Source organism: Kerstersia gyiorum, from assembly GCF_048595715.1.
Classification (GTDB): Bacteria; Pseudomonadota; Gammaproteobacteria; order Burkholderiales; family Burkholderiaceae_B; genus Kerstersia; species Kerstersia gyiorum.
Genome location: NZ_CP169556.1, coordinates 1264062 through 1379404, shown reverse-complemented (window position 1 = coordinate 1379404; position 115343 = coordinate 1264062). Strand labels below are relative to the sequence as shown.

General features: G+C 63.1%; 97 protein-coding genes, 2 tRNA genes and 1 pseudogene (2 of these 100 cut by a window edge). 25 read left to right on the top strand and 75 right to left on the bottom strand.

Annotation, left to right across the window (positions count from 1 at the left end):
* Positions 1-187 carry the end of a FecR domain-containing protein gene (locus ACEW7X_RS06025; RefSeq protein ID WP_420177736.1) on the top strand. The gene continues 974 nt to the left of window position 1, outside the view, so only the last 187 of its 1161 coding nucleotides appear in the window; the start codon falls outside the window, past its left edge; the stop codon is at positions 185-187.
* A 96-nt stretch (positions 188-283) separates the two neighbouring features.
* Positions 284-2593 (top strand): CHASE2 domain-containing protein, encoded by a 2310-nt coding sequence (locus tag ACEW7X_RS06020; RefSeq protein ID WP_420177735.1) that lies wholly within the window; start codon positions 284-286, stop codon positions 2591-2593.
* A gap of 299 nt (positions 2594-2892) precedes the next feature.
* Here ACEW7X_RS06020 and ACEW7X_RS06015 read toward each other — a convergent pair whose 3' ends face one another.
* From ACEW7X_RS06015 to ACEW7X_RS05970, 10 genes are all read right to left on the bottom strand, one after another.
* Positions 2893-3141, bottom strand: coding sequence for a sulfurtransferase TusA family protein (locus ACEW7X_RS06015; RefSeq protein ID WP_068368878.1), 249 nt, complete (start codon positions 3139-3141; stop codon positions 2893-2895).
* Positions 3142-3158: 17 nt separating this feature from the next.
* Positions 3159-5780, bottom strand: a complete 2622-nt coding sequence (alaS, locus tag ACEW7X_RS06010) for an alanine--tRNA ligase (protein WP_257741014.1) — start codon at positions 5778-5780, stop codon at positions 3159-3161.
* A 60-nt stretch (positions 5781-5840) separates the two neighbouring features.
* The gene (locus ACEW7X_RS06005; RefSeq protein WP_420177734.1) at positions 5841-6908 is read right to left on the bottom strand and encodes a hypothetical protein; all 1068 of its coding nucleotides are present in this window, start codon (positions 6906-6908) and stop codon (positions 5841-5843) included.
* Positions 6905-7603: a type 4 pilus major pilin gene (locus tag ACEW7X_RS06000; RefSeq protein ID WP_127773568.1), complete on the bottom strand. Its 699-nt coding sequence runs from the start codon at positions 7601-7603 to the stop codon at positions 6905-6907. Before ACEW7X_RS06000 ends, ACEW7X_RS06005 begins: the two co-directional genes overlap by 4 nt.
* Before the next feature lie 86 nt (positions 7604-7689).
* Positions 7690-8847 (bottom strand): hypothetical protein, encoded by a 1158-nt coding sequence (locus tag ACEW7X_RS05995; RefSeq protein ID WP_253103611.1) that lies wholly within the window; start codon positions 8845-8847, stop codon positions 7690-7692.
* Positions 8840-10744 carry an ATPase, T2SS/T4P/T4SS family gene (locus ACEW7X_RS05990; RefSeq protein WP_420177733.1) on the bottom strand — a complete coding sequence of 635 codons (1905 nt, stop codon included), beginning with the start codon at positions 10742-10744 and terminating at the stop codon, positions 8840-8842. The genes ACEW7X_RS05995 and ACEW7X_RS05990 overlap by 8 nt, the downstream gene beginning before the upstream one ends.
* 61 nt (positions 10745-10805) lie before the next feature.
* Positions 10806-11357 carry a hypothetical protein gene (locus ACEW7X_RS05985; protein WP_420177732.1) on the bottom strand — a complete coding sequence of 184 codons (552 nt, stop codon included), beginning with the start codon at positions 11355-11357 and terminating at the stop codon, positions 10806-10808.
* On the bottom strand, positions 11344-12828 hold the full coding sequence (locus ACEW7X_RS05980; RefSeq protein ID WP_420177731.1) for a hypothetical protein: 1485 nt from the start codon (positions 12826-12828) through the stop codon (positions 11344-11346). The genes ACEW7X_RS05985 and ACEW7X_RS05980 overlap by 14 nt, the downstream gene beginning before the upstream one ends.
* A 1-nt stretch (position 12829) precedes the next feature.
* Positions 12830-14413, bottom strand: a complete 1584-nt coding sequence (locus ACEW7X_RS05975; RefSeq protein WP_253103603.1) for a hypothetical protein — start codon at positions 14411-14413, stop codon at positions 12830-12832.
* Positions 14414-14463: 50 nt separating this feature from the next.
* Positions 14464-15318 carry a TcpQ domain-containing protein gene (locus ACEW7X_RS05970; RefSeq protein ID WP_420177730.1) on the bottom strand — a complete coding sequence of 285 codons (855 nt, stop codon included), beginning with the start codon at positions 15316-15318 and terminating at the stop codon, positions 14464-14466.
* A gap of 216 nt (positions 15319-15534) precedes the next feature.
* On the opposite strand from ACEW7X_RS05970, the gene acnA reads away from it, so the two are divergent.
* The 4 genes from acnA to efp all read left to right on the top strand — a co-directional run bounded on the left by acnA (position 15535) and on the right by efp (position 21654).
* On the top strand, positions 15535-18237 hold the full coding sequence (gene acnA, locus ACEW7X_RS05965; protein ID WP_134838249.1) for an aconitate hydratase AcnA: 2703 nt from the start codon (positions 15535-15537) through the stop codon (positions 18235-18237).
* A gap of 296 nt (positions 18238-18533) precedes the next feature.
* On the top strand, positions 18534-19739 hold the full coding sequence (locus ACEW7X_RS05960; RefSeq protein WP_420177729.1) for a DUF2863 family protein: 1206 nt from the start codon (positions 18534-18536) through the stop codon (positions 19737-19739).
* 54 nt (positions 19740-19793) lie between these two features.
* Positions 19794-20939 (top strand): elongation factor P maturation arginine rhamnosyltransferase EarP, encoded by a 1146-nt coding sequence (earP, locus tag ACEW7X_RS05955; RefSeq protein WP_420177728.1) that lies wholly within the window; start codon positions 19794-19796, stop codon positions 20937-20939.
* Between the two features lie 157 nt (positions 20940-21096).
* Positions 21097-21654, top strand: coding sequence for an elongation factor P (gene efp / locus ACEW7X_RS05950; RefSeq protein WP_068368901.1), 558 nt, complete (start codon positions 21097-21099; stop codon positions 21652-21654).
* A gap of 291 nt (positions 21655-21945) precedes the next feature.
* Here efp and ACEW7X_RS05945 read toward each other — a convergent pair whose 3' ends face one another.
* Positions 21946-24243 (bottom strand): NADP-dependent malic enzyme, encoded by a 2298-nt coding sequence (locus ACEW7X_RS05945; RefSeq protein WP_134838246.1) that lies wholly within the window; start codon positions 24241-24243, stop codon positions 21946-21948.
* A gap of 261 nt (positions 24244-24504) precedes the next feature.
* Here ACEW7X_RS05945 and ACEW7X_RS05940 point away from each other — a divergent pair, with 261 nt between their 5' ends.
* Positions 24505-25461, top strand: coding sequence for a LysR substrate-binding domain-containing protein (locus ACEW7X_RS05940; RefSeq protein WP_083969512.1), 957 nt, complete (start codon positions 24505-24507; stop codon positions 25459-25461).
* 30 nt (positions 25462-25491) lie between these two features.
* Here the strand turns inward: ACEW7X_RS05940 and ACEW7X_RS05935 are convergent, their stop codons facing one another.
* The 5 genes from ACEW7X_RS05935 to ACEW7X_RS05915 all read right to left on the bottom strand — a co-directional run bounded on the left by ACEW7X_RS05935 (position 25492) and on the right by ACEW7X_RS05915 (position 32771).
* Positions 25492-27282, bottom strand: a complete 1791-nt coding sequence (locus tag ACEW7X_RS05935; RefSeq protein ID WP_420177727.1) for an ABC transporter ATP-binding protein — start codon at positions 27280-27282, stop codon at positions 25492-25494.
* A gap of 2 nt (positions 27283-27284) precedes the next feature.
* Entirely contained in the window at positions 27285-28769 is a 1485-nt protein-coding gene (locus ACEW7X_RS05930; RefSeq protein WP_068368915.1) for an ABC transporter permease, read from the bottom strand.
* A gap of 9 nt (positions 28770-28778) precedes the next feature.
* Positions 28779-29756, bottom strand: coding sequence for an ABC transporter permease (locus ACEW7X_RS05925; RefSeq protein WP_068368918.1), 978 nt, complete (start codon positions 29754-29756; stop codon positions 28779-28781).
* Positions 29753-31990, bottom strand: a complete 2238-nt coding sequence (locus ACEW7X_RS05920; RefSeq protein WP_420177726.1) for an ABC transporter substrate-binding protein — start codon at positions 31988-31990, stop codon at positions 29753-29755. Before ACEW7X_RS05920 ends, ACEW7X_RS05925 begins: the two co-directional genes overlap by 4 nt.
* Positions 31991-32066: 76 nt before the next feature.
* The gene (locus ACEW7X_RS05915) at positions 32067-32771 is read right to left on the bottom strand and encodes a thermonuclease family protein (protein WP_165389984.1); all 705 of its coding nucleotides are present in this window, start codon (positions 32769-32771) and stop codon (positions 32067-32069) included.
* A 407-nt stretch (positions 32772-33178) separates the two neighbouring features.
* Here ACEW7X_RS05915 and ACEW7X_RS05910 point away from each other — a divergent pair, with 407 nt between their 5' ends.
* Together ACEW7X_RS05910 and ACEW7X_RS05905 are read left to right on the top strand one after the other, a co-directional pair.
* Complete coding sequence (locus tag ACEW7X_RS05910) at positions 33179-34030, top strand: YoaK family protein (protein ID WP_130486833.1); 852 nt, start codon at positions 33179-33181, stop codon at positions 34028-34030.
* 84 nt (positions 34031-34114) lie between these two features.
* Complete coding sequence (locus ACEW7X_RS05905) at positions 34115-35995, top strand: ABC transporter ATP-binding protein (RefSeq protein ID WP_068369422.1); 1881 nt, start codon at positions 34115-34117, stop codon at positions 35993-35995.
* Between the two features lie 262 nt (positions 35996-36257).
* Here the strand turns inward: ACEW7X_RS05905 and adhP are convergent, their stop codons facing one another.
* Positions 36258-37286, bottom strand: a complete 1029-nt coding sequence (gene adhP, locus ACEW7X_RS05900) for an alcohol dehydrogenase AdhP (protein WP_068368927.1) — start codon at positions 37284-37286, stop codon at positions 36258-36260.
* Positions 37287-37461: 175 nt separating this feature from the next.
* The gene (locus tag ACEW7X_RS05895) at positions 37462-38988 is read right to left on the bottom strand and encodes an aldehyde dehydrogenase family protein (protein ID WP_068368929.1); all 1527 of its coding nucleotides are present in this window, start codon (positions 38986-38988) and stop codon (positions 37462-37464) included.
* 246 nt (positions 38989-39234) lie between these two features.
* Here ACEW7X_RS05895 and ACEW7X_RS05890 point away from each other — a divergent pair, with 246 nt between their 5' ends.
* Positions 39235-41391, top strand: coding sequence for a sigma-54-dependent Fis family transcriptional regulator (locus ACEW7X_RS05890; protein WP_420177725.1), 2157 nt, complete (start codon positions 39235-39237; stop codon positions 41389-41391).
* On the opposite strand, the gene ACEW7X_RS05885 is transcribed toward ACEW7X_RS05890, so the two are convergent.
* Both ACEW7X_RS05885 and ACEW7X_RS05880 read right to left on the bottom strand, forming a co-directional pair.
* Entirely contained in the window at positions 41388-41837 is a 450-nt protein-coding gene (locus ACEW7X_RS05885; protein ID WP_068368935.1) for a hypothetical protein, read from the bottom strand. The genes ACEW7X_RS05890 and ACEW7X_RS05885 overlap by 4 nt on opposite strands.
* The gene (locus tag ACEW7X_RS05880; RefSeq protein WP_068368938.1) at positions 41834-42397 is read right to left on the bottom strand and encodes a VUT family protein; all 564 of its coding nucleotides are present in this window, start codon (positions 42395-42397) and stop codon (positions 41834-41836) included. The genes ACEW7X_RS05885 and ACEW7X_RS05880 overlap by 4 nt, the downstream gene beginning before the upstream one ends.
* 311 nt (positions 42398-42708) lie before the next feature.
* On the opposite strand from ACEW7X_RS05880, the gene ACEW7X_RS05875 reads away from it, so the two are divergent.
* Positions 42709-43071 (top strand): VanZ family protein, encoded by a 363-nt coding sequence (locus ACEW7X_RS05875; protein ID WP_257741005.1) that lies wholly within the window; start codon positions 42709-42711, stop codon positions 43069-43071.
* Between the two features lie 313 nt (positions 43072-43384).
* Here ACEW7X_RS05875 and ACEW7X_RS05870 read toward each other — a convergent pair whose 3' ends face one another.
* The 13 genes from ACEW7X_RS05870 to ACEW7X_RS05810 form a co-directional block, all read right to left on the bottom strand.
* Positions 43385-43615, bottom strand: coding sequence for a hypothetical protein (locus ACEW7X_RS05870; RefSeq protein ID WP_068368941.1), 231 nt, complete (start codon positions 43613-43615; stop codon positions 43385-43387).
* Positions 43616-43625: 10 nt separating this feature from the next.
* The gene (gene cydB, locus ACEW7X_RS05865) at positions 43626-44759 is read right to left on the bottom strand and encodes a cytochrome d ubiquinol oxidase subunit II (RefSeq protein WP_415359025.1); all 1134 of its coding nucleotides are present in this window, start codon (positions 44757-44759) and stop codon (positions 43626-43628) included.
* A gap of 18 nt (positions 44760-44777) precedes the next feature.
* Positions 44778-46355: a cytochrome ubiquinol oxidase subunit I gene (locus ACEW7X_RS05860; protein WP_068368947.1), complete on the bottom strand. Its 1578-nt coding sequence runs from the start codon at positions 46353-46355 to the stop codon at positions 44778-44780.
* Between the two features lie 149 nt (positions 46356-46504).
* Positions 46505-48241 carry a ubiquinone-dependent pyruvate dehydrogenase gene (poxB, locus tag ACEW7X_RS05855; RefSeq protein ID WP_134838243.1) on the bottom strand — a complete coding sequence of 579 codons (1737 nt, stop codon included), beginning with the start codon at positions 48239-48241 and terminating at the stop codon, positions 46505-46507.
* Between the two features lie 8 nt (positions 48242-48249).
* The gene (gene mqo / locus ACEW7X_RS05850) at positions 48250-49752 is read right to left on the bottom strand and encodes a malate dehydrogenase (quinone) (protein ID WP_420177724.1); all 1503 of its coding nucleotides are present in this window, start codon (positions 49750-49752) and stop codon (positions 48250-48252) included.
* A 15-nt stretch (positions 49753-49767) separates the two neighbouring features.
* On the bottom strand, positions 49768-50163 hold the full coding sequence (locus ACEW7X_RS05845; protein WP_068368951.1) for a cupin domain-containing protein: 396 nt from the start codon (positions 50161-50163) through the stop codon (positions 49768-49770).
* Between the two features lie 244 nt (positions 50164-50407).
* Positions 50408-51334 (bottom strand): AEC family transporter, encoded by a 927-nt coding sequence (locus ACEW7X_RS05840; protein ID WP_068368953.1) that lies wholly within the window; start codon positions 51332-51334, stop codon positions 50408-50410.
* A 408-nt stretch (positions 51335-51742) separates the two neighbouring features.
* Positions 51743-52042 carry an antibiotic biosynthesis monooxygenase family protein gene (locus ACEW7X_RS05835; RefSeq protein ID WP_068368956.1) on the bottom strand — a complete coding sequence of 100 codons (300 nt, stop codon included), beginning with the start codon at positions 52040-52042 and terminating at the stop codon, positions 51743-51745.
* A 388-nt stretch (positions 52043-52430) separates the two neighbouring features.
* A tRNA-Pro gene (locus tag ACEW7X_RS05830) sits at positions 52431-52507 on the bottom strand.
* A gap of 83 nt (positions 52508-52590) precedes the next feature.
* Positions 52591-53712: a 3-deoxy-7-phosphoheptulonate synthase gene (locus tag ACEW7X_RS05825; protein WP_127773539.1), complete on the bottom strand. Its 1122-nt coding sequence runs from the start codon at positions 53710-53712 to the stop codon at positions 52591-52593.
* 102 nt (positions 53713-53814) lie between these two features.
* A complete protein-coding gene (locus ACEW7X_RS05820; protein WP_153044086.1) occupies positions 53815-54468 on the bottom strand; it encodes a CatB-related O-acetyltransferase in 654 nt (217 codons plus the stop codon).
* Between the two features lie 178 nt (positions 54469-54646).
* Entirely contained in the window at positions 54647-55249 is a 603-nt protein-coding gene (locus ACEW7X_RS05815) for a hypothetical protein (RefSeq protein ID WP_153044087.1), read from the bottom strand.
* Between the two features lie 235 nt (positions 55250-55484).
* The gene (locus ACEW7X_RS05810; protein ID WP_127773537.1) at positions 55485-56267 is read right to left on the bottom strand and encodes a 3-hydroxybutyrate dehydrogenase; all 783 of its coding nucleotides are present in this window, start codon (positions 56265-56267) and stop codon (positions 55485-55487) included.
* 321 nt (positions 56268-56588) lie between these two features.
* Between ACEW7X_RS05810 and ACEW7X_RS05805 the strand changes: the two genes are divergently transcribed.
* Positions 56589-57812, top strand: a complete 1224-nt coding sequence (locus tag ACEW7X_RS05805) for an alpha/beta fold hydrolase (RefSeq protein WP_127773536.1) — start codon at positions 56589-56591, stop codon at positions 57810-57812.
* 137 nt (positions 57813-57949) lie between these two features.
* On the opposite strand, the gene ACEW7X_RS05800 is transcribed toward ACEW7X_RS05805, so the two are convergent.
* The 5 genes from ACEW7X_RS05800 to rpsU all read right to left on the bottom strand — a co-directional run bounded on the left by ACEW7X_RS05800 (position 57950) and on the right by rpsU (position 63361).
* A tRNA-Ile gene (locus tag ACEW7X_RS05800) sits at positions 57950-58026 on the bottom strand.
* A gap of 95 nt (positions 58027-58121) precedes the next feature.
* Positions 58122-58574, bottom strand: a complete 453-nt coding sequence (locus ACEW7X_RS05795) for a DUF441 domain-containing protein (protein WP_068368964.1) — start codon at positions 58572-58574, stop codon at positions 58122-58124.
* Between the two features lie 16 nt (positions 58575-58590).
* A complete protein-coding gene (rpoD, locus tag ACEW7X_RS05790) occupies positions 58591-60831 on the bottom strand; it encodes an RNA polymerase sigma factor RpoD (protein WP_068368968.1) in 2241 nt (746 codons plus the stop codon).
* 250 nt (positions 60832-61081) lie between these two features.
* A complete protein-coding gene (gene dnaG, locus ACEW7X_RS05785) occupies positions 61082-63136 on the bottom strand; it encodes a DNA primase (RefSeq protein WP_068368971.1) in 2055 nt (684 codons plus the stop codon).
* 12 nt (positions 63137-63148) lie between these two features.
* Positions 63149-63361, bottom strand: a complete 213-nt coding sequence (gene rpsU, locus ACEW7X_RS05780) for a 30S ribosomal protein S21 (RefSeq protein ID WP_006218592.1) — start codon at positions 63359-63361, stop codon at positions 63149-63151.
* Positions 63362-63711: 350 nt separating this feature from the next.
* Here rpsU and ACEW7X_RS05775 point away from each other — a divergent pair, with 350 nt between their 5' ends.
* Both ACEW7X_RS05775 and ACEW7X_RS05770 read left to right on the top strand, forming a co-directional pair.
* The gene (locus ACEW7X_RS05775; RefSeq protein WP_420177723.1) at positions 63712-67170 is read left to right on the top strand and encodes an AAA family ATPase; all 3459 of its coding nucleotides are present in this window, start codon (positions 63712-63714) and stop codon (positions 67168-67170) included.
* Positions 67171-67269: 99 nt separating this feature from the next.
* Complete coding sequence (locus tag ACEW7X_RS05770) at positions 67270-67749, top strand: hypothetical protein (RefSeq protein ID WP_068368977.1); 480 nt, start codon at positions 67270-67272, stop codon at positions 67747-67749.
* 99 nt (positions 67750-67848) lie between these two features.
* Here the strand turns inward: ACEW7X_RS05770 and ACEW7X_RS05765 are convergent, their stop codons facing one another.
* The 9 genes from ACEW7X_RS05765 to ACEW7X_RS05725 form a co-directional block, all read right to left on the bottom strand.
* Entirely contained in the window at positions 67849-68493 is a 645-nt protein-coding gene (locus ACEW7X_RS05765; protein WP_068369440.1) for a phosphoribosylanthranilate isomerase, read from the bottom strand.
* Entirely contained in the window at positions 68453-69361 is a 909-nt protein-coding gene (truA, locus tag ACEW7X_RS05760) for a tRNA pseudouridine(38-40) synthase TruA (RefSeq protein WP_134838239.1), read from the bottom strand. Before truA ends, ACEW7X_RS05765 begins: the two co-directional genes overlap by 41 nt.
* Positions 69361-69735 carry a hypothetical protein gene (locus ACEW7X_RS05755; RefSeq protein ID WP_068368983.1) on the bottom strand — a complete coding sequence of 125 codons (375 nt, stop codon included), beginning with the start codon at positions 69733-69735 and terminating at the stop codon, positions 69361-69363. The genes truA and ACEW7X_RS05755 overlap by 1 nt, the downstream gene beginning before the upstream one ends.
* Before the next feature lie 54 nt (positions 69736-69789).
* Positions 69790-70920, bottom strand: a complete 1131-nt coding sequence (gene asd / locus ACEW7X_RS05750) for an aspartate-semialdehyde dehydrogenase (protein WP_127773531.1) — start codon at positions 70918-70920, stop codon at positions 69790-69792.
* A gap of 291 nt (positions 70921-71211) precedes the next feature.
* Complete coding sequence (gene leuB, locus ACEW7X_RS05745; protein WP_130486819.1) at positions 71212-72285, bottom strand: 3-isopropylmalate dehydrogenase; 1074 nt, start codon at positions 72283-72285, stop codon at positions 71212-71214.
* A 124-nt stretch (positions 72286-72409) separates the two neighbouring features.
* Positions 72410-73060: a 3-isopropylmalate dehydratase small subunit gene (gene leuD / locus ACEW7X_RS05740; protein WP_134838237.1), complete on the bottom strand. Its 651-nt coding sequence runs from the start codon at positions 73058-73060 to the stop codon at positions 72410-72412.
* 6 nt (positions 73061-73066) lie between these two features.
* On the bottom strand, positions 73067-74470 hold the full coding sequence (gene leuC, locus ACEW7X_RS05735; RefSeq protein ID WP_068368996.1) for a 3-isopropylmalate dehydratase large subunit: 1404 nt from the start codon (positions 74468-74470) through the stop codon (positions 73067-73069).
* A gap of 214 nt (positions 74471-74684) precedes the next feature.
* Positions 74685-75758 (bottom strand): chorismate synthase, encoded by a 1074-nt coding sequence (gene aroC, locus ACEW7X_RS05730; RefSeq protein ID WP_068368999.1) that lies wholly within the window; start codon positions 75756-75758, stop codon positions 74685-74687.
* A 143-nt stretch (positions 75759-75901) separates the two neighbouring features.
* Positions 75902-77407: a protein adenylyltransferase SelO gene (locus ACEW7X_RS05725; protein WP_068369001.1), complete on the bottom strand. Its 1506-nt coding sequence runs from the start codon at positions 77405-77407 to the stop codon at positions 75902-75904.
* 17 nt (positions 77408-77424) lie between these two features.
* Between ACEW7X_RS05725 and ACEW7X_RS05720 the strand changes: the two genes are divergently transcribed.
* Both ACEW7X_RS05720 and ACEW7X_RS05715 read left to right on the top strand, forming a co-directional pair.
* Positions 77425-78798 carry a YihY family inner membrane protein gene (locus tag ACEW7X_RS05720; RefSeq protein WP_420177722.1) on the top strand — a complete coding sequence of 458 codons (1374 nt, stop codon included), beginning with the start codon at positions 77425-77427 and terminating at the stop codon, positions 78796-78798.
* The gene (locus ACEW7X_RS05715; RefSeq protein ID WP_068369007.1) at positions 78782-79246 is read left to right on the top strand and encodes a CBS domain-containing protein; all 465 of its coding nucleotides are present in this window, start codon (positions 78782-78784) and stop codon (positions 79244-79246) included. The genes ACEW7X_RS05720 and ACEW7X_RS05715 overlap by 17 nt, the downstream gene beginning before the upstream one ends.
* Positions 79247-79347: 101 nt before the next feature.
* On the opposite strand, the gene dusA is transcribed toward ACEW7X_RS05715, so the two are convergent.
* Both dusA and ACEW7X_RS05705 read right to left on the bottom strand, forming a co-directional pair.
* Positions 79348-80322: a tRNA dihydrouridine(20/20a) synthase DusA gene (gene dusA / locus ACEW7X_RS05710; protein WP_130486818.1), complete on the bottom strand. Its 975-nt coding sequence runs from the start codon at positions 80320-80322 to the stop codon at positions 79348-79350.
* Between the two features lie 81 nt (positions 80323-80403).
* Positions 80404-80691, bottom strand: coding sequence for a SlyX family protein (locus ACEW7X_RS05705; protein ID WP_083969482.1), 288 nt, complete (start codon positions 80689-80691; stop codon positions 80404-80406).
* 352 nt (positions 80692-81043) lie between these two features.
* Between ACEW7X_RS05705 and ACEW7X_RS05700 the strand changes: the two genes are divergently transcribed.
* Both ACEW7X_RS05700 and ACEW7X_RS05695 read left to right on the top strand, forming a co-directional pair.
* Positions 81044-82012: a homoserine kinase gene (locus ACEW7X_RS05700; RefSeq protein WP_068369009.1), complete on the top strand. Its 969-nt coding sequence runs from the start codon at positions 81044-81046 to the stop codon at positions 82010-82012.
* A gap of 27 nt (positions 82013-82039) precedes the next feature.
* On the top strand, positions 82040-82843 hold the full coding sequence (locus ACEW7X_RS05695; protein ID WP_068369012.1) for a BPSS1780 family membrane protein: 804 nt from the start codon (positions 82040-82042) through the stop codon (positions 82841-82843).
* A gap of 159 nt (positions 82844-83002) precedes the next feature.
* Here ACEW7X_RS05695 and ACEW7X_RS05690 read toward each other — a convergent pair.
* The 12 genes and pseudogenes from ACEW7X_RS05690 to ACEW7X_RS05635 form a co-directional block, all read right to left on the bottom strand.
* Positions 83003-83188 (bottom strand): annotated as a pseudogene (locus ACEW7X_RS05690) (hypothetical protein); the annotation flags it as partial.
* Positions 83189-83265: 77 nt separating this feature from the next.
* A complete protein-coding gene (locus ACEW7X_RS05685; protein ID WP_068369015.1) occupies positions 83266-84192 on the bottom strand; it encodes a type II secretion system F family protein in 927 nt (308 codons plus the stop codon).
* A complete protein-coding gene (locus ACEW7X_RS05680; protein WP_068369018.1) occupies positions 84189-85037 on the bottom strand; it encodes a type II secretion system F family protein in 849 nt (282 codons plus the stop codon). The genes ACEW7X_RS05685 and ACEW7X_RS05680 overlap by 4 nt, the downstream gene beginning before the upstream one ends.
* Positions 85034-86932 carry an ATPase, T2SS/T4P/T4SS family gene (locus ACEW7X_RS05675; protein WP_193755164.1) on the bottom strand — a complete coding sequence of 633 codons (1899 nt, stop codon included), beginning with the start codon at positions 86930-86932 and terminating at the stop codon, positions 85034-85036. The genes ACEW7X_RS05680 and ACEW7X_RS05675 overlap by 4 nt, the downstream gene beginning before the upstream one ends.
* A complete protein-coding gene (locus ACEW7X_RS05670) occupies positions 86916-88286 on the bottom strand; it encodes a type II and III secretion system protein family protein (RefSeq protein ID WP_238591322.1) in 1371 nt (456 codons plus the stop codon). Before ACEW7X_RS05670 ends, ACEW7X_RS05675 begins: the two co-directional genes overlap by 17 nt.
* 92 nt (positions 88287-88378) lie before the next feature.
* The gene (gene cpaB / locus ACEW7X_RS05665; protein ID WP_068369028.1) at positions 88379-89254 is read right to left on the bottom strand and encodes a Flp pilus assembly protein CpaB; all 876 of its coding nucleotides are present in this window, start codon (positions 89252-89254) and stop codon (positions 88379-88381) included.
* Positions 89251-90078 carry a hypothetical protein gene (locus tag ACEW7X_RS05660; protein ID WP_420177721.1) on the bottom strand — a complete coding sequence of 276 codons (828 nt, stop codon included), beginning with the start codon at positions 90076-90078 and terminating at the stop codon, positions 89251-89253. The genes cpaB and ACEW7X_RS05660 overlap by 4 nt, the downstream gene beginning before the upstream one ends.
* A gap of 41 nt (positions 90079-90119) precedes the next feature.
* Positions 90120-90797 carry a hypothetical protein gene (locus ACEW7X_RS05655; protein WP_420177720.1) on the bottom strand — a complete coding sequence of 226 codons (678 nt, stop codon included), beginning with the start codon at positions 90795-90797 and terminating at the stop codon, positions 90120-90122.
* A complete protein-coding gene (locus ACEW7X_RS05650; protein ID WP_420177719.1) occupies positions 90794-92176 on the bottom strand; it encodes a hypothetical protein in 1383 nt (460 codons plus the stop codon). Before ACEW7X_RS05650 ends, ACEW7X_RS05655 begins: the two co-directional genes overlap by 4 nt.
* The gene (locus ACEW7X_RS05645) at positions 92173-92439 is read right to left on the bottom strand and encodes a hypothetical protein (RefSeq protein WP_068369042.1); all 267 of its coding nucleotides are present in this window, start codon (positions 92437-92439) and stop codon (positions 92173-92175) included. Before ACEW7X_RS05645 ends, ACEW7X_RS05650 begins: the two co-directional genes overlap by 4 nt.
* A gap of 245 nt (positions 92440-92684) precedes the next feature.
* The gene (locus ACEW7X_RS05640; RefSeq protein ID WP_257740992.1) at positions 92685-93383 is read right to left on the bottom strand and encodes a fumarylacetoacetate hydrolase family protein; all 699 of its coding nucleotides are present in this window, start codon (positions 93381-93383) and stop codon (positions 92685-92687) included.
* 75 nt (positions 93384-93458) lie between these two features.
* Positions 93459-94853, bottom strand: coding sequence for a PLP-dependent aminotransferase family protein (locus ACEW7X_RS05635; protein WP_068369047.1), 1395 nt, complete (start codon positions 94851-94853; stop codon positions 93459-93461).
* A 107-nt stretch (positions 94854-94960) separates the two neighbouring features.
* Here ACEW7X_RS05635 and ACEW7X_RS05630 point away from each other — a divergent pair, with 107 nt between their 5' ends.
* The 7 genes from ACEW7X_RS05630 to ACEW7X_RS05600 all read left to right on the top strand — a co-directional run bounded on the left by ACEW7X_RS05630 (position 94961) and on the right by ACEW7X_RS05600 (position 101412).
* A complete protein-coding gene (locus ACEW7X_RS05630) occupies positions 94961-96247 on the top strand; it encodes a hydroxymethylglutaryl-CoA reductase, degradative (protein ID WP_068369051.1) in 1287 nt (428 codons plus the stop codon).
* A 2-nt stretch (positions 96248-96249) separates the two neighbouring features.
* A complete protein-coding gene (locus ACEW7X_RS05625) occupies positions 96250-97179 on the top strand; it encodes a hydroxymethylglutaryl-CoA lyase (RefSeq protein ID WP_257740990.1) in 930 nt (309 codons plus the stop codon).
* Positions 97180-97264: 85 nt separating this feature from the next.
* Positions 97265-98506: a CaiB/BaiF CoA transferase family protein gene (locus ACEW7X_RS05620; protein WP_068369451.1), complete on the top strand. Its 1242-nt coding sequence runs from the start codon at positions 97265-97267 to the stop codon at positions 98504-98506.
* A gap of 24 nt (positions 98507-98530) precedes the next feature.
* Positions 98531-98986 carry an FAS1-like dehydratase domain-containing protein gene (locus ACEW7X_RS05615; RefSeq protein WP_068369056.1) on the top strand — a complete coding sequence of 152 codons (456 nt, stop codon included), beginning with the start codon at positions 98531-98533 and terminating at the stop codon, positions 98984-98986.
* Entirely contained in the window at positions 98983-99411 is a 429-nt protein-coding gene (locus ACEW7X_RS05610; protein ID WP_068369059.1) for a hypothetical protein, read from the top strand. Before ACEW7X_RS05615 ends, ACEW7X_RS05610 begins: the two co-directional genes overlap by 4 nt.
* Before the next feature lie 100 nt (positions 99412-99511).
* A complete protein-coding gene (locus ACEW7X_RS05605; protein WP_202969526.1) occupies positions 99512-100027 on the top strand; it encodes a hypothetical protein in 516 nt (171 codons plus the stop codon).
* A 2-nt stretch (positions 100028-100029) separates the two neighbouring features.
* Positions 100030-101412 (top strand): tripartite tricarboxylate transporter permease, encoded by a 1383-nt coding sequence (locus ACEW7X_RS05600; protein WP_068369062.1) that lies wholly within the window; start codon positions 100030-100032, stop codon positions 101410-101412.
* 165 nt (positions 101413-101577) lie between these two features.
* Here the strand turns inward: ACEW7X_RS05600 and ppa are convergent, their stop codons facing one another.
* The 14 genes from ppa to ACEW7X_RS05530 all read right to left on the bottom strand — a co-directional run.
* A complete protein-coding gene (gene ppa / locus ACEW7X_RS05595; RefSeq protein ID WP_068369065.1) occupies positions 101578-102117 on the bottom strand; it encodes an inorganic diphosphatase in 540 nt (179 codons plus the stop codon).
* 35 nt (positions 102118-102152) lie between these two features.
* Positions 102153-103838 (bottom strand): heme biosynthesis HemY N-terminal domain-containing protein, encoded by a 1686-nt coding sequence (locus ACEW7X_RS05590; RefSeq protein WP_339137654.1) that lies wholly within the window; start codon positions 103836-103838, stop codon positions 102153-102155.
* Positions 103839-103842: 4 nt separating this feature from the next.
* Entirely contained in the window at positions 103843-105273 is a 1431-nt protein-coding gene (locus ACEW7X_RS05585; RefSeq protein WP_420177718.1) for a uroporphyrinogen-III C-methyltransferase, read from the bottom strand.
* A gap of 65 nt (positions 105274-105338) precedes the next feature.
* Positions 105339-106178, bottom strand: a complete 840-nt coding sequence (locus ACEW7X_RS05580) for a uroporphyrinogen-III synthase (RefSeq protein WP_420177717.1) — start codon at positions 106176-106178, stop codon at positions 105339-105341.
* A 1-nt stretch (position 106179) separates the two neighbouring features.
* The gene (gene hemC, locus ACEW7X_RS05575) at positions 106180-107136 is read right to left on the bottom strand and encodes a hydroxymethylbilane synthase (protein ID WP_068369073.1); all 957 of its coding nucleotides are present in this window, start codon (positions 107134-107136) and stop codon (positions 106180-106182) included.
* Positions 107137-107599: 463 nt separating this feature from the next.
* Positions 107600-108493, bottom strand: a complete 894-nt coding sequence (gene sucD, locus ACEW7X_RS05570) for a succinate--CoA ligase subunit alpha (RefSeq protein WP_068369080.1) — start codon at positions 108491-108493, stop codon at positions 107600-107602.
* 26 nt (positions 108494-108519) lie between these two features.
* On the bottom strand, positions 108520-109680 hold the full coding sequence (gene sucC, locus ACEW7X_RS05565; RefSeq protein WP_068369083.1) for an ADP-forming succinate--CoA ligase subunit beta: 1161 nt from the start codon (positions 109678-109680) through the stop codon (positions 108520-108522).
* 543 nt (positions 109681-110223) lie between these two features.
* Positions 110224-110679 carry a 50S ribosomal protein L9 gene (gene rplI, locus ACEW7X_RS05560; RefSeq protein ID WP_068369086.1) on the bottom strand — a complete coding sequence of 152 codons (456 nt, stop codon included), beginning with the start codon at positions 110677-110679 and terminating at the stop codon, positions 110224-110226.
* 18 nt (positions 110680-110697) lie between these two features.
* A complete protein-coding gene (rpsR, locus tag ACEW7X_RS05555) occupies positions 110698-110970 on the bottom strand; it encodes a 30S ribosomal protein S18 (protein WP_068369089.1) in 273 nt (90 codons plus the stop codon).
* Positions 110971-111034: 64 nt separating this feature from the next.
* Positions 111035-111364, bottom strand: a complete 330-nt coding sequence (priB, locus tag ACEW7X_RS05550; RefSeq protein WP_068369093.1) for a primosomal replication protein N — start codon at positions 111362-111364, stop codon at positions 111035-111037.
* Positions 111365-111397: 33 nt separating this feature from the next.
* Complete coding sequence (rpsF, locus tag ACEW7X_RS05545) at positions 111398-111784, bottom strand: 30S ribosomal protein S6 (protein ID WP_068369096.1); 387 nt, start codon at positions 111782-111784, stop codon at positions 111398-111400.
* Positions 111785-112048: 264 nt separating this feature from the next.
* On the bottom strand, positions 112049-112864 hold the full coding sequence (folE2, locus tag ACEW7X_RS05540) for a GTP cyclohydrolase FolE2 (RefSeq protein ID WP_130486805.1): 816 nt from the start codon (positions 112862-112864) through the stop codon (positions 112049-112051).
* 157 nt (positions 112865-113021) lie between these two features.
* Positions 113022-114902, bottom strand: a complete 1881-nt coding sequence (gene dxs, locus ACEW7X_RS05535; protein ID WP_420177716.1) for a 1-deoxy-D-xylulose-5-phosphate synthase — start codon at positions 114900-114902, stop codon at positions 113022-113024.
* A 37-nt stretch (positions 114903-114939) separates the two neighbouring features.
* A protein-coding gene (locus ACEW7X_RS05530; protein ID WP_068369105.1) for a polyprenyl synthetase family protein crosses the window boundary here: on the bottom strand, positions 114940-115343 show its 3' end. It continues 511 nt past the right edge of the window; the window shows 404 of its 915 coding nt (coding positions 512-915); its start codon lies beyond the right edge, outside the window; it ends in the stop codon at positions 114940-114942.

Genomic DNA, 115343 nt, shown 5'->3' with positions numbered 1-115343 from the left:
TTTGCAGGCTCGCCTGACCGAACCGCGCTACTACGCCAGCATCATTGCCGTCGATGCGCAGGGTTTGCGCAGCCCGGCCAGCCGTGCCGTTGCCCTGACGGGTTTCAATAACGCGCTGATCAGCTCCGATGGCGCCCCGGTACTGTCGGGCACCGGTGCAGTGGTTGTGCTGCAGGCCTATCACTGACACAGCTGGCAGCATCACCGGCACCCGGACACACGGCCGCCGGTGACGCATGCCATCCCGGCTCGCGCCTTCCCCTGAAACCCTGCCATAAGCGCCATGCCTGAACGCGCCCCACGCTTCTCGCGCCGTGCCCTGCCCGGATGGGGACTGGCACTTTTCCTGAGCCTGCTGCTGGGCGGGCTCAGCCTGCTCAATGGCCTGGGGCGCATTGACTACCTGATCTACGACAATCTGCTGCGCACCATCGAACACGATGCGTCGCCGGAGATCGTGTTGATTGCCATCGACGACGGCAGCCTGGAGCAACTCGGCAACTGGCCCTGGCCGCGCACCACCCACGCCCAGTTGCTGGACCGCATCGCCGGCGCCAGCGCCGTGGCCTTCGACGTCATTTTCAGCGAAGCGGACCGCTACGGCGGGCTGGAAGATACGCAACTGGCGGCAGCCATGCGACGCCATGGCCATGTCGTGCTGCCCGGCATCCTGGATGCCAGATCCGGCCAGATCATCCCCCCCACCCAAAAGCTGGCGGATGCTGCCACCGGCATCGGCTACATCAACATGCAGCCCGATACCGACGGGGTGGCACGCCGCTTCATGCCGCGTAGCCTGGATGACGCCCCCCACCTGGCAGACGTGCTGCTGACGGTAGCCGGCCAGCCGCCGAGGCATCATACGCCGCCAGGACAGTCGGCGTTGCTACGCTATGCCGGCCCCTCCGGCCAGTACACCATGCTGCCCTATGCCGCTGTGCTGCACGGCAAGGTGCCGCCGTCCTTCTGGAAGAACAAGCTGGTCATCGTGGGCGCTTGGGCGACCGGCCTGGGCGACAACTTTGCCACGCCGATGTCGCGGACTGGCGTGGATATGGCAGGAATGGAGATCCTGGCCAATATCGTGCAGTCGCGCCAGATGGGCCTGGAAATTCAAGCCTGGCCGGTCTGGGGCATTTTCCTGATTGGCCTGTTGCCCGTCCTGCTGCTCTACCTGGCGCTGCGCCGCCTGTCACCCCGGCATGGCTTATATGCCGTCGGGCTGGCGTTCGGCGCCACCCTGCTGGGTAGCTGGCTGCTGCTGCGCTACGGCCAGATATGGGTGCCACCCGGCGCAGCATTGGTGGTGATTGTCATCAGCTATCCACTCTGGAGCTGGCGCAGCCAGGAAATGGCACTGCGCAGCCTGGACAGCACCCTGGCCATGCTGCGCCAGGAGGACCAGAATTTCCCCGAAATTCTGCAACGCCAGCGGCGCGTCAGCCAGCATGTGCTCGACACACGTATCAATGAACTCGGGCTGGCGCTGGAACGCGTGCGTAACCTGCGCGCTTTCCTTTCCAACAGCCTGGAATCCACACCGGACCCGACACTGATCTGCAACCCGGACGGCACCCTGCGTTATTTCAACCGCGCAGCCGCCCAGTATTGGCAACGCCTGCCCGGAGAACAATCATTGGCACTCGGCCTGCCCATCCTGCCGTTGCTGCAAACGGTGTTCCCACGATTACCGGCCGAGCGCCTGGAGAACTGGCTCGCCGGGCATGAAAACGAAGCAGGCCCCGAAACAGCGGAGCATACGCTGGAAAGCCAGGATAGCGCCGGCACCGACTGGCTGCTGCAACATGCCTGGCTGCTGACCCCAGAGCAGGAGACCACGGGTATCGTCATCGCCATGAACGATATTTCCGTGATCCGCAATATCGAGCGTCGCCGCGAGCAAAGCCTGAGCTTTCTATCCCACGACATGCGTGCGCCGCAGAACTCCATTCTGGCCCAGATCGAGCTGCGGCAACAGGAATCCCCCGGCCCCGACGAAGCCAGGACGCTGAAGCGTATCTCCAATCATGCGCGCCAGACCCTGGAACTGGTCGACGGTTTCGTGCAACTGACCCGTGCAGAATCCGCGCCGCTGAATCCACACGATACCGACCTGTACGACATGCTGTGCGAGTGCTGCGACAACTTTTTCAGCCTGGCCCAGGCCAGCCAGTTGCGCATCAACATGACGCCCCCCCCGGAACAGGCGGCCTGGCTGAGCGTGGACGCAACCATGCTGCGCCGGGCAATCGGCAACCTGCTGCACAACGCCATCAAGTTCAGTCCGGCGGATACCACCATAGATTGCGGCCTGAACTGGGAGGCTGACGGACATCGCTGGGTCATCACGATCCGCGACCGCGGGCCTGGCGTGCCGCCGGAAGACCTGCTGACGCTGTTCGAAGCCTTTACCCAGAACGCCACGGGAACGGCTATCCGCAACCCTGGTACGGGGCTGGGCCTGGCCTTCGTGCTGACAGTCGCCCAACGGCACCATGGCACAGCCTGGGCCAGCAATGCCGCAGATGGCGGCGCCGTCTTCCATATTGCGCTGCCCATCGTCGCGCAGCCCGAAACCATCGAAGCAAGCTGAAAATACTGGCCCCCGGCTGGCAAGATTTGGCCGGATAACGGTGATGTTCGCTCACCAGCCCTAGACCCGCCCCATCGGACGTCCATGTCAAATATGGCATCCATGAAACGCTTTCACGGACGTATTTCCACATTCGGGTTGCCTGATGCGAAGCCGTGCCATCAACAGGCAGGCAAGCAAGGCCCCCATGTGTGGGAGCTGCCCGCATCTGGGTAGCAAGTACCCCTACTACACAAGCCAGGCTACTGCCAGCTTACCTGCAGCCCGGCATGAGCCAGGCTGCAAAGCGTAGAAGCAGATCAAGCGCTGCGGCGCTTGAGGTAATGCACGCAACGAGCCCCTTCGTCGCGTTGCAGCAGCAAGGTATTGCCCGTCTGCCTGGCGAAAGCGTCGAAGTCGCGAACGGCGCCAGGATCGGTGGTCACCACCCGCAACACTTCATCCGCCTGCATTTGCGCCAGCGCTTTCTTGGCACGCAGGATGGGCAGCGGGCACTTCAGCCCGCTGGCGTCCACTTCTTGCACGAACTCAGGATCAACAGCGCTCATGATCAGTCGTTCCCGCCTTACAGCTTCGCTTCCACCCAGGCAGCTGCGGCCTTGATCGCCTCAGGCAGCGCAGCGACATCACTGCCACCGCCCATGGCCATATCGGGACGGCCACCACCCTTGCCCCCGATGCGGCCAGCCAGTTCTCCCACCAGGTCGCCCGCCTTGATGCGGCTGGTGAGGTCCGGCGTCACCCCGGCCACAAGGCTGATCTTGCCCTGGTCATCCTGGGCTGCCAGCAGCACGACGGCCGAACCGAGCTTGTTCTTCAACTGATCCACCGTGCCGCGCAAGGAACGGGCATCCACGGCTCCCAGCGATTCCACCAGCACCTTGACGCCGCCGATGTCCTTCGCCTTGCCGGCCAGGTCATTGCCTGCACTGGCCGCCAACTTGTCCTTGGCCTGCTGCAGCGATTTTTCCAGGCTGCGCAGCTGATCCTGCAGCTGGGCGATGCGCGCAGGCAGTTCCGCCGGCTGGGTCTTGAGCACCGCAGCGGCCTGCTGCACCTTGCCATCAAGGTCCTGCACCCAAGCCAGCGCATTGCTGCCGGTGACGGCCTCGACACGGCGCACGCCAGCAGCCACGCCGCCTTCGGCGACCAGCTTGAAGAAGCCGATTTCACCAGTGCTGCGGACATGCGTGCCACCGCACAATTCGCGGGAGAAACCAATATCGACGACACGCACCGTATCCCCGTATTTTTCGCCGAACAGTGCCATCGCGCCACTCTGCACCGCATCGTCATAGGCCATGATGCGGGTTTCAACCGGTTCATTGAGCAAGATTTGCTCGTTGACCAGTTTTTCAACCTGCGTCACCTGCTCTGCCGTCATCGGCGCGTCATGGGCGAAATCGAACCGCGTCTTATGGGGGTCGACCAGCGAACCGCGCTGTTGCACGTGGCCGCCCAGCACGTCGCGCAAGGCCTTGTGCATCAGGTGAGTCACGGAGTGATTGCGGGCGATACGCACGCGACGGCCGGCTTCTACCTGGGCATCTACGTGGTCACCAACTTTCAGGACGCCTTCTTCAAGCGTGCCATGATGGCCGGACACGCCCGCCTGGATACGCAAGGTATCTTCCACCGAGAAGCGGACACCCTGCGCCGTCAGCTCACCAGCATCCCCGACCTGGCCACCGGCTTCGGCATAGAACGGCGTGGCATCCAGCACCACAACGGCAGCCTGCCCGGCCTGCACCTGTTCCACAGATGTACCGTCCACGTACAGTGCCACGATTTCAGCGCCTTCGGTACGAAGCTGGCCATAACCGTCGAAACGCGTCTGCCCGCCGTCATAGACCAGGCCTTCGGTCGCCTTGAACTTGCCCGCCGCGCGGGCTTGCTCGCGCTGGCGCGCCATCGCTTTCTCGAAGCCTTCCAGATCGACTTCGACATGACGCTCACGGCAGATATCCGCCGTGAGATCGACCGGGAATCCATAGGTGTCGTACAGCGTGAACAGCGTCGTGCCATCCAGGGGGCTGCCTGCTGGCACCGCCGCCAAGGCGACTTCCAGGATACGCATGCCGTTTTCCAGCGTTTCACCGAAACGCTCTTCTTCCTGGCGCAATACTTGCGCCACCCGTTCGGCCGCCTGGGCCAGTTCGGGGTAGGCATCGCCCATTTGCGCGACCAGGTCAGGCACCAATTTGTGGAAGAACGGACGGTTCTGGCCAAGCTTGTAGCCATGGCGCAGCGCCCGGCGAATAATGCGGCGCAGGACATAGCCACGGCCTTCATTGCCGGGAATGACACCGTCGACGATCAGGAACGAGCAGGCTCGGATATGGTCGGCAATCACCTTGAGCGAATTGTTGCCCAGGTCGGTCACGCCGGTTTCGCGAGCGGCTGCAGCGATCAGCGCCTGGAACAAGTCGATTTCATAGTTGGAATGCACGTGCTGCAGGACTGCGGCGATGCGCTCCAGGCCCATACCCGTATCCACACAAGGCTTGGGCAGGGGATTGAGCGTTCCCGAAGCATCGCGATCAAACTGCATGAACACGAGGTTCCAGACCTCGATGTAGCGATCGCCATCCTCTTCCGGGGACCCCGGAGGGCCGCCCCAGACGTCCGGACCGTGATCATAGAAAATCTCGGAACACGGGCCACAAGGACCAGTATCGGCCATCTGCCAGAAGTTGTCGGACGCATAACGCGCACCCTTGTTGTCGCCGATGCGGATGATGCGTTCCACCGGCACGCCGACTTCCTTGGCCCAGATGTCGTGGGCTTCATCATCCTCTTGGTAGACCGTGACCCACAGCTTGTCCGCCGGCAGGCCATACACCTTGGTCAGCAATTCCCAGGCATAGTGGATCGCGTCACGCTTGAAGTAGTCTCCGAAGCTGAAATTGCCCAGCATTTCGAAGAACGTATGGTGGCGCGCGGTGTAACCCACATTTTCCAGGTCATTGTGCTTGCCCCCCGCACGCACGCAGCGCTGCGAAGAGGTAGCCCGCGTATAGGGACGGGCATCCCGCCCGGTGAACACGTCTTTGAACTGGACCATCCCCGCATTGGTAAACAGCAGGGTAGGATCATTGGCAGGCACCAGCGACGACGAAGGAACAATCGTGTGTCCCTTGGACTGGAAGAACTGCAGGAATTTCTGGCGGATTTCTGAAGCTTTCATTGCTGCCCGAGGCATGAATTTGGCGAATTGATCATTATAGGCGCTGTCAGGTATCCCGCCCTACCGCTGGCACAGATAGACAGAGACTTCCTCACCCCGATCATTGTTCGGCTTCAGCACGCTCACGTGGATGGCACGAAAGCCGGCCGGACAACTGCATTGGCCTGTCATGGGATTGAGCAAGGTCCCCCGGCAACCAAAGCGATCGCTCAGCGAGTACATCCCGCCGAAACCGCCCGCAGCAGAATGCTGCCAGCGACCGTTGGCGCAAAGCAACAGTCCGCCGCCCTGCACGTCGCGGGCCAGCAAGCCGGCCTCGGCGCAAGCGCCGCCCTGGCCCGCCTGCCCGCCGAGCTTCAGATATTCGTCGGCTTCAACTCGCCCAGCGGCTCGCAACGTACCCATCACAGCCGTCCGGCCGGCAACGGACAGATTACCCTGCAAGGACGGATCGCGCGTATCGCGCATGCGGACGAATTCCCCCAGGCGGGTGGCATCCAGCGCGTAGTACACACCCACCGTCCCGGCAGGCAGGCGCGTACCATCCGGCAGTGGATTGGGCACATCGAACAGGGCGCCACGCATGCGCTCCGGCCTGTGCGGCCATGTCATGCCGCCGCGCCCCTGCAACTGCGCCAGTGCGTCGGCACGACGGGTCATGTCGACAGGCGGGCGGGAAGCCGCCAGCGGCAGGTAGGCCATGGCCTGCAACATGCACCCAGCCGTGTCAGGACAACTTCCCTGGCGCCATATCCGTATGTCTGCCCCCACCCCCCAGGCGGACTGTTCCGGAAAGGCTGCGGGCAGATAGCCAGATTGTTTGAGCTCCGCAATCGTGGGCGCCAGGCGATTGGCATAGCGATGCTTGAGCGACGCCAGCGGGTCGGCCAGCCCGGCAAATTCGTCTTCCAGCATCTGCGATATTGCCTTGCCGACCTCACCGAGCCAGGCGCCGACAGCCGCACTGCGTACCGACTCGGCACGGTCCACCCAGTAACCCGCTCCCCAGGCGGCCAGCAACACAGCGACGGCCGCCGCGACCATCAGTTCGAGCAAGGCAACGCCGCGCTGCGCTGCCCGGTTTACCTGGCGGGACGGCACGTGGAACACATACCGGTGCGAGCTCATTGCACAGTAAAGACAAAGCTGTTGACATCCCCGTTCTGGCAATAGGATTCCGCCTTCAAGGGGTTATAGGCAAGGGCCGGGCTGGCGGCCGAATTCTTTACCTCGCCACTGGTTTTTCCGCCGGAAATACTGATCACGCTGGCGACCTGCTGCAGGATGGACGCCAGCCCAGGGCAAGCTGCGTGGCTGACATTGATGAGGCTGAGCCGGAACGCGCTGCCGTTACCAGCACCAGCGGCACTGGCAGGAGCCAGCGTCACCGTGCCGCTGGTGCTGCCCGCACCGCCACCCAGGCCATGTTTGACGATACCCGTGGCCCCCTCTCCCGCCACGCGCAATACGCTGGAATCCTTCATGGCATTGACCAGCACACCGTTGTTCACTCCGGCGTACGGCAAATCTCCTGCGCCATTCGCCCCCACGCGCATACGCACCATGAAGCGCAACAGTTCATCCCCCACCTTGGGCACTTTGTTTTCCGTGATGTAGTTGCCGATCATGGGCACGGCGACCATGGAAATCAGCAGGATGATGGCTCCGACGATAGATATCTCTATCAAGGAAAAGCCGCCTTGCCGCCAGGGCAGTGGCTGGTCTGGAAACCCATGCCGGCCTTGCAATGCCTGTCTTTCGGGCAGGGGACGCGAACGGCTGGTGGCCAGATGGCGCGGCAGCGATTGAATAACTGTTTGCATGAGGGCTCCCGGTTGCTGTGATGGATCAAGAAAGCACTTACAGGACACCGCCCCGCAAACGTACGGCGTCTGGTTGGGGTATGGCATCAGCTCGCTCCCGCCGCCTGGTAATTGGCCAGCGCATGGCGCAGATCGTCGATCACCATGTAATGCCAGAACAGCAATGCGAGCACCCCAGCCGCCGCAAGCAACAACAGGCACCAGCGCCAGAATTTGGCCCGTCCCAGGACGCCGGCTGCCGCCTGTGCTTCCAGCTGCGCCTGGATTTGCGCCATGCCGCCGTCCAGGCCGTCTGCTTCCAGCATGTCGTCCAGCATCCAGCGCGTCTCACGTTCAAACAGGCCCGTGGCGAACATCTCCCGTACCTGCCCGCCGCGTGCCAGTGCTTCGCTCATGCGTTCGACATGCCATTGCAACCAGGGCGGCAAAGCATCCCACAGCAGGTCCAGTTGCTCGCGCAAGGGCATCACCATGCCGGCCCTGGGCCGCAGCAGCACCTGCAGCAAGGCCAGGAACCGCACGGCATGGAAATCCCGATGCAGGCGCCAGGGCGCCAGATAGTCCAACACTTGCCGCAACCGGCCACGTGCATGGGTAAAGCTGGCAGGCAGCAGAAACAACAGAATTACCCCTGGGGCCGCCAGCCATGGCCAGACCTGTTCCAACCCGTTGGCAAAGGCAAACAGCGCACGAGCGGCCTGCCCGTAATAGGCCGTCGGCATGTCGCCAAACATGGCCGCCATGTGCGGCGCCGTCCAGACCGGCACTGCCAGCAGTGTTGCAAACAGGATCAGGCAGGCCAGTAACGCAACCGCCAAGGTCTGCCGCACGCCCGCGCGTATTTTCAGGATCAAGGCAACCGCCTGGGCCATGTCCCGCAAGGTCTGGCGCAAAGCCTCGCCCCCCGCCTGCTGCGCCACGTGCAGCAAACGCAGCTCGGTGGCAGGAAACACGCCTTGCCACAATTGTTCAAGATCGCCCCCCTGCTGGGTGCAGCGTTGCGCCCATTGACCGCTCAACCAGCCACGTGCTTCCCATCGGCCATATCGCCTGGCGTCGCTCTCGAACAATGTGCGCAGGGTACGCCCCTGGTCCTGCGCCAGACGGCCTGCCAGATAGCCGTAATAGCCAGCACGCCGGCGGCGCATTTCTGCGGCAGCGACGCGCTGCCAAAGCCGCTGCGCCCCGTCGCTGAATACACGCCACATACCCGGCATATCACCGCGTTGCAATGGCTCAGGCATGCGCCACCCCGCTTTGGCTCCGGCTGGCAAACGGCTGGAAGGCCGGCTCGATATCCCTGGGATCCACCCAGCCCATCCAGGCTTTGTACATGGCGCATTCCATGGCGCTCTTGCCGCGCATATCGGCGCTATTCAGGGGACTGCGGCAGCCGGCATGCCATGCCTGCATGGCCGCCTGCACATCCCTGCGGCGCAAGGCTTCGAGGAAACCCGGTGTGCGCTCGGGCTCAATGATTTCCGCTGCAACCGTGCGTCCCGACCAGCCATTCAGCTGGGGCAATTCCGGCCTGCGGCAAGCCTCGCAGCCCGCGCTGCAACGTATCTTCAGCGTCTGCGCAACAGCATCGGCTCCGACGCCATACAACTGTGCCAGCTGCGCCAACCAGTCCGACCAATACGCGCCGTCCCGCCAGCAGCCATCGGCAGCCTCTCCTCCCGCCAGCAACTGCGCCAGCGGCTTGGCGCAATGCGGACACAGGCGCGGCAGCAGGCTCTGGTAGACCAGCAGTTTCAGTACGCCTGGGGCTGCCAGGAAATCCCGGGAAACGCGGATGAAATCGGATGCCAGGCGTTCGGGAATAAGGGCCGCGCTGCCCGCGTGGACAGTGGTGTAGAGGCTCATCCCGGAACCCGCCAGATCCATGAAGGCCCGGCCCGTCTCGGCATCGCGCACTTCGCCTATCATCAGATCATTCATGGCGCTGCGCTTCAGGGTACGCAACTTGACTCCGAATACACCGTGGTCTTCACCATCCAGCCTGCGCCCCAGCGTATTCTGCAAGGCATTGGGAATCAGGTATTCCACGGGGTCTTCCAGCGTGACGATCTTGCGCCCCGCCGGCAGCGAACGGATCAGGCTGGCAAGCGTCGTGGATTTACCCGAACCGACAACGCCGGCAAACACCATGGCGCCCCCTTGCGCCAGCCGGGCGCGTTCCAGCAATTCCACCTGCCCGGGCAAGTACCCCAGCGCAGCCAGGCCGGGCAAGGGCTCGCTCGAATCCAGCCGCAGCAGCCGCAGGCAAACCGACGGCCCGGCATCGGTTGCCAGCGAAGCCCAGCGCAGCATCACTGCCGCGCCGCCGACTTCGTGCCATATGCTGCCCTGCTGCTCGGCAGTCGGGTCGAATACGGCGCCATTGCCGCCACGTACATCCATCCATGCCACCGACAACATGTCCAGCAGCAATGCGCTGGATAATTGGCGATAGGCCCTGGGCGAGACATAGCGTCCAGTGACCGTGAAGTACACGGATGACACCGGACGCTGTGCCTCGACATTGATGTGAATATCGCTGGCATCGTGGACCAGTGCCCAGGCCACCATCTGGTGGAACACGGCCACCAGGCCGGATTTCCGGGGGTCGCCAAGCACATGCCGCCGCCGTGATAACGCCCCGGCGTCTATCTGGCCGCGCACCAGTGCCAGCAGCAGCGGCAAGGACAGCACCCGGACGGGCTGCCGCTGCAACCGATAGCCGCGCGCCTGGAGTTGCCGCAGGCATTCCGCAACACTGTCGCCACCCGCTTCGTCGGCGCAGGCAAATACCGCCACGCTGCCGTCTTCGAACTGCACCGGACATAAGCGCGCCGCCAGCGCACCCGCCCCCACTTCCGCGGCCAACACCTTGCGAAACGCCGGTTGCAGGCGCGCCAATTCATCCTGGCTGTCCAGCGCGGCCTGCAAAGGCCCGGGTGCTGATGTCGTATCGACGGCGGGACGTTCCAGACTGGCAACACCTGCCCCGGAAACAAGCTCGTGGCAGACATGCTCCCGTTGTTCCCGCAACCTGGCGTCAGGCGCCTTGAAACCAGACGCAGCCGTTCCGGACACGGCGGCCGTTGCTACCTTGATACCGGACACGCCACGCTGACGCATCACCGCGCGGCCCCACATCCCATGCCATGGCGGCAATCGCCATCGCAACCCTCTGTACAACCAGGCAAGCGCATTCATGTCAGCGATCCTCCCGGGCGTCGGCATGCCAGCACACATCCGTACGAACGCCTGCGCGGCGCAGGCCGACGCAATTGCCATGAAAAGAAATCAGCCGGAATCCCGCCACGCTCTGTGGACGCAAGCGGCCTGAGGAATCGGTGGAAAGGATGTGTCGTTCCCCCGCAATGTCGAGTTCCGCCGCCCTGAACCTGCCGTTGCCGTAGATGGCGCGCACGCGCGGCACTGACGGCTCTGCGACCGCCTCGCCGGCGGTGGATACCTGACCAGCCCTGCTCTCGCGGCCTGTCCCTGGCGCTGGCAATTGCCTGACATCCGGCTGCAGGGCCTCGGCCTGCCACGCTCGCGTGCTTTCCCGGTCCAGCCAATCCCGCAATGGCGCCCCATCCAGCCAGCCCTGCCCGCTGGCTGGCGCAACGCCTTCGCCTGGCAGGTCCGCGCCATGCGCCGCGTCCGCCAGCATCAATGCCGGTGCCGACCACTGAACCGCGCACAGAACAAACGCCCTGGCGCGGCGCCACTGATAACGCGACGCCCATTCAATCGCGGCCATAGACCACTCCTTGCAAGTGCGCCACCAGGCGCGATTCCGTTTCTTCCGGCACCATGGAAGGCGGACGGACCTCCACCATGAGTCTTTCCCACGACACCGGCCAATGCACATCCTGCAAGAGCGGCAGCCCGCGCAACGTCCCTGATATCGCCACGGCCCGTTCTTTCAGTACGGGCATGCCTGGCAACGGCGCCAATGGCATGCCATCCGGCCCCACCGGCTCGGGCAGACTGACCGGCTGGCTGTCTCCCAGGGTGATCCGCTCAAACACCGGTGCCTGACGCTGCAGCACGGCCACCGGCCCCGCCAGCAGGCTGGCCTCGGCGGGCAGGCGGCGCCAATCCATGAGCCGCCCGCCCGAGACCTGCCATACCACCCGAGCCTGATCAAAGCCGTCATAAGCCACCTGCCACTCCCCGGGCCAGCGGTGCAGCAAGCCGTTGTTGTCAGCCACCCCGACCGCCCTGCGATAACGGCCGGCGCAACGCCAGCCAACGAGATTCACCCGGCATTCAATCTGCTCCAGCAACCAGCCCTGGCGACGTAGCGGCAAGGCAGCCACGCCCTGTAACAAGCCTCTCAGTGCCGCACCGTCATGCACCCGGCGCGGCGCGGCATAGTCGTCATACACGCCCTGCCAGGCCTGGACAGCCAGCTGCTCCGAACTGTCGTCAGGCGGTACCGCAGGGGCGCGGGACAACTGGGGCGCCAGCAACCAGCCGGCAACGCCGATGGTGGCGACCAGCCCCCACCATGACCAGTGCATGCCCGTCGGCACGCGCACCAGGCGCGCCGCTGTCCAATCCTGCGCAAGCGTCGCTCCACCTGCCTGCCCGTCCTTGGGCAACAGGTCGCCAATGGCCAGGCCAAGATCGGTTTCAAGCAAAGCCGGGTAGCGCTGCTGCAAGGATCGCAGTGCCTCGGCGGCTTCTTCCGGGGATGGATACCAACGGTCGGAGCCCGAGATGACGACACCGTCATGCACGGCCACCAACCACACGCCCCGTGTCCCGCCATGCAGCCGGATGGCGAAAGTTCCATGACCGCAGCGTTGCGCCACCAGCAGCGCTGCCGCATACAGGGGCCGTGCACGCAGCCCCCTCCATTGCAAGCGCACGCAGGCAACACTGGCAGCCAGATCGCCGCGCCAGGCGTAGTGCGTCGCCCGCAGGCTGCGCGCCCGTTGCAATGCCTGGCGCGGAATCTGGTTACCCAATAGGGGCCGCCAATCCAGGCCGAACAGCAGCCAGGCCTGGCCAGCGGCATCCTCGCCCACTTCGAGCGCAGCGAGATCCGGGCCCAGGTCTACCCAGTGCAGCCCGGCCATGGCATGCGGGGCTGGCTGCTCCGGTTCAGGCCCGGCTTCCGGATTCGCACCAAAATGCCCAGGCTGCGACAAGGAAGCAGGCGCATTGCCCGCCGCATGGCCTGGCCCTGCCGGATACTCGTCCCGCCAGTGTTCTCCGGCCATGTCAGAAGCCCTCTTCCTGCTGCGCCGACACCAGCAGCAAGGTTGTCCGCCGACGCTGCGCCGCCTGGTCCTGCCCACCTGCCGCCAGGGGCCACCCAGGCGCCACGCGGCGCGATGACGATTCGTCCTCGTTGCGCTCGAAGCCGGAGATCACCATCACCTGCCCGGGCCGCAGTGCCACCTGCTGTACCGCGCCATTGCCATCGACGGTAATCTGCTGAATCTGCACCTGCTGCCCGGCTTCGCCAAAGGTGACGCTTTGCAGGGGTTGCGCCACGCTGTTGTCATAGGCAACCGACAACAGGATCTGGCCATTGGCCTGGGCATCCGGCAGCAGTGTCAGGAATACGCCCACTGTCGCTTCCTTCTGGCTGATGGAAACCGACGGCAGCGACACTGCCGTGCCACCGCTGCCTGCCGCAGCCACTGCCGTGGTCTGCACTTCGTCGATATACGAGAAAGTGCGACGCACGGCATGCGTCACCGGACGGCGGTTCAAGGTATAGATGGGCACCCGGGTATGGCGCACCACCTTGCCTGCACGCTTGACCGCATCCAGAATGGCGCGGGAACCCTGGAGGCCGCCACGCTGCAAACTGGCGCCGGTCTGGCCGCCGGCATCCGTTGCAGCAAGCCCGCCAGGCATTGCCGCATGCAGCAGCGCTCCGCCACCGGCATAAAGCAGACTCCAGTCCAGCCCCTGGCGGTGCTCGTCATCCAGTTCAACCGTGATTTCCTCGAACACCAGCTTGATCCTGCGTGTCAGCGCCCGATTTTCCTGCTCCAGGAAACGCGCCACCCGATCCAGTGCCTCAGGCGTGTCCGTGACGACAACGGACTGCCCGCCGCCCGGTACTGCCGCCAGCACGCCAGCCCTTGTCAACATGGGCTCGAGGCGCGCCTTCAATGCAGCCATGGCATCCTCTCCTCGCAGCGCCAGGGTGGTTTCCGCTTCACTTTTGAAGCCGTCGGTTTCGCTGCTGGAAGAACGGCCCAACCTGACATCGGTGCTGGCGTCCAGTGTCAGCAATCGCACGTCAAAGACCCGGCTTTCCGTTCGGAAGAAAATGATGGCGCCATCCGCATAGCGCCAGGACAGGTTGAGCCTGTGGGCCAATGCATCAAGCAACTGCGGCAGGGGCCGCGGCCCGCTGGGCAGTTCCGGCGCCAGCTCGGCATCGGCCTGCGGCCCGCCATCGACGGCCAGGCGCGGCAGAAAGGACGCTGCAGGCAACAGGGCTTCGGGCGCAATCCGGACGGGAATGCCTGTGGCCCGATAGATGCGCTCCCCGAGCAAGGTCAGGCTGCCGCGCTCAGGCGTGAACAACAAGGTCGTGTCGATATCGCCACGCAGCGCAGGCGGCAAGATGGCATCACGCGCAAGAGGCTGCGCCGGCCCCGCCAGCCAGGGCTTGCCCACCAGTTGCGCCGCCTGCCGCGCTGCCGGATCGAAGGACTCACGGAAGGCTTGCGCGTGGCGCGTCTGCACCGCTTCGCCAGCCGCCACGCTGGCGTCGACCTGCTGCAATGCCGGCGTCATCGAGCACCCCGTCACGGCGCCGGCCAGCGGCAACAACAGGGCCAACTGTCTGATGCCATGCCCTGCGGCCGGCCACGCTCTGTGCTGTCTCCTGTTCATGCCGCATCCTCGCCATGACCGGGGTGGCGGTCGCATGGCTGGGTCCATGCCACCACGCGCAATACTTGATTGCTGTAGAAGCACGGCTGCAGCGGCCTGCCGGACAATTCCGTGGATGCCAGCAACTGACGCACCGCCTGCATGAAATCGCCGCCGAAAACGGCATTGCCGGCCAAGGGAATGTCCATATCTACATCCCAGTGCCAGGTATCGAATGTCCAACCGGCACGCCTGGCCCACTGCGCCAGCACCCGCCGCATGTTGCCATCGCTGGTCGCGACAGAATAATTGGCGTCGTCGCCTGCAGCCGCATTGCTGCCATCGGCCGTCGATATGGAGGAGCGCTCATCCATGGCAAGTGTGGTCGGTAGGATGTCCGGTACGGCATTGGCTGCACCAGCAACCACTTCAGCCCCATGTGCCGTGGCTGCGGCCTGCGCCAGCATCAGTGGCTGGCCTCGCTGCGCCCCGGTGTACTGCGCCATGGCCTGCCGGCTTCCGCCCCGGAACAACAGCGCCGGCCATACCCCAGCGACCCGTAAATAGGGGCCCGCAGTTTCATGGGCAGCCAGACGCTCGCCCTGGCCGTCCGCGACAAAAATGGCGGGCAGGGTCTGGCCGGGAGGAAACTGCAACCAGGTATCACGGCCATCATCGAACACCTGCAACGGAGCCAGTTCGCGCTGCCCCGACAGGCGCCAGGCGAAGTCATAACGCCCGGCGGTCACGGCCCCCGGCCAGGCAGGAGGCGTCACCGCCGGCTTGGGCAGCGCGCAGGCGCCCAGGCAGAACGGAACCAATATGGCAGGCAGGCCAGAAGAAAGGCACCGCGTTGTTCTTCGCGTTCTCATGAGTGATCCGGCTCCATCGCATGGGCTGTTGGAATGGCACCATCATGGCACTGCGAATCAGTCGCAAAAAGATCGGCTTATACCCATTTCAAGCGCCTGCAATACCCGATGACGAAGGCAGCTGTCTGCGCTAGACTGGCCTTATCCGCAGTTCAACGCCGCGGGTTTCGTTACCTGCGGCAGCCGAGAATGGAAGTTCGAACCAAGGAGTCCAACATGCCGCACAACACGTTCAATACCCTGCATGAATTCACCGCCGGCGATCGCCGCGGCAAGTTCTACTCGCTGCCCGCACTGGGCCAGGCACTGGGTATTGATATCAAGCGCCTGCCCGTTTCCATTCGCATCGTGCTGGAATCCGTTCTGCGCAATTGCGACGGCCAGAAAATCACCGAAGAACATGTCCGACAACTGGCGAACTGGCAGCCCAATGCCAAACGGGAAGACGAAATCCCGTTCGTGCTGGCGCGTGTGGTCCTGCAGGATTTCACCGGTGTGCCGCTGCTGGCCGATCTGGCCGCCATGCGTGATGTTGCCAAGTCCATGGGCGCCAATCCCAAACGCATCGAACCGCTGGTGCCGGTGGATCTCGTGGTTGACCACTCGGTCATGATCGACTACTACGGCACGCAGGATGCGCTGGACCTGAACATGAAGCTGGAGTTCCACCGCAACAAGGAACGCTACCAGTTCATGAAGTGGGGCATGCAGGCGTTCGATACCTTCGGCGTCGTGCCACCGGGCTTCGGCATTGTGCACCAGGTCAACCTGGAATACCTGGCCCGCGGCGTGCACCGCTCGGCCGATGATGTCTACTACCCCGACACCCTGGTCGGCACCGACAGCCACACCACGATGATCAACGGCATTGGCGTGGTCGGCTGGGGCGTGGGCGGCATCGAGGCAGAAGCCGGCATGCTGGGCCAGCCCATGTACTTCCTGACCCCGGATGTCGTGGGCGTCGAGCTCAAGGGCAAGCTGCGCGAAGGCGTGACAGCTACCGATCTGGTGCTGACCATCACGGAAATGCTGCGGCGCGAAAAGGTCGTGGGCAAATTCGTCGAGTTCTGTGGCGAGGGCACGGCCAGCCTGGCCGTGCCCGACCGGGCCACCATCGGCAACATGGCGCCGGAATACGGCGCCACCATGGGATTTTTCCCGGTGGACGACCGCACCATCGACTACTTCGTCGGCACCGGCCGCACGGACGAGGAAATTGCGGCGCTCAAGGCCTATTTCCAGGCCCAGGAAATGTATGGCGTGCCCGCCGCCAGCGATATCACCTACAGCAAGCTGCTGACACTGGACCTGAGCAGCGTCGTTCCCTCCCTGGCAGGCCCCAAGCGGCCGCAGGACCGCATCGAATTGCCCAAGGTAGCCTCGACCTTCACCGACCTGTTCTCCAAACCGGTAGCCGAAAACGGTTTTTCGCAGCCTGCCGACAAACTGGATCTGCCATTCACGACCAGCACAGGCACCACGATCCGTAACGGCGACGTCCTGATTGCCGCCATTACGTCCTGTACGAACACATCCAATCCCAGCGTCCTGCTGGCCGCAGGCCTGCTGGCGAAAAAAGCCGTCGAAGCCGGCCTGAAAGTCGCGCCGCACATCAAGACCTCTCTGGCCCCTGGTTCGCGCGTGGTCACCGGATACCTGGAGAAAACCGGCCTGCTGCCCTACCTGGAAAAACTGGGCTTCAACGTGGCGGCCTACGGCTGTACCACCTGTATCGGCAACGCCGGCGACCTGACCTCCGATATCAACGAGGCCATCATCGCCAATGATCTCGTCTGTGCTGCCGTGCTCTCCGGCAACCGCAATTTCGAAGCGCGCATTCACCCGAACATCAAGGCCAACTTCCTGGCGTCGCCGCCTTTGGTCGTAGCCTATGCGCTGGCTGGCAATATGACTACCGACCTCGCCACGCAACCGCTGGGCACCAGCAGCACGGGGCAAGCGGTCTACCTGCGGGACCTCTGGCCCAGCAGCGAAGAAATCAATGCCCTGCTGCGCTTCGCGCTGAATCCGGACGCCTTCCGCGCCAACTACTCGCAAATCCGCAGCAACCCCGGCGAGCTCTGGCAGCGCATCGAAGGCGCGGCCGGTGATGTCTACGACTGGCCGAGCTCTACCTACATCGCGCAGCCGCCCTTCTTCGAGAACTTCGGCATGACGCCCGCTCCCATGCCGCAAGTCCGTCATGCGCGCGCACTGGGCATCTTCGGCGATTCCGTCACCACCGACCACATTTCGCCTGCCGGCTCGATCAAGGAAACCTCGCCGGCCGGTAAATGGCTGCTGGCCCATGGCGTCAGCAAGGGCGATTTCAATAGCTACGGTTCGCGCCGGGGGAATCATGAAATCATGATGCGCGGTACGTTCGCCAACGTGCGCATCAAGAACCTGATGATTCCACCGCGCCCTGACGGCACCCGCTTCGAAGGCGGTGAAACGCTATTCCAGCCGGGCGGCGAACAACTGTCCATCTACGATGCGGCCATGCGCTACATCAGCGAAGGTACGTCCACGGTGGTCTTCGGCGGCGAGGAATACGGTACGGGTTCCTCGCGCGACTGGGCCGCCAAGGGCACCCAGCTCCTGGGGGTCAAGGCCGTCATTGCCCGTTCGTTCGAACGTATCCACCGTAGCAACCTGGTGGGCATGGGCGTGCTGCCGCTGCAATTCAAGGGCAGCGACAGCGTGCAATCGCTGGGGATCACAGGCCGCGAAACCTATGATATCGAAGGCCTGGAAAACGGTATCCAGCCGCAACAGGATGTCACGCTGGTCATCCACCGCGAAGACGGCAGCACGGACCGTGTGCCCGTGCTGCTGCGCATAGATACGCCAATCGAAGTGGATTACTACAACCACGGCGGCATTCTGCCCTTCGTGCTGCGCGAGCTGCTGCGCTAACCCGCACCACGGGGCTGGCCGCCCGCGCCGAGCCCAGTCCCGCTACAATCCCCTGTTGGGATGCACCATGCCTGAACGCATGATGCATCCCAGGGTTGGTGCGGTCTGACCGCCGTACCCGGGTGTGTGGCCCCGGTTTTACCTTCAGGGTGAACTGCAGGCTGGCAACCGTCCGACCCTTTCGGGGGAGCCTCCGGCTCCACGTCATGAACTCCCGCCAGGCCCCTTCGGTAAAACGATGGGGCTTGCGCTTTGGCGCGTGGTCACACGCAGATTAACGGCCTCATTCCTCACACATGTTCCAAACCCAACGCTCCTCCCAACGCCCGTCCCGCGATGCCGCACGCCTTGTTTCCCTGGCGACTGCGCTGGGCCAGTCTGGCTGCCGCACGGAAGACCGCTACTGGGAAAAACAGTTGGAAGCGATCCTGGTGCGGCTGCTGCGCACCGGCAATGATGCTGCGCTGGAAAACGCGCTGGAGCATCTGCTGCAAAATGACCAGAACGCCTACGGCCTGTTGGTCGAACTTATCGAAACCCTGTCTGAATCCGCGACGATCACTGTCGATGAGCAGCGCTATGACGTCGTCCTCGTGACCGCGCCGGTGCTGGCCTGGACGCGCTTCCAGATTCCACACGGCGCCATCCCCGCGCGCCAGCTCGAAGCCCTGGCAGCTCAGATGAGCGGGCATGTCCTGGCGGGCAATGCCAGGCTGGCATTGTTCCCGCACCTGATCGGGGTCGACCAGTTGCCGCGCAGCTTTTCCGAAACCTGGCAATGGCTGCAGGCCCTGGGCAACCAGGCGCTGGGCAAGCGCACCAGCCGCCACCTCACGCGACCAGACGTGGAAGTTCCGCCCATGCTGGCAGACACACGTTACCTGGTCGGCGCCATTGCGGTTCCCGAAGGCGAGGCGCTGTTCGCCTGGCAGGAAACCGCAAATGAAACACCGGCAACGCGCGAAAGCAGCCTGGCAGCCTGGGCTGAACAGGCCGCACCCAGCTTTGCCGCCATGCTGCCCGGCTGCGCGGTGGAGGTCATGTTGCCGGACGCCTATTACGTCAGCAACCGCGATTCGGACAAACGTATCCGCCCGCTGGCACTGACCGCCGCCGTCAACTGGCTGCATACGTCCGTCGGCCTGGAAACCGGACAATTGCGCGCGGTCATTTGCCATTGCAGCGCCGGCGGCCCGGAAGAGTTCCGCATCAGTCTGGGCGTACGTGACAGCAACGACGTCTATTACGGCTGCATCTGGCCCATTTTCGGCCGTGACGAAGAACTCGACAGCGATACTACGGATATTTACCAGGCCATCCTCGAGCAAATATCCTCGCACCTCAACAGCCTGGGCGTGCATGAAATCCGGCGCCTGCCCGGTGTGTTCCCGCCCGATACCTGCGACGACTGCGGCGGCCCGCTATTCCCCAACGCGGTCGGCGAAATGGTGCACGCCGAACTGCCGGAAGACCTCGACATCAACCCTGGCACCTTCCACTGAGGCCCGGAGCGGGCGGCGCCTGCCCCGCCTGGCGCCGCCCGCTCCCGCATCCATATGACTCCAGCCGCTTCCGCTCTTTCCGCCGATCTGTTCTGCCGCGTCATCGACAATTATGGCGACATCGGCGTCTGCCTGCGCCTGGCTCGCAACCTGTCGCGCGACCACGGCTGGCAGATCAGGCTATGGGTGGATGTTCCAGAAGCCCTGGCACGGCTGGAACCCTCTGCCACACTGAATGACGGACGGGGCTGGCTGGAGGGCATCGAACTGGTGCACTGGAACGCGTCGCCGCCAGACCTGCCGCCGCTGGATATCTGCATTGAAGCGTTCGCCTGCGACCCGCCTGCGGCCTATCTGGCCAGGCTGTCGCCAGACCGCAATCTCTGGCTGAACCTCGAGTACCTGAGCGCCGAGCCTTGGGTCACGGGCTGCCACCTGCTGCCATCGCAGCAGGCCAATGGCGTTCCAAAATACTTTTTCTTCCCAGGTTTCCTGCCTGGCACGGGCGGGCTGCTGCGCGAACCGGACCTGCTGGTCGAACGCACCCACTGGCAGGCCGACCGCAAGCACGCCACCGCGCTCCTGGAATCACTGGGCCTGGAAGAGGCAGCGCTGGCGCAATGGCGTCTGGCAGACTGCCGCCTGATCAATCTGTTCTGCTACCCCCATGCTCCGCTGCCAGCATTGACCAGTGCCCTGGCCCGCGACACACGCCCGACCCTGCTGCTGGTTCCCGAAGGCGTTGCACCTGCCTTGCCGACAGGCCGGCAAGGCCGGCTGCATGTGGCACGCCATGCATTCGTGCGTCATGCCGAATTCGACCGTCTGTTGTGGAGCGCCGACCTGAACCTGGTGCGCGGCGAAGATTCGCTGGTGCGCGCCGTCTGGGCCGGCCGTCCCCTGCTTTGGCACATCTACCCGCAGGACGATGCCGCACACCTGGAAAAGCTGCAGGCCTGGCTGGCCTGCGGCAGCCTGCCGCCTGCCGTGCAGGAAGCCTTCATGGCCTGGAACCAGGACACGCCCCCCCAGCCGGCAGCCAACCCGGATGCCATGCATTCATGGGCCAACCTGCTAAACGGCCCGGCATGGCAGGCCTGGAAGCAGCACGCGCGCCACGACAGCGACACACAGGCGCGGCAACCTGACTTGGGCCAGCAACTGGTGGCTTTCTGCCAGGGAAAACTCCCCTCGCCTTGAGCACCGGAGACGGCTTTCCTGCGTGCCGTTACCAGCAGAATATGGGATCCATGATAGAATGGCGAGCTTTGTCAAGTCGCGCCTGTTCGTGTCCCGTCCCGGCCTTCCGAGCGCGACCGGCCAGCACCTTTGCTGAAAATACCCGGAGTTTTAAATCATGAAGACCGCACAGGAACTGCGCGTGGGCAACGTGGTCATGGTGGGCAGCGAGCCCCTCGTGGTCCAGAAAGCCGAATACAACAAGTCTGGCCGCAACGCCGCGGTCGTGAAGCTGAAGTTCAAGAACCTGCTCACCGGCTCGGGCAGCGAACTGGTCTACAAGGCCGACGAAAAGTTCGAAGTCGTCCTGCTGGAACGCAAGGACTGCACGTACTCCTACTTCGCCGACCCGATGTACGTCTTCATGGATGAAGAGTACAACCAGTATGAAGTCGAAGCCGACAGCATGGGCGACGCCCTGCACTACCTGGAAGAAGGCATGCAGGTCGAAGTGGTGTTCTATGATGGCCGCGCCATCTCCGTGGAACTGCCCACCATCGTCGTGCGTGAAATCAGCTACACCGAACCGGCTGTCCGTGGCGACACCTCCGGCAAGGTTCTCAAGCCCGCCAAGATCACCACGGGCTACGATATCAATGTGCCGCTGTTCTGCGAAATCGGCGACAAGATTGAAATCGACACCCGCACCGGCGAATACCGCAGCCGCGTGATGTAATTTTCCTCGGCAAGGCGCGCTGCGCCTGCCCCGGGACGGGTTGCAACAGCAACCCATGCCCCCTGTGGATTTGCCAGCCTGGCTGGCGGATCACCAAAAAGCCTGGACCCGCAATGTGCGAGTCCAGGCTTTTTTACTTGTGGCGCGCTTGCCTGCCGCGTCTTTTGTCGCCCACGTTCGGCCTGGCGTCCGTGCCTGGTCGACCGGTACCGAAAATGCCACCGCGCTGCCAACTGCCCGGACATCCCTGGAGATATCCGGGCGGCGGCCCGCAGCGCTGGCGCAGTCCGTTCAGGCCTGGGCTTCTTCGTGGTTGGCATCCAGCACGGCCAGCGCGGCCATGTTCACGATGCGGCGCACCGTGGAACTGGATGTCAGGATATGCACCGGGGCCGCAGCACCCAGCAGGAACGGCCCGACCGCAACATTGCGCCCGGCCGCCGTCTTCAGCAGGTTGTAGGCGATGTTGCCGGCATCCACGTTGGGGCAGACCAACAGGTTAGCCGCGCCCTTGAGCGGCGAGCCAGGCAATTGCCGCAGGCGCAATGCTTCGTCCAGCGCGCTGTCGCCATGCATTTCCCCATCCACCTCCAGATGCGGCGCGGCCTTGCGCACCAGCTCCAGCGCCTGGCGCATTTTCACGCCGGAAGCAGAACTGCCCGAACCGAAATTGGAGCGCGACAGCAAGGCGATCTTGGGCTGCAAATCCAGATGCGCCATACGCTCTGCTGCGGCAATGGTGAATTCGGCGATCTGCTCGGCGGTCGGGTCGTCGTTGACGTGGGTATCGACCAGAGCCAGCGTGCGTTCGCCCAGCAGCAGGATATTCATGGCGCCATACGTTTTTGCGCCCGGTTTCTTGCCGATGACCTGGTCGATGAAACGCAGGTGGTCATGGTATGCCCCGACCGTTCCGCAGATCATGCCGTCGGCGTCGCCCAGCTTGACCATCATGGAGCCAATCAAGGTCAGCCGCCGGCGCATTTCCACACGCGCCATTTCCTTGGTCACGCCATCACGGCAACGCATTTCCCAATAATTGGTCCAGTACTGATGGAAACGTTCGTCGTACTCGGGATTGGTAACTTCCACATCCTGCCCCAGGCGCAAGCGCAAGCCGAACTTCTCGATACGCGCCAGCAGCACCTGGGGCCGGCCAACCAGGATAGGCCGAGCCAGTTTTTCATCGACGATGACCTGTACTGCACGCAACACACGCTCGTCCTCACCTTCGGTAAAGACAATGCGCGCCTTGCCGCCCTGGCGGACCTGCTGCTTGGCCGCCGCAAAGACCGGCTTCATGAATGCGCCGGAATGGTAGACGAACTGGCGCAATTGCTCGACATAGGCATCCATGTCGACAATCGGACGGGTGGCCACGCCATCATCCATGGCCGCCTGCGCCACCGCCGGCGCCACACGTGCCAGCAAACGCGGATCAAAGGGCTTGGGAATCAGGTACTCCGGGCCAAAGCGCGCATCGCTGCCGCCATAGGCTGCCGCCACCACGTCGCTCTGCTCTTCCTGCGCCAGCCCGGCGATCGCGCGAACTGCTGCCTTTTCCATGGCGCGAGTGATGGTGCGAGCTCCGACATCCAGGGCGCCACGGAAAATGTACGGGAAGCACAGAACATTGTTGACCTGGTTGGGATAGTCCGACCGGCCTGTCGCCATGACCACATCGCCCCGCGTGGCATGGGCCAGCTCCGGCGTGATTTCCGGTGTTGGGTTGGCCAGCGCCAGAATCAGCGGACGGGCATTCATGCCACGCAGCATATCGGCCTTGAGCACGCCTCCGGCAGACAGGCCCAGGAACACGTCTGCGCCCTCAATGACTTCCGCCAGGGTACGCGCGTCTGTCGCCTGTGCATATTGCGCCTTGGTTTCGTCCATCAGGACGGTGCGGCCTTCGAAGACGACGCCTTCAAGATCCGTCACCCAGATGTGCTCGCGCGGCAAGCCCAGGTCCACAAGCAATTCCAGGCAGGCCAGTGCCGCCGCGCCTGCGCCGGAGACCACGACCTTGACTGCGGCGATGTCCTTTTGCACGACCTTCAGGCCGTTGATGAACGCTGCCGCCACACAAATAGCCGTGCCGTGCTGGTCATCGTGGAACACCGGGATGCTCATGCGTTCGCGCAATTTGCGTTCCACGGTAAAGCACTCCGGTGCCTTGATGTCTTCCAGATTGATGCCGCCGAACGTCGATTCCAGGCTGGCAATGATGTCCACCAGCTTGTCAGGATCAGTTTCGTTGATCTCGATATCGAACACGTCGATACCTGCGAATTGCTTGAAGAGCACGGCTTTGCCTTCCATCACCGGCTTGGAAGCCAGTGCACCGATATGGCCCAGGCCCAGCACTGCAGTACCGTTGGTGATGACGCCCACCAGGTTGCCGCGCCCTGTGTAACGGGCAGCGTTGGCGGGATCTGCCGCGATTTCCTCGCACACGGCAGCCACGCCCGGCGTATAGGCCAGGCCCAGATCCCGCTGGGTAACCAGGGGCTTGCTGGAGACGACGGACAATTTCCCCGGCACGGGAAACTCGTGGTAATGCAATGCGGCTTCGCGGTCTTTATTGCCCATTTTCCTGCTCCTTCATTCCGATGAAGCAATTCTAGGCCTGCCGCATAATAAAATTATTCTGTTATATGATTACTCCATAACCATTTCATTATGGCGATGAGCAAGACCGTGGACGACCTGCCTCACGCCTGATCCGCCACTGCTTCGCGTCCCTCCTTCGTCATGACTGAACCGCAGCCCACGCTCCCCTCCCTGACGGGCCCCGCCGACCCAACAGCTGGCGCAGTGACGGCGCAGGATGCGCCGCACGACCCGCAGCTCATGGCGCGGCGTCTGTCCGCCCGCCTGAAAATGCGGCACCTGCAATTGCTGCTTCTGATCCAGCAGCATGGCTCTCTGACACGCGTGGCCGAACACCTGTCCACCAGCCAACCCGCCATCACCAATACACTGGGCGAACTGGAATCCCTGTTTGGGGCCCAGCTGTTCAACCGCTCGTCGCGCGGCATGGCGCCTACCGCCCTGGGCGAAGTGGTGCTGGCGCGGGCATCGGTAATCATCAATGACCTCGGCCATCTGGTGCATGACGTGCAGGCCTCGGGCGCGGGGCTGGCGGCGCGCCTGCAGATCGGGGTAACACCTTTCGTTTCCAGCCGTATCGTTGCCGATGCCCTCGCCCTGCTTCAGCAGGAGCCGCCACGCCTGGCCGTACGCATGCACCAAGGCAGCAGCGCGCAATTGCTGGCCCAGCTACGCGACCACAGCCTGGATGCCGCCATCGGCCGGGCCGACCCGGCCCTGAACCTGGAAGGCCTGGATTTCGAACCGCTTTACCCACAGCCGCCGCGTCTGATCGCCAACCGCCGGCTGGCCGCGCAACTGAGCCGCCGCCCGCTGGACTGGCAGGCACTGGCTGAACTGGACTGGATATTGGGCGCCCCCGGCACCCCCATGCGCGAACAGGTGGCCGGCCTGTTCCTGCAAGCCGGCATCGTGCCGCCCTTGCCCATCACCGAAAGCCATTCGGCAGAACTGATCGGCGCGCTGATCGCCAGCAGCGAACAGTCCATCTCCATCGTTCCCGCCGACATCGCCAATGAATTGGTGCGCGTAGCCGGTGTTGCCATCGTGCCCTACACCCTGGGCTGGCAATTGCCGCCGATTGCGCTGTTTACGCGCCGGGACAGCCGCACCAGGGAAACCTGCCGACGCTTCGCGGCCGCGCTGCGCCAGGCCTGCGGGCAAATGCGGCCTGCACGCCCTGCCGACCCCTACTGAAACGCTGCAACACCGCCAGGAACCACCGGCTCACGCCCCCACCTGTTCGCCCAGCGCCAACCTCGGCACCGCTGCCAGCAAGCGCCTGGCAGCTTCGGACTGCGGCTGGCCCAGCACCTCATGCGCGGCGCCGATTTCGGCGATCCTGCCAGCCTCCATGACTGCGATGCGATCGGCCATGTATTCCACTACGCCGAAGTTATGGGTAATGAAGAGATAGGCCATACCGGTTTCAGCCTGCAATTCGCGCAGCAGGTCCAGGATTTGCGCCTGGATGGAGACATCCAGCGCCGAGGTCGGCTCGTCCAGCACCAGTACGGCAGGCTCGACCGCCAGCGCCCGCGCAATGGCGATGCGTTGGCGCTGACCGCCGGAAAACTCATGAGGCCAGCGCAAGGCCGCATCTTCCGGCAGTCCCACCCTGTGCAGAAGGCTGGAGATACGCCGCTGGCGTTCCGTTTTATCCCATTCCGGACGCAAGGACGCCAGCCCTTCCTCGATAGCCTGCCCGACCCGCATGCGCGGGTCCAGCGACCCATACGGGTCCTGGAACACGATCTGTATGCCTCGCCGCAAGCGGCGCATTGCGCGGCGGTCTGCCCGGAACACGTCCACCCCCTGCAAGCGAACGTCGCCCCCCACTTCCGCCTGCGCATCCAGCAGGCGCAGCAAGGCCTTGCCCGTGGTGGTCTTGCCGCACCCGGATTCCCCCAGCAGGGCCAGCGTTTCACCCGCCTGAAGCTCGAACGACAGCCCGTCGACGACGCGCTTGCGCGCACGCCGCCGCAACCAGCTGCCGTTGCCGCTCGGGTAAGACACCGTCAGGTCCCGGACCGATAGCGCCGGCATGGCGCCTGGCGCCTGATGCCTGGCCTCGTCACCCGCTGCAGGCCCTGCCGCCACTGCTGCCGGGATTGCTGCTGCGGCTGATTCTGCCGCTGCCGCCGACCTTGCCGGCACAGCAGGCGCTACCGCCCCAGCGCCGCTGCTCAGCGGCCGCCCACGTTTGTCATAGGAAGGAATGGCGTCGAAAAGCTGCTGCACATACGGATGGCCTGCCTGCCGGAAAAAGACGGCAGCCGGTGCGCTGACCAGCAACTCGCCATGCCGCATGACCGCCACGTGGTCCGCCACGCGCTGCACCACCGCCAGGTCATGACTGATCAGCAGTACCGCCATGTCCAGCTCACGTTGGATATCGGCCAGCAGATCGAGAATCTGCGCCTGTACCGTCACATCCAGCGCCGTGGTCGGCTCATCGGCAATCAGCAGCGCAGGCTCGGCGGCCAGGGCAATGGCAATCATGATGCGCTGCTTCTGCCCTCCGGAAAACTGGAAGGGGTAATCGTCTATCCGGCTGGCCGCCTCCGCGATGCCGACCCTATCGAGCCAGCGTATCGCCCGCTCGCGCAAGGCCGCACCGCGCAGTTCGGTGTGTGCCTGCAAGGTTTCCATGATCTGGTCGCCGACCCGCATGACCGGATTCAGGCTGGTGGCAGGTTCCTGGAAGATCATGCCAATGCGCCCGCCGCGTACCCGCCGCATGGCCTGCTCCGACACCCCGGAGATTTCCTCGCCATCCAGCCGCACCGTACCGCCGCTCAATTGCGCGGCCGCAGGCAGGAGGCGCATAAGCGCCAGCGCCGTCATACTCTTGCCGCTGCCGGATTCTCCCACCAGCGCGAAGGTCTCGCCCCTGGCGATGCTGAAGGCCAGGTCGCGGACGACCCTGACATCATCCAGTCCGTTGTCCACATCGACATCCAGGCCGCTGACTTCCAGCAACCCCGACGCAGCCGCGCCTGTTTTTTTCTGACTCATGATTATTCCCCTTGCACCGCGCGCGCAGCCCGCTGGCGTGCCAGTGCCCGGCGCATCCGCTGGCGGCGCGGGCTGACATGGCTGCCATTCGGGTCGAAAGCATCGCGTACCGCATCGGCAAACAGATTGGCAGCCAGCACCAGTGCCAGCATGAAGCCGAATGCGGTCAACAGGTTCCACCACACCATCGGATCACGCGACATTTCCAGCCGCGCCATGTCTATCATCGAACCAAAGGAACGCGTGGTGGCATCCACGCCTATGCCCAGGTAGGACAACACGGCTTCATAGAGCACCAGCCCGGAAAACTCCAGGACGGCAGTAATCAGGACAATATGCGTCACATTGGGCAGAAGATGGCGCAGCATGATGCGCCAATGCGAAACGCCAAAGGCGCGCGCCGCCTGCACGTATTCCAGCTCACGCAACTTGAGCGCCTCAGCCCGCAACAGGCGGCACAGCCCGGCCCAGCCCGTCAGCCCCAGCACCATGCACAGCAGGAACAGGCGCAGGTCAGCGCGCTCGGCAGCCGTGCCATACAGTTCCGGGTGTCGGTCGATGAAGCCCTGCATCAGCAGTACGCAGGCCGCGATCAGCAGCACTCCCGGAATGGACGTCAGAATGGTGTAGAGATACTGGATGACGGTATCGACCCGGCCTTTGAAGTAGCCGGCTGCAATACCAAAGAACAAGGCTGGCGGCAACATGGCCATCAGGGTCAGGAACCCGATGACCAGGGCCGTGCGCAGGCTCTTCAATGCCTGCCAAAGCACATCGTTGCCGGTCCGGTCCGTTCCCAGGACATGGTAGCCCCCGGCCAGGCTGACGGCCAGCGCCACCAGCACCAGCAGCACGCCGGCCGTGCACCATAGCGCCAGCCAGGGGTAGGCCGTGCGTCTTGCCAACACGTCCGCCCCGGCCTGGCGCCAGCCGCCGGCACGCCGGCCCAGCACCAGCAGCCCCGCCACGGCCAGCGCCACAGCGGCCAGAATGCCTGCCCCGGCGCCGATTGCCAACCGTCTGGCAATATCGCCGCCCCGCTGCGCAGGCGGATCCTCCAGATGCGCGCCGCCATGGCGCAGCCGCGGAAAGTCCCGTACCGTCACGCCATCAAGCAGCAAGGATTCCTTGGTGAACTGGTAGGCTGCCAGAGGCGCGGAATAGGTTTTTTCCGTTGCGGCCAACGCCGTACCGTCCAGCAGCAGGTCCAGCGCAGAACGCACCACCGGCGCGTAATTGGGCGCGGCCCCCGCAGCCGCGCCCGGCGCTGGCGGCAATTGCGGGCGGAAATGGATGCTATCGAGCAAGGCAATGCTGCCGAACACCACCAGCACCAGCGCCGAGCAGGCTGCCGGCGCCCGGCGAAAGACGGCACGCCAGCTGGCACGCAGCGCCGGCAGGCGGCGGGCCCGCCAGCTGTAGATCAGAATGAAGGCCAGCACCAGGAACAGCGCGGCATCGGTCCAGAGCAGAACGAACTTGGGCATGCGTGGCGCCTATTGAAAACGGACCCGGGGATCGGCCAAGGTATATGAGATGTCCGCAAGCAGTACGCCCACGATGTACAGCGCTGCCCCCAAAAACACCATGGCGCGCACGACGGCAAAATCCTGGGCATTGATGGCGTCGATGGTGTAGCTGCCCAGGCCCGGAATGCCAAAAAAGGCCTCGGCCACCAGGCTGCCCATGAACAGCAGGGGAATGGCCGATACCGCCCCGGTCAAGATAGGCAGCAAGGCATTGCGCAGGACATGGCGGAACAGCACCACGGTTTCAGACAGGCCCTTGGAACGCGCCGTACGCACGTAGTCCTTGCCGATTTCTTCCAGGAACAGGGTGCGATAGAAACGCGCTTCCGGCCCCAGGCGTGCGATAACGGCCACCAGTACCGGCAACGCCAGGAAGCGGATCATGTCGGCGCCCGGCTGATAGCCCGAATAAGGCACCAACTGCCAAACCTTGGCAAACAGCCACTGCCCGGCAATGATGTAGAACAGGCTGGAAATCGACAACAGCACCACGCACAGCACCACACCCCAGAAATCCAGCCGCGTCGCCCGGAAGAACACCAGCAGCAGCGCAAAGACGATACTCGCCGCCATGCCGAGGATGAAACTGGGTATGGCCAGGGCCAGGCTCGGGCCGATGCGATCCCGGATTTCCCGGCCGATATCCCGCCCGGCATCCGACTGGCCGAAGTCCATGACCAGCAAGGGAGCCGAACGCGTGTAGAAAATAGTGTCAGTCAGCTTGGCGCTCCCCTGCGCCTCGGTGTTGTAGAACAATGGCTTGTCATAGCCATGCGCCGTCTTCCACTGTTCGACCGCCTGCTGGCTGATGCGCTGTCCGCCTATGGCCATGCGCGCCATGTCATCGGTGCTGTTGACCCAGAAGAACAGCAGGAAGGTCAGCAGGTTGACCCCGATCAGGATGAGCACGCCATGCAGCAGCCGGCGCAAGGTATAGGCCATCATGATTGCTTGCCTCCGGCGGGCCGAGCCGCCTGATGATCACGGCGACGCAGCGCCCACACGGCCAGCAACGCCCCCAACGCCACCAATACACCGGCCAGCCATAGCGGCCACCATGAGGGCGCATTCCAGCGCGCCACGTGCTCCACGCGCTGCGCCACGTCCACCCGGAGATACGGCAGGTTGTTGCGCACCATCTGGGTGGGCTTGGCGTTGTGCAACCACTGGTGATAGGCGCCGCCGGACATCGGGAAGTAACCGAACATCCAGGGTGCATCACGCTGAAGAATCACGACCATGCGGTCGATCAACGCTTTTTTCTCCGGGCCATCATCAAGGAAACGCATCTGTTCGAACAGGGCATCGAATTCCGGGCTGGCATAGTTGACGGCGTTCTCACCGCCAAAGGCCGCCTTGCCGTTGGGACCGTACAGCATGAAGAGAAAATTCTCGGCATCCGGATAATCCGCCACCCAACCCCACATGAATATCTGCGCGCTGCCATTGCGCATTTTTTCCTGGAAGCGGTTGAAGTCGGTGGCTCGCACCTCCAGTTGCACTCCCAGCTTGGCAAGCTGGCGGCGGTACCAGTCTTCGGCCGGATTGGAACCCACGCCCGTCATGGAATCGTAGAACAGCACCAGCGGCCTGCCGGTTTCGGCATCCCGGCCATCCGGGTAGCCGGCTTCGGCCAGCAGGCGCCTGGCCTCTTCGAGCGACTTGCGCACCGGCTTGCCATCGACGATATCGTAGACCTGCGTATTGATACCGTCCGGGCCGTCGTCATACCCAAGCACGCCCGGCGGCACCGGCCCCTGCGCCACCAATGCCTGGCTGTTCTCGAACAGGGCCACGTATTCTTCCCAGTCGAAGGCGATGCTGATGGCCTGGCGCAGCTTGCGGTTACGCTCGGCCTGTTCCGGGGTGTCCCCCTTGCCCACCACCGGATCGTTCCAGTTGAAGCCTATGTACCAGATCGTCGTCTCCACCGTGCTGGGCAACTGGATGCCGCGTTCGGCGTAACGCGCAGCCTTGTCGGCCGAATCGCCAGCCGCCACGCGCATGGCAACCCCCAGCTCGCCGCGCTCGATCTGCGGCAGGTCGTAATAGCCCTGCATGAACTTGCCTGTCAGCGGGATCGCTTCCTTTTCCATGCTGAACACCGCTCGGTCCACAAACGGCGTCATCTTGCCGCAGTCATCAAGCAGCCCGGCTTCCTGGTCACCGGGCTCGCCTTCGCACGGATAGGGTTCACCCCGGAAATTCGGATTGCGCTGCAAGACATGGCGCCGGTTGCGCAAGGATTCAGCCAGGTAGTATGGCCCGGTGCCCACCGGCCAGCTATCCAGCGACAGGTCACGCTCGGCCATGCCCGGCTGATGATAAAAGCGGTCAGCCTCCCAGGGGACAGGCGCCAGGAAAGTCATGGCCAGCCAGTACTTGAACTGTGGATACTTGCCTTTGACTCGTACGCGCAGGGTATGGTCATCCAGCGCCTCCACCCCGGAAAAACCGTACTGACGCAAATCCAGCCAGGGCTGTTCGCGCCGGTCGGCGGCGGGTTGCTGCTGGCGAAAATCCGCCAGCAGCTGTGCATAAACCTGCTTCAGGCGGGCGCCGTAATCTTCCATGCCTTCGACGTGCTCCGCCATGACAGAGAAAATCGGTGACGCCAACCGGGGATGGGCCAGCCGCCGGAAAGCATAGACATAATCATGCGCAGTCAATTCGCGCGTGCCGGTTTCCGGAAAATCAGGCACACCCGTGACCGTTTTCAGGTCTTCCAGGGCAACCGGCCAATAACGGTAGGCGCCATCTTCGGTGCGGGCAAAAGCCGGATGCGGCTGAAACAGGATGCCCGGACGCAGGCGGATGTCATAAACACTTTCGGCGATGCGATCGCCCGGCGCATCCGGCGGCAGGCGCTGGCCGTCCGCATCGTAATAAACGGGTTCGCTGATGGCCTCGGCGGCACGCGGAATCAGCTCATAGGGACGCTTCAGATAGTGATACCCGTAAAGCGGCTCATAGATGTTGTAGGTATAGGGGGTTTCATCCGTGGCGTAGGATTTCGCCGGGTCCAGCGACTTGGGAGAACGGGAAATAAAAGTGGTGTAGAGCGTATTCTGCTCCATGGCGCCATCGGCATACGGACTGTTCACCGGCGCGTGATCGCACCCCGCCAGCCCAGCCACGGCCGCCAGCGCCGCCCCCCACCGCGCCCACGATGCTCCCATCCCCTTCCCCCTAGAACAGACTGTCACGCCCTGTTTTTATCCTGCAGGCCCTAGCCGGCCGAACAATGCCTGCCGCTCAGCATTTCCCCTGTTGCCAGCAATCATAGCGCCATACCCAGGGGCGTATCGCTCCGCTGTCTGCCCAGATGCCCAGGCCATCGCGCTGCGCCTGCTGCTCCAGCACCAGTACATGCCGGTCGCGCAGGTGCTTGCCCTTGCCTTGCTGGTTGGCCCAGGCATAACCCGCCGCCACCATACGGCGATTGGCGCTATCGTTTTCGCCCAGCATGACATCGCAGACATCGCGCCCGTACTGATCTTCTTCGTAACAGCGCAGCTTCAGGTTCCTGCCGGCCACCAGGCGGTCCAGTTCGCGCCGGGCGGCAACGCCATGCGGCTGGCCGGGACGTGCGGCGCCGTCTCCTGTTTCCGGTGCGTCGATATTTGCCAGGCGGATACGCCGCTGGGGCTCGCCAGCCGGCCGCAAGGTCAGCGTATCGCCGTCCGCGACATGGACGACCTGGCCCTGCAAGTCATAACGGTACTGTCCCTGGGGCAATGCAGGCCAGGACCCGTCTGCCACGGCCGGACGCCTGTCCGGCCCGGCATCCGGCTGCACGACGTCCACTACCCGTTGTACCAGCCCCTGCCAATCCCCACCCACGCACCAGGCCAGAAAAGCCAACAGGAGCGCAACCAGCGACGCGCCACCGGCACGCGGAATCTGCCGCCTGGGCCGGGTATCAGATGAAGTACGGGAGGAAGTTTTCTTGGAACGCATGCCGGCTCGGCCTGTAAAAACGCCATGGCGAGGGTAAGGGAATCGCGGAAACAACGCCAGGTCGGGCGCTCGCACCGTCTTCAGGCAAATGATGATAGCACCACGCCCCGGCATTCCTGCCCCTGCAGGCCATCCCCTTCTTCCAGCCTGAAGGCCTGCCGCCGACAGGGCGCTCCAGGCCGATGCCTGCATGGCGGCCAGACCTCATACCGGCAAGGAACAAACACGCCGGACAAGCCGCATCGCGATTGTCGCGCCACAAACAGCGGCAGCCGGCCCGGAATGCTGCACTGCAGGCAGTGCGCTCCTATAATGACAAGCGAAAACCGAACTGTCGCAGCGCGTCGCCACGGCCCCGCCGAGGCAATACGCTCCCGTTCCCGTTGCTCTCCGCTTTTGGATGGGTCATGTCGTTGCGCTACACACACTGGACCGACACGCGTCGTACGCCACAGAACGACGCGCGCCTGGGCGCGTGCCTGGCTTTCGTAGCTGGCGCGGCGAATGCTGGCGGCTTCCTGGCTGTCGGGCAGTACACCTCGCATATGTCGGGCATGGTGTCGGGCATCGCCGACCACCTCAGCGCCCGCAACCTGGAACTGGCACTGGCCTGCGTCATCGCCATCTGCGCCTTCCTGGCCGGCGCCATCACCACTTCCATCCTGGTCAACTATGCCAGGCGGCGGCGCCTGCATTCGCAATATTCCATTCCCATGCTGCTGGAAGCCGGGCTGCTCTTGCTGTTCGGCCTGATCGGCGCGCAGATCGCCCGCCAGGTCAGTTTCCTGCAACCGCCCACCGTCGTTTTGCTGTGCTACATGATGGGCCTGCAGAACGCGCTCATCACCAAAATCTCCAATGCCGTCATCCGCACCACCCACGTGACAGGCATGGTGACCGACATCGGCATCGAGCTGGGCAAACTGTTCTATATCAATAGCCCCAAGGCCACCGGTCGCGGCCAGGGCCGTGTGGTCGCCAACCGGACCAAACTGGTCCTGCACAGCAAGCTGCTGCTATCCTTCCTGGTCGGCGCCATGACCGGCGCATTCGGCTTCCAGGCCTGGGGCTACTCCATGACGCTGCCGCTGGCTTTTTTCCTGCTGGTGCTCGCCATGCCTCCGCTCTGGAGCGACTTGCGCGTGCGCTGGCGCGTGCGTCATTACCACCCGCACCCCGAACACCCCGGGCCAGCGGCGCCTGACAGCGCCGCCGAACCAGAACCGCCCGCCGTACCGCAAGCCGAATCGCGCCCCTGAGCGCGTCACTCGCAACCCTGGCCGTCGCGGGCCATGCATGGCCGCCGCCATGCCGCAAACCGTTTTCCCATTTCCGAGCACCGCATGCCAAAACAGACCAAGCCGTCCCTGTTCAAACGCTTCGAAGACCTGATCAATCCGTTCCGGCCCGCGCCCGATATCGCTCCGCCTGATTCCGTCGGCGCGTTCTACCGCTTCTACCTGAAACAGGTCTGGCACTGGTTCGCCCTGTTGCTGGTGGTAGGCCTGGCCGGTTCGCTGGTAGAAGTCGCGCTGTTCAGCTTCATCGGCCAGATCGTCGACATGGCGCAGTCCACCCCCAAGGAAGACTTCTTCTCGGTACACGGTCCTGCCCTGCTGACCATGGCAATCATTGCGCTGTTGGTGCGCCCGGTGCTATCCGGCCTGCACAACCTCATCGTGCACCAGACCATCAATCCGAACTTCACCACGATGATCCGCTGGCAGAACCACCGCTATGTCCTGGGGCAAAGCCTGGCCTTCTTCCAGAATGACTTGGCCGGCAGGACTGCCAGCCGCATCATGCAAACGTCATTGGCGCTACGCGATTCCTCGGTGCAGATGGTGGACGCGCTGTGGCGCATGGTGGTGTATTCCGGCAGCGCCATCTATCTGTTCGCTCAGGCAGACTGGCTGCTGACCCTGCCGCTGCTGTTCTGGCTGGCCTGCTACATCGGCATGCTGTCCTATTTCGTGCCGCTTGCGCGACGCCGTTCGGCCGCCTCCGCAGCCGCGCGCGCCAAGCTGCTGGGCCGTATCGTCGACAGTTACACGAACATCAGCACCCTGAAGCTCTTTGCCCATACGCGCCTGGAAGAACAGCATGCCCAGAGCGCCATGGCCGAACAGACCGCCAAGGCGCAAATGTCCGGCCGCGTGATCACCGCCATGGATTTCGCGATTACCAGCCTCAGCGGCATCTTGATCGCCGGGACGGCGGGGCTTGCCATCTGGCTCTGGCACACCGGCCAGGCTTCGCTGGGGGTCATTGCGCTGTCAACCGGGCTGGTCATCCGCATCAATACCATGTCCGGCTGGATCATGTGGGTCGTCAGCGGTATTTTCGAGAACTTCGGCGTGGTGCAGGATGGCCTGCGCACCATCGCCCAGCCACGCTCGGTCGTGGACGTCCCGGATGCCAAACCGCTTACGGTGACCCAGGGCGATATCCGTTTCGACCATGTCCAGTTCCATTACGATGCACGCCACCCGGTATTGCAAGGCGTGGATCTGCACATCAAGCCAGGCGAGAAAATCGGCCTGATCGGTCCGTCCGGTGTCGGCAAGTCCACACTGGTCAACCTGCTGCTGAGGCTCTATGACGTGCAAGGCGGCCGCATTCTGGTCGACCATCAGGATATTGCGCTAGTGCAGCAGGACAGTCTGCGGGAACAGATCGGCATCGTGACCCAGGAGCCTTCGCTGCTGCACCGATCCATCCGCGAAAACCTGCTGTATGGCCGCCCCGGCGCCAGCGACGCAGAATTGCTCCAGGCACTTGCACAGGCCAGCGCGGCCGACTTCGTACCCAAGCTGAGCGATGGCGACGGACGCCAGGGCCTGGACGCCTATGTTGGCGAACGCGGCGTGAAACTTTCCGGTGGACAGCGCCAGCGCATCGCCATCGCCCGGGTACTGCTGAAGAATGCCCCCATCCTGGTGCTGGACGAAGCCACCTCGGCGCTGGACTCCGAGGTGGAAGCGGCCATCCAGGACAGCCTGGACGTACTGATGCGCGGCAAGACGGTCATTGCAATCGCGCACCGCCTGTCCACGATTGCCCGCATGGACCGGCTGGTCGTGCTGAACCAGGGGCATATCGTCGAAAGCGGCACGCATGCGGAGTTGCTGGCCCAGGGTGGCCTGTACGCGCGCCTGTGGGAACGCCAGAGCGGCGGCTTCGTGGCGCAGTCGATAGACGCGACCGAGAGCAGCGACGCCTGAGACAGGCCAATGCCGGGCATCCCGCCCGGCAATCGCCATCTCTGTCTCAGCCATCACCTGGCGTGGCACCAAGCACTTGGCACCGCCCCTTTCGTGCTGCCCGAGGCGGTAGCAAAGGCGCCATACACGCCACCACACCGTGCAGCACATCCACTGAAAAAATCATGAAAATGCCCCCGTGCAGGATAGCCGGGGGCATTTGCCTCATAGCGCCGATGCGCCGACTAGCCTTGCGCCAGCGCTCGCCGGGGATAGACGTCCGTCAGGCAGCCAGGTCAAGGACGACCCGGCCGTTGATCTTCCCGTTGCGCATGCGGTCGAACACATCGTTGACGTTTTCCAGGCGGTCGGAGGCCACGGTGGCCTTGACCTTGCCTTCGCCTGCGAAGTCCAGGGCTTCCTGCAGGTCCAGGCGGGTCCCTACGATGGAACCGCGTACCGTTGTGCCGTTGAGCACCATGTCGAAAATGGAGAGCGAAAATTCACCCGGCGGCAGGCCATTCAGCGCGATCGTGCCGCCACGGCGCGTCATCCCCATGGCCTGCTGGAATGCAATCGGCGACACTGCCGTGACCAACGCGCCGTGCACGCCGCCCACTTCACGCTTCAGATAGGCTGCCGGGTCGGTATTGCGCGCATTGACCGTGACCGTGGCGCCGAGCTTGCGCGCCAGTTCCAGCTTTTCATCATCGACGTCGACTGCCGCGACATTCAAGCCCATGGCCCGCGCATACTGCACGGCCACATGCCCCAGGCCGCCAATGCCGGAAATCGCCACCCATTGCCCGGCCTTGGTGTCGGTCATCTTTAGGCCTTTGTAGACCGTCACACCCGCGCACAGGATGGGCGCGATTTCGATGAAGTCGACATTCTTCGGCAGCAGGCCGACATAGGACGCATTGGCCAGCGCATACTCGGCAAATCCGCCATTGACCGAGTAGCCCGCATTCTGCTGCTTTTCACACAGTGTTTCCCAGCCGCCCAGGCAGTGTTCACAATAACCGCAGGCGGAATACAGCCACGGGATACCGACACGGTCGCCTTCCTTCACGTGCGTCACGCCCTGGCCCACAGCCACCACGTGGCCAACGCCCTCATGGCCAGGAATGAAGGGCGGATTGGGCTTTACCGGCCAATCGCCCTCGACGGCGTGCAAGTCGGTATGGCATACGCCGCAAGCCTCAATCTTGACGAGGATGTCGCCCGGGCCCGGGCGCGGCACTTCCACTTCTTCAATCTGCAGGGGTTGGCCGAAAGTGCGCAGGACTGCCGCTTTCATTGTGCGTTGCATGGATAAGCTCCTTGAACAAACCAGACTCCATCATGGACAAAAGCCCGACGGGGCGCATTGATCCCCGTCATGCCGTCCGCCACAGTCATTTGCGGCGCTTTCCAATGCCGCAAACCACGTGCAGGCGGGCGCCCCCGGGGCCGCAACCCCGGGAACCCTTGCCTGCTGTCATGCCTTAATAGAAGCCCAGTGCGTTCGGGCTGTAGCTCACCAGCAGGCATTTGGTCTGCTGATAGTTCGACAAAGCGACTTTGTGGGTTTCGCGGCCAATGCCGGATTCCTTGTAGCCTCCGAAGGCGGCATGCGCCGGATAGAGGTGATAGCAATTGGTCCAGACGCGGCCTGCCTGCACGCCGCGCCCCACGCGGTAGGCCTGCGAGCCATCGCGTGTCCAAACGCCAGCCCCCAAACCGAAGGACGTGTCATTGGCAATGGCAATGGCTTCGTCCTCGTCCTTGAAAGTGGTGACGGCAGCCACCGGCCCGAAGATTTCCTCCTGGAAGATGCGCATATCGTTCTTGCCCAGCAGCAGCGTCGGGCTGATGTAATAGCCCTCTTCCAGCCCGCCATGCAGCGCGTTGCGCGCGCCGCCGATCAGGCATTCCGCCCCTTCGTTGCGGCCGATGTCGATGTACGACAGGATCTTGTCCATCTGCACCTTGGAAACCTGTGCACCCACCATGGTCTGGCGGTCCAGCGGGTTGCCGGTCTTGATGGATTTCACGCGGGCAATGGCCTTTTCGATGAAGCGTTCGTAGATGGACTCCTGGATCAGGATGCGCGACGGGCACGTGCAGATTTCCCCCTGGTTCAGGGCGAACATCGACAGGCCCTCCAGCGCCTTGTCCAGGAAAGCATCGTCCTTGTCGAGCACGTCGGCAAAGAAGATATTGGGAGACTTGCCGCCCAGTTCCACTGTCGCCGGAATCAGGTTCTCCGCCGCAGCGTGCAGGATGTGGCGACCGACCGGCGTGGAGCCGGTGAAAGCCACCTTGGCGATGCGCTTGCTGGTGGCCAGTGCCTCGCCGGCTTCCTTGCCATAGCCATTGACGATATTCAGCACGCCGGCGGGCAACAGCTCACCGATCAGTTCCACCAGCACCAGGATGGAGGCCGGCGTCTGTTCTGCCGGTTTGAGCACCACCGGGCAACCAGCGGCCAGGGCCGGCGCCAGTTTCCATGCAGCCATCAGAAGCGGGAAATTCCAAGGAATGATCTGGCCGACAACGCCGATGGGCTCCTTGAAGTGATAGGCGACCGTGGTGCTGTCAATCTCGGAAATGGCGCCCTCCTCGGCGCGCAGGCAACCCGCGAAATAGCGGAAGTGATCGACGGCCAGCGGAAGGTCCGCCGCCAGGGTTTCGCGCAGCGGCTTGCCGTTGTCTATGGTTTCGGCGACCGCCAGGCGCTCGAGGTTCTGCTCGATGCGGTCGGCAATGCGCAGCAGGATATTGGAACGTTCCGCAGCGGACGTCCGGCCCCAGGCCGCACGTGCCGCATGGGCGGCGTCCAGCGCCAGTTCGATGTCCTGCGCGTCGGAACGCGGCACACTGGTAAAGGCCTGGCCGGTGATGGGCGAAATGTCCTCGAAGTAATTGCCTGCCACCGGCGGCACCCACTTGCCGCCGATATAGTTTTCATACTTCTTCTTGAACGGAAATTCGACATCCAGTCCCAGCTTCTTCAAATCTGACAGATCCATGCCTCTTCTCCTTTAACGGTTCGGAACCGCACCATGCGGCGCCGCCCTTGTACAGACATGAGCAATTAGCGTGCCAGAAAACGCTTCTCGTTTTCCGCCCTAGCGTATGCGCAGGTTTAAGGCATAATTTGCTTATGACGTTCCGCAGCCCAGGCAGGCTGCAACGCCGCAATCCGCGACACTGCAACACATTCCGCGACAACAACTGTCGCAGAATGCGACACTGTTTCAGGGGAGGCTGTAGAGATGACGTTCCATTTCGCCACTGCACCACAAGCCGAGCCATCGTCGGCGCCGGTGCTGCGTTCCTGGCAGCGCTGCATGGCGCGGGAATCCGATATGCAGCCGGATCCCGTGATGCTGGTGCGCGGCGAGCTGAACGTGCGCCTGGCCCAGCATGCCAGTCTGCTGCAGGCAGCCCAACCCGAAATCGACACGCTCTCCAACACGGTGGGCCGCCATGCCGGCATTGTGCTGCTGGCCGATGCCACCGGCGTCATCCTCCAGACGGCAGGCAACGCCAGTTTCCTGCAACAGGCCGAAAGCGTGGCCCTGCAACCCGGCGTCAGCTGGGCCGAGCAGCACCGAGGCACCAATGCCATCGGAACGGCCTTGCTGGAAAACACGCCGGTACGCGTCCATGGCGCCGAACACTATCTGCACTGCAACCGCATCCTGAGCTGCCACGGCGCCCCGGTGTGGTCCCCGCGCGGTGACCGCATGGGGGTGCTGGACATTTCCGGCGCCGCATCGCAATTGCATGACTACGCACTGGGGCTGGCCTCGCTGTGCTCGCGTCTCATCACCAACCGCATGATGCAGCAAAGCCTGGCCGGCCGCGAGTTGCTGGTATTCCAGCGCCAGCCTTCGCTGCTTGAATCCACCGAACGCGCCATGCTGCTGCTGGACGACGGCCATATCGTCGGCGCCAATGACCTGGCCCTGACACTGCTGCGGGCATCCTGGCAGGACCTGCTCGACCAACCGGCGCAACAGTGGGTCGGAGACTGGCGCCAGTTGGGGCAGGATGCCGCAGAATTGCGCTCGCCGCTGGGGGAACGCTTCTACGCCTGCCTGTTTCGCACCGGCAAACGGGTGGCCAGCACCTTACCGGCTGCTGGCAACGCTGCCCACAATGCCGGCAGCCGCAGCGACAGCAGCCAGTACAAGCCCGCCCCCACGGAGGCGCGAACGACATACGGCCAGGACGCGGCCTTATCCAGCACGGAAAGCACATCTGCCGAGCGGGAGCAAATGCCGACACCGGCGGCGCCCGCCGCCAAGGAAGAACGAGCCGTCACACCGCGCCGCCATCCGGCCCTGTCTGCCGACCTGGCGCTGGACCCGCAATTGGTGTCACGTTTCGATGCAGTGCGCCGCGCCTTTGACGGTGGCCTGGGTGTATTCCTGCACGGGGAAACAGGTGCGGGCAAGGAAATTTATGCTCGCCGCCTGCATGCCGCGAGCCGCTGGCGCGACGGCCCGTTCGTCGCCGTGAACTGCGGCGCCCTGCCTGAATCGCTGATCGAGGCCGAACTGTTCGGCTACGAAGCCGGGGCCTTTACTGGTGCACGCCGCAACGGCGCCCGGGGCCGGCTACGGGAAGCGGATGGCGGTGTCTTGTTCCTGGATGAAATCGGCGACATGCCGCTGAGCCTGCAAACCCGCCTGTTGCGCGCCCTGCAGGAACGCGCCGTGCAACCTCTGGGATCGGACCGGCTGGTGCCGGTGGAATTCGGTCTGATCAGCGCGACCCATCGCGACATCGGCACACTGGTGCAATCCGAACAGTTCCGCAACGACCTTTTCTACCGCCTGCACGATCTGCGCGTGAACCTGCCGCCATTGCGGGAACGCCCGGACTTGCGCAGCTACCTGTGCAGCGCGCTGCGCGCCACAGCGGGCGACGCCATGCCCCTGACCCTGGATGACAGCGCCCTGGACCGCCTGAGCGCCCATGCCTGGCCCGGCAACTACCGCGAACTGCATGCCTTCCTGCGTACCCTGAGCGTGATGAGTGCGCCGGGCAGCGTCATCCGGGCCGAAGATGTTTCTGCGTTCCTGCAAAGCACGGTCCTGCCTGCCAGCCCCGCTACGACAGGCCCTGGTGCAACGCCAAGCGCTCCCCCACATGCCGCCGCCGGCTTCAATCCCAGCCCGGTCGGCGGTCCAGCCACGACCGACAAAGTCGACGTCCCTGCCACGGCGGCAGCATCCCACGTGCAGGCCACCGGCGCCAGCGGCCTGCGCCAGGCCACCATTACCATGATCGAGCAGGCCCTGGCGGCCTGCAGCGGCAACGTCACCCAGGCGGCGCGCCGCCTGGGCATCCATCGCAGCACCATCTACCGCTACCTGGAGCGCCATCCGCGCGCCACCTTGCGGCCGGGCTTCGCCCGCTAGGCCGGCCGTTTTCCGGTGCGCGGCAAGCGTCCGGCCTGCACCCGCGTGCGCACGGTCTGGCCCAGGGCCGGCAGCACAAAGCAGCCTTCGACTTCTACCTGGTGACCGAGCACGTGCGCGCAGTCTCGCGCGACCACCTGGGTCAGCATTTCCACATCACGAACCAACCGGTGCCCGATGAATGCGCGGATATAAGCGCCCAGCGAGAACACCTCCAGAAAGCGTGTCCGGCTGCGATAGCGGATACGCAGGCATGAACCAGCGCCCGGATTGCGCGAAGCCGGGCATAGTTCAGGCAGCACCAGTTCATGCTCCTGCCAGGTACGCAGCATGGGCGCAGGATTGGCGATGGTCTTCAACACGGCGCCGGTATCCGGCGTCCGGTAATCCCCAGGCGAAGACGGAACCAGGGTATGGTCAACCTGCACATCGGCTTGATCGTTCATGACGCATCTCCAGGGCAAACAGGCATGGCGGCTGGCGCACTGCGGCGTCGCCCTATCTGCATGAAAGGCAGCCAGGCCAGTGCTGCGGCAATCAGGAACTTGCCGATGACATCCGCATAGATGATCTGCGCCATGTCATAGGCGCTCATGGCGCCGGCAAACGCCAGCAGCGTGAATGCGGTACTGTCCAGCGGCACGCTGACGGCATTGCTGGCCAGAACACGGGCATGCCAGCGCCGATGACGCAGGCGCTGGAACATGGCAGTATCCGCCAGCTCCCCAGCCAGCACGGCGGCAAAGGATGCCAACAGAAAGCGCGGGGCCAGATGGGCGATGAACTGTCCATACACGGTCGTGACCAGCAAGGCCATGGCAATGGCCGCGTAAACCGTCGGCAAGCCATAGCCATGCAGACGGTCGCGCAAGGTGAAGACTGCAGCGAAAAAAATGGAACCGATACTGAACAGGCCGAACCAGGGCAGCTCGATGAAGCTATCCAGAAATACGTTGGCCAGCAAAATGGCGCAAACGTACGCAGCCAGCCAAAGGGCGCGCAACATGATGGAGACTCCTAGCCCGCCACCGGAAAATGGTCCGGCGCGGCGCGAAACAGGAACAGCGCGACAGAGGGCGAGAGCCCAAGCCGCAGAACATGCATTCTAGCGCAAGCGCCCTGCGGCCACCGGCTTGTAACCAGATTCCATCCCGCCCCTGGCCTGGGCGGGCCTCATGCTACGATCCGGCACAGGCCAGCCGTCTGTGCTGGCCCGTCTGCCGGCAGCCTGGCCGTTCGCTCGTTCCTGACGCGATGCGCCCAGGCTGCCTGGCTCGTTATTACTGTCCCCTGCTTCCGCTACTGACTTCCTTTTTCATGGCTCAATCAACGCTCGACAGACTTGCGCTGGCCGCCACCCTGGCCTTACTGGTCATCATCAGCTTCCTGACGCTGGCCTCCCCTGGTTCCCTGCCGCGCGTGGCCGGCGGCGACAAAGTGCATCATGCCCTTGCCTTCGCTGCCCTGGTCTTTCCTGTTGTCGTGGCGCGCCCTGCCTGGGCGCTGCGCGCTTTCATCGGTGCGGTCGCGTACGGCGGCCTGATCGAACTGGTGCAGCCCAGCTTCGGACGCGCCGGGGAATGGGCCGACCTGATCGCCGATACGATAGGCGCTGCTGCCGGTGTCGTCCTGGCCTGGCTGACGCGCTGGGTACTGCCCATCCGCAGCAACGTTGCCTGAACACTTTCCGACCAGGCATGGCGTAGCCCAAGGCACACGCTTTGGCTCCCCCCCCCCCCAGGCTTACGGCCCCAAGCGGCAAGCGGCAAGAATAGAACAAAAAGGCGATCCGGCTTTTATTGCCCGGACCGCCTTCTTTTTTACCTGCTGCCTGTGTGGCAAGCCTGATTGAGTCTGTCTGATGAAGGCCGCCTCATGAAAGCGCCCCCATGGAACCGACTTCATAAGGCCTGCTTTATGGCCCCCGCACCATTGAACACGCCTTGGCAGTTAGGCCTCGGGGCGCTGGCCTGACTGGCCAGCGCCAACCACCTCAATAGCCCGAAGTTTCCTTGGCTACCTTGGCTTTGCCCGACGCGCCGCTCTCGGCGGCTTCTTCCTGCGCTTCGAACAGAACACCGCCCAGAGCCGCCACCAGGATCATGAACCCTGTGCCCAGGAGCCAGGAAAAATACCATGGCCCGTAGTCGCCCAGCACGATCGCCAGAAGGATGACGATCACTGCGAGAACTCCGGCCACGATGAAACGTGCAAGTACCGACATGTCCGCCTCCTTAAAAAGCGTGGTGAGAGTTTTCGACCTGCTTGGCATCCACCTTGCCGCGCATCACCCAGAACGCCCAGCTCGTGTAGCAGATGATGAGCGGCATGAAGATCACGGTAAAGCCCAGCATCCAGCCCTGCGTGACAGCACTCGCACCGGAGTTCCAGACCGTCAGGCTATGCGACGGATTGGTCGACGAAGGCATCATGAACGGGAACATCGCTGCGCCAGCCGTGCCCAGCACGCCAACCCAGGCCAAGGCCCCCAGCCACCAGCCCAGCAGGTCACGGCGCGCGCGCAATGCCAGCAGGCCCAGTATGACGCCGATATAGGTCAGCGCCGGCAGGAGCCACAGCACGGGGTACTGGCTGAAGTTGGCCAGCAGGCCGCCAGGCACGCGTTCCACCGTCTGGTGCAAAGGCGTCTGCGCCGCCGCAAAATCCGGGCTCTGCACGATGCGGAAACCATCCATGCCCGAAACCCAGAAACCACCGATGGTGAACAGCACCAGCGCGACCACGCCGCCCCACAGCGAGGCACGGCGTGCACGCACCGCCACTTCACCCGCGCTGCCGCTCATCAGCATGGCGCCGCCCATGTAGATGGACATGGACACCGATACCAGGCCGCAAAGGATGGCGAACGGATTGAGCAACTCCAGGAAACTACCGGTGTAATAGGACGTCAGGCGCCAATCGAAATGGAACGGGACGCCCTGCAACACGTTGCCGATAGCTGCGCCGAAAATCAGCATGGGCACGAAACCGGACACGAACAGGCTCCAGTCCCAGGCGTTGCGCCAACGTTCGGACGGCATCTTGCTGCGGTACTCGAAACCCAGCGGACGCACGATCATGCTCCACAGCAGCACCAGCATCACAATATAGAAGCCGGAGAAGGCAGTGGCATAGACCAGCGGCCAGGCAGCGAAGATCGCGCCGCCGCCCAGGATGAACCAAACCTGGTTGCCGTCCCAGTGCGGGCCGATGATGTTGAGCGCCACACGGCGTTCGGCATCGGTGCGTCCGACAAAGCGCAGCAGCGTGCCTACCCCCATATCCATGCCGACCATGACGGCCAGCCCGATCAGGAGTACGCCCAGCAGCACCCACCAGACCACTTTCAGTACGAGATACATCTCCATGACGGAATCTCCTTGATCTCAGGACGCAACGGCTGGCGCCGGTGCGATGGACTGGGTGGACGTCTCGGGCTCGGGGTCGTCAGGCCCCTTGCGGATGGACCTCAGCATGAGGAAGATCTCGATCACCGCGAAGATCGTATAGATCACGACAAAGCCCACCAGGGAGACGATCATGTAGGTCAGGCTGTGCGTGGATGCCGACAGCCAGGTCGGCAGCACCTCATAGACCGTCCAGGGCTGGCGGCCCACTTCTGCAACCAGCCAGCCCATCTCACAGGCCAGGAACGGCACGGGAATCATCCAGACCGCGCCACGCAGGAACCAACGGTAATGATGCACCTTGTTGGCCAGGGTCAGAATGATGGCCAGCAGGAAGTAGCCCAGCATCAGCAGCCCCAGCGCCACCATGACACGGAACGACCAGAAGATCAGCCAGACCTCGGGAATCGTGTCCTTGGCCGCCTTGTCGATATCGGCTTGCGTGACACGCGACACATCGCCGTCAGGGGCATAGCGTTGCACCAGGAAACCATAGCCCAGGTCGGCCTTGTGCGCTTCGAACTGCGCCAGCGCCTCGGCATCCGTCGGATCGGCGCTCAGGCGTTCCATCGCCTTCAATGCCGGAATCCCGCCCTGGATCCTGAGCTTGGCCCGTTCTTCCAGCACATCGGCCGCGGGTACGGTGCCATCGAGCGAGTGCGTCACCAGAATGGACAGCATGGCCGGAATCTTCAGCGCCCACAGATTGCGCTGTTCTTCCTGTGACGGGAAAGCGATGGCGTTGAAAGACATCGGCGCTTCTTCAGTTTCCCACAGGGCTTCCATGGCCACCAGTTTGGTCGGCTGCGCATGCGCGCCCACGAAACCCAGTGCATCGCCCAGCGTGAGCACGCCCGCCGTCCCCAGCACGCCAAACAGCGATGCAATGCGGAAGGAACGCTTGGCCAGGTCCATATGCCGGTTGCGCAGCATATAGAAGGCACTGACGCCACAGACGAAAATCGCCGCCGTCACGTAACCGGCCAGCACCGTATGCACGAACTTGGCCTGCGCATCGGGGTTGAAAAACAGGTGGAAGAAGCTTTCCAGCTCCATACGCATGGTCACCGGGTTGAACGCGGCGCCCTGCGGACTTTGCATGAAGCTGTTGGCCACCAGAATCCACAGCGCGGACAGGTTGGAACCCAATGCGACCAGATAGGTCACGACCAAGTGCTGCGCCCGGCTCAGCTTGTTCCAGCCAAACACCATCAGCCCGATGAAAGTGGACTCCATGAAGAAGGCCATCAGCCCTTCCACGGCCAGCAGCGCGCCAAAGGCATCGCCCACGAAGCTGGAATAGAAGGACCAGTTCGTGCCGAACTGGAACTCCATCGTCAGGCCGGTCGCCACACCCAGCGCAAAGTTAATCATGAACAGCTTGGCCCAGAACTGGGTCATGCGGCGATAGACTTCCTTGCCCGTGGCCACATACACCGTCTCCATGACGGCGATGAGAATGGACAGTCCCAGGGTCAGGGGGACGAACAGGAAGTGATAAAGCGCAGTTGCCGCGAACTGAAGCCGCGACAAATCGACCACTGCATCATCTACCATCACGTTTACTCCTTGTGATAAAGGATCCCGGAAAAGGCGGGACCGGCCCGGCCCGGAAGCTGCTGCCGGTACTTACCTAAAAGGCGCGAGCCAATTACCGGCCCGCGCCCTTCCTGGATGCCTAGGATCAAGACCTCTGCTTGCCGGTATTACCGGGGCAGCAGATTGGTCCTGGCCAGGTCAATGACGTTGCTCATCTTGCCATCCATGACAGCACGCAAGCCCCACAGGCTGAAGCCCTTGACCTGTTCGATACCGATCGTGGGCGGCATGACCAGCTCCTGCTTGGCCGTCACGACGTCCAGCAACGCCGGGCCGTCATGGGCCAGCACTTCCTTCACGGCCGCTTCCAGGTCGCCCGGATCTTCCACGCGCACGGCATGGATGCCCACGGCACGCGCCACGGCAGAGAAATCGGGGTTATCGAGATCCACTTCCGTGTCGATGAAGCCCGCCGCCTTCATTTCCAGCGCCACGAAACCCAGCACGCCGTTATTGAAAACAACAATCTTCACCGGCAGGTTGCGGTGCTTGACCGTGATGAGGTCGCCCATCAGCATGGAAAAACCGCCGTCGCCGGAGAAAGTCACAACTTGCCGGTGCGGCTGGCATGCCTGGATGCCGATGGCCTGCGGCAGCGCATTGGCCATGGAGCCATGCGTCAACGAACCGATCAGACGGCGCTTGCCGTTCATTTTCAGGTAGCGTGCCGCCCATACCGTGGCCGTGCCGACGTCCGCCGTGAACACGGCATCTTCATCCGCGTGCTGGCTCAGCAGGCTGGCCAGGTATTGCGGGTGAATGGGCGGCTTGCCGGCGGTGCCCTGTGCCAGTTCGTCCAGGCCTGCGCGCGCGTCCTTGTAGTGCGCCAGCGCGGCATCCAGGAACTTGCGGTCGGTACGTGCTTTCAGCTTGGGCAGCACGGCTTCGATGGTCAGCGCCACATCGCCCACGATGCCCAGGTCGAGCTTGGCACGGCGGCCCAGGCTTTCCGGACGAATATCCACCTGGACGATCTTGCAATCGGTAGGCAGGAACTGCTTGTACGGGAAGTCGGTGCCCAGCATCAGCAGCGTGTCGCAATGATGCATGGCGGCATAGCCCGAGGAAAAACCGATGAAGCCCGTCATCCCAACGTCGAAGGGATTGTCGTACTCAACGTGCTCCTTGCCGCCCAGTGCGTGCACGATGGGGCTTTTGAGCGCATCGGCCAGCAGCAGCAGCTGGGCATGCGCACCCGCGCAGCCACGGCCCGCGAAAATCGCCACCTTGGACGAATCGTTGAGCAGGTCTGCCAGCGCGGTGATTTCCTCATCGGCGGGCGTGACCTTCGGCTGCGGCGGCAGCAGGCCGCGACGCGACGTCACGCTCTTGCGCGGCGAGGCCTGCAGCGCTACGTCGCCCGGCAGCACCACCACGGCAACCCCGCGCTTGCCGACGGCCGCGCGGATGGCATTGTCCAGCACATAGGGAATCTGGCTGGCGTCGGACACCAGTTCGCAGTAGTGACTGCACTCGCGGAACAGTTCCTGCGGATGCGTTTCCTGGAAATAGCCGCTACCGATTTCGGCTGACGGGATATGCGCAGCAATGGCCAGCACCGGCGTGCGGCTGCGATGCGCATCGAACAGGCCGTTGATCAGGTGCAGGTTGCCAGGACCGCAAGAGCCGGCACAAACCGACAGTTCGCCCGTGATCTGGGATTCGCCGGAAGCCGCGAACGCCGCCACTTCCTCGTGGCGCACACCGACCCACTCGACATCTTTCTGCTGGCGCAACGCTTCGGTCAGACCGTTCAGGCTATCGCCAACGATCCCATAGATACGCTTGACGCCGCCTTCCGCCAGCGTGCCAACTACATACTCAGCAACATTCTTGATACTCATGGCAACCCTCAGATGAATTCCAGATTAAGCGTGGCAGCCGTCGACTTGCGGATTTCGCGGCAAGCATCGGCGTCCGTCTTCAGATCCACCCCATAGGTCGGGATGATGGTCTTCAGCCTGGGCAGCCAGCCATCGTCAGTCAGTTTGTCGGCAAAGCACTTCTGCAGCACTTCCAACGCAATGAAGGCGGCGGTCGAAGCGCCGGGCGAAGCGCCCAAGAGCGCGGCCAGCGACTTGTCGCCGGAAGCGATCAGCTCGGTGCCGAACTCCAGAACGCCTTCCTTCTCGGTGCCCGGCTTGATGATCTGCACACGCTGGCCCGCCACGGCGGTCGTCCAGTCCGGCGTCTTGGCATTGGGATAGAACTGGCGCAGCATCTCGAACTGATCCTTGGCGCTTTGCAGCACTTGGGAAATCAGGTATTCACTGAGTTGCCAGTTGTCCTTGGCCACGTCCAGCATGGGCAGGATGTTGCCCGGACGCACCGAGCGGAACAGGTCGGTCAGCGAACCATGCTTCAGGAAGCGCGTCGAGAAACCCGCATAAGGCCCGAACAGCACGGATTTCTTGCCGCCGATCACGCGCGTATCCAGGTGGGGTACGGACATGGGAGGCGAACCATGCGGCGCCTTGCCATAGACCTTGGCGTGGTGGCGTTCGCTGATGCTATCGACATCGCAACGCAGCCAGATGCCGCTGACCGGGAAGCCGCCGTAGCCGTGGCCTTCGGGAATATCGGACTTCTGCAGCAGTTCCAGCGCACCACCACCGGCACCGATGAACACGAACTTGGCTGTCAGGCTCTGGCGCTCGTGCGTTTTGGTGTCCTTCAGATCGACGCGCCAGCTACCATCGGCTGCGCGCTTCAGGTCGTCGACATGCTTGAAGTAGTGCACCGAGGCGTCGGGCTGGGCGCTGAACTGCTTGATCAGCAGGTGCGTCAAGGCACCGTAATCCACATCCGAGCCAGTGATAATGCGCGTAGCGGCAACCGGATCGTCACCCGTGCGGCCTTCCATGATCAGCGGCGCCCATTCTTCGATCTGCTCGGGATCTTCGCTGTACTCCATGCCGTGATAGCAATGGTGCGCGGACATTTCCTTGAAACGCTCACGCAGGTAGGCCACGTTGTCCTTGCCCCAGACGAAACTCATGTGGGGACAAGGGTGGATGAAAGCCTGCGGGTCGGGAATAGCCCCCTTCTTCACCAGGTAGGACCACAGCTGGCGCGACAGGTCGAACTCGGTATTGACTTCCAGCGCCTTGGAAATGTCCACTGTGCCGTCCGCACGGGCCGGGGTGTAGTTCATTTCGCAATTGGCTGCGTGACCGGTGCCCGCATTGTTCCAGCCATCAGAACTTTCCTGAGCGCAATCGCCCAATGCTTCGACGATCACGATTTTCAGCGAAGGCTCGAGTTCCTTCAGGACCGTGGACAGCGTGGCGCTCATGATGCCGGCGCCGATCATGACGATATCGGCACTTTCCGGCAGGTTCACATTATTCGACATATCTATCATTCCTCGTCAGTTGCCGGCCTTGGCCGGTGCGAACAGCACCTTGGCATCCTGGGCCAGAATCACATAGGCCCGGCGCCAGGGGTCGTTCCCGATCAGGCGCCAGCGATGCCCGCCGCCCGTCGTATCTTCAGCCCAGAGCACATCGCCCGGGGACAATTGAAAATGTTCTCCGCCGCGCGTTTCGAATTCCAGCGTGCCACTCAGCGTAAGCACGAACTGATGCGCCGGCGCTTCATGCCAATCAAAGCTGCCGCCCTCGCTGGTTTCACGAAACGAAATACTGACTGCCCCGGCCACGGCGCTAAGGGTGTCGCCGCGCTCGCCCTTGGGCAGATCAATCAAACCTTCTTCGAAATACGACTGGCCGTCAGCGCCAGTAAAAAGGTGAACACAACGGATCATTGAAAATCTCTCCTTGCCAACAAAGTGTCTATCGAGTGCGTCTACGCTTTCCCATGCCATCCCTGCACGGCAAACCATGGGAAAAAACAGAGCAAGCCCAGGCTGCCAGACGTGGCTGCAGGCGCCTGAGCGCCCGCCTGCCTTGCCCGCCGCCCGCCCCGATTTCAGGACAGGCGGCCTGGAACACCTCGCGCCGCACGCCCGCACCGGGGCCAGCGCTGCGACGCGCAGGTTCACACCAGCCTTACAGCCACTCGGACACCACCACGATGCCAAGCGTCATCGTCACCAGCGATACCAGCGTGCTGAGCAGCACGGTGGAAGCTGCCTCGTCCTTGTAGACGTTGTTGGCCACAGCCAGCGCCGGCGTCGCCGTCGCCGTCGGCAGGATGCCGATGATGAAGGCCGACTTCAGCAACATGCCTTCCAGGCCCAGCGCCAGGCCGACGCCCAGGATCACTGCCCCTTGCAGGATATTTTTGATAATGACGTTGAACACAATCTCGGAGCGCAGATTCATCTTGATGCCCGACAGGAACAGGCCCAGGAAGAAGAGCGCCACGCCGCCAGCAGTCTTGCCCAGTTCGTTGAGCGAGTTCTTGATGACATCCGGCACTTCCACGCCAGCGATTGCCAGCACAGCACCCAGGATGGGCAGGAACACCAACGGCTGCGACAAGGACTTGCCGAACGACTTCCAGGCGCTTTGGCCCTTGTTGCCGCCACCGATCATCATCAGCGCAATGGGCAGGATGATGACGGTATAGATCAGGTTGCCGATCACCATGGCGATCAAGCCGGACGAACCCACGGTTGCCAGCAGGATGGGAGGACCACAGTAGGCCATGTCAGGAAAAGACGCCGAGAGGGCCTGCATCGTTGCATCGGCACGGTTGTGCTTGTAGACCACCTTGCCGACGACATAGGCCACGACATAAGCCAGCACCAGACCGGCCGCCATGGCAAGCGCGAAGTCTGCATTGAGGATGGAGGAAGGCGAAGAACTCAACGCCGCCAGGAACAGCGCGATAGGCAGCGCGATTTTGACGACAAAATCGGCGAATGCCTGCGAATAATCTCGCTTGATGAAGCCATACTTACCGGAAAGCCAACCGACGGCCCCCCCGACAACAATAGGCCCCAAGGCCGCCATAATAATCTGCGTCAACATTCTTACACTCTCCTGCGTTTCTGAATAGGCAAAAAACCGGGTGCCGAAAAACCTGCAGTTCCTTATGGACGCAAGGGCGCCCTCATTACCGGAAAACAATCAATAAAAAACCTCATCATGATGGCGTGCCAACATGACAGAACGACAATTCAGCATTGCTGGTTGTTTGCATTTCGCCTGTGAAACACACAGCCATTCACCGAAGACACACGCAAAGAAACCCCCATGTGAAATTCACACAGGCAATAATGTTCATTACGGACAAGACTTAACAACCCGACCAGACTGTGCAAAAATACTATCGGCAATTACGCTTAATACTCTGCTTCGGCCCGAGGGCCGATGAATTGAGTCTTCTGGCGCCGTTCCTTCGAGAACCCGGCGCCGTCATCTGGACTGCTGACGGTGTCAGCCCCGGCTGACTTCCTCGACATGCACCGTCGTCGGCGCTGAGGCGAAGAAGGGGCTGATGATGGCGCGCCACGCAGGGAACGCGGGCGATTCCCGGAAACCCACCATGTGGTCTTCCAGCGTCTCCCATTTGATCTGCAATTGATATTGTTCGGGTGACTCTATTGCTCGGCGGACGCTATAGCCCAGAAACCCCTTGGACTTGGCAATGATGGTATCTGCACCCTGCTTGATTGCCGCTTCGAAATCGGCTTGCTGACCAGGGTGGATATGAATCGTGGTGACTTCGTAAATCATGTTCGCCCTCGGGGTTTCAGATCTTTCTCACTATAACTTATCCCAACCGACAAAACGTAAATCTTTATTGCAGATACCGGCCAAACGCGTAGTTTGCCTGGCAATCGTTGTTTTATTCCAGTCAAGAAATGATAACCTCGTTTTTCATCAGAGATTCACAATCATTCTCAGGGAAAACCACGAAATAGTCGTATTTGCTGAAATAAAAATAGTCCATGACAAAGCAAGGAGCCATTTGATTTAAATCAACTGAATTGCAAAAAAGATGAATTATCAAATGCGTGTGAATCGCACTTAATTGCGAAGACGAAATCAATGGCGCACCGCTGGCGCCAAAAAGCAACGGGGGTGACGGCCTATGCCGTCACCCCCGTTGCTTGTCATTCTGTGGTCGGGGCGACATGATTCGAACATGCGACCCTCTGGTCCCAAACCAGATGCGCTACCAGACTGCGCTACGCCCCGACTAAGAAAGAGATTGTATCCTAAATCACGGCAAACTCACACAGGCAGTACGTCCTGCGGCCTCCGCCATGTATGAACAGTGATCAAATCTGCCCACGGCGCTGGCGCACGGCAGCGGCAAGCGTTTCCAGCACCCCTTCCGTCTGCCCCCAGCCCAGGCAGGCATCGGTAATAGAAACGCCGCGCTGCAGCGAGACACCAGGTTTGAGGTCTTGCCGCCCTTCCTCCAGATTGCTTTCCAGCATGATGCCAGTAATGCGCTGGTCGCCAGCGGCGATCTGCGCCGCGAGATCCGCAGCAACGTCGATCTGGCGTTGGTGTGATTTGTTCGAATTCGCGTGCGAGCAGTCCACCATGACCTGCTCACGCAGGCCGGCCTTGCGCAACACTGCGCAACATGCCTCGATACTGGCAGCATCGTAGTTCGGGCCCGGCTTGCCACCACGCAGAATGACATGCGCATCCTCATTGCCGCGGGTTTCGAAGATCGCCGCCACACCCATCTTGGTCATACCAATGAACGCATGGCTGGAACTGGCCGCAACAATCGCGTCCGCCGCCACCTGCACGCCACCATCGGTGCCATTCTTGAATCCGATGGGGCAGCTCAGGCCCGACACCAGCTGGCGATGGCTCTGACTTTCGGTCGTCCGGGCACCGATCGCACCCCAGGCAATCAGATCGGCAATGAACTGCGGACTAAGCAAGTCCAGGAATTCAGTACCGACTGGCAAGCCCAGCTGCGCGATTTCCAGCAGCAGTTTACGCGCACGGCGCAAGCCTTCATTGATGCAGAAGCTCCCATCCAGGCGCGGATCGTTGATGTAGCCCTTCCAGCCCACCGTCGTACGCGGCTTTTCGAAGTACACGCGCATAACGATCAGCAAGTCATCGCGAAAGCGCTCAGCAGCCCCCTTGAGCAGGTGTGCATACTCCATGGCCTGCCCATGGTCATGGATAGAACATGGCCCGACCACTACCACAGGACGGTCATCGCGGCCATGCAGAACATCGGCAATAGCGTCCCGCGCCTGCTGCACAGAATGGTGCGCGGATTCCGGCACGGGCAATTCGTCTTCCAGCAGGGCGGGCGAGATCAGGGGGCGCACGGCGCTGATGCGTACATCATTGATGCGCAAGGCATCCTGCGTCACCGGCGCGGTTTCGACGGCGGCATCAGGCAGCGTGGCGGTATGACTGCTCACAGGGCTTCTCCGGTAGGAAATTGATGGCCCGTTTGCTCTCGGGCCCGACCCCGTGATTATCGCACTGCAACATCAAAAAATTACGCAGGACTCGCGCCACGACTATCGCGATGAGGTCCTGCTTGCATCGAAATGCTCGGCGGCCGCCAGCAAAGCGCCAAAATCGCTGCCGCACAGCAAGGGACGCAGCGCCTCGAACTTTTCCTCGCTCCAGCGATAGATGCCCAGCGCCAGGACGGACTCCACCGTTGCCGCCGCAAAGCGCTGCCGGATGGGCACAGCCGGGTTGCCCGCTACCACGGTATAGGGAGCCACGTCCTTGGTCACGATCGCCCCGGATGCAACGACAGCCCCTTCCCCTATCGTCACGCCCGGCATGATCATGGCCCGCATACCTATCCAGGCGCCGTCGCCGATGGTCGTATCGCCCTTGCCCACATAGGCCTGCTCCAGCGTTTCAACAAAAGGGTACAGGCTGAACCAATCCATGCGATGGGTATGGTTACCCCCCATGAGGATCACCGCTTGCGCGCCGATACAGACATAATCGCCGATATACAGCTGATCTATGGGCCAAAGCGGGTCCCAGGCCTGCAGGCTGTATTCGTCGCCATACAGGTAGCGCACCACGCTTTGCTCGAAAGAACCGCTCCAGGCGTCGCTGTAGTAGCTATGGGTGCCGCGGATGTGGATATTCGGGTTCCGTACGCTCTCGTGCAGATACTCGACCCTGGACCAGTGCTTGGAAGGCGTCATACCGTTTTCCTGCTTCATGATGACGCAGCGAATAAAGCCTCGCTGCATGGCTGGCGCACCGCATGCCCCAGAGCTGCCTGAGTGGGGGCGGAGGGGTGGGCCCGAGGCCGGAACGGGTGCAGACCGAGGCCAGGCCAAGCCTGTACCGGCCCGGCTTTGCCAACGCGGCCAGGCAGCCTCAGAAACCCGGGCTCGCCGACTGCTGGTTGCGCAGGAACTCGATGCGCGCCTGGCTCCAGGCCGGATCATGCAATTGCAACTTGGTGCCCGACACCGACAGAACGGCCTGCTGCCTCATCGAGCATCCCATGCCGGGATTATCGCTGGGTGATTCGCACCATTCCTGCTTCATCGAATTGGGCGCATTGGATGGCTCGCCATAGCGGGTCACCGCACGCTGCGCCATCGCAGCCTCATTGCTTTGCGTCCAGGGAATTTCATAGATGATCTGCGACACGGCCAGCGGATCGGCAGCATTGACGGGCACCCTGGGTTCGAAATGCACCAGAAGCTTTTCATTGCCGGCTTCATACACCAGATAGGATGGCAACTTGGTGCCAGTCACCGGATTCACCGACGGATAAGGGTCAGACTTCACCGCATCGGCGGCAATATTGAAATGCCTGGCCATGACCTGACGCACTGCGTCCAGGCCCATGCCCGTCTTCACGCCCGCCACATCGAACTCGCGCGCGTCCACGGAACGCGGCTGCGCCGACACGGAAAAAACTGCCAGCAAGCCGGCAGCGGCGAACAAGGGAAAGAAATAGGAACGTCGCACGAAAACTCCTAGGAAGTGGCTCGGATCGACCATGAAACTGGCCTGTGCACATGACCAGCCGCTGCCGCCGCGTGCGGAAGCGTCAAGGAAATTGTAGTCAAGAACGCCAACCTTCGTTTTCCCGTCCCGACTTGCCCGGTTTGATGGCCTTGCGACTGCTGCCAGGGTGCGAATCAACATGCGGCTGGTGCGCGCCGGCCACCCGGCGCACATGGCCAGCACACCTGCGCCATACCTATTGCATGAACCAGCCGTGGCTGACGACCAGCGACTGTCCGGTCAGCGCATTGCTGCTGGCACCGGCAAAAAACAGCACGGCCTCGGCGACATCCGCAGTCGTCGTGAATTCGCCATCGACAGTGTCCTTGAGCATGATCGTCTTCACGACCTGCTCTTCGGTGATCCCGAACTCCTGGGCCTGCTCCGGAATCTGCTTGTCGACCAGCGGCGTACGCACAAAACCGGGGCAAACAACATTGGCCGTCACATTGTGTTCTGCACCCTCTTTGGCCAACACCTTGGCCAGACCGATCAGGCCGTGTTTGGCCGTGACATAGGGCGCCTTCAGCTTGGAAGCTTCCTTGGAGTGCACCGACCCCATATACACCACGCGGCCGTAGTTGGCCGCATACATATGCTTCAGGCAAGCGCGCGTGGTCAGGAATGCGCCGTCCAGATGGATAGCCAACAGCTTTTTCCATTCCTCATAAGGAAAATCAACCAGTGGCTTGACGATCTGGATACCCGCATTGCTGACCAGCACATCAATCTTGCCGTACCTGGCGATCACTTCTGCAATGCCCTGTTCCACCTGCGCTTCGTCCGTCACATTCATCGCGACGGCAAATGCATCGGCGCCGGTCTTGCGAATTTCCTCAGCCGTTGCCTGCGCGGCCTGCAAATTCAGGTCGGCGATAACGGACGTACCACCCTCCGCCGCGAAACGCACTGCGATTTCCTTGCCAATACCACTGGCGGCACCAGTGATGATGCCGATTTTTCCATCAAAACGAGACATGAACAAACTCCTGTCGAAGATTGCGAGAGTTGGGTGCAAGACAATCGTAGAACACTTCACCCGGTATCAGGTGTCAAATCGGCGCCATCGTGACCAGCAGACACAGCTTAGGGCCGGAAGCGCCCCCGTCGCCCCCGCCCGCACGCCCCTCCGTCCCCGGCCACCCGCTCGCGATCATGAGCAAGACCTCGGGGAAACCATGTCTTTCGGATTTTATATTTATATAAAATAATTAAATTCCAGACCTTAAAAGGGATTTTCTGGAAAATAACTTACAAAATATAAATATTATGCAAATCCAATACTGGAGGAGAAACATACATGAAAACGAACCATCGCCAGAGTACGCTGGCAGCACTCATTGCCACGTTGGCATCCAGCGTCGTCCTGAGCGCATGTGGTGGCGACGGCAATTCTGGAGACGCCCATGCCGCGCCAGCACCTGAACTGCAGGTCGGCCCGCTGGGATCGGCGTTCTGGGATGTCTATCGCCGCCCGCCCGCCACTGCCAAAGCAGGCGACATCCTTTACATCCAGGCCCGCACGGATGCACCGACTGGCGCCAAGGGTTGGAACGTGATCTACGTCTCGGAAATCGCCCAGGGCAAACTGGCCTATGTGTCGGGAGAAATCTATGCTCCCCAGGAAAGCGTGGCGCAGGAACGCGACGTTATCCTGTGGAACCACGAAACCACCGGCGTGGCCGATGCCTGCGCGCCATCCCGCCGGGACACCGACGAAGAACGGATTCCAGCGATCAAGGCACTGCTGGCCAAGGGCTATATCGTGGTCATGAGCGACTACCCCGGACAGGGCTTGCCCGGCCCGGCCTATTACATGGCCGGCCAGCCCAATGCGCGGGCCTCGCTCGACATGCTGAGGGTTGCGCAACAGATTCCTGACATCAAGGCATCCAAGCGCTATGTCATGTATGGCTGGTCGCAAGGTGGGCAGACCACCATGTGGGCCGAATCCATCGCCCAGCAGTACGTACCGGACTTCACCGGGTTGGGTGCCGCACTGATTGCCCCGGGCGTAAGAATCAAGGACCTCACGCTCAACTCGATGAAAAACACATCGCTGGCCGGGTATGTCATATCCACCCTGCCTGGCATCAAGGCATATTTCCCTGAGCTGCGCTACCGCGACTTCCTCACGACGGAAGGCCTGGAACAATTTCCTGCCATGGCCGATGGCTGCTTCGATGTCTGGAGCGCTGCAGCAAACGTGAGCGCCCCCTATCAACCCGATGCACTGGTGGAAGGATCACCATGGTGGCAAGCCATGTCGGCGGTGGATAACTTCAAACCCAGCGGCCACATGCCCTTCATCATCTTCCAGGGAGATGCGGACAAGGACACGCCTATCGAACTGACGCTTCGGGAGCGGGACGCCATCTGTGAAGCCGGTGCTGCCGCAGAATTCCTGACCTTCGCCGACCACGACCACAGCGCCGTGGTACCAGAAGCCGCCAAGCGCTTCCCGGACTGGGCCGAAGCCAGATTCCAGGGCCGCGCTCCCACCAACCAGTGCCAACCTAAATAAGCGCAACAGCACTTTCAGCAGACTTCCTGGATGCCGCCCGACCGCTGCTTCACGCCGGGCGGCGGCCAGCATGCACGAACCTATGCAATTGAAGGACAAAAAAATACGGCCCACATCGCTGTGAGCCGCATCAATACTGGTAGGCCGTGCTGGACTTGAACCAGCGACCAAAGGATTATGAGTCCTCTGCTCTAACCAACTGAGCTAACGGCCCCCAAGCTCATTATTATGACATGCTTGGTGGCCATTGCAAAACAGTAGCGCCCTGGAAATCCCCTGGAAATCTGTTACCCGCCACCCGTGGCCGGGTCAGGATTTCCCTATCAACAGAGACAGCAGGCCCGCTGCAATCAGCGGCCCCACCGGTACGCCACGGAAGAATGCCACACCGATCAGGGTTCCCATCAGCAGGCCAGCCACGATCTGCGGGCTGTTGCCCATCAGGACCACGCCCCGCCCGCCCAGCCAGGCCACGCCGATACCAACCAGCACCGCCAGGAAAGAACGCCATTCCACGAAGGAGTGCAGCAGGTCGCTGACACTGATGCGGCCGCTGGCAATGGGTGTCATCACGCCTACCATCAGGATGATGATGCCCACGCTGAGGCCGTATTTCTGCACCCAGGGAAAATGCGCCTGCAGCGGCGTCAGCCGTACAAACAACAGCACCAGCATGGCGATGGATACCGCCATGTTGTGGCTGACGTAGCCGAGAACGGCAAACGCCAGCAACAACAGTATCGTCGGATCCGCCCAGCTCATTGCAGGAAGGCTTCCATTACTGCCCTTCCAGGAAGCTCTTCAGTTTGTCCGCACGGCTGGGGTGGCGCAGCTTGCGCAAGGCCTTGGCTTCTATTTGGCGGATGCGCTCGCGGGTGACGTCGAATTGTTTGCCGACCTCTTCCAGCGTCTGGTCGGTGCTCATTTCGATACCAAAACGCATGCGCAGCACCTTGGCCTCACGCGGCGTCAGCGAATCCAGCACTTCCTTGACCACGTCGCGCATGGAGCCATGCAGCGCGGCTTCGGCAGGTGCCAGATTGGCCGTGTCCTCGATGAAATCGCCCAGGTGGGAATCGTCGTCGTCACCGATCGGCGTTTCCATGGAGATGGGCTCCTTGGCGATCTTCAGGATCTTGCGGATCTTGTCTTCCGGCATGTCCATCTTGGCCGCCAGGGTTGCGGGATCCGGCTCGGCGCCGGTTTCCTGCAGGATCTGACGATTGATCCGGTTCATCTTGTTGATCGTTTCGATCATGTGGACCGGAATACGGATGGTGCGCGCCTGATCGGCAATGGAGCGCGTGATGGCCTGGCGGATCCACCATGTGGCGTAGGTCGAGAACTTGTAGCCACGGCGGTATTCGAACTTGTCCACCGCCTTCATCAGACCGATGTTGCCTTCCTGGATCAGATCCAGGAATTGCAGGCCGCGGTTGGTGTACTTCTTGGCAATGGAGATCACCAAACGCAGGTTGGCCTCTATCATCTCGCGCTTGGCCTTGCGGGCCTTGGCCTCGCCGGTTGCCATGCGTTTGTTGACGTCCTTGAGATCCTTGAGCGGCAGCACGACGCGGTCCTGCAACTCAATGAGCTTGTTCTGCAGCTCCTGCACGTCAGGAATATGGCGTGCCAGGGTTTCCGAATACGGATAGCCGGCATCCACTTCCTTTTGCACCCATTCCAGATTGGTTTCCTGGCCCGGGAAGACCTTGATGAAGTGGCTGCGCGGCATGCCGGCGCGATCCACACAAACCGACAGCACTGCACGCTCCAGCTGGCGTACTTCTTCCACCTGCGAACGCAAGGTGTCAGCCAGACGCTCGACCATCTTGGCCGTGAAGCGGATGCCCAGGAACTCCTCCTGGATACCTTCCTGCGCCTCAAGGTAACGGGCCGAACGGTAGCCGCCGGTCTCGTAGCATTCACGCATCACGCCGAACCATTTTTCGACGCGATCGAATTTTTCCAGCGTTTCAACACGTAGCGTTTCCAGCTGCTTGCTGCTCATGCCGCCTGCGGGGCCGTCGTCACCGCTGTCAGTCACACCGGCGCCTGCATACTCTTCACCGTCCTGGTCCAGCAGGCCGTCGACGATTTCGTCAACCTGGCTGGAACCATCGCGTACCTTGGCAACGTGCGCCAGGATTTCCAAGATGGTGGTCGGACACGCGGAAATGGCCATGACCATGTGCTTCAGGCCATCTTCGATACGCTTGGCAATTTCGATTTCGCCTTCGCGCGTCAGCAGTTCGACAGAACCCATTTCGCGCATGTACATGCGCACCGGGTCGGTCGTACGGCCGAAGTCGGAATCCACCGTCGTGAGCGCAGCTTCCGCTTCATCCTCAACATCGTCGTCATTGGATGCCACCGGCGCGTTTTCGCTCATCAGCAGCGTTTCAGCGTCGGGCGCCTGGTCATAGACTGCGATGCCCATGTCGCTGAACGTGCTGATGATGCCGTCGATGGCTTCGGCGTCCACCAGATCATCCGGCAGATGATCGTTGATTTCGCCGTAGGTCAGGTAGCCGCGATCCTTGCCCAGCTTGATGAGCTGCTTCAGGCGGTTGCGGCGAGCTTCGTATTCCTCGGGCGACACGGGGCCGCGCGCGATCAGATCCTTGGGATCCGCCTTGCCGCGCTTGCCGCGCTTGGCCGGCTTGAAATCAGGAACGATTTCGCCGTCTTGATCCATGTCGTCATCGAAATCCGCGCTGACGTTAGCGCTCTTGGCAGGACGGCCGGGGCGACGGCCGGTACCGGCAACCTTGGGCGCAGCCGCTGCCTTGGGCTCGGCAGCCTTCTTGGCTGCCGTCTTGGTCGCGCTCTTGGCTGCCGTCTTCGTCGTCTTGGCCGCGCCTGCTGCTGCCACCTTGACCGCAGCCTTGGCCGGCGTCTTGGCAGCGGCGCGCGTCACCTTGCGGGCGCCAGTCGTTGCCGCACTGCCTGTATCCGGCACGTCGATATGCGTCTGTTGGTCTGCCTTCGAACTTTTTGCGGTTTTGGATTGGGTCATAATGGTTTCCGTAGCGAAGTTGCCGCCACAAAACGGGAGGGCTGTCTGATTCTGCCGACAGCCCAAACAGTGAACAGGACAAAAAAGAGCGAGAACAACTCGGCATCAAGCGCCGAAAAGCCGGAAGTAACAAGACTTCCGGCATCAGGCGGGCTAAGACCCGCAGCATCATCCGACCGCAACTCCGAGAAAAGGTTCGGGGCAGACATCGCAAACCCCTGAATCTTAACTTATTTGCGGGAACACTACACTAAGCGTTCCCCAAGGCCCTCAGGCGGCGCGTCAGATCCTGGTATAACTTTTTCGACTCATCATCCGTCAGGCCGGACGCCACCAGGGCATCCAGTTCCAACTTCAGCGCCTCGCGCTCGACATTGCGCAAGCCCCCTTCCCACTCCAGTTGCGGGTCGGGCAGCTCTTCGCTGCCAAGCACGTCGCGCGACAGGTCATGCAGGATGCCCGCCAACTCGGATTCAGCAGGCACGGCTTCCATCATGGCGCCGATATGCCTCGCTCCCGAATCCTGAAGCAGCGTCACCAACTCCCTGACCATACGCATATGGGGGCTGCCATCTAGAACTTCAAGCTGCTGCTCGCCCATTTCGTCGACCAGCCCGGGATGGCTCACCAGCAACCGCAATAATTTACGTGGCAGGCTGGCCACTTGCTGGCCGCCGCTCAAGGGCGGCACTCCCCGGTTCCGTCCTTCATTCCAGCGCCCGCCGTCCTTGCGCCGCTTACCCCGATCCCCATCCCTGCCACTGCCATTCCATGTCCGGCGGCCGGTGCCCGGCTGCGGCGGCGCCTGGAAGGTTTCCTGTGCCGGCCAATAGCCGCCTTCGTGATCCATGCCGCCCTGGAAACCGATGTCATCGGGAACCACATCATCTGGCGCGACCATCCAGGGTGGCGGCGCTTCCGCCACGCCATGGCGCCCGTCTGCGTGACTACCGCCGGCGTGAGCCTCGGCTGCACCAGCTGCCGGCGCGGCGTGCCGCCCCGGCGCCTGGGCCTCGCCCGCGCGGAACATGGCATGCAGCTCCTCAGGGGTAAGCCGCACCTGCCGCGCGAATTCATTGTGCAGCTGGACCTTCAGCGCGCAATCCGGAATCTCGGCAAACAGCGGCCGGGCTTCGTGGATGCAGGCAGCGCGCCCTTCAACTTCGTCAAGGACATGGCGCGCAGCAAGCTCATCGAGCAGGAAACGCGACAACGGCTGGGCTTCGGCCAACGTGGCACGGAATGCTTCGGCCCCGAAGGCGCGAACGTAGGAATCCGGATCGTGATCTTCCGGCAGGAACAGGAAGCGGATGGAAATGTCATCGCGCAGCAAGGCCAAGCAGGTATTGAGCGCCCGCCAGGCCGCACGACGCCCCGCCTTGTCGCCATCGAAGGAGAACACCACGTTCTCGCTGGCGCGCAGCAGCTTCTGCACATGCTGAGGCGTCGTTGCCGTGCCCAGCGTAGCCACGGCATGCTCCACGCCCAGTTGCGCAAGGCCAACCACATCCATGTAGCCTTCCACCACCAGTACCTGGCCGGCGGCCCGGATCGCCTGGCGCGCTTCCCACAGGCCATACAATTCCTGCCCCTTGGAAAACAAAGGAGTTTCCGGGGAATTCAGGTACTTGGGCTCGCCTTTGCCGATGATGCGGCCGCCAAAGCCTATCAGCGCGCCGCGGGCGTTCCGAATGGGAAAGGTGACGCGCTCGCGGAAGCGGTCATAACGGCGCCCGTCGTCCGCTTCCACGACCAACCCGACCTCAACCAGCACGGGATCATCGTAACGCTCGAAGACATTGGACAAGCCCCGGCGATCGTCGCCGGTCCAGCCCAGGCCGTAGCGCTTGGCGATCTCGCCAGTCAGCCCGCGCCCCTGCAGATAGCGGCGCGCCTGGGCGGACTGGCGCAACTGCGCCAGATAGTATTCCTGGGCTTTTTCCAGTGCCTGCGTATGCCGCGATACCTCTTCCTTGCGCCTGGCGGCCTCGGCCTGCTGGCGCGGGCTGCGCGGCTCTTCCGGCACGTTCATGCCTGCCGAAGCGGCAAGCGAACGCACAGCTTCCGGGAAACTGGCCCCGGTGTGCTCCATCAGGAAGGTAATCGCGCTGCCATGCGCTCCGCAACCAAAGCAGTGGTAGAACTGTTTGGTGGGGCTGACAGTAAAGGAAGGGGATTTTTCGTTATGGAAGGGGCAGAGACCTAAAAGGTTCGCCCCACCCTTGCGCAGCTGCACATAACGCCCGACGACATCCGTAATATCGACCCGGGCGAGAAGTTCCTGGATGAAAGAATCAGGAATCACTCACTGAACAGATCAGTAGAGGCGCGGAGGCAGTTGTTGGCTGCGGATACGCTTGTAATGACGCTTCACGGCGGCAGCATGCTTGCGCTTGCGCTCAGCGGTGGGCTTTTCGTAGAACTCGCGCGAACGCAGTTCGGTCAGCAGACCCGTCTTTTCGATGGTGCGCTTGAAGCGGCGCAGAGCGGCTTCAAACGGCTCGTTTTCTTTCAGGCGAACAATAGGCATGAATTCTATTACGCAGTTAAAAAATGGATGGAATGAGGTGCATACTTAATCGTCGGATTCTATCACGTTACGTGGGAGATTCAAAACCCGGACTGTTGCCTCACCGCCAAAGGGCCTGCGGTTACAAATTCGTTCGCCGGCGCACACCCGGCAGTTGCGCTTGTTCCGACGGCGGAAATGGCTCGTTCAGGTGATGCGCATGAACATTTACAACTCACACAGAATGGCACAAGTGTGACAACGAAAACAAGAATTCACTCACAACTGGAAGCACTGCACGTCAGGCAACAAGCCGGCGGAATGCCTATACTTCAAGGTCATGCCATACACCCCCAGCATTTCCCTCAAGCATGCCCCCTATCAAGCCGATCACCTTCCTAGACATCCTCAAGCTATCCAAAGTCACCGCGCTGCAACATGGTCTTATGCGCATCAACATGGATATCGTCAGCGAGACACTGAAGACTTTTGTCGACACGACGGATCTCCCTGACGAAGTCGCCTGGAAGTTCGGCCTGGACCCCAAGGACAAGAAGGCCCCCAAACGCAAGGATGGCATCCAGCGTTTGGCCGAGTCCCCGGCCAAACCATCCGTCTCGCTCACTGCCGACGTTTCTTCGCTGCGTAACGAATATGGCGCCAATCCTGTCGCCGGGCTGTTCCTGCCGGAACAGGACACGAATACCGCTCCCCCGGACGTGGCCGACGACATCACCAACAACGCCCCCCTCCCCCCCGCCGATCCCGCTATCTGCTCGGACAATGCATCCGGGACCGTGCCCGGCATAACCCCGGAAGAATCTGCCCAAGGGCGCGAGGTCACGCTGCAGGAATGCCTGGTACTGGCGGGGCAACAGGCCACTGCCAGCGGCCGCGACACGATTTCCGTCAGCTCCTTGCGCGAAGCATTGGCGCTGTATGTAGATACCAGCGGCGTGGGGCTGCATCACGCGGCCTTGCTGGGCATCACGGGCAAGCCTGCGGCGCGTACCGATGGCATCACCTGCCTGGCCGGCGCGCCCGCCGAACCACCCCTGCCTCTGAGCAACGAAGTCGCGGCACTTCTTGAACAATTCAAGGACGAGACCCTGACGCTGCGGCTGCCCGCATCTGGCGCGCCGCCCAGAGCAACGAAGTCCAGCGAAACCAGCAACAAGCACGACCGTCGCAACCATCCCGGACACAGCCCCGCCAGCGGCGAACCCGCTCCTGGCACAGGCAAAGAGCAGGAAGCGCAGGCAGCAGAGGACGGCAGCACCACCATCTCCCGAGAGGAACGCGTTCCCGCCGCGCTGAAACAGGTGGATGAGCAACTGCAAGAGCTGGAAGCCACGATCATCGGCCAGCCTGCCGCCCTGGCCCGCCTGCGCACGGAACTGCTGGCACGCGCGCTGGGTTTGAATACGCCGGGCAAGCCTCGCCTGCTGGTTTGCGTCGGCCCCTCCGGCACCGGCAAGTCATTGCTGGCACGCAAGCTGGCCGACGCCAACGACGGCAAAGGTCTGGTACTGAACATGGCCAGCTTCCAGAGCCACAACGAAGGCTTCGGACTGACCGGCCTACGCGAAGGCTACAGCAACGCCGGCCCCGGCCGACTGACAGGATTCGTGCGCCGGCATCCGCGCGCGGTGGTGGTCTTTGACGATGTAGACCGCGCCCACCCCAACGTCCAGAACATTCTGGCCAATCTGCTCAGCGACGGTTATCTCGAAGATGAGTACGGGTTCGGCAATGAAAAGGAACGCTCGCGCGCGGAAAGCCGACGGGTATCCTTCAAATCGGCCCAGTTGATTTTCACGCTGCGTCCCAGCCCGGAACTAGCCGAAGATAATACGCTTTCCACGTTGATCCGGGAAAATCCGGCACAGGCAGCCACCCTGCTCGCCGAAGACATGCTGGCCCGCCGGGACAGCGATGACAGCCTGGATAGCAGCCGCGAAAACGGCAGCATCTCCGCCTATCTGGCAGGCTACCTTGCCAACGCCACTATTCTGCCGTTCGCAGAACTGACGATAGACTCGCTGACCCGTATCGCCAGAAAATCCCTGGCGAACTTTGCCGAGCTATTCAGCAAGCAGGCCATTCCGGTCGAGTTCGACAACCTCGACCTGATCTCGTCAATCATCACGCTGTCCTTCGGGCCCGACATCGCACCGCTGGACCTGGCAGAAGCCGGCACGCACTGGCTTACCGAAGCCTGCTTTGCAGACACTGCCGCCAGCAGCCAACTGCCGGAGCGCGTTGAAGTCAGCGTTGCCCAGGAAGTGACCGACTGGTTCGCAGAACATCCGCTGGACGCCCTGCATCGCAACCAGTTTCGCCGCCGGGAGGTGTTGCGCTACGACCTCAGCCCGCAGCGCCAGGACGGCGTGCTGAAGCTGGTCATCAGCGCTGTACGCCTGGAACGCATACAGGGCCGCAAGGATTATGGCGCCGATGATGGCTTTGCCATTGAGATTCCAGACCTGCGTTTCAGCGACATCAAGGGGCATACGCGAGCCAAGGAAAGGCTGCAACAAATCATTCAGCTGTTCAATGCCCCGGCCATGGCCACGTCGGCCGCAGACGCCCAGCAAACGCCGCCCCCGAAGGGCATGCTGCTGCACGGCCGCCCCGGCACCGGCAAGACGATGCTGGCCAAGGCACTGGCGGCGGAAGCCGGCGTGCCGTTCATTTCCGTCGCCGGCCCGCAACTGTTCAACCCCGCCCTGACCCGCTCGATTTTCAGCCGGGCGCGGCGTTATGCCCCCAGCATCGTCTTCATCGACGAAATCGACGCCCTGGGCATACGCGGGATGCGCGGCATGGAACCGGCCATCAATCAATTGTTGGCCGAGATCGACGGTTTTGGCTCGCGTTCGGAACATCCCGTCTTCATCATCGCCGCCACCAACTTCCTGGCCAATGTCGACCCGGCGCTGCTGCGTTCCGGGCGCCTGGACCTGCTCATGGAAGTGCCACTGCTGGACCGCGAAGCGCGCCGCCACTTCATCGAGTCGCGGCTGTGCTCGCTGCCCCACCCGCAGGCCGGCGCCGCCGCAGCCTGGAACATCGACGCACTGGTGGCCATGACGGCCGGCATGAGCGGCGCCGACTTTGAAAAGGTCTATCGCGAACTGCTGCTATCCCAGCAACAAAGCCAGGACGGCAAAGATGGCCACGTCAGCTACGAGCAGTTGCTGGAACAGATCAATACCGTGAAATACGGCGAGCGCAGCCGTCGCAAACCGCTGCAGGAATACCTCGCCGCCGTTGCCTACCATGAAGCCGGACACGCCGTGCTGGCTGCGCTGCTGCATCCCGAACGCCCGCTGGAGCAGGTCACCATTGCCGGGCGCGGGGATGCACACGGCTTTGTCGCCCTTTCCCGCGACGACGAACATGCCCTCCGCCCCATGAACCGCAACGAGGCCATGAACGATCTTTGCGTCAAGCTGGCTGGACGGGTAGCCCAGCTGCGGCAATTCCCCGTGTCCGAATCGTCCGGCGGCAGTGACAACGGCGCCGCCAGCGACCTGGCCAAGGCCACCGAAATGGCGTGGCTGGCCATCACCCAGTGGGGCCTGGACGAAAGCTTCGGCTGGCTCTCTCTGGCCCCCTTCGACAACCCGCTGCCGCCGGCCTGGATGGAGCGCGCCCAGACCCGTGTGGACATCTGGCTGCAGCAGGCCCGGGAACGCACCGAAAAACTGGTGGAAAACCACTGGGCAGTCATCGCCAAGCTGGCCGAGCAACTGCTGCAGGACGAAACACTGGACGGCCAGGCTGTGCTCAAGCTCATCGAAGAGCAAAAAAACGGCGCCGCATGAACAACGCCGCCATCTCCGTCATACCCGGGCTGCCCTGCATGCGCCGAGCACGTGCAGGGCAGCCCGCCATTTCCGCAACCTTGAAAAGGAACCCCTCTCATGAGCTCCAAGACTGAAGACCTGCAAAAGCTGTACCAAGAGGTTCTTGACTACAAATCGGACATCGACGACGACGGCGATGTGCGCTTCCGCCACCCGGAAATGGGTGTGTTCTACATTTCCATCGACGCGGAAGGCGACCCGGAATTCCTGCGTCTCGTATTCCCGAACTTCGCGGACGACGAGCGCACCGGCCTGTCACGCGAACAACTGCTGGAACTGGCCAACGAAGTCAACATCAAGAACAAGGCCGCCAAGCTCACCGTCAGCTACATGAACAGCGACAACACCTGGAACGTCAGCGCCCAGATCGAATGCTTCATTGCGCCGGCCGACCAATCCCCGGACCCGGACCTGCTGCGCGCCACCATGAACCGCAACATTTCGGCCATCCGCGCCAGCCTGTCGACTTTCCACCAGGCAGTGGAAGAAGCCAAGGGCTCGGCATCGGAAGAAGGCGAAGAAGGCGATTCCATCTGATCAGCCCTGGGCAGCCCGCCCAGGCAAGCAGGCTGCCCAAGCACGCTCGAGACGGCGGGCCATCCCTGCCATCTGCGGCCTCGCTCGGGCTGCCCAGCATCAGGCCTGTGCCGCGCGCACGGCCTCGATGAAACGGCGGATTTTCAGTGCATTCTTGATGCCAGGCGCATCCTCGACGCCACTGCTGACATCAACGGCAACCGGACGCACGCGTTGAATTGCCGCCCCGATATTGCCTTCATTCAGACCGCCGGACAGAATCAGGCGCCTGCGGTTCTCCTCTTTCCAGCCATCCAGCAGGCCGTGGTCGAATACCGTGCCGCTGCCGCCATAACCCGGGCTGTCCGTATCCAGCAGGCAGCCATCGGCCCGGGCATAGTCCTGCATCTGCCGCGCCAGGGACTCGCCCGTCACGCCGCCCTCCTTGGGCACGCGCAGCGCCTTGAGCCAGGGATGCCCGTAGGACATGCACTCCTGTGCGCTTTCATCTCCGTGGAACTGCAGCAGGTGCGGACGTACCTCGCGCAAAACCGCCTCGACTTCCGTACGGACAGGGTTGACGAACAAGGCCACCACCGTCACGAAGGGCGGCACCAGGGCGCGCAGGGCGCCAGCCTGCTCGGGTGTCACGTAGCGCTTGCTGGGCGGATAGAACACGAAACCCAGCGCGTCGGCGCCGCCATCCACGACCGCCAGCACATCCTCAGGCCGAGTCAGGCCGCAAATCTTGATTCTTGTCATGATTTTCCTTGCTCTGCCCGGCACCGGCCAACCCTAGATGACCGGCTGCGGCAATCAGCTCGCCACCGGGCGACAGTGCCAGGCCAGGCATGATTTCCAGGCCGTCCTGGTAAGGCAAGCCGTAAAGGGCCGGATAATCGACCGCACACAGATACAGTCCGGCAGCCGAATACGTCGGTGCGGCGCGGCGCCTGTCCCGTTCCAGCAGCAACTCCCGCATGCGCTCGACGGTATAGCGTCCCTGCCCCACGTAGACCAGCGAACCAATGATATTGCGCACCATGTGGTGCAAAAAAGCATTCGCCTTGAGCACGAATACGATCATGTCGCCATGACGCTGGATATCCAGGCGCTGCATGACACGCACGGGATGGGCCGCCTGGCATTGCGAAGAGCGAAAGCTGCTGAAATCATGCTCGCCCAGCAAATACGCGGCACCGGCACGCATGGCCTCCACATCCAGCGGACGGAAGCACCAGCCTGCGCGCCTGGCCCACAAGGGCGAACGGTAAGGACGATTCCACAGCAGATACACGTAGGTACGCGCCTGGGCAGAAAAGCGCGCATGAAAATCCTCAGGGACTTCCCGAGCCCACTGCACCGCAATGCTTTCCGGCAAATGAGCATTCAGGCCACGAATCCAGGCCACATCGCGTCGTTGCAGATCGGTATCCAGATGCACCACCTGCAGACATGCGTGTACCCCGGTATCGGTGCGGCCCGCACAGATCGTCGGCACATGCGTGCCGGTAAAGGCCATCAAGGCCTTTTCCAGTTCATCCTGTACCGTGTTACCGCCGGGCTGTGTCTGCCAGCCCAGCCAGGGAGAGCCTTCATAGGACAGTCCCAGCGCCACCCTGCGGCGCGCCATCAGCGCCGCTCTCCGGATTTGCCGGAGCGGCCTGCAGCGGGAACGTCCGCCTCGGCCGGCGGCGCATCCAGGTCCAGGTCGATGGCAGATAGCTGCTGCTCGAACTTCTGGCGCGCCTGTTCCATGCGTTGCGCCTGGATACCATCGCTGGGGAACGCTGCCGCGGCTTCCGGGGCCACGGCATCATCTTCCGAAGCGTCGTCCGCGCCATCATCAACATCGGTATTTTCACTGCCATGATCGGCATGACCGCTGTCTTCGGTGTCTTGCCTGGCGCCGGCACGGCGCATCAGGAAAGCCACCCAGAATGCCACTACTGCCAGCAGGACGGTGCCCAACACCAGGCCATAGCCCTGCCCAAATTGCGCGTCCAAAGCTCACTCCCTTCCGGGAAGGCCCTTGCAGGCCTTCCCTGACTCCTGCTTCGATTACAGCTCGCCGATGGCGATGCGCAGCATGCGGCGCAGCGGCTCGGCGGCGCCCCACAACAACTGATCGCCCACGGTGAAGGCACCCAGGTAATCCTTGCCCATGGACAGCTTGCGCAGACGGCCCACCGGAATATCCAGCGTGCCCGTGACAGCAACCGGCGTCAGGCCGTGGACCGTGGATTCCTTGTCATTCGGGATGACCTTGGCCCAGTCCGTGCCTTGCGCAATGATGTCGGTGATTTCATCGAGCGGCACATCGCGCTTGAGCTTGATTGTCAGTGCCTGGCTGTGGCAGCGCATGGCGCCAATGCGCACGCAGAAGCCGTCAATGGGCGTCGGTTCGCCACCGAAGGCCGGGCCACGGCCCAGGATCTTGTTGGTTTCGGCCTCGGCCTTCCATTCTTCGCGGGAAACGCCATTACCCAGGTCGGAGTCGATCCAGGGAATCAGATTGCCGGCCAGCGGCACGCCGAAACGCTCGGTCGGCAGTTTGCCGCTGCGTTGCAGGTCGAGCACGCCACGGTCGATTTCCAGGATGGCGGAAGCCGGGTCGTCGAGCAGGGGGCGGACGGATTCATTGACCAGGCCGAACTGGGTCAGCAGTTCGCGCATGTGCTGCGCGCCGCCGCCGGAAGCCGCCTGATAGGTCATGCTGGTCATCCACTCGACCAGGTCGTGCTGGAACAGGCCGGACAGGCCCATCAGCATGCAGCTGACCGTGCAATTGCCGCCGATGAAATCACGCACGCCGCGATTCAGCGCCGCGTCGATGACATTGCGGTTCACCGGGTCCAGCACGATGATGGAATCATCATTCATGCGCAGCGAGCTGGCTGCGTCGATCCAGATGCCCTTCCAGCCAGAGGCACGCAACTTGCCGTGCACAGCCTTGGTGTAGTCGCCGCCCTGCGCCGTCACAATGATCGGCAGTTTCGCCAATGCATCAATATCGTAGGCATCCTGCAACGGACCCGCGCCAGTCGCCCAGGACGGCGCAGCTGCACCCACCTGGCTGGTCGTGAAGAACACGGGTTCAATCAGGGAAAAATCGTTTTCGTCGCGCATGCGCTGCATGAGGACGGATCCCACCATGCCGCGCCAGCCGACCAGACCGACGGCTTGAGTCATCTGTATTCGCTCTGTTTTATGTGTGAAGAACAAGCCATCCCGCCCTCTCCTGACGTTATGGCCCTTAGGTATAAGAATGTATCAGAATTGCCAGGGTTTACCTGGATTTTCCGCGAAATAATGCGCCATTTTCGAGGGTGACGTAAAGCGGACGCAACAATCTCCAGGTGCCGTCTGGCTCCCGCCTGCGAGCGCCAGGCAAACAAGGCAGGCCGCCGGTAAGGGCCGGCTGGCCTGCCTCGTCATGGAACCCGCACCACCGGGCCCGCCCAGGGGCCCGGTGACGGCGGCTTACAGTGCGGCCAGAACGGCGTCACCCATCTCGCTGGTGCCGACCTTGCGCGTGCCCTCTTCATAGATATCGGCGGTACGCAGGCCATCGGCCAGCACCTTGCGGACAGCAGCTTCGACGCGGTCTGCCTGTTCGCCAAGATCCAGCGAATAGCGCAACAGCATGGCAGCCGACAGAATGGTGGCCAGCGGATTGGCCAGATTCTGGCCAGCGATGTCGGGTGCCGAACCATGGCTGGGTTCGTACAGGCCCTGGCGCTTTTCGTTCAGCGAGGCCGAAGGCAGCATGCCGATGGAACCGGTCAGCATGGCGGCTTCGTCGGACAGGATATCGCCGAACAGGTTGCCGGTCACGATCACGTCGAACTGGCGCGGTGCACGCACCAGCTGCATCGCGGCGTTGTCCACATACATGTGGCTCAGTTCCACATCCGGATAATCACGCGCCACGTCGATCACGATGTCGCGCCAGAACTGCGAGGTTTCCAGCACGTTGGCCTTGTCCACGCTGCACAGCTTGCGATTGCGCTTCTGTGCCGACTGGAAGCCCAGGTGGGCAATGCGGCGCACTTCGCTTTCGGCATAGCGCATAGTATCGAAACCTTCACGCTGGCCCTGGAACGCGCCATCTTCGGCCGTACGCACGCCACGCGGCGTACCGAAATAGATGTCGCCGGTCAGTTCGCGCAGGATCAGGATATCCAGCCCGGACACCACTTCCGGCTTGAGCGTCGATGCCGCAGCCAGCTCCGGGTAGAGGATAGCCGGACGCAGGTTGGCGAACAGGCCCAGGGCCTTGCGCAGGCCCAGAATGGCTTGTTCCGGACGCAGTTCACGTGCCAGTTTGTCGTACTTCCAATCCCCCACGGCGCCAAACAGGATGGCATCCGATTCCTGCGCCAGCGACAGCGTGCCAGGAGGCAGCGGATGGCCGTGCAAGTCATAGGCAGCGCCACCGACCGGTGCTTGCGCGATTTCGAGCGGCAGATTCAACGCCTGCAGGACGCGAACCGCCTGGGCGACGATTTCGGGGCCGATGCCATCACCGGGGAGCACTGCGATTTTGTGAGCCATGAGAGATCGTTTTGCGAGAAGTTAATGGAAAATTATATGCATTCAACTATGGTAAGAGCCGCCCCCGTTGCGATCCGGTCCGGCTGCCAGCGCCTGGCAGCACCGGCAACCGGACCGGCCAGACTCAGCGCAACTGGCGACTTTCGAGCCAGGGATGACGCGCCAGGCGTTCTGCTTCGAACTGGCGGATCATGTCGGACTTCTGCAGGGTCAGGCCGATGTCGTCCAGCCCGTTGAGCAACCGATGCTTGCGGAACTCGTCGATATCGAACGGCAACTCGCCGCCTTCGGGCTTGACGACCACCTGGCGCGCCAGATCCACCGTCAACTTGTGGCCCGGGAAGGCCTTCACTTCATCAAACAGGCGGGCCACATCGAGTTCCGACAGGATGATGGGCAGCAGGCCGTTCTTGAAGCTGTTGTTGAAGAAGATATCAGCGAACGACGGCGCAATGATGGCACGGAAACCATACTGGCTCAGCGCCCAGGGCGCGTGTTCGCGACTGGAGCCACAGCCGAAGTTCTTGCGCGCCAACAGGATGGAGGCCCCGGCGTAGCGCGGCTGGTTCAGCACGAAATCCGGGTTCAGCGGACGCTTGCTGTTATCCATGCCCGGTTCGCCGTGGTCCAGGTAGCGCAGTTCGTCGAACAGGTTGGGGCCAAAGCCGGTACGCTTGATCGACTTCAGGAACTGCTTGGGGATGATCAGGTCGGTATCGACGTTTTCCCGGTCCAGGGGGGCAACGAGGCCTTCGTGTACGGTGAATGCTTGCATGTTGGTTTACCTGAAATTCCTGACATCGACAAAATGGCCGGCAATGGCTGCGGCGGCGGCCATGGCGGGACTGACCAGATGGGTACGTCCACCCATGCCCTGGCGGCCCTCGAAATTACGGTTCGACGTGGATGCGCAACGCTCGCCCGGCTCCAGCCGGTCGGCATTCATGGCCAGGCACATCGAGCAGCCCGGTTCACGCCATTCGAAACCCGCGTCGATAAAGATGCGGTCCAGGCCTTCGCGCTCGGCCTGCAGCTTCACCAATCCGGAACCCGGCACGACCATGGCCTGCTTCACATTGCGGGCCACACGCTTGCCACGCGCCACTTCCGCAGCGGCACGCAAGTCCTCGATACGCGAATTGGTGCAGGAACCGATAAATACACGGTCGATGCGGATATCCACCAGCGGCGTGTTCGGCGTCAGGCCCATATACTCCAGCGCCCGCTCCATGCCACTGCGGCGCACGTCATCGCGCTCACGGTCAGGATCCGGCACGCGGCTGTCCACCGGCAACACCATTTCCGGAGAGGTGCCCCAGCTGACCTGCGGCTTGATTTCGCGCGCGTCGACTTCCACGACACGATCGAAATGCGCGCCGGGGTCGGAATGCAGTGTGCGCCAGTAGGCCACGGCCTGATCCCACAGCACGCCACTGGGCGCGAAGGGACGGCCACGGAAATAGTCGACAGTCTTGTCATCGACAGCCACCAGACCCGAACGCGCACCGGCCTCGATGGCCATGTTGCAGATGGTCATGCGGCCTTCGACCGACAGTTCGCGAATCGTGCTGCCGGCGAATTCGATGGCGTGGCCCGTGCCGCCCGCCGTACCGATAATGCCGATCACATGCAGAACGACGTCCTTGGCAGTGCAGCCGAAAGGCAGCTTGCCCTCGACCTTGACGAGCATGTTGCGGCTCTTTTTCATGGTCAGGGTCTGGGTCGCCAACGCATGCTCGACCTCGGAAGTGCCAATACCGAAAGCCAGGGCCGCTACGGCGCCGTGCGTGCTGGTGTGGGAATCCCCGCACACCACGGTCATGCCGGGCAAGGTTGCCCCCTGCTCCGGGCCGACCACGTGGACAATGCCCTGCCGCACGTCGCTCATGGGAAATTCGGTAATGCCATAGGTCGCACAGTTGCTGTCCAGGGTATCGACCTGCAATTTGGAGATCGGATCCTCGATGCCAGCGCTGCGGTTCTTGGTCGGCACATTATGGTCGGCCACAGCCAGGTTGGCACTGACGCGCCACGGCTTGCGGCCAGCCAGCGCCAGGCCTTCGAAGGCCTGCGGGCTGGTGACTTCGTGCAGCAATTGCCGGTCGATATAGATCAGACAGGAGCCGTCGGATTCCTGGTGCACCAGATGGTCGCGCCAGAGCTTGTCATAAAGGGTCAATGCCATGTTTTCACTCGCTTCGTGGAGGACGGCTGCCGCGGATCGCGCCGGCGGCCATCCGGTGAGGCCATGAAATCATTATGCCAAGCATGGAAAGCAGAACGGCCCCCAGCATGACACAGAGTGTCATGCTGGGGGCCGTTCGTCGCAGGAAAATTCTACTGCGAAAACAAATGCCTGGGCGTACAGGCGGCTGCCGGCCACCTGTATCCGAAGGGCCTCAGCCCCGGACCGGTTCGCCTGCCTGGCCGCGCTGGCGCAGCGCATGATCCGCCAGCACCAGCGCCAGCAGAGCCTCGGCTATCGGCGTAGCGCGTATGCCCACGCATGGGTCATGGCGCCCCAGGGTCTGCACTTCCACGGGTTCGCCCGCCCGGTTGACCGACTGGCGCATCACCCGGATGCTGGACGTGGGCTTGATGGCCAGAGACACCGTCACGGACTGCCCTGAGGAAATACCGCCCAGGATGCCGCCCGCATGATTACTCAGGAAGCCGTCCGGCGTGATTTCATCGCCATGTTCGGAACCGCGCTGGGCAATGGATTCAAAGCCTGCGCCGATGGCAACACCCTTGACGGCGTTCAGGCCCATCATGGCGTGGGCGATGTCCGCGTCCAGGCGGTCATAGATGGGTTCCCCCCAGCCCGCCGGCACGCCTTCAGCCACGACCTCGATGCGCGCGCCGATGGAGTCGCCATCACGCCGCAACTGATCCATATAGGCTTCCAGTTCCGCCACGATGCCGGCATTCGGCGCGTAGAAGGGGTTGTTGCCGACCTCATCCCACGACTCGAAGGGAATCCGGATAGGGCCGAGCTGGCTCATGTAACCGCGAACGCGCACGCCATGACTGGCTTCCAGCCATTTGCGGGCAATGGCGCCAGCCGCCACGGTGGGCGCGGTCAGGCGGGCCGACGAACGACCGCCGCCGCGCGGATCGCGCACGCCGTATTTTTTCCAGTAGGCATAATCCGCATGGCCGGGCCGGAAGGTATCCAGGATGTTGCCGTAATCCTTGCTGCGCGCGTCGGTGTTGCGTATCAACAACCCGATGGGCGTGCCTGTGGTGACGCCCTCATAGACACCTGACAGGATCTCGACCTGATCTGCTTCCTGGCGCTGCGTGACATGCCGCGACGTGCCTGGGCGCCGGCGGTCCAGCTGGAACTGGATATCCTCGACCGACAGGGGCAGCCCCGGTGGGCAGCCGTCGACCACACAGCCGATGGCCGGGCCGTGGGACTCGCCGAAGTTTGTCACGCAAAACAGTTTTCCTAGGGTGTTACCGGACATAAGCAGGACTCTAAGGACGCAAGGCGCCGATGCAAGACGGACGCCAAAGAAGACAAAGGCCGGACAGGGTTGAGTCCGGCAGGCAGGAGAACGCCGCAGCCCCGCCTGGCGGCAGTGCGCGCAACGCCCGCATTATGACATTTTCAGGACGAACAACTGATGACCAGCCCGGCGGACCAATCTGGCGCCTGCCGTGCATAGTGCTCGAAGCCTGGCCGGGATTCCCACGGATTGCGCAGGCATTCCAGCAGGTTTTCAATCTCGCTGGCATCGCCTTGCTCGGCCGCGCGTATGGCCAATTCGGCCAGGTGATTGCGCAATACATAGAGAGGATTGGCGCGATTCATGCCCGCCGCCACGGCCTCCGGCGGCAGCCCATCCTGCGCCAGCCGCGCCTGGTAGGTTTGCAGCCACTGCGCCGCCCCGGCGCGATCGGCAAACTGATCGAGGAACGCCCCGGTATCCCCCGCCGCCACACCAGCCAGCGCCCGGAAGGTCAGGGTGAAATCCGCCCCTGAAGTGTGCATCTGACGCCACAGGCCATCCATCAGGGTATCGTCTTCTTCGTCGCGCCATTGCGCCAGCCCCAGCTTGCGGCGCTGGCGTTCGCGCCAATGCGTCATGAATGCCGCCTCGAAGCCACGCACGGCATCCCGCAGCATTTCCACGTCCGGCACCAGCGGCTGCAAGGCCTCGGCCAGCCGAAACAGATTCCAATGCGCCACGGCGGGCTGCGCATTCCAGGCGTAGCGCCCTTCGTGGTCGGAATGATTGCAGATATGGTTGGCCTTGAAGCCGTCCATGAAGGCATAGGGGCCGTAGTCCATCGTCAGGCCCAGGATGGACATGTTGTCGGTATTCATGACGCCATGGCAGAAGCCGACGGCCAGCCAATCGGCCATCAGCGCGGCAGTACGGTCGGTTACTGCCGCCAGCCAGCGGGCGATGACAACATCGCCAGTACCGCCTGCGGCGCGGCACTCCGGGTAGAAACGGTCGATGATGTCGTCGCACAGGCGCTGCAGGAGGCCAGCACGGCGTTGCGCATACCAATGCTCGAATGAACCGAAGCGCACGAAGCTGGGCGCGAGCCGGGTGACGATCGCCGCCGTTTCCATGGTTTCGCGGCGCACCGGGTCATCCGAGGCCACCAATGCAAGCGAACGCGTGGTCGGGATGCCCAGGCCATGCATGGCTTCCGCGGCCAGGTATTCGCGCACCGATGAACGCAATACCGCACGCCCGTCACCCATGCGCGAATACGGGGTGCGCCCCGACCCTTTCAGCTGGACTTCCCAGCTACCCTGCGGGCCCTGCACTTCCGCAATCAGGTGCGCACGCCCGTCGCCCAACTGCCCTGCCCAGACCCCGAACTGGTGGCCGCTATAAACTGCGGCGACACTCTCCCCGCCCGGAAACGGCGCAGCGCCGGACAAGACCTGCAAGGCAGCATCAGTGCGCAACGCCTCCGGCGTCAACCCGAGCAAGGCGCAGCCTTCCGGATTCACATGCAGCATTCTGGCGGTCTGCAAGGGCATGGGCCGCACCCGGGAATAGAAATCCTCGGGCAAGGCGGCGTAGCTGTTGCGCACCGTCAAATGTTCAAGGGATGCGGCAGTGCCCGCCTGGGGCTTGAGTTGAGCATTCATGCTGCTATTATCTTCGAATGAGCGCCACTGACCAACCTATCGTCAGCCCCCAGTCCCCCAGCCCCGGCCCATTGGGCAGGGTCGGACGCGTGCTGAGTTTTGCCGTTGACCGCATTGCCGGCGAGCGACTGACACAGGTCGCGTCCAGCCTGACATTCACCACAGTGCTCGCCATCGTGCCGCTGCTGGCTGTGGTGCTGTCGCTGTTCACCGCCTTCCCCCTTTTTTCCGATTTCAGGCAGGCGCTGGAAGACTACCTGGCCAGCAACCTGATGCCCGCCGAAGTGTCGGCCGACATCATGGAGTACCTCAACCAGTTCGCGCAGCAGGCCTCACGGTTGACGGCCATCGGCAGTATGGCCCTGATCGTCACCTCGGTCATGCTCATCATGACCATAGATTCCGCGCTCAATGACATCTGGCACGTGTCGCGCCAGCGCCCCCTGCACCAGCGCATCCTGGTCTACTGGGCCGTGATCAGCCTGGGGCCGCTGGTCATGGGGGCCAGCCTCTGGGCCACGTCGATCCTGGCACGCACCTCCATGGGGCTGGCTGGCGACCTCTCGCCACTGGTCAACATCGGGCTTTCCGTGTTGCCCGTCCTGCTGACCGGCCTGGCCTTCACCGCCCTGTTCGTGGTCGTGCCAAATCGCACCGTCAGCTGGCGCGACGCCGCCATCGGCGGCTTTGCGACCGCCATCGTGCTGGAAACAATGAAGGCGGGCTTTGCCTATTACATCAGCCAGTTCCCCAGCTATACCGTCATTTATGGCGCTTTCGCCGCCGTCCCCGTCTTCCTGCTGTGGATTTATCTATCCTGGCTGACGGTCGTGGCCGGCGCAGTGCTGACGGCATCACTGCCCGGCATCCGCCTGTATGGCCTGACCACCGACACCCGGCCTGCCGGCGCAGCCTACCTCGATACCATTACTGTATTGCAGGCGCTATATGCAGACTGGAGCCAGCAAGGCCAGGGCATCAGCCAGCGGGAATCCTGCGCCACGCTCGCCATGCAACCCGAAGACCTGGATATTGCCCTGGCGGCGCTGCAGGATCTCGGCCTGGCAGCCCCCGCCCGCATACGCGGAAAGGAACGCTGGGTACTGAGCAGCGACCCGCGCCGCACCACCATCGGCCCGCTGATCGACCGCCTGCTGCTGACCCGCACGACCGCACTTGCCCAGCAAGACGGCGCCCAGCTGATACAGGCCACCGCGAACGCACTGGGCCAATACGGGCCTGAAGCCACCCTGGACGAACTGTTGTCCGGCGACCTCGCAGACACGCTTGCCGCGGGCCTGAGGCATGACCAGGATGCCCCCCCGATCTCCGCTTTCCTATCCCGTCCCTCGATAAACAGCGAGGAGTCCCATCATGCTAAAAGTCAGTGAAATCCTGCGTGTCAAAGGCGACACGCTCTACACCGCAACCCCGGACACGCCTGTGGCGCAGGCCATCACCACCATGAGCGAACACGATATCGGTTCGCTGGTCATCATGGAGCATGGCACCCTGGCCGGGATGCTGACCTTCCGTGAAATCATCCGGCTCTTGAACGAGCGGGCGGGCGATGTCGGCGATACGACCATCCGCTCCATCATGGACGACGCCCCCATCAGCGTATCGCCCAACACCAGCGCCGACGAAGTCCAGCGACTCATGCTGGAAAACCGCACGCGTTATGTCCCCGTAATGGATGGCCCTACGCTGCAGGGCGTGATCTCTTTCTTCGACATGGCCCAGGCCGTCGTTTCGGCACAGCAATTCGAAAACAAGATGCTCAAGGCCTATATCCGCGCCTGGCCCAACGAAGACCCAGCACCGGCAGACGAGCAATAAGCGCCTGCCTTGCCTGAAAACGCCTGCCCGGCCCTGCCGGCCAGGCGTTTTTCATTGGCTGCCGAGGAAAACCCGGCGCCCCCCCTGAACGCCCCAGTGGCTCAGGCCACCTGTTCCCAGGCGCGCAACAGCAGCCCGGGGTCTTCCTGCCCCAGCAGCCGATGGTCGGAGAGCATCTGACGCCAGCGCCGCGCCCCCTTGCGGCCATTGCCCCAGCCCAGCAGCGGCCGGACCAGAATGCGCATGGGCACCCCCTGGGCGACCATGCGTTCCGTGTAGGCGGCATAGCGCTGCAATACATCGGTATCGTCCAGACTGGCGTCGCCGGGCCAGAAACGCTGCGACAACTCACGCAACACTTCCGGCTGGTGCCAGGCTGCGCGCCCGAGCATCACGCCGTCGAGCCCCTGCCCTTCAGCCTCGGCCTGCTCGGCAGTCGCCAGCCCGCCATTGAGCACGATGACGCAATCAGGGAAATCCTGTTTCAGTTGCCGCGCGAATGCATAACGCAGCGGCGGAATCTGGCGATTTTCCTTGGGTGACAGGCCTTTCAGGACGGCATTGCGCGCATGCACGACGAACACCCGGCAGCCGGCTTCGTACTGGACGCCGACAAAATCCCGGACAAAGCCATAGCTCTGCTCGTCGTCCAGGCCCAGGCGATGCTTTATCGTCACAGGCACCTGCACGACTTCACGCATGGCCTGAATGCAATCGGCCACCAGCCGGGGCTCCGCCATCAGGCAGGCGCCAAAAGCGCCCTGCTGCACCCGTTCCGAAGGACAACCGCAGTTCAGGTTGATTTCGTCATAGCCAGCCTGCTCGCCCAGTCTGGCGGCCCGCGCCAGCGCATCCGGTTCGCTGCCCCCCAGCTGCAAGGCCACGGGATGCTCGGCCGCATCATATTCCAGGTGTCTCCCGGCATCGCCATGCAGCAGCGCGCCGGTGGTGATCATCTCGGTATAAAGCAGCGCACGCGGAGCCAGCAAGCGGTGGAAAAAACGGCAGTGGCGATCCGTCACATCTATCATCGGCGCCACGCACAGGCGCCAGGATTCCGGGGAGACCCAGGACATACGGAACATTCTCTTGAAGACGGGAAAAGACCGCCATTGTAGGGCCGCGTGCCCGGACGCGGCTGGCAGCCGGCAGAGCAATCAGTAATGCGGCGGCAGTTCGTCGCGCAGGCTGCGGAATGTCGTGCTGTCCGCAGGAATCTGGTCGCGCAGGTCGGCCAGCTGGCGCTGCACGGCTTCCAACTGGCGTTGCATGCGGAACACCTCCTGGTTGAGCTGCTCCAGCATGTCGTCGGCCAGCGTCGAACGGATTTCAAGCTCCTGGATACGCGCCAGCGCCTGGGCCAGGCGGTCGCCGCCGGTTTCGGACGCATCCGGAAGAGCGCCTGTTTGCGAGGACGGCAGATCTGCGTGTGATGGTGAGGTCATGAAAATTCCTTGCCCAGGGAAAAGCTTCCCGGAAATACCCGCCCGCGGGAAGGGCCGAACCAGCCTGCCGGCAGCGGCCTGGCCTGCATGGCCGCTGCTCATGCGGAACGGGAACGGCATGGCAACGCGCGAGCCAGGCGAGTATTAGACCTGAAAACGCAGGCGTCCCGCCAGTACCGCGCCCGGCTTGCGGCAAAGACGCGTCCAGCGGACCCGCCGTATGCACTAAAATGTCCAGTTACGCCTGCTCCCGCCGCTGCACTGGCCGCCCTTTCGGCTGCCAGAACATGCTGTCCTGAGGGAGTTCCCTGACCATTTTCTTTCGGCATCCGTGCCGCGCCGCATTCACGCTATGGCCGTTTTTACTCCTGTCTCCGACCAACAAGCGCGCGAATTGCTCGAACGCTACGACCTGGGCGAACTGGTATCCATGCGCGGCATTACCGCCGGCATAGAGAATTCCAACTTTTTCCTGAGCACGACCCGCGGCGAATTCGTCCTGACGCTGTTCGAAGTCCTCACGCTGGAACAACTGCCGTTCTATATCGAACTGATGCACCACCTGGCGCAGCGCGGCATCCCCGTGCCGGAGCCGCAGACGCTGAAGACCGGCGAGCGGCTCTGTTCGTTCAATGGCAAGCCCTGCGCCATCGTGAGCCGTCTGCCCGGCGGCTATGAACCTGCCCCCAGCGCCGCCCACGGCGCCCTGATCGGCAAGACGCTGGCTCGCGCCCACCTGGCTGCGCAGGATTTCGCCCTGCATCAGCCCAATCTGCGCGGGCTGCCCTGGTGGCGCCAGACCGCTCCCACCGTGCGCCCGTTCCTGGACACCCGGCAGGCTGAACTACTGGACCGCACGCTGGCCGAGCAGGAAGCGTTGGCTGCTGGCGCCGCCTACGCCAGTCTGCCGTCCGGCCCGGCGCACTGCGACCTGTTCCGTGACAATGTCCTGTTCGCCGGCACCTATGAGGTCCCCATCATGGGGGGCATCATCGACTTCTATTTCGCCGGTTGCGACACCTGGCTGTTCGACGTTGCCGTTTCCGTCAACGATTGGTGCATAGACAGGACCAGCGGCCAACTGGACCCGGCGCTGGCCAGCGCCTGGCTGCAAGCCTACGCCAGCGAACGGCCTTTCACGGCAGCAGAGCGCGACATCTGGCCCGCCATGCTGCGCGGCGCAGCCTTGCGTTTCTGGCTCTCGCGCCTCTACGACTTCTTCCTGCCGCGCCCGGCACAGACCCTCAAGCCGCACGACCCGACGCACTTCGAGCGCGTTCTGCTGCAACGCCAGGGTGATGCCCTGGTCCCCCTGCCCTGACGCCAACGCATAAAGGACCCAAGCAACATGCAAGCCTCCACGCTGCCTGCCTCCGCGGGCTGGTATTGGATCAGTCAGGGGTACCGGCTATTCCGACGCCAACCCCTGCCACTCTTCACATGGATGATGTTCATCACCATGCTGGGCATGCTGGCGATGAACCTGGCGCCCATAGGCCCCCTGCTGGCCCAGTTCTTCGTGCCCTTCATCACCGTCATGACGCTCAGCGGCTGCCGGGCGCTCGCCAGCGGCCAGCCCGCCCACCCTGCCGCCTGGGTGCAGCCATTGCGCGAGCCCGGCGTGCCCGCCCGCCTGCTGGTGGTGGGCGGCCTGCAATTCGGCCTGATCCTGCTGGCCGCCATGCTGGCGTTCATGCCGTTCTCCGACACGCTGACCATGGAGCTGGAACGCGCCATGCAGGAAGAAAACATCGCCCCCTTCCTGGATGCCATGCGCATGCCTGCCATCATTTTCGGCGTGCTGTATGCGGGCGTTTCGGCATTGTTCTGGTTCACGCCCCTGCTGGTCGCCTGGCACCAGTTACCAGTCACGCGAGCCATTTTCTTCTCCCTGGTCGCTTGCTGGCGCAATAAATGGGCGTTCCTGCTCTATGCCGCCACCTGGGGCATCATGCTCTATGCAGTGCATTTCATCGCCAACATGCTGGCGTTTGCCATGCCCGGCCTCAGTTCCGTGGTGGCTGCGCTGGCCATGGCGGTCAATCTGTTCGCTGCCGCCGTCTGGTCCTGCAGCGCCTATGTGAACTACGCCACGGTATTCGGTGCTGCCAGCCGTGCACAGGCCAATATGGCCGACGGCCCGGGCGCCTGATGCCACCCTCGGCGCCTGAACCAGCGGTTCAGGCGCCCACCACCGGCGCAGCTCGCGCCGGACCACCTGCCGCAACTCGCGCCAGCCACCTGGCCAGGACTGCCCCGCGCGCAACTCCAGCACCGCCACCGCAGACGGATGCCAGGCGCAACGCCACGGCCGCATCGTCCGCACACGCCTGACGCAACGTCCGCGGACATCAAAAAAATACACATCCAGCGCTCGTCGCATGAAGCAGCTGTGCACCGCGCGACAGGGCAGCAACAACAGGGCGGCAGTGCCGGCTTGCGAATCACGCCAGAACCAGCCGCGCAAGCGCTGCCACCAGGTTGCTGCCACTATCATCCGTGCAGGCCTGCCGCCGGCGCTGAAGGCGTCGGCAGCTACCTGGCCGGCACCTGTGCAAGCATCCACCTTGTGTGTCATCCTATGGCCCCGGGCTGCAAATAATGCATGATGGGATAGGCCAGGACCAAGAAAGTGCAGGGAAAGATGCAAGTCATCAAGGGCAACAGCATCTTCACCGGCGCTTCCATGGCCTGTTTTTCCGCCCTTTGGAATCGTTCATCCTGCATTTGCCTGGCCTGCGCCCTCAACAAGGGGCCCAGCGCCATGCCCAGGCCATCCGCCTGCGCCAGCACGGCAGCAAAGCGCCGCAACGCCGGCAAGCCGGTACGGCGTGCCAGCAACCGGATCGCATCCACTCTAGAACGGCCCTGGGATATCTCTGCCAGGGCCAGCAGGAACTCCTGGTGCAAGGCGCCACGCGGGGCATGCCTGGCAATCTGCTGCATGGCGCCATTGAAGTGCTGGCCGCCAGCCAGGCACAGGGCCAGCATTTCCAGTACCAGGGGCAGATCGGCGGACATCTGCCGCCGCCGCTCACGCGCCCTGGCAACCAGCCTGAGGCAGGGCCAGTGCCAGGCTGCCAGCGCCCCCGCCGCCACGCCCAGCCAGTACCAGGCGGACGCCGCAGCGGCCTCTTGCAAAAGCATGGCAGCGATACCCGCCAGCATCGCCAGCGCTGTCAGCAGGCATTGCGCCGTCCTCAGTACCAGCGGGTCCAGCACTGACGCCAGACCTGCGCTTTGCAGCAATGCCTCAAGGCGAGGCCGGCTATGCCACCCCAGAACCGGCCGCGCACACCACGACATGCGGCGCAGCCCGGGTAAGGTCAGGCGCCATACCCATGGCAAGCCGCCCCCAGCGCTTGCCAGCCGCCTCCCCGACGCCTCGCCGCCCAGGCGCTTGCCCCGTCCCTGCCGGATGGCAATGCCCACGGCAAGCGCGGTACACGCCATGCAGAGCAGCATCCAGGCAACGCCACCTTCCGGCAAGGCCGGGTTCATGGCGCAATGCTCACGATACGCCGGATGAACCAGCCTCCGACCGCCAGCAGCACGGTCAGTACACCCAGCGTTGCCCAGCCGACAGGTGTATGCCAGAGACCGTGCATGGCCTCTGGTTCCAGCCATTGCAGCACGGCCAGCAGAAACACCGGCAAGGCACCCATGATCCACGCCTGCAGGACGCCCTGCGCCGTCATGGCCCGCAAACGGCGCTGAATGCGCAAACGCTCGGACAGCGTTTCAGCCAAGCCCTGCAGGGCGTCGGCCAGATTCCCGCCAGACTGCGCGGCAATGCCCAGGACCGCTACCAGCAATGCCAGCTCCTGTGTCTGGACACGGCGATACAGGTTGCCCAGGGCCTGCTCGAAATTCACACCCATGCGCTGCTCCCGCAGCAGCAGGCCAAACTCCTGCCTTGCCGGCGCCTCGGCTTCAACCACGACAGCACGCAAGGCCCCATGCAGGCTGGCGCCACCACGCATGGCCCATGCCAGCGCCAGCAATATTTCCGGCAACTGCGCATCCAGCTGGCGCCCGCGCCGCTGCCACCCCCAACGGGCCAGTCCGCGCGGCAGGAGCATCAGAATGCCAGCCAGGGTAAAACACAGCAGCCAGGAACCGCTCCAGGCATACCCCGCCAGGCCAGCGCCCAAGGCGGCCAGCAAGGCCGGCAACCAGAACCGCGACAAGTCCATGGACAGAAAGAAGGCATCCATCCGATAGCGCGCTCCCGCAGCAAAGGCATCGCGATAACGCTGCAGCCAGCCGGCCATCCCCTGCGCCAGCGCCCAGGCCAGGCCCGCCGCCGCCAGCGCAGCCGCCAGAACGACCCAGCCCGGATTCATGGCGTGGCCCTCCGGCCCGGCCCATCATCCGCCCAGGAAGATGCCGGCAACAGCATGCCTGGCGGTGTCGGCGCCAGGCCGACTGTATTGTCGTGCCAGCCGTTCTCTGCCGTCGTGTCGTAGCCCGGCCCCGGGAAGGATGTGGGATCGAAATCAATGCCCTGCTTGCGCCAGCTTTCAAAAAACGTGGGAACGGACGCACCGCGACGATGGCTGCCTGAACGGCGATCAAAACTGAACAGCGGCAAAGTCTGCAGGCACTGGCTTTCGATGCCGCACAGTTCGGTGACTTCGGCAATGACACGGCGGCCATCCGGCAAACGCACGAGTTGCACCAGCAAATCCACGCTGGCGGCAATTTGCTCGCGCACGGCCGCCAGTGGCAGCGCCATGCCCGCCATCAGCACCATGGTTTCCAGCCGAGCCAGGGCATCACGCGGGGAATTGGCGTGCAGGGTGGTCAGCGACCCCTCGTGCCCGGTGTTCATGGCCGCCAGCATGTCCAGGGCTTCGGCCCCGCGGCACTCACCCACGACAATGCGGTCCGGTCGCATGCGCAAGGCATTGCGCACCAGTTCACGAATGCTGATGGCGCCCTTGCCTTCCTGGTTCGGCGGGCGGGCTTCCAGTACCACCTTATGCGCATGTTGCAGGCGCAATTCGGCAGCGTCCTCAATGGTAATCACGCGCTCATGCGGCGCAATGCAATGCGACAAGGCATTGAGCAAGGTGGTCTTGCCCGACCCGGTGCCGCCGGCAACAATGATATTGCAGCGCAAGCGCACGCATTGCGCCAGAAACGACGACATGCCCTGATCCAGCGCTCCCAGGCTGACCAGTTCGTCCAGCCCCGGACGGCGCCGGGGAAAGCGCCGTATCGTCAGGCTGGGGCCCTGCACCGCAATCGGCCGGATGACCGCATGCACCCGGGAGCCATCCGGCAGGCGCGCATCAGCCAGCGGCATGTTCTCATCCAGCCGTCGCCCCACGGGCGCCACCATGCGTTCCATCACCGCCAGCAGCGCCGCTTCGCTGCTGAACACGGCATCGTGGCGCTGCAAGCATCCCTGGCGTTCGACATAGATTTCCTCATGTCCATTGACCATGATCTCGGTAATACTGTCTTCTGCCATCAGGGGCTGCAAGGGGCCATAGCCCAGCGCCTCGTCCAGCACCCGCTCCAGCAATGCCCGCTGCCCCGCAGCATCTGCAGGAAGACGTCCGCCTTCGGGCACGCCATGCGGCCCCTCCTCTACGTCCAGCCGGCCATGCTGCGACAACCACGCGGACAGAACCTCGTGCGCCTGGCTGCGCAGCGCGGCATCGTTCATGTCTTCGACATTGCGGCGGCGCAGATCCAGTTCCTGCAGCAGCACGCCATGCAAGCGGCGCACCAGGCCGCTATCCACTGCCGGCTGGCGTTGCGACAGCGGCATTGCCAGGGGAATAGCCTCGGCTGCGGCAGGACCAGCAGCATCGCCTGCAGTGGTCAGCCCCTGAGCCGGCTGGCCTGCCGGGAAAGCCGGCATGCCAAGCTGCGCCGCCGCACCACTTCCGCCATCACCCTGCCCATCCACTTGCGGCGCAATGCGTCGCACCTGCAGGCGGCAGGCGCCGATGACAACCAGGTCTTCCGGCATCAAAGGGCCATAACGGGCAATCCTTCGCTGGTTAACCCAGGTCCCGTGCCAGGAACCCAGATCCTCCAGCAAGAGATCGCCCGCATGGGCGCTCAGCCTGGCGTGCATGCGCGCCACTCGCCAGGAGCGCAGACGCAGATCGCACTGCTCGCCGCGGCCGATCAGGACAGGCAGGGCCAGCACCCGGCGTTCGACCGGACCGTCATCCTGGATGATCTCGATTTCCACCATGCGCATCTCACTCATCGAAGTCATAGACATTGCCCGGTGCAGTGACTGCGGCTTCCTGCTGCCATTGCGAACCGTCACCGGCATAGGGGTCCCAGCGCCGCCCCTCCGGCACACCAGGCATGACCGGCATGTTGATCGCCGGGCCATCTGGAAATACCACATCTACGGCCTGCCGTGCCGCATAGACACGCCGCTGTAGGCCGGGGTCGTCCTGGGACACCACCACCGGCGTCACCAGAATCGCCAATTCGGTTTCACGCTGCTGGAAACGCCGGGAACCAAACAGGGCACCGATAATGGGCAAGCTGCCCAACCCCGGCAACGCATCCTTGTCGCGTAGTTGCTCCCGCGAAATGAAGCCGCCCAGCACCAGCGTCTGCCCGGACCGCACGTTGAATTCAGTCGCGGCGCGCCGGGTTTTCATGGCCGGACCGCCATTAGCCGACACACTGGCATCGACGGCACTGACCTCCACCTCTATCCGGGAACGGACCGCGCCATTGCGCTCCACCCTGGGCGTGATCGCCAGCGATACGCCATAGGGCTTGAATATCGTGGTGGAATTGCCGTTGGCATCCACCGTTACGTACGGCACCTCCCCGCCAGCCAGGAACGTGGCCGTGGCGCCACTGCGCGCCAGCAATTGCGGCTGGGCAAGCATGACGGCCTCGCCTTGCTGCGCCAGTGCGTGTATGCGGGACGCCAGCATGGCATTCAAGCCGAAATAGGATTGCGCCGAACGCACCGGCAAGGGCAGGTCCAGCGGCAATTCGCTGCCTGGACGGGCAGCCAGCGCCCGGCCGCTGGCCAGGTCCCATGCCACACCACCCACGAAACCGCCCTGCGTACTGCCATCCCAGCGTATGCCATACTCCAGCAACTCCGAACGCGGCACTTCTATGACCTGGACATCCAGCAAAACCATGCGGTCCCAGCCCACCTGGCCAGTAAAATCCAGCAGCGCCGGATATCGCTGTACCAGCGCGCCGATACGCTCCTGATCAGCATCCGACAGGTCCTCGCCTTCGATCAACAGACGTCCGCCCACCCTACTGCTGCGCGCGTTCGGGATACGCGCCAGCAAGGCAGCCACTTCCTGCTCCATGCGCTGCGCCCCCGCCGCCCCAACCTCGATCCGGTAGGCCTGGCGCTCGCCAGCACGCGTCCAGACATGCAAGGTGGTCATACCCTGGCGGCGGGCGAATATCAGGACTTCGCGACCATCGGCGGCAACCGCCTGCACAATGGCGCCGTCACCGACTGCAACGCGGCCCAGGTCAGGAACGTCCAATACATGCGTCTGGCCGGCCTCCAGGCTCAGCGTCCCATCTTCTGACGCGCCGCCGGCTGCCCCGGCGGCCAGGTGCAGGAGCAACAAGCCCGTACCTGCCCGCCGGGCCATCCTTCCCCTGCGCCCCCGCCCTGGCTCCGGCCTCGCCAAAGGCCTGCGATTGGCGCCGATGCAATGGATCACTCCTGTTCTCCCGGTTCCAGGCCGTCGAGCGGCGGTACATGCAAGGTGCGGTGATTGCCATAAAGCACGGCAGGCTCCGCTGGCGCGGGTGCCGCGGCGATCCCCAGCAACTGATCCAGGGAAACGCTGCGGCGCAGCTGGCCAGCACCGCTGTCCCCGCTGGCTCTCAGGATGGCCACCATATCGCCTTCCTGCCTTGCCGCCAGCAGCAGCAAGGCATCATCCTGGGATACGTCCAGTGTCACGGTACGGTAAGCACGCGCCGCGCCGCTGCCGGCCAGCCCGTCTCCGTCCATTTCCGCACCGGTAGCCAGCACCACGACATCCTGCAGCAAGGACGTCGTGGATCGACGCCCCTGCCGGGGCAGTGCCACGAAGAGGTCGATGCGGTCCCCGGGCTGCAACAAGCCCGATTGCGTGCTGGCCTGGGTGACTGTAATGGTCAAGGCTCGCCGGCCCGGCGCCAGCCGCTCTGACAGGCGTACCGGAGATGGCTCCGCCAGATGCATTTCCGTCAACGCCTCGCCCGCCTGCAGGCCCCAACGCAAGGTTTTTCCCGTCACCCGCGCCACATCTCCCGGCACCAACCCATGGCTGGCCATCCACTCCACCGGCATCTGTCGCAGTGCCAGATGGGCCGGATGCAGCGTCACGCCGGCATCCAGCCGCTGGCCCGCGACCAGACGCTCCACCATAACGCTGCGGCCTGCCAGACGCAGCCGTTCTGTCTGCTGGTCCAGGTAACGCTGCGCCGCCCAGGCCGCACACCCTGCTGCCAGAAACGCCAGCATCCAGGACCATGCCGGACGCAAACGCAGCAGCCGGTCCCGGACGCGCGGGCTTCCTGCCAGCCAACTCCCGATGCGGCTCATGGCGCGGTCTCCTCATCCAGACGCCAGGCCACCGTCGCATCTCCGGCAGGCAGGAGACGCAACACCAGGCGCCGCCTGTCCCTGGTCCAGATGCCGGCCTGTCGCTGGCCCAGGCTGCCGGCCTCCGGCTCTGTCGCGGCCGCCTGCCAGCCGGCGCTCCTCAATCCGTCCACCCATGCCTGCCAGATTTCACCCGGCAAGCCATCGTGCAGATACAGGCGTTGGCGCACCCGGATTTCGGCCACCTGGTCGGAGATATCAAGCAGCACCCGGGCCGTGTCCTGCGCCTGGCGAGGCCCGAGCTCTTCCTGCGCCTGGCGGGTGGCGGCACCTGAGGCAGCATCAGCCGTGCGCAGCGCAGCCACGATATCAACCGTTGCCTGGCCTGCTGCCCCGCCGCACCCGTCCAGCATCAGGCTCGACAAGCTGCCGATACTGCCACCGCCGGGCTGGGCCGCCAGGGTCAGTACCTGATGCCTGCCTGTGTCATACCAATGCATGCGCAAGGTCTCGGGCTCCAGCAGCAAACCTGGCCGCGTATTCAGGACGCCTGCCAGCTGACGCGCCAGTTGTTGCGGTGCCGCAGCACTGGTAAACAACACGGCATCCAGCGGGCATCCCTGCCAGCGAGCACCGCGTAATACATGCTGCGAGTGCACGCCCGGCGGCCAGGGAAAAGCCGCCAGCCATCGCGCAGCGCTTGTGTTCGAGACCGGGCCATCTTGCCCAGCGACGGTCAGCCCGCCGCCGGACACCAGCCCCCCAGACAGCGCCGCGTGCGCAGATGCCGGCCATCCGGCTGCCGCATGACCAGTCAGGGCCATGCACAGGCACACCACTACGCGACCCCCATGTCGGCGCCGGATCATTGCGGCCTCCGGCCGACCCCGGCTGGCTCGGGAACTGCGCCAGCCCAATGCTGCAGCCAGGCAGCGGGGTCATGAGCCGGCCGCCAGGGCGCATCCACCCTGTGCATGACATGATCCAGCGCCTGGGCGCGGGCCAGGGAAACATGTGCCGCGGCACGCCACGCACTGGCAGCCGCCGCAATATCCTGCTGTACGGCGGCATCACCGGCACCACTGCCCGCACCAGACAGCAGCGTCAATGCGCCAGGCAAGGCTGGCAGCTGCCGCACATCCGCAATATTCAACCAATGCGGCAGAGGCGGCGCCGGTAGTTGGGCATACACCGATGCGATCCCGGCTTGCACACCGAATTCCTGCCGCAAGGCGGCTGCCTCGGCTGCCGCACCGCCGACCTGGGGCAAACCTGCTGCGCTGCCCACCGGCCCTGCCTGTGGTTCGTGCACCGACAGCGCCATCTCCTGCGGCCGCAACAAGTTCTGCGCTGCCATCCCTGCCGCCAGTTGAAAAACCATCCGGCGTGCCTCCGTTCCCGCCCTGAACGCGCGCTGTTGCGCCAGCCCCAGCCACTGCCCGGCCAACCACAGCAGGATGAGGCAACTCGCCAACAGCAGGCATTCGAACAAGGCCTGCCCGGCCTGCAGCCAGCGGCCATGGGTTGCCAGCGAGGTTTTCATCGCTGTCCCCCTGCCCTGCTGGTATGCACCGGTACTGGCGTCAGCCGTGCCTGCCAGTAAGGCAAATAGAGGTTGGCCGCTTCCAGTGGCCGGCCCGACCTGGCGTGAGGCCTAACGTATTCAACTGCAGCGGCACTATCCGCACGCAACCAGCCGTCGACGGGCAATGCGCCGAAACGCCAGGCGCCCGTCATGGCAACGCGACTGGCGCCACCGGTGGTCAGCAAAGCCCCTGCGGGTACCGCCAGGCCGATGGAAAAAGCCGGGTTTGCAACACCGATGGAGATATCCGCGACCAGGCCGCGCCCGCGCAAGGCCAGAGGTTCCGCTACGGCATAGGACGTTGCCAGAGGATTGCCTGCGCTGCCAGTCAGGGGCCAGTCGGTGTGGGTCTGCAGCCAGCGCCAGAAAGCGGCATCGCCGAAGCTGGCGGGAGCGCCGTCCACATGAGCCTCGCCGGGCCGCCTGTCCGCCGGCGCCGCCCAGGCCCACCCCATGGGATAAGGCCGGAAATAGCAGCCCACCCAGCGATTGCTGCGCAAGGCCTTGAAGGACAAGGTATCCAGCGCCTGCCAATGGCCGGCGGCATCCAGTGCCGTTTCCCCCCTGCGCCGCAGTTCATGGCGCAGATGCGGACAACGAGGCGACACCAGGTATTGATTGCGCGCCGTCCCGTTGCGTGGTGCCAGGAACGGGGTCGCGGCGGCCTGGTGCGCCAGCCAGTCATAGCTGCCGCGCCCGGCACCGGCGGCGCTCAGGCGGATGCCATCGGCCAGGGTGTCGTCATACAGCACCAACCGGCTGCCGGCGGCGGCAGACCGGCCGGCCAGGCCGGAAAAATCACCCTCCAGATTGCGCGCCAGTACCCAGGCCATGGCATCCTGGCGCGTCTGCACGAGATCGGCCAGCGTGGCCTGGCGCACCTGCTCCAGCACGTCATGGATCAGGCTGTCATGGCGGGCATAAGCCTGCGCCCAGCCGGCCCCTTGCCGCTGCCCGGCCAAGGCTGAAGCAGCGCGGTAGGCCGCACCATGGCGAGCGCCGAACAGACTGGTGATCAGGTGGGCAGGCGGATTTCCCCGCCCCTGCTGCGTGGCCTGTCGGCTGCCGAAATCGGCCCAGGCTGCCAGGGTGGCGACATGCGCCATGGCCATCTGGTGGGCGAGCTGCGTCCGGCTGATCCAGGCCAGCAGATTCAGGCTGCGGGCCTGGGACAAGGCCCCGCTGTAGGCGACGGCATCAGCGACATGAGACAGCCGTGCCCTGGCGCCGGCAACTTGCCTCAAGCCGTAGCCATGCACCCAGGCCAATGCCAGGGCTGCCAGCAGCAGGACGCCCAGCGGCAAAGCCTGGCCTCTTGCGCGAACGACCGGCTTCATGGCTGTCCCGCCTGTCCGGCGTTGCCGGTAAACGACTTGAGCGTGCGTGCGGCCGCCTGGGCGGCTGCCCCATCGGCAGCCTGCTGCGCAGCCGCGGATTCGGCGGAACCATCCTCGCCAGCCAATTCTCTGGCCATGGCAGCGGTCTGGGCACGGATAACCTGTCCGAACAGCTGATACACGGCAATGGCAGCCACCGCCACCAGGGCGACGATAATCACATATTCGGTCATGGCCTGGCCGGCCTGCCTGACTTTGGACATTTCATCCTCCTGTGTTCGACAGAAGGATTCTGTTCCGGCAGCCGTGCGCGGCCTAGGCGGACTTACCGGCCGGCGGTTTGTACCCATTGCGGGCGCAGGAGCCCGCACCGGTTGAATGCCCCGGCCTTAAACCGCCCCCCAGCCCACAGCGCCAGGCAGCAAGCCCGCGCCAAGGCACTCAGACGCAGCAGCGCCTGCCGCCGGCCCCGCACAGCAGCGCAGGCAGGCGACAGGTCTGGGGAAACTCAGACGACGCGCACTTCCAGGTCGCCCAGACCATCGACATGCCCCAACAGGTGGTCGCCTCGTTCCACCCGGCCCACACCCTCCGGCGTACCGGTGAAAATCAGGTCACCGGCTTCGAGCGTGAAATAACGCGAAAGGAAGGCAATGGTTTCCGCCGGCGTCCAGATGCGCTGTGACAAATCGCCCGACTGGCGGCGCTGGCCATTCACATCCAGCCAGATAGCGCCAGCTTCCAGGTCGCCGCAAACACTGCGAGGCTGCAGGGCGCCAACCGTCGCGCTGTGCTCGAAGGTCTTGCCCAATTCCCAGGGACGGCCCACCTCCTTGGCCTGGGATTGCAGGTCGCGCCGCGTCATATCCAGGCCGATGGCATAGCCCCATACATGCTCCAGCGCCTGTTCGGCCGGGATATCACGCCCGCCCTTGCCCAACGCCAGCACCAATTCGATTTCATGGTCCACATGGCGGCTTTGCGGCGGATAGGCCATTTCGCCCACGCTGTCCTGCGGCACTGCCAGTAACGCATCGCCAGGCTTGCAGAAGAAAAACGGATCTTCCCTGCCGGTAAAGCCCATTTCCCTGGCATGGGCTGCGTAATTGCGGCCCACACAGTAAATCCTGCGCACCGGGAAACGCCCGCTTTCCCCGACGACGGGCAAGGTGGGAACGGCCGGTGGCGCGATCACATAATCAACCATGTCATTTCTCCCAAAATATCTATTCTATTGAACCTCGCCGCTGCGAGATGAAAAAGCCCGCGCTGCCGGTCGCGCTCAAGGACGCCGCGCCGCCTGCACCGCATGGCGGATGCTGGCGGCAAACGCAGGGTCGTCCAGGTAGCCCACATTCAGGCGGGTCCAGGGTTGCGGAACGCTCCGGTCAACGAAAAAAATGGGGCCGGGCGCCAGCACCACGCCCTGCCGCAAACAATGTTCCGTCAGCTGGTTCGCATCTTCCAGCATTGGGAAGCGCGCCCACAGATAAAGGCTTTGCTCCGGCCGGCAGAACACTTCCGCCCCCAGGCGGTCCAATGTTTCCAGGCCGCGCCGGGTCGCCAACCGCAAGCGGGCCTGCAGGCGCTGGGCCTGGCGCGGAAACTGGCCGCTCGTGAGCAAGGCGTCCAGCACTCTTTCGGCGTACTCCGAACCGGTGGTGTGCACCAGCATTTTGATGTCCGCCAGTTCTTCCACCCGTTCCAGGCTGCCAGCGATATAACCTACCCTCAGTGCCGCCGACACCGACTTGGAAAACGTACCGACATACAGGGTATTGCGCAGTTGATCCAGTGCCGACAAGCGTACGGTGGACGCTGGCTTGTAGTCGGCCAGGGCATCGTTTTCCACCACCAGCACGCCGTACTTGCTGGCGATCCGCAGGATCTGTTCCGCCCTGGCCCGGGAAATATCCGAGCCCGTAGGATTGTGTGCCGAGGTCTGTACGAAAAACACGCGGGGCCGATGCGTGCGCGCCAGCTGCTCCAGCACGCCCAGGTCAGGCCCGTCCGGCTGGCGCGGCACGCCCAGCATCCGGGCGCCGTGCATCAGCAACTTGCCGAACAGCGGGTAATAGCCCGGGTCGTCGACCAGTACAGGATCGCCCGGCTTGAGATAGCGCCGGATAATGATGTCCAGCGCATGATTGGCGCCGAAAGTCGTCAGTACCTGGCGCGGCGTGCATTGGATCGCATGATCCGCCAGCCGGCGTGCCAGGCGCTGCCGCAAGCCCATGTTACCCAGCCGCGAGCCATAGCGGTAGAGCGTCAGTCCGGCGTCGCGAACGACCTGCCGGTGATAGCGATCCAGCCGCAGGCCAGACAGCCACGCCACCGGCGGGAAGCCTTCCCCCAGATGCGAATGCCCCGGGTCGCGCACGAACTGCTGGCGCATCATCCAGATGGTATCCAGCGCCCGGTCGTACGGTTGCAGATCGTTGTCATCCCCCGCCGGCGGCACCACGTCGAGCACAAAAAAGCCCTGGCCGTGACGTGCCTCCACCAGCCCCTGCGAAGCCAGCATTTCGTAGGCCGTCACCACCGTGTTTTTGGAGTGTCCGTGCAGTTTCATCGACTGCCTCAGGGACGGCAACCGGTCCCCTGCCTTCAGCAGTCCTTCATGGATTTGCCGGGTGATTTCCGCTGCGATCTGCTCGGTCAGTGTAGGTTTTGCCATGGGGGTTTACCAAGGGTCTGGAAGTGGACTGTCTGGCTCCAACTGTACCTTTTTTATGGTGACAGTGGCAGGTAGTATGAATTCCACAATCAACCAGGAAGAGACAAATGCCCCTCGATTCACGCCTGAAAAATTTCCGTGACCTGAGCCCCGCCGAACGTGTCGATCACATCGCCGGCCTGCTGCACCTGAACGCTGAAGACACTGCCCTGCTGACGCAACCCGGCGCACTGCCACTGGATATCGCCGACGGAATGATCGAAAACGTGCTGGGGAAATTCGAGTTGCCCTACGCCGTTGCCTCCAACTTCCAGGTCAATGGACGCGATGTCCTGGTGCCGTTGGTCGTCGAGGAGCCCTCCATCGTTGCCGCCGCCTCGTACATGGCCAAACTGGCCCGGCCCGGCGGCGGCTTCCAGACCTCCAGCAGCGCGCCGCTGATGCGTGCGCAGATCCAGCTGACCGGCGTGAGCGACCCGCATGGCGCGCGCCATGCCCTGCTGCGCAAGCGCGACGACATCCTGGCGCTGGCCAACAGCCGCGACGCACTGCTGCAGAAACTGGGCGGCGGCTGCCGGGAAATTGAAATCCATACCTTCGAGAGCAGCCCTGTGGGCCCGATGGTCGTGCTGCACCTGATCGTCGACGTGCGCGACGCCATGGGCGCCAATACGGTAAACACCATGGCTGAAGCAGTCGCCCCCCTGGTCGAGAAAACCACTGGCGGCAAGGTCCGCCTGCGCATCCTGTCGAATCTGGCAGACCTCCGCCTGGCACGGGCCCAGGCCCGCTTTGCACCGGAAGTGTTTGAAAGCGCCCAGTACCGGGGCAGCGAGGTTATCGACGGCATCATCGAAGCCTATACCTTTGCCGCGATCGACCCCTACCGCGCCGCCACCCACAACAAGGGGATCATGAACGGCATAGATCCGCTGGTCGTGGCAACCGGCAACGACTGGCGCGCCATAGAAGCCGGAGCGCATGCCTATGCTGCCCGCCAGGGGCACTACGGTTCGCTCACGACCTGGGAAAAAGACAAGCAGGGCCACCTGGTCGGCACCATTGAAATGCCCATGGCGCTCGGCCTGGTAGGCGGCGCCACCAAGACCCATCCGCTGGCACAGCTATCCTTGCGCATTCTCGGGGTGGGCAGCGCCCAGGAACTCGCGGAAATCGCAGTCGCCGTCGGGCTGGCGCAGAACCTGGGCGCGCTGCGCGCGCTGGCTACAGAAGGCATACAACGCGGTCACATGGCCTTGCACGCCCGCAACATCGCCATGCTGGCAGGCGCGACCGGCGATGAAATCGGGCAGGTGGTCGATGCCATGGTACGGAACAAGGATGTGCGTGCCGACCGGGCCAGCGCCCTGCTTGCGGAACTGCGTGGGCAATAGCCATGCAAGAAGCCTTGAAACACGCCATGCGTCCGGTACGGATCGTCGAGGTCGGGCCCCGCGACGGCCTGCAGAACGAAGCTCGCATCCTGCCGCCGGCCACACGGGCGCAGCTGGTACAGATGCTGGCGCAGGCCGGCCTGCGCCACATCGAGGCGGGCGCCTTCGTTTCGCCGCGCTGGGTACCGCAGATGCGCGGCAGTGATGAAGTCCTGTGGCTGCTTCTCGAGCAGCCCGGCCTGCACCTCAGCGCACTGGTGCCCAATGAACAGGGCATGCGCAGCGCGCTGGCCTGCGGCTGCCGCGAAGTCGCGGTTTTCGCCGCCGCCTCGGAAACCTTTTCGCAACGCAACACAAATTGCTCCATCGACGAAAGCCTGGTGCGTTTCGAGCCGGTCGCGGCGCTCGCCCGCGAACACGGCGTCAGCTTGCGAGGCTACATTTCCTGCGTGGTCGATTGTCCCTATGAAGGTGCAATCGCCCCCGGACGCGTGGCCGACCTCTGCCTGAAACTGCAGCAGCTCGGCTGCGACGAAATCAGCCTGGGCGATACCACCGGAGCCGGCACGCCGCGCCAGATCCGCCAGCTCGTCGATGCCTGCGCCGCCGCTGTTCCGCTCGCCATGCTGGCCGGCCATTTCCACGATACCTATGGCATGGCGGTCGCCAATGTCCTGGCGGCGCTGGAAGCGGGCATCACCGTTTTCGATGCATCGGTATCCGGCCTGGGCGGCTGCCCGTACTCTCCAGGCGCCAGCGGCAACCTCGCCACCGAGGACCTGGTCTACCTGCTCGAAGGCCTGGGCCTGCCTACCGGCATCGACCTGGATAGCCTGGTCGATGCCGGCGCCTGGATAGATACCGTGCTGGAACGCCAGACCGCTTCCAGAGTCGCGCGCGCCAGGCTGGCGGCACGTACCGTGCGCGTTTGAGCACGCGGCCCGGCCCCACGCCGGGATTACGCAGGACAATATGGGCCGCCAGAACATGCTGGCAGATATAAAAGGAGACAAAGACATGCAAAACCGGCTTCCCTTTCCATCAGGCGTTACGCAGCAAGGCGCCCTGAGCGGCGTCATCATCCTCGACCTGACGCGCGTCGTGGCCGGCCCCTACTGCGCCATGATGCTGGCCGATCTTGGCGCAACCGCGATCAAGATCGAACACCCCAGGGACCCGGATCTCACTCGGGAATTCCCGCCGATGCGCCAGAATACAGGCCCAGCCGATCCGGCCAGCGGCTTTTTTGCCCAGTACAACCGCAACAAGCTGGCCGTCAGCCTGGATCTCAAGCATCCGGAAGGCAAGGCCTTGTTCCTCGACATGGTGGCGCAGGCCCATATCGTCATCGAGAATTTCCGGCCCGGCACCATGGAACGGCTGGGCCTGGGCTATGAGGTGCTGAAGGCGCACAACCCGGCAATCGTCTATGCCGCCATCAGCGGCTTTGGCCAGACCGGCCCGAACAGCCGCCGTCCAGCCTACGACAGCACAGCGCAGGCCGCTGGCGGCCTATGGTCCATGAACGGCCTGGAAGAAGAACCCATGCGCGTGGGCACCGTGCTGGGCGACCTGTCCGCCGGCATGTTTGCCGCGACCGGCATCCTGGCCGCGCTGCGGCAGGCCGAACGCAGCGGCCAGGGGCAGATGGTGGATGTATCGCAACAGGACTCCATCGTGGCCCTGACCGAAAACGCGATCGTCACCTACACCGAGACCGGCAAGGTGACCGTCCCCGCCGGCAATGGCCACCCCTTCGTCAAGCCCTACGGACGCTACCGCTGCAAGGACGGCTACGTCTTTTTCGGCGCCTATACGGATAAATTCTGGCAGGAGGCCTGCCGCACATTCGGCGATACGGATCTGGAAAACGACCCCGAAACCGCCACCATGGCGCAGCGCTTCCAGCAGGACATCTACGAGCGCAAGGTGGACCCTGCCGTGCGGCGCTGGTGCGGCCGCCATACCAAAGCCGAGCTCGAAGCCATGGCAGGCGACCGTTTCCCCCTCACGCCGATCAAGGGCATAGACGAAGTAGTGGCAGATCCGCATCTGCAGGCCCGCGACATGCTGGTGCCGGTGAACTACCACGACGCGACATTCTCGGTCTTCGGCAACCCCATCAAACTGTCCGGCGGCACCCGCGAGCATGGTGCCAGCGCACCGGCTGTGGCCCAGCACAACCAGGCCATTTATCTCGACTGGCTCGGACTGGCCCCCGAACGCTATGACGCCCTGCAACAGCAAGGCGTGCTGTAGTCGCGCCACCTTCGGGAGAATCACATGAGCCTGCTGACCCCTGACATCACGCGCCATATCGGCACCAGCCTGCCCCCCTTCGACTTCGAGGTAAGCCGCAACGACATCCGTAAATATGCAATCGCCACCGGCCAGCGCAACCCCCGTTTCCTTTCCGGGGACGAGGCACCGCTGTTGTTCCTGTTCAGCGCCATGATCCCTCGCACGCCGCTCGAACAACTGCGGCCGGACGGACACCATCCCGACAATCCGCTGATCCCTGTCCTGCCCCTCAAGCGCATCATGGCCGGGGGCAGCGAATTCCAGGTGCTGGGACGCATCATGGGTGGAGAAACGCTGACTGTCAGGCAGCGCATCCTGGACATACATGAAAAGGAAGGCGCCAGCGGCCCGTTGATCTTCCTGATACTGGAAAACCGTTACGAACGCCAGGACGGCTCCCCCGTCGTGATCGAAAAACTCACGAGGATCGCACGATGACTGCCTTCTCCCTTGCCTGCGCCCAGCCCGGACAAGCACTCCCCTCCCGCGTCTACCGAGTCGGGACGGTACAGCTCTTCCTCTACAACGCTGCCATCTGGAATGCACACCGCATCCACTACGACGCCCCATACGCCCAGGACGTCGAACATCACCCCGCACTGGTCGTGGACGGCCCGCTGCAGGGGGACTGGCTTACCCAGCTGATCTATGAGTTCATGGCGCCCGACGATGAACTGATCGCCTTCGATTACCAGAACCGGCTGGCCGCCTATCTGGAAGAACCATTGACCTGCGGCGGCACCGTGACTGGCGTCGATGGCGCCACCGTCACGTTCACCCTGCAGGTCAGTCGCACTGACGGCCACGCCACCACCGTGGCACACGCCACGGTACGCCGCGCTGCCTTTTCACCCCAACCATAACTGCCTCAAGAAGGATGCACCGCCACCACCCAGGAGTTGCCTTTCGCTGAACCAGCGCAGTCCATGTCTCATACCGAAAAAAACAGATGGAGAAGACAACGTGCAATATTCCACGACCCACCATTCCCCGCCCCTGCTACGATCAGGCAGCCTGGCTTCCGAGCAGAGCTACAACCTGTTCGAGGTATGGGGCGACACCATAGATGCGCGCCACCTGGCCAGCGCCATCGTCATCGGCGCCGCCATCAGCCTGGGCGCCTATGTCCTCACGCGCTGGGGCCTGAACCTCGTCATCGAGGATACCCATATGGTCCATGCATACTCCATGCTCGGCGGCATCGTCGGCTGCCTGGCTGGCGGGGTGGTCAGCGCCATGCTTTTCAAGCCCAAACGCACCGTGGTCGAAGAAGTCGTCGACGAACAGTTCCGCCAGGCGGTACTGGCCGACCTGCGCAAGCAATACGGGCATATTGGCAGCATAGATGATCTATCCCCGGAAGTTGCCGAGGAACTGCAGGAACTGGGCCTGTATGAAATGTTCGCGCAGGCCAGCGACGCGCAGCACAGCGCCAAGGACAGCCTGGCCGCACCGCAAGCCGGCACCAAGGGAGGCTGAACATGGATCCCCTGTTTGCTGAAATCCTCAATGCGCTGGCCTTCGGCCTGCTGGGCGCCGTGCTGTTTTCCGCCATTGGCCTGGTCTCGGGCACGGATGAAACCACCACCCTGGCGCCCCTGACCATGTTGGTCGTGTTGCTGGGTGCGCCCCCGGCTTCCATCCTCAGCTTTTTCATCGCCGGCGCCGTCGCCAAGCACATGACCCATGCCGTGCCCACGGCATTGCTGGGCATTCCCGGCGACACCTCTGCCGTTGCTCTGATAGGCGACGCCAATCAGCTGCGACGACTGGGCGTGCCGCATATCGCCCTGAGGAAAATGCTGTCCGGTGGCGCGCTCTCGGCGCTGATCGCCGTGCCGGTATCCATCGCGTTCGCCGTGGTACTCGCCCCCTTCGGTGAGGCAATCAAGCAGTTCGCGCCCTGGGTATTCCTGTGCGCTGCGCTGCTGATCGCCTTCTTTTCCGCCGGTCGCTGGGCAGCCATGCTGGCGCTGGTGCCGTTCGTCCTGCTGATCGTGGCGCTGCAGAACCTGACCCTGAAATATGGCGTCAAACTGTCGGTCAGCTATTTTCTCGGCATTGCAGTAGCGCCGCTCATCGCCTCTCTGTTCACCCTGCTGTCGCCGCAGGCGCGGGAAAACATGCGCCGGGACAAGTTCCGCGTATTCTCCCTGGCACCGGACATGAAGGCCTGGGAGGGCTATTTCCCCAATCCGCTAAAGGTCATGAGCCGACGCCAGACCCGTGTCACGGCAGCCTCTGCCGCAGTTTCCAGCGCCACCTTCGTGTTCAGCCCGGTCGCGATGGCCGTCGTCCTGGGCGAAATCATCGGCGGCCGCATCAAGCATGCCTATGAACGCGTCACTACCGTCATCACCGCCCGCAACGGCATTTCCGAATCCACCTACATCGCCGAGGCGCTGATTCCCCTGATCGCATTCGGCCTGCCGCTCAGCCCGGTGGCCGCTGGCCCCGCAGCCCCGCTGTTCAACGCACCACCGCGCTTCTCGGTCGATGCCGGGACCGGAGAAATCCACAATCTCCACAACTTGCTGAGCATCTCCGAGTTCTTCGGCTTTACCTTGATGGCGGTGATCGTTGCCTTGCTGGTGGCCTATCCGTTTGCCATGAACTATGCCCACCGGGCCGCAACCTTCGTCGCCCGCAAGGTCAGCCATGAAGCGGTCATCGCGACCTTCATCGGGCTGGTATTGGTCATCGGCATCTGGGAAGGTGGCCTGCTCGGGCTGCTGGTGATCCTGTCGGTCGGCATGCTTGGCGGCTTCCTGGAACGCATCGTCAGCTTCAATATCGGCGTGCAATTCATGGGCTACTACACCGCCGTGCTATCCGTTCCCGCCATTCTGGCTGCCTTCGCCTGAGCCCTCAGGCATACGGGGCCGTCTGTCGGCCCCTGGCACGAAACCACGCACCAGCACACCTGCACACTGGCGCAGACCAAAAAAGCCAGCGGCTGCACACAGCAGCCGCTGGCTTTCTATCTTCCGGGCGACATGAAAGATCTACCCGGGAGGATCTCAGGGCAATCAGCCCTTGGCGGTTTCCTGATAGCGGCGCACGCTATCCTCGATTTCCTTGCGAGCAGCTTCCGGACCTTCCCAGCCCTGAACCTTGACCCACTTGCCCTTCTCCAGGTCCTTGTAGTGCTCGAAGAAATGCTTGATACGAGCCAGGTCTTCTTCCGGCAGGTCTTCCGGCTTTTCGATGTGGCGATACGGCGGGTACAGCTTGGTGACCGGCACGGCCAGCAGCTTGGCATCGCCACCGCTTTCGTCGTCCATCTTCAGCACGCCGATGGCGCGGCAACGCACTACCGAACCAATCTGCACCGGGAACGGGGTGATCACCAGCACGTCGGCCGGGTCACCATCGTCCGACAGCGTCTGGGGAATGTAGCCGTAGTTGCACGGATAGTGCATGGCAGCCAGCATGAAGCGATCCACGAACACGGCGCCCGAGTCCTTGTCGACTTCGTACTTGACCGGATCGGCATTGGCCGGAATTTCGATGATGACATTGAAGTCTTCCGGCAGGTTCTTGCCGGCGGCGACACGATCTAAGCTCATTGACCAACCTTGTTTATCAGTAGGAATTGAAGAAATCAGGAATTGTTATCTTGCCGAGGAGTGGCGCCTGGCTGGCCCGGGCGTACCACGTCATTGCGGCCATCAGCGGCGTCAGTAGCGTCCGATGCCTCCGCCTCCTGTGCGTCCACCGGGTGGTAAGGCAAAGGTGCGCTGTCGAAATATTCTTCGAAGTCGTCATGTCCGGCCACGGCATCGGCAGGCGGCACATCGGCTGATTCGTCGTAGCTGCGGCCAGCGGCGAATGTATCGGTGCTTTCGTCGGCCGCGACGGCACTGGCCGCCTCGGCAGGCGGCACTACCATGGCGTCTGCCTCCAGCTCGTCATCGGTAGCCACCAGGGGAGTAGCGACGGCATTGGCTTCGAACTCGTCGAGCATAACGGCTACGGGCGCCGCAGCGGCAGCAGCCGGATACCGAGCCAGCGAACCAAAGGAGTCGTCAGCGTCGCGTATCTTGGGGTCTGCCTGGGTATCTGCCGGCGGCAGGAAGGATTTCTGCTGCAGCTCTGGCAGACGGCCCAAGTGAGCCTTGCTTGCCAGGCGCCAGTGACGCAGCGACTCCTCACGCTTGCCCAGGCGATCGTACAGGCTGCCCAGCAGAACGTGGGTACGGGGATCGTTCTTGAGCTGCACGCTACGCACCAGATAGCGTTCCGCCGGCCCCCACAACTGCCCTTGCAGGCACAAAGCCCCCAGCGCGCGCAGCAGTTCCGGCTGGTCCGCATTGCGTTGCAGCCATTTTTCGGCTTTTTCCAGGCGGCGCGGCACCTGGTCCGCATCACACTGGGCATAGGCCTCGATCAAGCGGGGATCGAAACTGTCGTTGATCGCCGTTTCCAGTATCTTGCCGGCCTCGTCCGCCTGGCCGGCAGCGTCGAAACAGTAGGCCCCCGCCAGCGCCACCTCGGGTACCAGGCGTTCTTCCGACTTCAGATCCTTCCAGACTTTGCGCCAATCGTCGCCCTGGCTACCGCGCAAACGGGCCGCCGCCGCTGCGCCAAGGATAGCGTTGGCTTCGGCCACACCCAGCACGCCACGACGAGACAGGGCCCGAGCCAATGCGAAAGACTGGTCATGGTGGCCCAACGCATGGTGCGCTCGCAGGAACAGGCGCTGTGCATGCAGATGGCGCGAGGCATTTTCCTGCAGCGGCGCCAGGCGTTCAAGCGCTTCCGCCGGCTTGCCCTGGTCGAGCAGCATGTCAGCGCCCACCAGCATCACGGCCTGGGACAACGATTCATCGCCGGTCGCTTGTTCAGCGGCCGAGGCCAGCAGGCTGTCGCGTCGCGAAAACTCCCCGAGCTCATCGGCGGCACGCGCTGCCGACAGGGCCGCCAGTACCTTGCGGCGCTGGGGCTTGGCCTGATCCAGCAGTGCAGTCAGCGATTTCTCGGCCTGGGCGTAACGCCCTTCCAGCAGCGTGATCCAGCCCTGCTCCAGCAGTTCCATGTCACGCTTCTGAACGCGGCGCTGGCGCCAGCCGCGCACGCGTTCGGGAATGGCCAACGCCCAGGACAGCAGGCGCAGCACGATATACAAGAGGACGAATGTCAGCAGCACCACCGCGACTGCCCGCGCCAGCGGCAGCTGAACCCGCCAGTCCGGCAGCAGGATCAGAACATCGCCCTCGTAGCGCCGCAACAGTACCGCGACCGTGACTGCCAGCGCCAGCAGCAGCAGGGACTTGAACCAGGTTGCCATGGAATCAATCCTCCTGCAGGCCAGCAGCGTTACGGGTCTCGGCGCGCAGGCTTTCCAGCGCCGCCAGGCTGGCATCCAGGCTGGGCAGAGGCTGGGCCACGTTGGTCGCCAGCAATTCATCCAGGCTGCGCAGCGCCGCCACCGCATCCGGCGTACGGCCGTCATAGTAATCGGCGACGATGCTGCGAACGGCTTCGATTTCGCCCTTCCAGACTTCTGCCTGGCGCATCATCAGCGCCAGTTGCGCCGTCAGCAGACGGGTGCGCACGCCATTGCGCAGGTAGGCGCCCTGCTCGGGCGACAAGCGCAGCGCATCCGGGTTGCCAACACGCTGGATACTGACAAAACCACGCAGTTCTTGACCGATGGCATCCGTCACGTCGCCGGCCCAGTCACTGACCACGGCCTGCCAGCGCGTCCACCAGGCCGCATCTTCCGGCAAGGTTTCGCTGCTGTTGTGGCGAGCGATAGGCGCCTGTTCTTCGTCCAGCTGGACGGGACGGGGAGCGGCTTCGTCAGGCACCATCAGTGGCGCAGTGGCAAGCAGGGCCTGCAGGCGATGCAGGCGTGCGGCAATCGCCGGCACATCCACCACAGGCACGGCACGCAGGCGTTCCAGATCCGTGTCCAGCGCGGCCTTCAGGGCCTGGAAGCGGGGCCGGTCGGTGTCTGCCAGACGAGCGCTGGCAGCTTCCAGCGCTACCAGCGCATTGCTGACACTGCCGGCCAGGCGCAACTGCTGGTCGGCGATTTCCAGCGCGCGCGCCACGTCGTCCAGCAGGTAATGGTCATCCGTGCCATTGCTGAAGCGCTGCCAGGCCTGCTCCAGCGCCAGGTACTGGCTGCGCGCTTCTTGTAGCGCAGCGTCGTTGGCACGCACCTTGGCATCCTGCGCACGAGCCAGGGCCAGCGCTTCCTGCGCCTCGCGGCGCGTGCCGGCCAATTCACGTTCCAGATTTTCCAGGCGCGTCGCAACTTCACGGCCGGCGCTATCGAATTCCTGGCTTTGCTGCCAGGCGCCATAACCCAGTGCCAGTACGACCAGCACCAGAATCAGGGCCAACAACCAGCCCAGCGAGAAACCGCCGCGCTTGCCGCGCCCGCTGCCCCCCTTGTCGCCCGTGCGTGCCTTGCCGCCATCCGGCGGAGGTGGTGGCACATCGGCTGACTTCGGCCGAACCGCTTCCGGAGCAGCCGGAGCAGCCGGAGCGGCGGATGATGCCGAGCCCTTGCCGTCCAGCCGCGTACCGGCCTCCACCTTGCCGGTGGCCGACACCACCTTGTCTGCGGCAGACTTGCCCGACTCGGCAGAAGATGACGATACCGGAGATGGCGGGACAGCAGCCGCCTGCGCCTTGGACGGCTCCGCCGCGCTCTTTTCCGGAACAGGGTGCTGCGTCACCGACGCATCATGGTTGATTGATTCTTTAGTCATGGTGCGATTGTAATCCCAGAGCCCGCTGCGGCCGACGCCAGAGCACCGTCGGTTTCCTTGCAGGATTAGTCCAATTCTGCGCGTAGCGCCGTAAATGCTCGCAAAATTGAGGAATCCTGCGGCAAACAGATTTTTACCATTGCACGAGGGACTGCGCCAGTCGCATCACCAGACAGGCGTTCGGCCAAGCGCGGATGCGTCACGACATGCGCGCTGCGCTGCCACCAGGCCAGAATGCCGGCTGCACGAGCCTGCGCACGGATGGCATCCAGTCCTTCGCCACTGGTTGCAAGCCAGAATGCAGTCCGCCGGCCTGCGGCGGCCGCCTGCATGAACGCCTGCTGCGCCGGACTCCAGGTTGCAGGCACGCGGTCGTAGGCCGCATAGGCCGTCACTTGCACGCCACGTTCGCGCAGGCGTTCGGCCAGCCAATCGCGGCCTTGCCCGGCTCGCACCAGCAGCACGCGTTCGGGCTTCAGGCCGCGCGCATCCATTTCCTGAAGCAGATGTTCGGAATCGTGGCTGACGGCATCCGGCGCCGGGGCGATGCGCCAGCAGCGCGGCGCCACCGGGCCGGCCATGTCTTCCTCCCAGGCTGCCACAGTCGCCGGGCCGACGGCCGCCGCCCAGACCCCTTCGGGCCAGCTATCCCTGCCTTGGGCCGCGCACAGGCGCCGGTATGCCCGAACGGCCGCGCCGCTCACGAATAACAGCATGTCGAAATCAGCCGGGTCGGGCACACTCATGCCAGCTGACGGAGCATCCTGGATTTCCAATGCAGGCAGATGCACAACCTCAAAACCAAGGCCGGACAGCGCCTCGTCCAGGGTATCGTTGCGCCCCTGCGGCCGGGTCAGCACAGCCAGGGGCGCCAAAGCCGCCCCCCGGCCTGCCGACAAACGCATCTCAGGCGCCATCGTCCTGGCTGGATTGCGACTCGGCCAGCAATTCGCGTGCGCCGCCCGCGATCAGCTCGTCGGCAGCCCGCTGCCCCAGCGCAACCGGGTCTGTCTCCGGCCCGGATACGTCGGCCCGGCACAACCGCGTACCATCCACGCTGGCGACCAACGCGCGCAGCCGGATATTGGTGCCATCCTGTTCTGCATAGGCACCCAGCGGCACCTGGCAGGAACCGCCAAGCACGGCAGACACGGTGCGCTCGGCCTGTGCCAGACGCCAGCTCTGCTCGCAATTGAGCGGCGCCAGTTGCGCCGCCAGTTCCGCGCGCCCGGCGAGGATTTCTATGCCAAGCGCGCCCTGCCCTACGGCGGGCAAGGAGATGTCCGGGGACAGGACTTCGCGGATGCGCGTCGCCATGCCCAGGCGCCGCAAGCCGACTGCCGCCAGGATAATGGCGTCGTAATCCCCCCGGTCCAGTTTGGAGAGACGGGTATCGAGATTGCCGCGCAGGGGCCTCACCTCGAGATGAGGGTAGGCCGCCAGCAACTGCGCCGCACGGCGCAGGCTGGACGTCCCAACCACGGCGCCTGCTGGCAAATCTTCCAGACGACGGTATTCCGGGGATACAAAAGCATCCTGGGCCGCCGCCCTGGGCAAAATGGCCGTCAGGCTGAATTCGGACGGCATGAGCACCGGCACGTCCTTGAGGGAATGCACTGCCAGATCCGCCCTGCCGTCCAGCAGGGCGTTCTCCAGTTCCTTGACGAACAGGCCCTTGCCACCGATCTTGGAAAGACTGCGATCCAGGATGCGGTCGCCTTGGGTCGTCATTTCCAGCAGCTCAATGCGACAGGCGGGATACTGCAATTGCAACAAATCCCGCACATGATGCGCCTGCCAGAGAGCCAGCCGGCTTACCCGGGTTGCAATGACCAGCCGATCCGGGGAAGAAACCACCGTCATATCAGAGCAGCGACTTAAGGACGATCGCCGCAACGATACCGATAATGGCCAAAATACCCAGGCCGCCCAGCAGGCTAAGGCCCGAGTCCGTCGATTTGTCTTTTTTGGTAATACCCATTTTCAACTCCCGTTGTTTCCAGACATCTCGCCTGTACGCTCCCGGTTGCCTACGCTTCCGGCTTGCCCATCGGCGCAGCAGGTCCGCAGGGCATTTGAGCATGCCATCCCGGCTGGCGGCTTGATCCATGACAAGCGCGCGCCCGACGGCAGCCCCAATCATACGCTGCCCACCCGCCTCAGCACAAAGCGCCCGCACCGCAACCGACACAGCCACCAATAAAAAAGGAAGGCCGGATTTCTCCAGCCTTCCTTGTCTGCGCCAGCCCAGCCTGCCTTCAAGGCATCACTGCACACTGGCGCGGCATGCCGGCAAACGCCGGCATGCGAACTGTACTGCCGGTTTTTACAGCACCGACTTCAGCAACTTGCCCATTTCCGACGGGTTGCGGGTCGTGCGGATGCCGCAAGCTTCCATCACTTCCAGCTTGGCGTCGGCCGTATCGGCACCGCCGGAGATCAGCGCGCCGGCGTGGCCCATGCGCTTTCCCGGAGGTGCCGTGACGCCGGCGATGAAGCCGACGACCGGCTTGGTCATGTTGTCCTTGGCCCAGCGCGCGGCTTCGACTTCATCCGGACCGCCGATTTCGCCGATCATGATGACGGCATCGGTATCGGGATCGTCGTTGAACAGCTTCAGGACGTCGATGTGCTTCAGGCCGTTGATGGGGTCGCCACCAATACCGACGGCGCTGGATTGGCCCAGGCCCAGTTCGGTAACTTGCGCCACGGCTTCATAGGTCAGGGTGCCGGAGCGGCTGACCACACCGATGCGGCCCTTGCGGTGGATGTGACCGGGCATGATGCCGATCTTGATTTCATCCGGGGTGATCAGGCCGGGGCAGTTGGGGCCCAGCAGCAGCGTCTTCTTGCCGCCGGCCGCTTCCTTGGCCTTCATCTTGTTGCGCACTTCCAGCATGTCGCGCACGGGGATGCCTTCGGTGATGCAGACCACGAGATCCAGGTCGGCTTCGACCGCTTCCCAGATGGCAGCGGCAGCGCCTGCGGGCGGCACGTAGATCACCGACACTTCCGCGCCGGTTTCAGCCTTGGCGTCCTTGACGGTGGCGAAGATGGGCACGCCTTCGAAATCTTCACCGGCGCGCTTGGGGTTCACGCCAGCAACGAAAGCTTCCTTGCCATTGGCGTATTCGCGGCAGGCACGGGTATGGAACTGACCGGTCTTGCCGGTGATGCCCTGGGTGATGACTTTGGTGTCTTTATTGATCAGGATGGACATTTTCTTGAAATCCTCGGCAATAGGGTTCAGGCAGCAGCAGCGACAACCTTGGTGGCCGCTTCGGCCATGGTGTCAGCGCTGATGATGGGCAGGCCGGATTCAGCCAGCAGCTTCTTGCCAAGTTCTTCGTTGGTGCCCTTCATGCGGACGACCAGCGGCACGCTCAGGTTCACGGCCTTGCAAGCGGTGATGACGCCTTCGGCGATCACGTCGCAGCGCATGATGCCGCCGAAGATGTTGACCAGAATGGCCTTCACATCCTTGTTCTTCAGCATGATCTTGAAGGCTTCGGTCACTTTCTCAGCCGTGGCGCCACCGCCGACGTCCAGGAAGTTGGCCGGCTCGCCGCCGAACAGCTTGATGGTGTCCATGGTTGCCATGGCCAGACCGGCGCCGTTCACCAGGCAGCCGATGTTGCCGTCGAGCTGGATGTAGGCCAGGTCGAACTTGCTGGCTTCGATTTCAGCCGGATCTTCCTCATCCAGGTCGCGGTATTCGACGATTTCAGGATGACGGAACAGTGCGTTGGAATCGAAGTTGAACTTGGCGTCCAGGGCGATGATGTTGCCCTTGCTGTCGCGGTTCAGCGGGTTGATTTCAACCAGCGACGCGTCGGTTTCCATGTAGCACTGATACAGCTTCTTGAACACATCGACGGCTTGCCTGGCGGCTTCGCCTTCCAGGCCGATGGCGGCGGCGATCTTCGCCGCCTGCTCGTCGGTCAGGCCGGCCAGCGGGTCAATGTATTCGGTAACGATCTTCTCGGGCGTGGAGTGGGCCACTTCCTCGATATCCATGCCGCCTTCGCTGGAAGCGATGAAAGCGACTTTCTGCGTTCCGCGGTCGGTCACGACGGAAACGTAGTATTCCTTCTGGATGTCGGCACCGTCCTCGATGTACAGGCGGTTAACCTTCTGGCCTTCCGGACCAGTCTGGTGCGTGACCAGTTGCATGCCCAGAATCTGCGATGCCAGTTGACGGACTTCGTCCAGCGAACGTGCCAGCTTGACGCCGCCGCCCTTACCGCGGCCGCCTGCGTGAATCTGGGCCTTCACCACCCAGACCGGGCCGCCCAGCTTTTCGGCGGCTGCAACAGCCTCGTCAACCGAAAAAGCCGGAATGCCGCGGGGCACGGGCACGCCGAACTTTTTGAGCAGTTCCTTGCCTTGATACTCGTGGATTTTCATGTGATACCTGTCAGGTCGTATGAGAGTCAGTGGATCCTACCCTGCCGTCCGCGTGCGAATACCGGGCGTCAGGGACCATTCTTGCATCATGCCGCGATCCGGCAGAAACAGAAAAGCCGACGGTAACGCCCTGTGCAACTGCGTCATCGCAGGCTCGGCGTCCATCGGCTTTGATGCGCGTCCGGGGCAGCCCGCTTTCCGCTGCCATTGAAAAGCAATACCCCGTTCCTGCCCGTGGCAATGAACAAGGGACTACTGTTCCAAATCTGGCGTGAAGCATACCGCGCACGTTTCAGACGATCCGCATGGTGAAAAACCAACAAAGTATAGCCCACCCCTACAAACTATTCAGACATGCCCGACCGCCCCCCAGGAAAACCCCTATTTTCGTTATCGCGCCCTCCCAGACCAAATGCGTCCGCCCCAACCCCGCGCCAGGAAGGCTGCCGGATTCCGGATCAGCCAGATGCAAAAAAGCCCTCCGCAAGGAGGGCTTTTCTCGCACCCCGAACAAAGCCGGGGCGTGCAACAGACAGGCAGCAATCAGGCCAGTTCGGGCTGGATGCGGACCTTGATGTCGACGATGACGTCGGTGTGCAGAGCGACCTGCACATCGAATTCACCGATGCTCTTGAGCGGGCCGTTGGGCAGACGCACTTGAGCCTTTTCGATGCCAGCAAAACCGGCAGCAACCAGGGCGCCAGCGATGTCGGCGTTGGTCACGGAACCGAACAGGCGGCCATCGACGCCAGCCTTTTGCGAGATCAGCGCTTCCTGACCGTTCAGGCGCTCGCCCAGAGCCTGGGCGGCAGCCAGCTTTTCAGCCTGGATTTTTTCCAGTTCGGCGCGACGGGCTTCGAATTCCTTCAAAGCAGCGTCGGTAGCGCGACGGGCGATCTTCTGGGGGATCAGGTAGTTGCGCGCATAGCCGTTGCGGACACGCACGACGTCACCCAGGTTGCCCAGGTTCGCGACTTTTTCGAGCAGAATAACTTGCATGACAGTAAGCCCCCGGGATTAGTTGTGGTTGTCGGTGTACGGCAACAGGGCCAGGAAGCGAGCACGCTTGATGGCGGTGTCCAGCTGGCGCTGATAGTGCGCCTTGGTGCCGGTCAGGCGGGCCGGGATGATCTTGCCGTTTTCCTGGATGAAGTCACGCAGCGTGTCCAGATCCTTGTAGTCGATCTGATCGACACCAGCCACCGTGAAGCGGCAGAACTTGCGGCGCTTGAACAGAGGATTCTGTTGCGTGAACTTGCGCTTTTCCTTGCGTTTACCAAAGTGAGCCATAGTAAGTCTCTTTCTATTTCGTTGCCGGCCTGAACCGGCGGATATCGTATATGCGTTTAATCTGTCAGGCGGTCATTACCGTGTCCGTCGCCAGCAGCCTTTGCACCCGCTGCAGATGCAGCACGATACGAGGGGAACCCTTGCGTGCCGGAAGGAGAAAACCTTCGACTCGCACTGCACATCCCAACGGGGTATCGGCAAGTACGGATGCCAGATCCCCCATGGCGACAGCAGCAATTTCCAGTTCTACCCTGCGCATCCTGCCGGCTTCCATCTGTTCCGATTGATGCGCAAGCGTCATATCGAGGATGGGAAGCCCTGCGGGGCTGTAGCGCAGCGGCCCGGAAGCAATAACGTTTGCATCCAGCCGCACCTGGTTGGCCATATCAGCCATGCCGGTAGCGATAACGACTGTATCCTGACGGATTTACTCGGCCTCGGCTTCGCTAGCGGTGCTGGCGGCTTCGGCGCTGGCCTTGCGAGCCTCTTCGCGCTCGACGCTCTTCATCATGACGGACGCGCCAGCGGGGGCAGCGTTGGTCTTGACGACGAGGTGACGCAGGATGGCATCGTTGTAGCGGAACGCATGTTCGAGTTCGTCCAGGGCTTCCTGGCCGCACTCGATGTTCAGGCAAACATAGTGAGCCTTGACGAGCTTCTGGATCGGGTAAGCCAGTTGACGGCGGCCCCAATCTTCATGGCGATGCACCTTGCCGCCCTGGGCCGTGACGATCGCCTGGTAGCGCTCGGCCATTGCAGGCACTTGCTCGCTTTGGTCCGGATGGACGATAAATACGATTTCGTAGTGACGCATTAGAGTGATACTCCCGTGGATGACCACCGACAGGAAAATTCCAATCGGCGGAACAGCCCGCCACCTGGCAGAGCGCCGCTGGCCGCCTTGAATCAGGGATTCCGCGCACCATAGGACACCGATGCCAAGGCAATCGGGCAAGAAAGCTTTCTATTGTCGTACTTGCTGCTGGAAAAAGCAATAAAAAAGCCGCATCGTACTGATGCGGCTCTGATCATGACGCCCTCCGGCAACAGCACCCGGAGGGCTAGACACGTATCGGAATCAGCCCTTGCCGTGGCCTTCCACCACAGCGTAGGCCGAATGGTTGTGGATGGACTCGAAGTTCTCCACGGTTACGCGGTAGCCGGCGATGCCCGCATGCGCATTCAGCGTAGCGGCGACATCACGCACGATGTCTTCGACGAACTTGGGGTTCTCGTAGGCATGTTCGGTGACGTACTTTTCGTCGGGACGCTTGAGCAGGCCCCACAATTCGCAAGAACCCTGCTTTTCGATCTGGCTGATGAAATCGTCCAGGTTGAAAGCGGCCCCGTCCGTCACGATGGTACGCACCGTGACGTGCGAGCGCTGGTTGTGCGCGCCATACTTGGAGATGCTCTTGGAGCACGGGCACAGGCTGGTCACGGGCACCGTCACCGTCAGTTCGAACTCGACCGCATCGCCATTGGCGCGCGCCGTCCAGACCACGGCGTAATCAAGCAGGCTGCGCACGCCGGACACTGGGGCAGTCTTGTTGATGAAATATGGGAAGGACGCTGTGATATCACCGGATTGCGCATGCAGCAGCGGCAGCATTTCGCCAGCCATGGCACTGAACAGCGCAGGCGTCAGCGGCGTTGCACGGTATTTTTCCAGCAGCGCGACGAAACGCGACATGTGCGTGCCCTTCTCTTCCGCCGGCAGTGCGACGGTCAACGTCCACTCCGCGACGGTAGGATGAGCGGCGCCGCTGCCGTCGGCCACGACCATGGGATGGCGCACACCGCTGATTCCGACCCGCTGGATGGGAATCTGGCGCACGTCCGCGAAGCTCTGTACGTCGGGAATGACGACGGCGGATTCAACGATGGAAGTCATGAGCAATAACCTGTGCTGTGCCGCCGTCAATGACGGCACGGTAAAAGAATCAAAGTGCCAATATTACCGATAGCGTAGCATGCGCGCCCCAAAGACCCTTTTACCCATGGATGAATAAGGATATGGGCAAAGACCATGAGCGCTGCCGCGAGCCGCCTTATGCCGCTCGCCCGCTTTCCAGCAGACCGGCGAAACGCTTGCGGATGGAAGTTTCCACGCCGGCGCCATCCAGTCCCTGTTGCGCCAGCAATGCAGCCTGGTCGCCGTGGTCGATGAAACGATCCGGCAAGCCCAGTTGCAGCACGGGCACATCCATACCGGCCTCGTGCAGGGCTTCGCTGACGGCACTGCCCGCGCCACCCATGATGCAGCCTTCTTCCAGGGTGACCAGCGCCTCGTGGTCCTGCGCCAGCTGGCGCACGAGATCCAGGTCCAGGGGTTTGACGAAACGCATGTCCGCGACCGTCAGCCCCAGTTGTTCGGCCGCCTGCAGTGCAGCAGGCAGCAAGGTGCCGAAATTCAGGACTGCGATGCGACTGCCTTCACGAACCAGGCGGCCCTTGCCCAGCGGCACCTCGTCCAGCCCTGCCGTCATTTCCGCGCCAACGCCCGAGCCGCGCGGGTAACGTACCGAGGCCGGACCTGCATGGCGATAACAGGTAGTCAGCAGCAGGCGGGTTTCATTTTCATCGGAAGGCGTCGCCACGACCATGTTCGGAATGCAACGCAGATAGGCGATGTCGTAATTGCCGGCGTGCGTGGCGCCATCGGCGCCAACCAGGCCGGCGCGATCCAGCGCGAAAGTCACGTCCAGGTTCTGCAGCGCGACGTCATGAATCAACTGATCGTAGCCGCGCTGCAGGAACGTGGAATAAATCGCCACGACGGGCTTGAGCCCTTCGCAGGCAATGCCAGCGGCAAAGGTCACCGCATGCTGCTCGGCAATGCCCACGTCGAAATAACGGCGCGGGAAGCGTTGTTCGAACGCCACCATGCCGCTGCCCTCGCGCATCGCAGGCGTGATGCCCTGCAGGCGCTCGTCGGCCTGCGCCATGTCGCACAGCCATTGACCGAACACCTGGGTGAAGGTCTGGCGCGACGGCACGCTGCTTTTCTGGATGCCAACGGCAGGATCGAATTTGCCCGGCCCGTGGTACAGCACCGGATCGGCTTCCGCCAGCTTGTAGCCCTGCCCTTTCTTGGTTACGACGTGCAGAAACTGCAAGCCCTTGAGCGAACGCAGGTTCTGCAAGGTGGGCACCAGGGCATCCATGTCATGGCCGTCGATCGGCCCGACATAATTGAATCCCAGTTCCTCGAACAACGTCGCCGGCGTCACCAGCCCCTTGGCATGGCCCTCGAAGCGCCGCGCCATCTCCAGCATGGGCGGTACGTGCTGCAGCACGGCCTTGCCCACGTTGCGCGCGGTGGCATAGAAGCGCCCCGACATCAGGCGCGCCAGATAACGGTTGAGCGCCCCGACCGGCGGCGAAATCGACATGTCGTTGTCGTTGAGCACCACCAGCAGATTGATATCCGGCGTCACGCCGGCATTATTCATCGCCTCGAAGGCCATGCCCGCGCTCATCGCGCCGTCACCGATGACGGCGATATGCTGGCGCATGATGCCTGCGTTGCGCGATGCCACCGCCATGCCCAACGCGGCGGAAATGGACGTGGACGAGTGTGCCGTGCCGAAGGCGTCGTACTCGGACTCGCTGCGGCGCGGAAAGCCGGAAATGCCGCCCTGCTGGCGCAGGCGGGGCATGCCCGTGCGCCTGCCCGTCAGGATTTTGTGGGCATAGGACTGATGGCCCACATCCCAGATCAGGCGGTCATGCGGCAGATCGAACACATGATGCAACGCGATGGTGAGTTCCACCGTGCCCAGGTTGGATGACAAGTGCCCGCCTGTGCGCGACACGCTGTCCAGCAGGAAACCGCGCAACTCTTCCGCCAGACGCTTAAGCTCGCGTCGTTCCAGACGCTTCACGTCGGCAGGAGATTCAATGCGGTCGAGTAGATCAGTAGTATTCATTGCATTCATTCCGCGATGCACGGTTCAGTGCGCCGGATCAATATTCCCGCGCGACGATGAAATCCGCCATCGCAGCCAGATAAGCACCAGCCTCGCCCAGGGGTCGCAACGCCTGATGCGCGTCGTCGCGCAACTGCGCGGCCAGTTCGCGAGCCGCATCGACCCCCATTAGCGATACATAGGTCGGCTTGTTGTCCTGCGCGTCTTTCCCAGCTGTCTTGCCCAGGCTGGCACTGTCCGCCGTGACATCGAGGATATCATCCACGACCTGGAACGCCAGGCCGATCGCCGCCGCATATTTTTCCAGCGCCTGGCGCTGCGGCGAACTGGCCCCCGCCACAACACCGCCAAGGGTCACGCTAGCCGCCAACAGCGCGCCGGTCTTCATGGTGTGCATGCCGCGCAACTGGTCCAGGCTGAGGCCATGGCCCGTGCTATCGA

Excerpts from the sequence above, each read along its gene's own strand:
- ACEW7X_RS06020 (WP_420177735.1), top strand. The coding sequence starts at position 284 with ATGCCTGAACGCGCCCCACGCTTCTCGCGCCGTGCCCTGCCCGGATGG.
- ACEW7X_RS06015 (WP_068368878.1), bottom strand. The coding sequence starts at position 3,141 with ATGAGCGCTGTTGATCCTGAGTTCGTGCAAGAAGTGGACGCCAGCGGG.
- alaS (WP_257741014.1), bottom strand. The coding sequence starts at position 5,780 with ATGAAAGCTTCAGAAATCCGCCAGAAATTCCTGCAGTTCTTCCAGTCC.
- ACEW7X_RS06005 (WP_420177734.1), bottom strand. The coding sequence starts at position 6,908 with ATGAGCTCGCACCGGTATGTGTTCCACGTGCCGTCCCGCCAGGTAAAC.
- ACEW7X_RS06000 (WP_127773568.1), bottom strand. The coding sequence starts at position 7,603 with ATGCAAACAGTTATTCAATCGCTGCCGCGCCATCTGGCCACCAGCCGT.
- ACEW7X_RS05995 (WP_253103611.1), bottom strand. The coding sequence starts at position 8,847 with ATGCCTGAGCCATTGCAACGCGGTGATATGCCGGGTATGTGGCGTGTA.
- ACEW7X_RS05990 (WP_420177733.1), bottom strand. The coding sequence starts at position 10,744 with ATGTGGGGCCGCGCGGTGATGCGTCAGCGTGGCGTGTCCGGTATCAAG.
- ACEW7X_RS05985 (WP_420177732.1), bottom strand. The coding sequence starts at position 11,357 with ATGGCCGCGATTGAATGGGCGTCGCGTTATCAGTGGCGCCGCGCCAGG.
- ACEW7X_RS05980 (WP_420177731.1), bottom strand. The coding sequence starts at position 12,828 with ATGGCCGGAGAACACTGGCGGGACGAGTATCCGGCAGGGCCAGGCCAT.
- ACEW7X_RS05970 (WP_420177730.1), bottom strand. The coding sequence starts at position 15,318 with ATGAGAACGCGAAGAACAACGCGGTGCCTTTCTTCTGGCCTGCCTGCC.
- acnA (WP_134838249.1), top strand. The coding sequence starts at position 15,535 with ATGCCGCACAACACGTTCAATACCCTGCATGAATTCACCGCCGGCGAT.
- ACEW7X_RS05960 (WP_420177729.1), top strand. The coding sequence starts at position 18,534 with ATGTTCCAAACCCAACGCTCCTCCCAACGCCCGTCCCGCGATGCCGCA.
- earP (WP_420177728.1), top strand. The coding sequence starts at position 19,794 with ATGACTCCAGCCGCTTCCGCTCTTTCCGCCGATCTGTTCTGCCGCGTC.
- efp (WP_068368901.1), top strand. The coding sequence starts at position 21,097 with ATGAAGACCGCACAGGAACTGCGCGTGGGCAACGTGGTCATGGTGGGC.
- ACEW7X_RS05945 (WP_134838246.1), bottom strand. The coding sequence starts at position 24,243 with ATGGGCAATAAAGACCGCGAAGCCGCATTGCATTACCACGAGTTTCCC.
- ACEW7X_RS05940 (WP_083969512.1), top strand. The coding sequence starts at position 24,505 with ATGGCGCGGCGTCTGTCCGCCCGCCTGAAAATGCGGCACCTGCAATTG.
- ACEW7X_RS05935 (WP_420177727.1), bottom strand. The coding sequence starts at position 27,282 with ATGAGTCAGAAAAAAACAGGCGCGGCTGCGTCGGGGTTGCTGGAAGTC.
- ACEW7X_RS05930 (WP_068368915.1), bottom strand. The coding sequence starts at position 28,769 with ATGCCCAAGTTCGTTCTGCTCTGGACCGATGCCGCGCTGTTCCTGGTG.
- ACEW7X_RS05925 (WP_068368918.1), bottom strand. The coding sequence starts at position 29,756 with ATGATGGCCTATACCTTGCGCCGGCTGCTGCATGGCGTGCTCATCCTG.
- ACEW7X_RS05920 (WP_420177726.1), bottom strand. The coding sequence starts at position 31,990 with ATGGGAGCATCGTGGGCGCGGTGGGGGGCGGCGCTGGCGGCCGTGGCT.
- ACEW7X_RS05915 (WP_165389984.1), bottom strand. The coding sequence starts at position 32,771 with ATGCGTTCCAAGAAAACTTCCTCCCGTACTTCATCTGATACCCGGCCC.
- ACEW7X_RS05910 (WP_130486833.1), top strand. The coding sequence starts at position 33,179 with ATGTCGTTGCGCTACACACACTGGACCGACACGCGTCGTACGCCACAG.
- ACEW7X_RS05905 (WP_068369422.1), top strand. The coding sequence starts at position 34,115 with ATGCCAAAACAGACCAAGCCGTCCCTGTTCAAACGCTTCGAAGACCTG.
- adhP (WP_068368927.1), bottom strand. The coding sequence starts at position 37,286 with ATGCAACGCACAATGAAAGCGGCAGTCCTGCGCACTTTCGGCCAACCC.
- ACEW7X_RS05895 (WP_068368929.1), bottom strand. The coding sequence starts at position 38,988 with ATGGATCTGTCAGATTTGAAGAAGCTGGGACTGGATGTCGAATTTCCG.
- ACEW7X_RS05890 (WP_420177725.1), top strand. The coding sequence starts at position 39,235 with ATGACGTTCCATTTCGCCACTGCACCACAAGCCGAGCCATCGTCGGCG.
- ACEW7X_RS05885 (WP_068368935.1), bottom strand. The coding sequence starts at position 41,837 with ATGAACGATCAAGCCGATGTGCAGGTTGACCATACCCTGGTTCCGTCT.
- ACEW7X_RS05880 (WP_068368938.1), bottom strand. The coding sequence starts at position 42,397 with ATGTTGCGCGCCCTTTGGCTGGCTGCGTACGTTTGCGCCATTTTGCTG.
- ACEW7X_RS05875 (WP_257741005.1), top strand. The coding sequence starts at position 42,709 with ATGGCTCAATCAACGCTCGACAGACTTGCGCTGGCCGCCACCCTGGCC.
- ACEW7X_RS05870 (WP_068368941.1), bottom strand. The coding sequence starts at position 43,615 with ATGTCGGTACTTGCACGTTTCATCGTGGCCGGAGTTCTCGCAGTGATC.
- cydB (WP_415359025.1), bottom strand. The coding sequence starts at position 44,759 with ATGGAGATGTATCTCGTACTGAAAGTGGTCTGGTGGGTGCTGCTGGGC.
- ACEW7X_RS05860 (WP_068368947.1), bottom strand. The coding sequence starts at position 46,355 with ATGGTAGATGATGCAGTGGTCGATTTGTCGCGGCTTCAGTTCGCGGCA.
- poxB (WP_134838243.1), bottom strand. The coding sequence starts at position 48,241 with ATGAGTATCAAGAATGTTGCTGAGTATGTAGTTGGCACGCTGGCGGAA.
- mqo (WP_420177724.1), bottom strand. The coding sequence starts at position 49,752 with ATGTCGAATAATGTGAACCTGCCGGAAAGTGCCGATATCGTCATGATC.
- ACEW7X_RS05845 (WP_068368951.1), bottom strand. The coding sequence starts at position 50,163 with ATGATCCGTTGTGTTCACCTTTTTACTGGCGCTGACGGCCAGTCGTAT.
- ACEW7X_RS05840 (WP_068368953.1), bottom strand. The coding sequence starts at position 51,334 with ATGTTGACGCAGATTATTATGGCGGCCTTGGGGCCTATTGTTGTCGGG.
- ACEW7X_RS05835 (WP_068368956.1), bottom strand. The coding sequence starts at position 52,042 with ATGATTTACGAAGTCACCACGATTCATATCCACCCTGGTCAGCAAGCC.
- ACEW7X_RS05820 (WP_153044086.1), bottom strand. The coding sequence starts at position 54,468 with ATGACGCCTTCCAAGCACTGGTCCAGGGTCGAGTATCTGCACGAGAGC.
- ACEW7X_RS05810 (WP_127773537.1), bottom strand. The coding sequence starts at position 56,267 with ATGTCTCGTTTTGATGGAAAAATCGGCATCATCACTGGTGCCGCCAGT.
- ACEW7X_RS05805 (WP_127773536.1), top strand. The coding sequence starts at position 56,589 with ATGAAAACGAACCATCGCCAGAGTACGCTGGCAGCACTCATTGCCACG.
- ACEW7X_RS05795 (WP_068368964.1), bottom strand. The coding sequence starts at position 58,574 with ATGAGCTGGGCGGATCCGACGATACTGTTGTTGCTGGCGTTTGCCGTT.
- rpoD (WP_068368968.1), bottom strand. The coding sequence starts at position 60,831 with ATGACCCAATCCAAAACCGCAAAAAGTTCGAAGGCAGACCAACAGACG.
- rpsU (WP_006218592.1), bottom strand. The coding sequence starts at position 63,361 with ATGCCTATTGTTCGCCTGAAAGAAAACGAGCCGTTTGAAGCCGCTCTG.
- ACEW7X_RS05775 (WP_420177723.1), top strand. The coding sequence starts at position 63,712 with ATGCCCCCTATCAAGCCGATCACCTTCCTAGACATCCTCAAGCTATCC.
- ACEW7X_RS05770 (WP_068368977.1), top strand. The coding sequence starts at position 67,270 with ATGAGCTCCAAGACTGAAGACCTGCAAAAGCTGTACCAAGAGGTTCTT.
- truA (WP_134838239.1), bottom strand. The coding sequence starts at position 69,361 with ATGGCGCGCCGCAGGGTGGCGCTGGGACTGTCCTATGAAGGCTCTCCC.
- asd (WP_127773531.1), bottom strand. The coding sequence starts at position 70,920 with ATGACTCAAGCCGTCGGTCTGGTCGGCTGGCGCGGCATGGTGGGATCC.
- leuB (WP_130486819.1), bottom strand. The coding sequence starts at position 72,285 with ATGGCTCACAAAATCGCAGTGCTCCCCGGTGATGGCATCGGCCCCGAA.
- leuD (WP_134838237.1), bottom strand. The coding sequence starts at position 73,060 with ATGCAAGCATTCACCGTACACGAAGGCCTCGTTGCCCCCCTGGACCGG.
- leuC (WP_068368996.1), bottom strand. The coding sequence starts at position 74,470 with ATGGCATTGACCCTTTATGACAAGCTCTGGCGCGACCATCTGGTGCAC.
- aroC (WP_068368999.1), bottom strand. The coding sequence starts at position 75,758 with ATGTCCGGTAACACCCTAGGAAAACTGTTTTGCGTGACAAACTTCGGC.
- ACEW7X_RS05725 (WP_068369001.1), bottom strand. The coding sequence starts at position 77,407 with ATGAATGCTCAACTCAAGCCCCAGGCGGGCACTGCCGCATCCCTTGAA.
- ACEW7X_RS05720 (WP_420177722.1), top strand. The coding sequence starts at position 77,425 with ATGAGCGCCACTGACCAACCTATCGTCAGCCCCCAGTCCCCCAGCCCC.
- ACEW7X_RS05715 (WP_068369007.1), top strand. The coding sequence starts at position 78,782 with ATGCTAAAAGTCAGTGAAATCCTGCGTGTCAAAGGCGACACGCTCTAC.
- dusA (WP_130486818.1), bottom strand. The coding sequence starts at position 80,322 with ATGTCCTGGGTCTCCCCGGAATCCTGGCGCCTGTGCGTGGCGCCGATG.
- ACEW7X_RS05705 (WP_083969482.1), bottom strand. The coding sequence starts at position 80,691 with ATGACCTCACCATCACACGCAGATCTGCCGTCCTCGCAAACAGGCGCT.
- ACEW7X_RS05700 (WP_068369009.1), top strand. The coding sequence starts at position 81,044 with ATGGCCGTTTTTACTCCTGTCTCCGACCAACAAGCGCGCGAATTGCTC.
- ACEW7X_RS05695 (WP_068369012.1), top strand. The coding sequence starts at position 82,040 with ATGCAAGCCTCCACGCTGCCTGCCTCCGCGGGCTGGTATTGGATCAGT.
- ACEW7X_RS05685 (WP_068369015.1), bottom strand. The coding sequence starts at position 84,192 with ATGAACCCGGCCTTGCCGGAAGGTGGCGTTGCCTGGATGCTGCTCTGC.
- ACEW7X_RS05680 (WP_068369018.1), bottom strand. The coding sequence starts at position 85,037 with ATGAATCCGGGCTGGGTCGTTCTGGCGGCTGCGCTGGCGGCGGCGGGC.
- ACEW7X_RS05675 (WP_193755164.1), bottom strand. The coding sequence starts at position 86,932 with ATGACTTCGATGAGTGAGATGCGCATGGTGGAAATCGAGATCATCCAG.
- cpaB (WP_068369028.1), bottom strand. The coding sequence starts at position 89,254 with ATGAGCCGCATCGGGAGTTGGCTGGCAGGAAGCCCGCGCGTCCGGGAC.
- ACEW7X_RS05660 (WP_420177721.1), bottom strand. The coding sequence starts at position 90,078 with ATGGCCCTGACTGGTCATGCGGCAGCCGGATGGCCGGCATCTGCGCAC.
- ACEW7X_RS05655 (WP_420177720.1), bottom strand. The coding sequence starts at position 90,797 with ATGAAAACCTCGCTGGCAACCCATGGCCGCTGGCTGCAGGCCGGGCAG.
- ACEW7X_RS05650 (WP_420177719.1), bottom strand. The coding sequence starts at position 92,176 with ATGAAGCCGGTCGTTCGCGCAAGAGGCCAGGCTTTGCCGCTGGGCGTC.
- ACEW7X_RS05645 (WP_068369042.1), bottom strand. The coding sequence starts at position 92,439 with ATGTCCAAAGTCAGGCAGGCCGGCCAGGCCATGACCGAATATGTGATT.
- ACEW7X_RS05640 (WP_257740992.1), bottom strand. The coding sequence starts at position 93,383 with ATGGTTGATTATGTGATCGCGCCACCGGCCGTTCCCACCTTGCCCGTC.
- ACEW7X_RS05635 (WP_068369047.1), bottom strand. The coding sequence starts at position 94,853 with ATGGCAAAACCTACACTGACCGAGCAGATCGCAGCGGAAATCACCCGG.
- ACEW7X_RS05630 (WP_068369051.1), top strand. The coding sequence starts at position 94,961 with ATGCCCCTCGATTCACGCCTGAAAAATTTCCGTGACCTGAGCCCCGCC.
- ACEW7X_RS05625 (WP_257740990.1), top strand. The coding sequence starts at position 96,250 with ATGCAAGAAGCCTTGAAACACGCCATGCGTCCGGTACGGATCGTCGAG.
- ACEW7X_RS05620 (WP_068369451.1), top strand. The coding sequence starts at position 97,265 with ATGCAAAACCGGCTTCCCTTTCCATCAGGCGTTACGCAGCAAGGCGCC.
- ACEW7X_RS05615 (WP_068369056.1), top strand. The coding sequence starts at position 98,531 with ATGAGCCTGCTGACCCCTGACATCACGCGCCATATCGGCACCAGCCTG.
- ACEW7X_RS05610 (WP_068369059.1), top strand. The coding sequence starts at position 98,983 with ATGACTGCCTTCTCCCTTGCCTGCGCCCAGCCCGGACAAGCACTCCCC.
- ACEW7X_RS05600 (WP_068369062.1), top strand. The coding sequence starts at position 100,030 with ATGGATCCCCTGTTTGCTGAAATCCTCAATGCGCTGGCCTTCGGCCTG.
- ppa (WP_068369065.1), bottom strand. The coding sequence starts at position 102,117 with ATGAGCTTAGATCGTGTCGCCGCCGGCAAGAACCTGCCGGAAGACTTC.
- ACEW7X_RS05590 (WP_339137654.1), bottom strand. The coding sequence starts at position 103,838 with ATGGCAACCTGGTTCAAGTCCCTGCTGCTGCTGGCGCTGGCAGTCACG.
- ACEW7X_RS05585 (WP_420177718.1), bottom strand. The coding sequence starts at position 105,273 with ATGACTAAAGAATCAATCAACCATGATGCGTCGGTGACGCAGCACCCT.
- ACEW7X_RS05580 (WP_420177717.1), bottom strand. The coding sequence starts at position 106,178 with ATGCGTTTGTCGGCAGGCCGGGGGGCGGCTTTGGCGCCCCTGGCTGTG.
- hemC (WP_068369073.1), bottom strand. The coding sequence starts at position 107,136 with ATGACGGTGGTTTCTTCCCCGGATCGGCTGGTCATTGCAACCCGGGTA.
- sucD (WP_068369080.1), bottom strand. The coding sequence starts at position 108,493 with ATGTCCATCCTGATCAATAAAGACACCAAAGTCATCACCCAGGGCATC.
- sucC (WP_068369083.1), bottom strand. The coding sequence starts at position 109,680 with ATGAAAATCCACGAGTATCAAGGCAAGGAACTGCTCAAAAAGTTCGGC.
- rplI (WP_068369086.1), bottom strand. The coding sequence starts at position 110,679 with ATGCAAGTTATTCTGCTCGAAAAAGTCGCGAACCTGGGCAACCTGGGT.
- rpsR (WP_068369089.1), bottom strand. The coding sequence starts at position 110,970 with ATGGCTCACTTTGGTAAACGCAAGGAAAAGCGCAAGTTCACGCAACAG.
- priB (WP_068369093.1), bottom strand. The coding sequence starts at position 111,364 with ATGGCTGATATGGCCAACCAGGTGCGGCTGGATGCAAACGTTATTGCT.
- rpsF (WP_068369096.1), bottom strand. The coding sequence starts at position 111,784 with ATGCGTCACTACGAAATCGTATTTATCGTCCATCCGGACCAAAGCGAG.
- folE2 (WP_130486805.1), bottom strand. The coding sequence starts at position 112,864 with ATGACTTCCATCGTTGAATCCGCCGTCGTCATTCCCGACGTACAGAGC.
- dxs (WP_420177716.1), bottom strand. The coding sequence starts at position 114,902 with ATGAATACTACTGATCTACTCGACCGCATTGAATCTCCTGCCGACGTG.